This is a genomic window from Methyloceanibacter stevinii (assembly GCF_001723355.1).
GTDB lineage: Bacteria > Pseudomonadota > Alphaproteobacteria > Rhizobiales > Methyloligellaceae > Methyloceanibacter > Methyloceanibacter stevinii.
In genome coordinates this window covers 394,744-506,783 of sequence record NZ_LPWE01000010.1, presented here as the reverse complement: position 1 = coordinate 506,783, position 112,040 = coordinate 394,744, and the positions used below count along the sequence as shown (strand labels likewise).

The following is a 112,040-nucleotide window of genomic DNA, read 5'->3' as shown; positions in this document are numbered from 1 at the left end:
TCGTCAAGATTGGGCAGCTTTCCCGCGGTTTCAGGAAAGAAGCGGGCGAAAAGATTGCTCACCAGGCCCTCGGGAAAGGCCGATCTCTGAAAGGGCAAAACCGTAAGCCGGTCCCCATATTGCTTTCGCCATCGCTCCACTGAAGTGCGATACTTGCCGTTCCAAAAAGCTGGACCAATGAACTTGTATTGCCCCTTGAGCGATTGCTGACAAAGGGAGAGGTAACGTTTCACCGGATCTCGGACGTAGAGTACGATATCTACATCGTCCGCCCACGGCGCTAGGAACGCTTCCAGCGCCTCGGCTGCACCTCGTTTGTAGTAGAGATACTCGCTCGAAAGGAGGAGGGCTTGAGGCCTGTGCCTGGAAATGCCGTCTTCGATTACAGAACGGACCTCTTCAGACCGGGACGTCGAGCTCTTTCCTGTTACCGCGTTAGCCAAATCAATAGGTCGAATGAAGCGTCCATCTTGCGTCGGGACAAGCACGCCACACTTCAAGAGGGCAGCGCGATGGGCGAACGTTGTTTCTTGGATCGTTGTTGATCCTGCCTTGCTCACGCCAATATGAACCACCGCCTTCATCGTCGCTCCCCAACTAATATTTGCGACTTTGGTCAGCACAGAGTGACGTGGTTTATCGAAAATCTGGCCCTTCGCAAAATACGCTTCTCTCTCGGTCTTTCGGCGAATGTTGCGATGCCCGATTATTGCAAATTGCCGATTCGATTGTGAGGCTGGGACTACCAGTTTGCGGCGCCAACTACCGCTGCGAATTCAGGTCAGGTTCACAGATCCGGACCCAAATCGGGCCATCCCTCGCGATACTGCCTTCAAGGCCTAAGGACCGAAACCTCAATCCCCAGGCTCGGCAGCCTCACCTTGGTCCTGCTGTGCCTTGAGAACCTCGATGATGTCGCCGAGATCCGTGGTGCGGCGGCTGGGTTCCGGCGCCGTCATGCCGCGCACCAGATCGCCGATGTCGCGCGGCATCTGATCCTCGGCGTCGCGCTTCCACAGGCGCCCCAAATTCGCCCGGGACGGCACCCGGCCGCCCCAAAGCTCGGCGATCATTTGTCCGAGCGCGTAGATGTCGGCGCTCGTATCGACCTCCGCGCCGGCCACCTGCTCCGGCGCACGTAAGGCGGCACGCCCGGATACCCGCCAATCCCGGGTGCCGCGGCGACGGGCGCCAGACCCAGCTCGATCAGCACCGGAAGCTCGCGGCCCTGGTTGTCGCGCCCGATGACCACGTGGTCCGGGGTCAAGTCGCGGTGCACGATCTCGCGCCGGTGCAACACGCTGAGCGCCCCGGCCGTATCGGCAAGCAGCGACAGCATGCGGGCCGGCTCAGTGCCGGCCGTGTAGAGGTCCCGAAGCGTCGGGCCTTCCGGGCGGAGCTGCAGCGTGTAGAGCGAGCCGCCCGGCGCAAGACGCATATCGCGGATCTTGGCGATCCGCGCATCGTGCAGCGTCGCGACCGTCGCATAAGCGCGCCGCTCCTTGGACAGCACCGCCTCGCGCTGCTTCTCGCCGAGCGCGCTGAGATCCAACGTCCGCAAGGAGACCTCTTCGCCGTCGCCCATATCCAGCGCGAGCACGCTGTCGCCGGCGCTCCCGTGGCCGAGCGGCCGGAGCTTCACGAACCGCAAGTCGCGCTCGCCGTCGAGCCCGACCAGGCTCTTCGAGCCGGCCAGATCGAGGAGCCGGTCCGCGCCGGCGCGCCGTAGAATTTCCGTGCGCAGATCGCCTGCCACTTTGAGCTTGGCCTCAAGCGCCGCCCGCAGGGCGCAGCCGAGAGCACTCAGGGCGCCGGTCACGTCGCCGCGCCTCAGCAGCGCGTTGGCAAGCGCGCGGCACGCAACAACGATGCGCGCCGCCTCATCTTGCTCCGTATACTGTGCAACGAGATGTTTGAGGCTCTCTACGGCGGACTCGCCGGCACGAATCTCCTGCAACTCCGTCACGGCTTCGACGAACTCCGAATGGTCTATCGCGGTGGGGTCCTCGGGCAGAAAATTCTCGGCTACCAGCAGCCCGCCTTCCGCCTCGTCGTGGCGGCCGAGCCCCGCACTCGCACGGGCCGCCTCGAGCTGCGTCAGGAAACGCAGGCGCCTGTCGTCCTCGCTCAAGGTCGCGTTGGAGACCTTGACGTGGGCGGGAACCTCCTCATGCCGCCCCAGCGCGTTCAACGCCTGAACGAGATTGATGCGGGCGCTGTGGACGGCGTAGTCGGGCACCATGAGCGTGTCGTTGCCCGTCAGAAGAAAGTCGAACAGAAGGGCGCTGTTCTCGAAGCGGCGCGCTTCCAGCTCGCTCTGCGCGACATCGGCAACGAGCCGCACGACCTCATCGGGTTTGCCGCCAATTGCGGTGAAGGCCAGCGCCGTGACCAGTTCATCCCGCGCGAGGCGATCGTCGCCAGACGCCGCATGAATGGCGGACATGGCGCGGGCGACATTGCCCAGCTCGCGGTAGTTTGGCGGCGACAGCTTCGCCGCCAGCGTCCGCGCCTCGCTGAGTTCCTTGAGCGCATCGGCATCGCGGCCCATCTGGCTATAGACGACGCCCAGCATGCGATGGGCGCGCGGGCGCTGCTCGGAATCGCGGGGGAAGCCCAAGAGAAGCGTCGCGAGTTCCGAAAGCAACGAGTCGGGCGACGACTGGCGCCGCTCGACAGCCTCTTCCAGGGCGTCCAGAGCCCCGGTCAGATCTTTCGACTTTTCGGTCATACGACAACACCCCCGGCCAATGCCGTGGACGGAGTGTCATCGGCAAGTCGTCGGAAAGCAAGTTTCGGCGAGTTATGTGTCCAACAGTCCGCCCGGTCACTCAAGTCCGTTTTTCAAGTTCATTGATCACGATCCACCTGTTGCGCTAGGGTCGCCGCGAAAAAGCTGGCGTCCGCTCTGTTGCGGTGCAAGACAATCCTGACAAGACAAACCCGAAACGAGTTTTCATTCATGCCCCTATCCTTCGGCGCTTTCGGCAAAGCCGTCGCGATCTTCGTGGTCGCCGCGTTCGTTCTGTGGCTTATCTTCACCTACATGTTTGCCAGCGAGGAAGCCGCCGTGGAAGCGGAGCAGGTTGGCGCGCTCCCGGCGGCTGCGGCGCCACTCTCGTAGCGGCTGCACCCTCCTAGAAGAATTATCCGCGCTCCCGCAGGGCGCGCGACATGACGTGCAGCGCGTCGGTCCGAAGCCCGCTCACGCGCGACAGGACCACAGCACAGGCACTCAGCCAAACCAGCGTCGCGACGGCGACGGCAAGCGCGGCCCCGACGACGCCCAGGGGTGGCACGAGCGCCAGGTTGGTCAACACGAGCACCACCAAGGCGGTAACCGCGAGCAACGCGTTCTGGCGCTGTGCGCCGATCACCGAAAGCAGAGCGACATTCGGCCCGAACAGAGCCCGCACCAGCTGGCAGCCGATCAGGATCAGCAGGGGCACCTTCGCGCCCGTGAAGTCCGGACCGAACAGCGACAGGATGGTCTCGCCCCAGAGCGCGACGACGAGCATCGCGCCGAGGGTGGCGGCAAGCGGAAATCCGATGGCCTTCAGCGCAATGGTGTCGATGTGGCCGTGCTCCTTGCGCGCGTGCGCGTCGGCGAGGTCGGGTACGCTCACCTGGTGCGCCACCTGCACCGCGAAGCCGACCAGCAGCGCCATCTTGAGGCAGATGCCGATAATCGCCGTGTCGGCGCTGGTCAGAAGCGGCGTGACCAAGAGGATGTCGACGTCAGCAAAGAAAGACGTATAGAGCGCAACCAGAACCAAGGGCGGCCCCTCGCGCCGCCAAATCCGCAGGTAACGCGGCGGGACCTCAGTTTCCGGTATCTCGGCCCCGGGTACGGTCCTCGACAATAGGAGGTACTGCACGACTGCGAGGCCGATGATGATGATGGCGAATAGTCCCGCTGTGAGCGGTGCCGTCAGGGTCGCACCCAAGGCGACAAGGATGAGAAGCGCCGCAAGCAGCACGAAAGGCCGGATGCATGTATCCGGCAGATAGGCCAGCGCGAACCTGCGAAACGACGATGCCAGAGATCCGTTTAACTCGATCGCGGCGATCGCGGGTATCGCAAACGCAGCGGCGCCAGTCGCAATCCTCGCGTCGAGCTCCAGCCCCGGCCAGAATACCGCAAATGCAATGACGACGCTCGTAGCGAGGACGGCGCTTCGCGTCACGGTAGTCCTGACGTAGGCGATGAAGGCAGCAAGCAGCCCCGCGCGGCCCTTCTCGCGGTAGCGCGATACGAAGCGCGACGCGATGCTGGGGTAGCCGAGCGCCGCGACCATCCCCATGACGGCGGCGAGGCTGGTGACGGAGTAGAACAAGCCCAGCGCCGAGGCATGGAGGGTGCGCGCCAGCAGCACCTGGGTGGCGAAGCCGGCCGCCGCGCCGGCGATCCGGGCGAGCGACAGAAGCGAAGACGTCGACACGAACGGCTTCAGGTGCCGGTGCAGGAACGCCATCCAATCTCCTTCCCTCGCAGCGCCCCCGGAGACGTTGGGCCGTTGGGTCGAATAGTGCATGCGCGCCGTGCCGCCCTCACGCCGCACGCGGCGCCGCGCCAGGTGGATTGGGCGACGCGACGTCCCAGCCCTTGGACCAGTCCGCCGGGTCGAGTGCGGGATCGACAGACCAGCGACCGACCTGCCCCTCTTCGGAGGTGTACCACGGCAGCAAAGACAGGAAGTCGTCGCGCGGCATAGCCACAAAGCCGGTCTCGGCCAGATGGGGCGTCATCCATTTCGCATCGTAGAGGCGGTAGCCCCAAGCCGCGAGGTGCCGGTGCAGATAGGCGACCGCCACCTTGGACGCATGGGACGAACGGCAGAATTTGGACTCGCCGAAATAGACGTCGCCGATGGCGAGGCCGAAGAGACCGCCGACCAGCCGGCCTTGGGCGTCCCACACCTCGACGGAGTGCGCGTATCCGGCTCTGTAGGCGGCGTAGAAGGCCCGCATGACCTTCGGCGTGATCCAGGTGAGCGGCGTCTTGCCCGGCCGCGGCTGCGCGCAGGCCTCCATCACGCCGGCGAAATCCGTGTCCATCGTGACCGTGAAGTTGTGCCGGCGAATGAGCCGCCGAACGGTACGCCCGACATGGGCAAGCCTCGGATCCTGCACGGCCCGCAGCGACGGACACCACCATTTCATCGGCCCGATATGGCAGACCGGAAACAGGCCCCGCGCGTAGTTGTGCAGCAGCGCCGGAACGCTGAGGTCGTCGCTGATGCCGGCAAGCCCCCAGCGGGTAGCGTAGGTGGGCCGCGCCGGCAGCTGATCCCGCGTGCCTTTAGGGCTCAGATAGTAGGCAAGCGTCATCTGCCACAGCCGCGGCAGGAGCGCGATGCGCCGCGGCTGCAACGCATAAGCCGCACCGACAACGAGCCGCCGCAGATACCGGTCCCATGGTTCCCGGAAGGTCGGCTCACGAAATGACGCTTCGTTCGGGCTGGGCGGCTCGATGGCCGCAGCGCTGCCCAAATCCCTCGGTAGCCTTTTTGGCCCAAGCACACCCATGCGGGCATCCCATCCCTGTCGGCGCCCGGCCGGCGGGTTTCCCGCGCCGGGCTGGTTTAACCTACCTTTCTAGGCCAAGAGTCCTTAACAACTGGATTAGGGCCGCCGCCGCTAACAACTTGTTATCCTTTGCGAAATGTGACGCAACGGACAGCCACGCGACACGAACGACGGAGATTGCATGGAATATCGGGAACTTGGACGCACCGGCGTGAAGGTGAGCGCGCTCACGCTCGGCACGATGACTTTCGGCCAACAGAACACCGAGCCGAGGGCCACGCGCAGATGGACTACGCGCTCGAGCAGGGCATCAACATCTTCGATGCCGCGGAGATCTACCCGATCCCGCCGAAGGCTGCGACGCAGGGCGCCACCGAGGAGATCGTCGGAACCTGGCTCGCCTCGCGCAAGGCCCGCGACAAGGTGATGATCGCCACCAAGGTGGCCGGGCGCAGCAGCGTCATCGACTGGCTGCGCGACAAGCCCATGCTGTCACGCCAGACGCCGGAGCAGATGCGCGAGGCCATCAACAAGAGCCTCAAGCGCCTCCAGACGGACTATGTGGATCTCTACCAGCTCCACTGGCCCGACCGGCCCATCCGCGTCTTCGAGGGGCTCGAATACCGGCGTCTGGGCGACGACGCCCACAACATCCACGAAATTCTCGACGTGCTCGGCGAACTCGTCAGAAACGGCAAGGTGCGCTTCATCGGCCTCTCAAACGAGACGCCGTGGGGCACGATGAGCTTCCTCAAGCTCGCCGAGCAGCACAACCTGCCGCGGGTGGTCTCGATCCAGAACGCCTTCAACCTCGTCAACCGCTCCTACGAAGTCGGCCTTTCGGAGATCAGCTACGAAGAGCACGTCAGCCTGCTCGGCTATTCACCGCTCGGCCAAGGCTATTTGACCGGCAAATACGAGAACGGCGCGCTGCCGGAAGGCGCGCGCAAGACCCTGTTCAATAGGCTCGGCCGCTACGAGCAAGGAAACGGCCCGCGCGCAATCTCCGCCTATGTGGGACTCGCCCAGCGCCACGGCCTCGATCCCTCGCAGATGGCGATCGCTTACGCCCTGTCGCGCCCCTTCATGACGTCCGTCATCATCGGCGCGACCTCGATGGAGCAGCTCAAGACGGATATCGACGCCGCAGACCTGACGCTGCCCGGGGCGGTTCTTGAGGACATCGAGAATATCCACCTTGACTACCCCAACCCTTGCCCCTGAGACTCGTAATCGCAACAACATGTTGATTCGGTTATGCCCAGGCTATTCACCGCAATAGAGATCCCAAGGAGCATCGCCGATCGTCTGTCGATGCTTCGAGCCGGGTTAAACGGGGCCCGCTGGATCGACCCGGAATACTACCACCTGACATTACGCTTCATTGGCGACGTGGACGGCGCGACGGCGCGCGATTTCACCGAGGCTCTCGGCGAATTGGTCGCCGCGCCCTTCACTCTCAAGCTGAACGGTCTCGACTCTTTCGGCGGCAAGAAGCCCCGGACGATCTTCGCGGGCGTCGCGCCCTCGCCCGAGCTTGAGGCGTTGCAGCACGCCCATGACGGAGCGGCGCGGGTTGCCGGTCTCGCGCCGGAGCGGCGCAAGTTTACCCCCCACGTGACCATCGCCCGCCTGCGCGGCACCCGCCCCGATGCTGTGGCGGCCTATCTCCAGAACGCAGGCCTCATCTCTGAGACCTTCACCGTCAAGCGGTTCGTCCTCTACTCGTCGCGCAACTCTGTTGGCGGCGGCCCCTATGTCGTCGAGGCGGCCTACGACCTCGATGACGAGGAGGTTGACTACGGCGACGACTACTACGGCGGCTACGAGTTCGACCACCCGCCGCTCTTCGGGATCGATCCCTAAGCCCGCAACGTCCTCAGACTTTCGGCGCCGCCGCACTCTCGCGCATCAGCTCAGCCAGCAGGCCCTTCGACGCCGCCTCGATGAGGTCGAGCGCGTGGTCGAGCCCGCCTCGCCGCCATAATACGGGTCGGGCACGTCCTCCTCGGGAAGATGCGGGGCGAAATCGAGGAAGCGCCGGATCTTATTGCGCGCCGCGTGGGGCGCGATGTCCTGAAGGTCGGAGATGTTCGATCCATCCATGGCCAGAATCAGATCGAAGTGCTCGAAGTCCTCGAGTTCCACCTTGCGCGCGGACTGGGCGGAGATGTCGACCCCGCGCGTCAGCGCGGCCTTCTGGGCCCGGGGGTCGGGCGCCTGGCCCTTGTGCCAATCGCCCATCCCGGCCGAATCGATTTCGAACAGATGAGCCACGCCTTCCTCTTCGGCCACGCGGCGAAACACGCCTTCGGCCATGGGCGAGCGGCAGATATTGCCAAGGCACGCAAACAGCAGCCGGTGCCGGACGGTCTCGGTGTCTTCGGTCTTGTCTCTAGTCATGTCTCGGGTCTTAGGGCTCCACTTGAGAAGGGGGTCTCGACGTCCCATATGATAAGGGAATTATGCCCGCACACATCAAACGGAGAGGCAGTCGACTATGACCGTATTTGAAGACGCGGCCGATCTCCGTGAGGCCGCGATGGGACGGGAGATAACCGTGGAAACATTCCACAAACGCGAGCAGAAAGTGCGCCGCAATTTTTGGCGCAAGCTGAAGCGCGTCGCAGGACATGTGCCCTTCGTCGAGGACCTTGTCGCCGCGTATTTCTGCGCCATGGATCCGTCCACGCCGATGCGCGTGCGCGGCATGCTGCTCGCGGCGCTCGCCTACTTCATCATGCCGATCGACCTCATTCCGGACATCGTCACGGGCCTCGGCTTCGCAGACGACATGGCGCTCCTGACGGCCGTGGTGGGCCTCGTCTCGGCGAACATCACGCCGGTCCACAGGACGGCCGCCGCGCGGGCACTCGACAAGGAATTGCCGGACGCGAGCGCGGCCGCACACGGCTAGCCCGGACGGCGCAATAACACTCTATTCCTGCGGGCGGACGATCACCTTGCCGCTGGCCTTGCGCTCCTGGATGACCCGCAGGGCCTCCTTGGTTTCGGCAAGCGGGTAGGTTCCGTGGATGTGCGGCGCGAGCCGACCTTCCTGGCACCAATTCAAGACCTGCAGCGTGTTGGCGCGATGCGCCTCCGGCTCGCGGTCCACGAACGCCGTCCAGAAGACGCCCAGCACGTCGCATCCCTTCAGCATGATCACGTTGAGCGGCAGGCGCGGGATATCCCCGGACGCAAAGCCGATGACGAGATAGCGGCCCTTCCACCCGAGCGCACGTAAAGACGGCTCCGCCGCATCGCCGCCGACACAGTCGTACAGCACGTCGAGCCCGTCGGGCGCCGTCCGCTCCTTGAGCGTCGTCTTGAGATCGCAGGTCTCGTAGTCGATGCCCTCGTCGGCGCCGTGCCGCATGGCCAACGCGATCTTCTCCTCCGACGAAGCGACGGCGATCACGTGCGCACCCATTAGCTTGGCAATCTCGACGGACGCGAGACCCGCGCCGCCCGCCGCCCCCAGCACCGCGACGCTCTCGCCGGGCTGCAGCTTGGCCCGGTCCTTGAAGCCGTGCATCGCCGTCCCGTAGGTGACCGAGACGCCCGCCGCCACGTCGTCGCTGACGCTGTCGGGAATCGGGATCGCGCGCGCAGCGTTGACGGCGAGCCGTTCCCGGCAGCCGTTGCCGCCCACATGCGCCATGACCCGCTGGCCTATCGTGAGGTCGGTGACCCCGTCGCCGAGCGCCTCTACGACCCCGGCGATCTCGCCGCCGGGCGACGCGGGCAGGCTCGGCGTGAATTGGTATTTGTTCCGCAGGACCAGCGTGTCGAAGAAGTTGAGGCCGACCGCCGTGACTTTGACCACGACCTCGCCGGGCTTCGGCGTCGGGTCTGCGATCTCAACGAGCTTGAGCGCATCGATCCCCGAGAACTCGCTGAACTGCACTGCACGCATGTAATGGCCCCCGGTCCTGTCGCGTTGCCGTCCACGCCTTTTGCCCCGTGTGCGCCGCCATCACAAGACCGCGCGGCAACGAGCCTGCACAGCCGCCTTTTTCTCGGGCCTCCCGTGTGGCAAACAAGCCCCGTGAGACCGACCACTCAAACCACGCGCGGCTATTTCGGCATCGGCGCCGAGAGCATTTCCAAAGCGGAGAATCTCGGCGGCCTGCTCCGGTCGGCGCACGCCTTCGGAGCGAGCTTTGCGTTTACGGTCGGCGCGGACGCCCGGTCCCTCAAGATGCGCTCGGACACATCCAAGGCTGACAACCACCTGCCGGTTTATCACTGGCAGACGGTGGACGAAATGCAGCTCCCCAAGGGCTGCAGCCTCGTCGGCATCGAAATCCTGGACGACGCCACAGAACTGCCGAGTTTTCCTCATCCCTTGCAGTGTGCGTACGTGCTGGGACCGGAACGGGGTGTACTGAGCGCAGAGCTGCTTGCGCGCTGCGGTCATGTAATTCGCATTCCGACGAATTTCTCATTGAATGTGGCGACAGCAGGGGCAATCGTAATGTATGACCGGCTTCGGGCATTGGGTCGTTTCGCCCCGCGTCCGGTCAGCGAGGGAACCGTAGCACCGCCGCTGGCGCCTCATGTCCAGGGGCGGCCCAAGCGGCGGCGTCAGGGTTGACCTTTGGACCATAACTAGGGAAGACTGCAGCCATTCATGCGTAGAGACTGCTCACGACACGGGGACGGGGAGATGCGCCGAGCCGTTGTAGCGGCTTGTGCGGTGGTGGCGTTCAGCGCAACGCCGGTCGTCGCGCAGGAAGTCAAACTTCTTCAGAAATTCAACGACTGGGCCGCCTACGTTTCGCAAGGCAGCCCCAAGGTCTGCTTCGCCGTCTCGCAGCCTCGCAAATCGTTGCCGCGGAACGTGCGGCGCGGGCCCATCTATTTCTACACATCCGACTACCCCAGCGACAAAATCGCCGGCGAGATCAGCGTGAAGATGGGCTACCCCTTCCCGCCCGGCGGCAAGGTCACCGTGACAATCGGCAGCGACTCGTTCGAACTCTTCACCAAGGATGAGGGCGCCTTTGTCGAGAAGCCGGAAGACGAGGCCAAGCTCGTCGAGGCGTTGAAGGCCGGTAGCGCCATGACCATCAAAGGCCGCTCGGCTCGCGGCACCAATACCACGGACGAGTATTCCCTGAGCGGCACGTCCAGCGCGATCGAGCGCGCCGCCAAAGAGTGCACCCCCGAGGCCGGCTAGGCTCGCCGAACTTCTTTTTTCTCAAAGCCTGGCAGGCCGGGTACCCGTAGCGGACGACGCATAGGACCGCTTCGAGCGCGCCACATCTTGGCATTTCCGGTTCGCCTCATGATATGAGGGGCCGAGAAGCTATTTGTCATGACCAAGACCGCCACAACCGATCCGGCCGCGGAGCCGCAGGCCGCCGATACGCACGCACGGGAAAGCCTTGCCGGGGAAAGCCTTGCCGGACTTGGCCGGGACGCGCTGCGCGACCGGCTGGCCGCAGCCGGCGTGCCCGAGCGGCAGCTGCGCATGCGCATCGCCCAGCTCTGGGGCTGGCTCTATGTGCGCGGCGCGACCTCGTTCGACACCATGACCGATGTCGCGAAGGATCTGCGCGCCACGCTGGCGGCTCGGTATTCGCTCGATCGCCCGGCAATTGTGTCGGAGCAGGTCTCCGTCGACGGGACGCGCAAATGGCTGCTCCGTCTCGCCGACGGCAAAGATGTGGAGACGGTCTACATCCCTGAAGAGGATCGCGGCACGCTCTGCATCTCGAGCCAAGTCGGCTGCACGCTGAACTGCACCTTCTGCCACACGGGCACGCAACGGCTCGTGCGCAACCTCACCGCACAGGAGATCGTCGGGCAGATCCTTCTGGCCCGCGACCGGATCGGCGATTGGCCCGGCGCGGTCCCGGACGATCCCACGGGGCTCCCCTCCGGCGAACGGAAGATCACCAACGTCGTGCTCATGGGCATGGGCGAGCCGCTCTACAACTTCGACAACGTGCGCGAGGCGTGCGCCATCGCCGCCGACGGCGAGGGGCTCTCCATATCGAAGCGCCGCATCACGCTGTCCACCTCGGGCATCGTGCCGGAGATTCCGCGCTGGGGCGACGAAGCGGGAACGATGCTGGCGATTTCGCTGCACGCCGTGCGGGACGAGCTGCGCGACGAGCTGGTGCCGATCAACCGCAAATGGCCAATCGCCGAATTGCTGGACGCCTGCCGCGCCTATCCGGGCCTCTCCAACGCCAAACGCATCACCTTCGAATATGTGATGCTCAAGGACGTGAACGACTCGATCGACGACGCAAAGGCGCTCGTGCGCCTGCTCAAGAAGATCCCCGCCAAGATCAATCTCATTCCGTTCAATCCCTGGCCGGGCGCGCCATACGAATGTTCGGACTGGGAGCAGATCGAGAAGTTCGCCGAGGTCGTGAACCGCGCCGGCTATGCGAGCCCGGTGCGCAGCCCGAGAGGCCGCGACATCATGGCCGCCTGCGGCCAGCTCAAGAGCGCGAGCCTGAAGCAGCGGGCGAGCGCGCGTCTCGACGAGCGCGGGCTTGAGCAGCCTGCAGGACCTGCCGGACGACCTTCCCCGCCCCATCGACGACGGCGCCTGCGATCATCTTGCCGGTATGGAGATGCCGGAGATTGTCCTTCCCTCGACAAAGGGGCGCGACGTCGACCTCGCCCGCCTCGGTCCCGGCCGCACGGTCATCTATTGCTATCCGCGCACCGGCGTGCCCGGCGAGCCGTTGCCCGACGGGTGGGACGCCATCCCTGGTGCGCGCGGGTGCACACCGCAGGCTTGCGCCTTCCGCGACCACGCCGCCGATCTCGCCCGGCTCGGGGCGCAGGTGTTCGGGCTCAGCACCCAGGACACCGCCTATCAGCGCGAGATGGCGGAACGTCTGCATCTTCCCTTTGAGATCCTGAGCGATGTCCGGCTCGCATTCACCGAGGCGCTGCGCCTGCCGACCTTCACTGTAGACGGCATGCGGCTGATCAAGAGGCTCACGCTCATCATACGCGACGGCGCCATCGAGCACGTGATCTATCCGGTCTTCCCGCCGACCTCGAGCGCGTCCGATGTCGTGGCCTGGCTCGAGAACCACGCTTGAAAGCTACCCCTTCGCCCAGCGCAGCGCCGCTTCCAGCCGGTCGTTGCCCCAGAACAACTCGTCGCAGACGTGAAAGACGGCGCACCGAAAATGCCGAGCGCTTTCGCTTCGTCGACCTGGGCGAACAACGCCTCCTTGCCCGCCGGGGCATTCGCGGCCTCGAAGGCGCGGTCCGGATCGACATCGATGCCGACCAGAATGTCCCGCAGCGCTTGGTCGTCGGAGATGTCGCGCTGCTCCGCATAGTTCGCCGTGAAGACGCGCGCGTGAACGCCGCCGTCCAGCCGTCCGTTTCGCCGGCAAGCGCGAGCCGTGCAGCCTTCACGCCGTTCTGCGGAAAGCGCACAGGCGGCAGGCGCAACGGCAAGCCTTCGTCCTCGCACACCCGGGTGAAGTCGCGCCACATATAGCGCCCCTTGGCGGGATAGATATTGAACGGCGAATCGTTCCAGCCGAATTCCTTGAAGATCGGCCCCAACAGAAACGGCCGCCAGCGAACCGCAACGCCCGCGTCGCCCGCGAGCCGCGCGATGCGCATGGCGGTCACGTACGAATACGTGCTGGCGAACTCGTACCAAAAGTCGATTCTAGGCATGATGCCGGTCCCCGGGGCTGCGATGCATCTTCTATAGTCGCGCCATCTATAGTCGCGACCGGCGCGGGCGTCACGGAGTGGAGCATTTGGAAGACCGCATGATTGGGCACTTCGTTTGGCGCGGGATCGTCGTCGTCGTGTCGTTCTGCGTGGCCGTCGGGGTCGCGCTTGCCGTGCTGTTCGCACTGGGATCGGTGTGGATGGGCGACGAGCTGCGGGCGATTGCAGTCGAGGACCCGCAGTTTCGCGCCTTCGTGCTTCAGGACCCGGTCCTGCAGGATCCGCAAGTGCAGCGGAGCGTGGCGATGGCCTTCGGGGCGGTCGTGTTCATCGGGACCGTCGGCCCCGCGCTCACCGCGCTGCCGGCCTTCGCCGCCGCCGTCATCGGCGAGGTCCTGCACGTCCGGTCATGGATGTACTACGTGCTGGCCGGGGGCGCGGCGCTCGCCGCCATTCCGATCCTCGCGGGCGCGGCAGCCGACGCGCCGTCGCTACCTGCGAGCGACTACATGACCATCTTCGCCACGGCGGGCTTTGCCGGCGGCTTTATTTACTGGCTTCTGGCTGGTCGCGGAGCTTGACCGGCGAGCGCGCCTTGTCGTGGGCGAGGGCCACGAGCCAGGGCTCCGGCTTGAAGAGCGTCACCGTCTCGCGCCAGGACCGCTTGGCCTGGCTGCGGCGGCGGCGCCATGCATAACCGAATTCGCGAAGTAGAGCCGAGCGCGACTGGGTCGGCTTCTGGTCGGTATCGATCGTGTCTTTCGTCATCTACGCACTCCTTCGGACCCCCCGAAAGAATCAACACACTCCACTCTCCGCGGTTCCGTCCGATTGCGCAACAATCATAAAATCGTCACGGCGATGCGGGTTTGCGATATCCCATAGCTGTTGTTGGCATTGTGCCTGGGCTGCGCCATAAAGCCTTGATTTTGATCACGCGAACCCCGCCGCCGGCACCCCCGCGGCGGCCGGTTCCTTCACGTTAGGAGATATGCGTGGCGCGCCGCTTGTTGCTCGCGACTCTGGCTTTCGGGCTGATCCTGGGTTTGATCTTCGCGATCTTCCCGGAGATCGACCTGTGGGCGGCGTCTCTGTTCTACGACCAGCAGACCGGCCGGTTCCCGATGGCGCGCGACGAGGCTGGGGAGACGGTACGTAACCTCGCCTATTGGGTACCTTATCTCCTCGTTGCGCCGTCCCTTTTCGTGCTGATCCGCAAGTTCGTGTTCCCCCGCACCAAGATGGTCATCGCGCCATCCGTGGCGCTCTTCCTCGTCGGTTCGTTCATCGCGGGGCCCGGCGTCCTCACCAATCTCGTGCTGAAGGACAATTGGGGGCGGCCGCGCCCTAACCAGGTGGAGCAGTTCGGCGGCAAGTCGGAGTTCGAGCCCTGGTGGCGGCCCGGCGGCGCATGCCACCGCAATTGCTCCTTCGTGTCGGGCGAAGGGAGCCTCGCCTTCTGGACCGTCGCGCCGGCCATGCTGGCGCCCCCGGCCGCCCGCCCCTTCACCGTTGGCGCGGCCGTGGTCTACGGCATCTCCGTCGGTGGGCTGCGCGTCACGTTCGGACGGCACTTTCTGAGTGACGTCCTCTTCGCCGGCGTGTTCACCGTCGGCATGGTCCTGCTGTTCTACTATCTGCTCCTGGCGCCCGGCCGCCGTAACGACGCAAAGCTGGAGGCGCAGCTCGACAAAATGGCCTTCGCCCTGCATCGCGGCATCGCCGCGCTGCTCGCCGGCATCGGCACAGGGCTCGCGCGACTGGGTGCAGGTCTTCGCCATGCTGGCCAAGCCCTGCTGCGACGCGCCGACCGCGACTAGCGGGTATTCGCCTCTGGCCGCTATACGTCTCGCCTCTGGCCCCTCTTGCGCGCGGGCGCGCCGCGCCTATAGTCCCGGCCAACGCCGCAATCGCGCGCCTCTCCAAGACTTCGGCAGGACTTCGGAATGACTGATATCAAGAAGGTCGTGCTCGCCTATTCCGGCGGTCTCGACACCTCCATCATCCTCAAATGGCTCCAGGAAACCTACGGCTGCGAGGTCGTGACGTTTACGGCCGATCTCGGCCAGGGCGAGGAGCTCGAGCCCGCCCGTAAGAAGGCGGAGATGCTGGGCATCAAGGAGATCTACATCGAGGATCTGCGCGAGGAGTTCGTGCGCCACTACGTGTTCCCGATGTTCCGGGCGAACGCGCTCTATGAAGGCGTGTACCTGCTCGGCACCTCGATCGCGCGTCCGCTGATCGCCAAGCGGCAGATCGAGATCGCCAAGGAGACCGGGGCCGATGCGGTTTGTCACGGCGCGACCGGCAAGGGCAACGACCAGGTGCGGTTCGAGCTCGGCTACTACGCCCTCAACCCGGACATCAAGGTCATTGCACCCTGGCGTGACTGGGAGTTCAAGTCGCGGTCCGATCTCATCGAGTTCGCCGAGAAGCACCAGATCCCCGTGGCTAAGGACAAGCGCGGCGAGGCGCCCTTCTCGGTCGATGCCAATCTGCTGCACTCCTCCTCGGAAGGAAAAGTGCTCGAGGATCCGAACGTGGAGCCGCCGGCTTATGTCTTCCAACGCACCGTCGCGCCGGAGGATGCGCCGGACGAGCCCACTATCATCACGATCGGCTTCGAGAAGGGCGACCCCGTCTCGATCGACGGCATGGCCTTGTCGCCCGCGGCAGTCCTCACCAAGCTCAACCAGCTCGGCCACGACAACGGCATCGGGCGCGTCGATCTCGTCGAGAACCGCTTCGTCGGTATGAAGTCGCGCGGCATCTACGAGACGCCGGGCGGCACCATTCTGCTCGCGGCGCACCGGGCAATCGAGTCGCTCACCCTCGACCGCGAGGCCATGCACCTGAAGGACCAGCTCATGCCGCGCTACGCGGAGCTTGTCTATTACGGGTTCTGGTTCGCGCCGGAGCGCGAGATGCTGCAGGCGCTGATCGACAAGAGCCAGGAGCACGTGGAAGGCGAAGTGACGCTCAAGCTCTACAAGGGCAACGTCATCGTCATCGGCCGCCGGAGCGAGAAGTCGCTCTACTCCGACGAGATCGTCACCTTCGAGGACGACCAGGGCGCCTACGACCAGAAGGATGCCGAAGGCTTCATCAAGCTCAACGCGCTTCGGCTGCGCACGCTTCGCAAGCTGCGAGGGTCGTAGCCGCGCGGACGCGCTGGTAGTACAAAGACGCCATGACCTGGCCTGACCGACGGCTTCTCGACCTGTTTGGCATCGACGTCCCGATTCTCGCCGCCCCCATGGCCAACTCGGCGGGGGTCGAGCTGGCGATCGAGGTTGCTCAGGAGGGCGGACTCGGCGCGCTTCCCTGCGCGGTGCTCGACCCGGCGGAGATCGAAGCTGGGGTCGCTGCCTTCCGCGAAGAAACGAACGCGCCGCTGAACGCCAATTTCTTCTGCCATACGCCCGAGCCCGACGATCCCGAGCGCGACTGCGCCTGGCTTGCGCATCTCGCGCCTTATTTCGAGGCGGCCGGAGTTGCGCCGCCGGATTTGCCGCTGCCGGCCGGGCACGCGCCGTTCGGTGACGCCGAGTGCGCCGCGATCGAGTCCGCCAAACCGGAGATCGTCAGCTTCCATTTCGGTCTACCTGCCGCGCCGCTGCTGTCGCGCGTGAAGGACACCGGCTGCAAGGTCATCTCCTCGGCGACCTCGCTCCGCGAAGCACGCTACCTCGCCGAGAACGGTGTCGACGCGATCATTGCCCAAGGTGCCGAGGCCGGCGGCCATCGCGCCATGTTTCTGGAAACCGACGTCTCCCGTCAGGTCGGGACGTTCGCGCTCGTGCGCAGTATCGCGGCGAACCTCGACCTGCCGGTGATCGCCGCAGGCGGCATCGCCGATGGGCAGGCGATCGCCGCTTGCTTTTCGCTGGGTGCCGCTGCGGTACAGGTCGGCACCGCCTACCTTCTGACGGACGAGGCCTGGACGCCGCCGCTTCATCGCGCAGCGCTTGCGGATCCGGCACGCGAAACCGCCATGACGAACGTGCTGACGGGGCGACCGGCCCGTGGCGTCGTCAACCGCTTCATGCGCGAACAGGGTCCGATGAATGCCGCCGCGCCGCATTTCCCGCGCGGACGCCCTGCGATCGCACCGCTGCGTGCGAAGGCGGAGGCCGAAGGCTCGAGCGACTTCTCCCCGCTCTGGTCCGGCCAGGCCGCGACCCTGCCCGGCGCCATGGGCGCCGGTGCGTTGCGCGGTGGCTTGCCGACGGCGCGCGCGCCGAGCTCTCTCAAGGATAGCAGTCGCCTTCGGACCTACACTACGGCCTGCAACCGCACGCCGGTCTAGGACTCCTCCTCGGGCATGATCACCGCATCGCCCGGCATCTCTCCGAACACGGCTTCCTTCACGCTGAAATTCGTCGAGAGGAGAAGGTCGGGCGTTCCCGCCATCCAGGCCGTGATCGAGATCGACTCGTAGGTGCCGTTGTTGAGCACGACGAGCAGCTCGAGATCCTCGTCGCCCGTGTTCTCGATGTAGTGGCCGAAGCCTTGCGGCACGTAGCCCACGTCACCGGCGCCGAACTCATCCGTGCGGGCGCGCCCGGCCGAGCCGAACACGGTCATGCGGCCCGTGCCGGTCAGATAGTACTGCCACTCGACCGCGTTCGGATGCCAATGCAGTTCGCGCATGCCGCCCGGGGCAATCGTCAGCAGCGCACCGGTCATCGTCGTCGAAATCGGGAACTCGATCTCCGAGGCGATCCGCATCTCGCCGCCCGGAAACGGCTCCGGCGCCTGAGCGAGGAGGCGATAGCGGTGGGTCAGCGGGGGCGCATTGAGCGTGCCCGGCGCCGGGAACTCGTCCAGCGGCGGCGGCACGGGACCCTTGGCGATATAGACTTCGTGGTCGGGGAAGTTTGCGAATGCCGATTCCGGCAGGCCGAAATTCTTGGCCAGCACCTCGTGCGGCGTGTGCCCCAGCCAGTCGGTGATCGAGAACGTGCCGAATTCCGAGAAGTAGCCGTTGTCGAATACGAGGATGAAGGTACAGCCGTCGGCGAGCCCCTGAATCGAATGGCCATGGCCGCGCGGGAAGTACCAGACGTCGCCGGGTCCGAAATCGACGACCTCGGCTTGGTTCTCCGGATCGATGGTGGTGACTCGCGCATGGCCCTCGATCATATAGGCCCACTCCGCGGCATTGGCATGCCAGTGCAGCTCACGCACCGCGCCGGGCTCCAAGGTCATGTAGACCCCGGCAAGAGCCTCGGAGACGGGAAACTGGCTGACATTGGCTTCCTTCGCGGTCCCGCCCGCGAACTGCTTTGTGGGCGCCTCGCCCAGCGCGTATCGGAACGACGGCAACTCCTTGCCGGCAATAGCCTGTGGCGTGGGCCCATAGGGCGGCTCCGGGGTCTCGGACATGGATGAACCTTCTGTGCTTGATCATGCCAACCACGCCGGGAACCGGCCCAGCGGGCGCGCGAGTGTGCGGTATCGGCGCCCGCGCGCGCAACGGATATCGCGCCGCTGCGACGCACCTGTGACCGGCACGCCCGCGCGCCATTGCGGTTGACGGCAAAATCCCTATATTGCGCCGCAATAACAGCCCGCTGGCGCGTCCGCCCGCGCCTGGCCGAAAGACCTATCCAAACATGAAGCTACGCAACATCGCCATCATCGCGCATGTCGACCATGGCAAGACCACCCTCGTCGACCGCCTCCTCCAGCAGTCGGGCGCCGTGCGCAACAATCAGCGCGTCGACGAACGCGCCATGGACTCCAACGATCTGGAGAAGGAACGCGGGATCACCATCCTGGCGAAGGCCACCTCCATCGTGTGGGAGGACACCCGCATCAATGTGGTCGACACACCGGGCCACGCCGATTTCGGCGGCGAGGTGGAGCGCATCCTCAACATGGTCGACGGCGCGCTCGTCCTGGTCGATGCCGCCGAGGGCCCCCTGCCTCAGACCAAGTTCGTCGTGTCCAAGGCGCTCAAGATGGGCCTCAAGCCCATCGTCGTGATCAAAGTCGACCGCCCCGACGCGCGCCCCGACGAAGTCCTGAACGAGATCTTCGATCTGTTCGCCGCGCTCGATGCCAACGACGAACAACTGGACTTCCCGGTCCTGTACGGGTCGGCGAAAGAAGGCTGGATGGCCGAGAGCCCCGAGGGGCCGAAGGACCAGGGTATGACGCCCCTGTTCGAGCTGGTTCGGCGCCATGTGCCGGCGCCGTCCGTCGAGGAGGGTCCCTTCCAACTGCTGGGAACGATCCTCGAGTCCAACCCCTATCTCGGCCGCATCGTCACCGGCCGCATCACCGCCGGTACGATCAAGCCCAACGAGATGGTCAAGGTGCTGGATCACGAAGGCAAGCTTGTCGAGCAGGGCCGCGTCTCCAAGGTGCTCGCCTTCCGCGGGCTCGAGCGCGCGGCGCTGGACGAGGCAAGCGCGGGCGACATCGTCTCCATTGCGGGCCTGCCCAACGCCACGGTCGCCCACACGATCTGTTCCCCGGAAATCGATGTGCCGCTCACGGCCCAGCCCATCGACCCGCCGACGCTGTCTATGACCTTCCGCGTCAATGATTCGCCGCTTGCGGGAACCGAGGGGTCGAAGGTTACCGGCCGTATGATTCGCGACCGGCTGCTGCAGGAAGCCGAGGGCAACGTGGCGCTGAAGGTCACCGAATCGGACGAGCGCGATTCGATGATCGTTGCCGGCCGCGGCGAGTTGCAGCTTGGGATCCTGATCGAGACCATGCGCCGCGAAGGCTTCGAGCTTTCCGTATCCCGGCCGCGCGTCTTGTTCAGCCGCGACGACTCTGGACAGCTCTTGGAGCCCATCGAAGAGGTCGTCATCGATCTCGACGAAGAGCACCAAGGCGCGGTCGTTCAGAAGCTGTCCGAACGAAAAGCCGATCTGATCGAGATGAAGCCGTCCGGCGGCGGACGCGTGCGCCTGGTCTTCCATGCGCCGACACGCGGCCTGATCGGATATCAGAGCGAACTCCTGACGGACACGCGCGGCACCGGAATCATGAACCGCCTGTTCCACGGCTACGCACCGCATAAGGGCGCGATCCAGGGACGGCGCAACGGCGTCTTGATCTCCACCGACCAGGGCGAGGCTGTGGCCTATGCGCTGTTCAACCTGGAAGACCGCGGGCCGATGATGATCGAACCTGGTGCGCGGGTCTATCAAGGCATGATCGTCGGCGAGCACACGCGCGGCAACGACCTCGAAGTGAACGTGCTGAAGGGCAAGAAGCTCACGAACATCCGCACCACGTCGAAGGACGAAGCGGTACGGCTGACCCCGCCCATCCGCATGGTTCTCGAAAAGGCGTTGTCGTACATCCAGGACGATGAGTTGGTCGAGGTGACCCCCGATTCGATTCGCTTGCGGAAACAGCACCTCGATCCGAACGACCGCAAGAAGGCCGAGCGGCAGCGGGAAGCGGAAAACGCAGCCTAGACTGCGCCGTCCGCAGCACGGACGCACAACAGCACCGCATCGGGGCTCGGGCCCATGGGAACAAGGGATAACCCAAACGGACCCTTTGCCCGATCGGAGCCGCTGAGCTAGGCTTGGTGGATGTCCGTCGATGTCGCTCAGGTGAGGCCGGCACGGCCAAAAGATGCAACCGCGCTTGCGACCGCTTACGAGGAAGCATGGCGCGGTGCCTATCAGGGCATTATTCCCCATCTCGATCTCGAGCGAATGATTGCCCGCCGGGGCCAAGGCTGGTGGGAGCGGGCGCTGCAGCGGCGCGCGTCCGTGCTCGTCCTCGACTTTGGAGGTCAGGTCGCGGGCTACGTCACCTTCGGGCGTTGCCGCGTCGGTCGCGGCCCCTTCCGCGGCGAGATCTTCGAGCTTTACCTCTGTCCCACCTATCAAGGGTTGGGACTCGGCACCAAACTCTTCGAGGGCGCGAGACAGAAGCTCCAGGAATGGCGCCTCCCGGGCCTCCTTGTATGGGCGCTCGCGGACAACGAGGCCGCGTGCGACTTCTACTTGACGCTCGGCGGAAAGCCGATTGCCGAAGGCACTGAGGACTTCAGCGGAACAAGCTTGCGCAAGATCGCATTTGCTTGGCGCTAATTTTCGCCCGCCAATTCAGCAACCATTAACTGTAACCATTCGGTCTGCCTTAACGACCTCGCTCATAGGGTCTCCTATTCAGCTAGGGACAGTAGGAACGACGATATGGCGGAGATCGACAAGCGCGACCGATGGATCATGCTTGGTCTTGTGGTGCTGGGGCTTTTCACGGTGACGGCCGCCGTTCTTTCGGGCGGATCTGCAATCAATTACGCACTCGAGGTCGAGGCCAGCAACGCGGCGCACGCGTGGGGCACCGAGGCCGACAAGCGCCTTCGCGGGGCCTTGGATGGGGAGGAGGCTCTGCCTGAGGGAGAGGCTCTGCCTGAGGGAGAGGCTCTGCACGTCATCGATCCGGCAGAGCTGCGGCGGCACTTGACGTTCGACCCGAGCGCGGATTCCAACATGCCGACGGTTTCCGTCAATGAAAGCCATCGCAAATTCGCCGACCGTCTTCGCTGGCTCACGGGCGGACTGCTTGCCGCCGATCCCGGACGCTCCGGCGAGGATGCCGTGAGTAAGATGGAAGGCTTTGCCGTGCTCAGCCCGAGAGGCGAGCCCATGGCTGTCGGCGGTCCGCTCGCGCCGGACGCCTTACACGCACGCTCCAGACCGACCAGAACCGAGCCGCCATCGCCGACGCGGTTGCGCTCAAAGAGATCACGGTCGCCTCGTTGCCGGGACAAGATCGAAAGAGCCTCGCTATCGTTCCCGTGATCCACAACGGCAACGTGGCCTATCTCTATGCGTTCCAGGTCGACCAGAGCGCGGCAGCCGCCCTCACCAACCTCGCCCTTGTCGCCGTGACCGTGACGACGAGCCTTCTGATCATCATGGGTTTCTCGGTTCCGGCCGCCATCGCGTCGCGGCGCATTCGCGAACGTTGGCAGGCCGAGGACAAGATCCGCTACCTCGCCATGCACGATTCCCTGACCGGGCTACCAAACCGGCTGCAGTTCAGGTATCACCTGGAACAGGCGGTTGCCCGCGCCAAGCGGCATGATACCAAGATTGCCGTCTTCGGACTGGACCTGGACCGGTTCAAGAACGTCAACGACACCCTTGGCCACGCGACCGGCGACGCCTTGCTCGAAGAGGTTTCCGCCCGGCTGGTCGAGACCCTTCGCGACAGCGACATCGTCGGACGGATGGGCGGCGATGAGTTCGCCGTCGTCGCCGAGAACATCACGGTTCCGGAAGACGCCATGACCTTGGCCCAGCGCGTTTGCGATGCGCTCAGCGCGCCGTACATGGTCAACGGCCACGAGATCACCACCTCCGCCAGCGTCGGCATCGCCCTCGGGCCGATCGCCAATCAGCCCGTGGAGATCTTGATGAAGAATGCGGACTTGGCCCTCTACCGCGCCAAGCAGGACGGACGCAATACGTTCCGCTTCTTCGAACCGGCCATGGACGCCGCGCTCCAGAGACGCCGGCGTCTGGAGCATGACCTGCGCAACGCCATCCGCAAGAACCAGCTCTATCTCGACTATCAGCCGCAGTTTGGTCTCAGCGAAGGCCAGCTCACCGGCTACGAGGCGCTCGTGCGCTGGTGGCACCCGACCGAAGGTGAAATCCCGCCGTCGACATTCGTGCCGATTGCAGAGGAGACGGGTCTCATCGTGCCTCTCGGCGAGTGGATCCTGAAGACCGCCTGCACCTACGCCTTGGGCTGGCCGAGCGACACCAAGCTAGCCGTGAACCTGTCGCCGGCCCAGTTCAAGACACAAGATGTCTTCGAGCTCGTGCGCCGGATGCTCGTGGAAACGGGCCTGGAGCCGGAACGCCTCGAGCTCGAGATCACGGAAAGCACCATCCTGCAAAATACCGACAAGGTCATCGACACGCTCAGCAGGCTGGACCAGCTTGGCGTTTCCATTGCAATGGACGACTTCGGCACCGGCTATTCGAGCCTGTCCTACCTGACCCGTTTCCCGGTCAAGAAGATCAAGATCGACCGATCCTTTATCGATACGCTCGGCACGAACCCGCAGACAAGCGCGATCGTCTCCAGCATTGTCGGCCTCGGCCAATCCTTGCATGTGACGATTACCGCCGAGGGTGTCGAAACCGAAGGGCAGGCGGCCATGCTGAAGCGCTGGGGCTGCGATCAGGTCCAAGGCTACTATTTCGGCCGGCCCGAGGCCGAAGTGCCCGCCAACCCGCTCGAAGACGAGCCGCTCGACCGCAACGTCGCGTAACCTGTTGAAGCGAATCGCTGCAACCGGTCGTCAGTCGACCGGTTGACCGCCGGGGCCGTATGTCCGCGGCCGATCTCGTTCGCATGAGAACCGGCGCGCGTCATTGTCCGCGATTTCGCGGGCCAGCTTGTTCGCGTCCGGGTTCTCTTCCGCGCGCACATAGGCGACATGGCAGGCGTTGGTGTTGCCGAGCTTGGTGACGACCAGGGTCGACCCTCCGCCGAGGCGTCCGAGTCCCAATGGTACCGCAGGATCGTGGCGAACGGCTTCCCGTCCTCGACCCGCCACTCCAGCGTCTCTCCAATCGTGTTGAACATCGGGAGGGTCTGCCCCGCGGCGGTCTGATCCTTCGCGCCGTCGCCATAGGACACGAACATGCGTAGGTCACCCTCCGCGACCCGGACGGCCATGCCGCCATATCCCTTGCACCGAAAGACCACCCCATGTTCGGCGAACGCGGGCGGCGTGATGTTGTCGCATTTGTCGAGAACGAGCGGCGTATAAGCGCTTTCGGCCGCACCGAAGGCCGGCATCGTGGCAAGGAGCAAAGCGCAGCTCCCGAGAACGGTCGCAATGGTCCCGATCGCCCGTCCACCCATGTCCGACAGCCCCCTACTTTGGTCGAGCGATATTCGAACCTTGCCAGACTTGTGACAAGCGCCCGGTCGTCATACAACGGCACCGCACAATTTTTTGCCGGCGGCCGTCCTACCATGGCGGCACCACGAAAGCACCGGGGGCGCCACACACGATGAGTGACATGAGGATCGCGGTTCTCGGTGCTGCCGGGCGCATGGGCCAGGCCCTGACCCGGGCCCTGCACACGACCCCGGGCTGCGAGATCGCCGGCGGCCTCGAGACGGCGGGTTCGCCGGCCATCGGCCGCGATATCGGCGAGATCGCCGGCCTTGATCCCATCGGCGTTCCGGTTACCGACGACCCCCATGCTCTCTTCGCCCACGTGGAAGGCGTTCTCGACTTCACCCTGCCCCATGCGACGACGGAGTTGGTGGCGCTCTCGGCTCAGGCACGAATCGTCCATGTGATCGGCACGACCGGGTTCAGCGACGAGCAACTCGCACGGATCGACGCGGCCGCCCGGCACGCCGCCATCGTGAAGGCCGGCAATATGAGCATGGGCGTCAATCTCATGACCGCGCTGACGAAGCGCGTCGCCGAGATTCTGGGACCCGAGTTCGATATCGAGATCTTGGAGATGCACCATCGCCACAAACGCGATGCGCCCTCCGGTACGGCGCTGATGCTGGGCGAGGCTGCCGCACAAGGGCGGGCGGTAGGGCTTGCGGACAGAGCGGTCCGGACCCGCGACGGCGAGACGGGACCGCGCGCCGAAGGGGACATTGGGTTCGCCACGCTCCGGGGCGGGGACGTCGTTGGTGAGCACAGCGTGATTTTTGCCGGTCCCGGCGAGCGATTCGAGCTGACGCATATTGCATCCGACCGGGGTATTTTTGCCCGCGGGGCGGTTCGTGCGGCCCTCTGGGCCCGGGGACGGCCGCCGGGGCTCTACTCGATGGCGGATGTGCTTGGACTGTAACAACGCAGTGATAGTTCGGTTGGGGACATCCGATGGCAGAGCTAAGGCCTTGTTATCCTTGCAGCCAAAAAGTCACCCCATTGGGCGATAATAATGACCATGGCTCTTAACCATGCGGACCTATAATCGCCGCCAAGAAGAGGCGTTCACGGCGTCAAAGGGCCAGTTGAGCAGACGATGACAGGGCGGTATTCAGGGGACATGCTTCAAAAGACGGGCGATCGACCGCAGGGCTCAAACAATGTTCTTGTTTTGGTCCGGCACGGCCAAAGCGAGTGGAATCGCCTGAACATGTTCACGGGCTGGAAGGATGTCGGCCTCAGCGAGGAAGGCGTCTCCGAAGCCCACCGGGCCGGTCAACGGCTCAAGGACGAGGGCCTGGTCTTCGACAGCGCTTTCGCCTCCACCCTGAAGCGGGCCCACAACACGCTCGACATCATTCTCGGCGAAGTGGGTCAGGGCAAACTCCCCATCATCAAGGCCGCCGCGCTCAACGAGCGCGACTATGGCGACCTGGTCGGGATCAACAAGGAAGAGGCGCGCAAGCGCTTCGGCGCCGAGAAGGTTCAGATCTGGCAGCGTTCCTATGACGTGGCGCCCCCGGGCGGCGAATCCCTGAAGGATACGGCTGCGCGGGTGTGCCCCTTCTTCGACCGTTGGATCGTCCCGGAGCTGCAATCCGGGAAGAACGTGATCGTGGTCGCGCACGGCAACTCCCTGCGCTCGCTGATCATGGAGCTGGACAAGCTCACTCCGGAAGAGGTCCAGCACTATTCCCTGGCCACCGCCACACCGGTGATCTACCGGGTCAAGGCGGACGGAACCCTCGCCGAGAAGCGCAGCCTCGCCGCGTAAAGCTAGAACCGGGGCACTTCGTCAGACAGCAGGCGCGCAACCCTCGCGCAGTGCCGCCTTTAGCGCATCCGCAAAATCTTCCCGCTCCGGATCGGTCAGAAAAGCGCCGAACACGAGCCGTTTGCCGTGGCTTGCGAGAGACAGCTCCGAGGAAAGCCCGACACGCTCATCGACACGGACACGGACCCAATAGGGGTTGAACCGCCAGAACTGCTCCTTCCCATCGGGCGCGACGCGCGTCACCGTCAGCGCCTCGTCGGTGAGCGCCACGGTCTCGTAGACCCGCAAGGCCCGGAAATTGAGTCGGAACGCCACGTAGACGAGGAGCACGTCGAGGCCCATGAAACCGATGATGGGCCAAGCCCCCATGAGGAAGAACATCAGCCCGGTGCCGAAGGAAACCGTACTGATGGCGGCCATGAAGATCACAAAGCCCTTCGGCCCGAGAGATCGGTGCGGGGTCAGGACCGCGCGAAATCGGGGCTCGCTGTCATCGGGGCCTTGCGGCAGGGTCGGCGTGTCTGTCATAGCGTTCACAATAATACAGCCGGGAAGGGTGGCACAACGCAAGTGGCGGTTGGATCGAGAAAGGGTGAAGCGCCGAAACGGCGCCCGACGCGCCGGCGCTCGGGCACCAAGCTGACCCGCGCTCAGATCGCCGAAATGTTCGCCCGCTTCGAGGCTCTCGATCCCGATCCGCGGACGGAACTGAACTATCGCGATCCGTTCTCGCTCCTCGTCGCAGTGGTGCTGTCCGCGCAGGCAACCGACACGTCCGTGAACCGCTGCACCCCGGGACTCTTCGAGATCGCCGACACGCCGGAGAAAATGGCCGCGCTTGCCGAAGAAGACGTCAGTGAACGGATCAAGACGATTGGTCTGTTCCGCAACAAGGCCAAGAACGTGATCGCGCTATCGAAGAAAATCGTCACCGAGCACGGCGGCAAGGTGCCCGAGTGCCGCGAGGATCTGGAGGCGCTGCCAGGGGTGGGACGCAAGACCGCGAATGTCGTTCTGAACGTCGCGTTCGGCCAGCCCACGATCGCGATCGACACGCACATTTTCCGGGTTTCCAACCGCACCGGCCTGGCACCCGGAAAAACACCGTTACAGGTCGAGGAAACCCTCGAGCGCGTCATCCCCGACCAATACAAGCTCCACGCCCATCATTGGCTGATCCTGCATGGGCGCTACGTATGCAAAGCGCGCAAGCCCGAATGCTGGCGCTGCCATATCAGCGATCTGTGCGCCTTCAAGGACAAGGTCGAGGCGCCCGCTTAGACCCTCGTCGTTTGCGCGACGGGCTCTTGCACAGTTCCGCGTTGTCCGGCTCCCGGCAATCCGGACTTCGTCTTGGCCGCGATACGCTTCCACATGCGCACCATGAACCCCGTCGCAAAAAGCGGCGTGATGAGGTTGAGGATCGGCACGGACGCCACGGCGGCGATCACCAGCCCGCACAACAACACGGTGGTGCTGTTGGCCTTGCGGATGCGTTTCGCCTCGCGCCCGCTCACATGCCGCATGGCGGCGAGCTCGAAATACTCCCGGCCGAGCAGATAGCCGTTGCCTACGTAGAACGCGATCAGGTTGACGCCCGGCACCAGCAAGAGCAGCAGCGCGACGAGATTGACCAGGAGCACAATGAAGAAGAAGCGGATCGCGAGCCAGATCGAGCGTGCTATCGGCAGCTCACGGCCGGGCGGGTCGGCGGGGAATCCCTGTTGCTCGACGACGGCGGCGATGTCGTCGAGATAGAGGCCCGCGATCAACGACGTCACCGGCGGGATGAGAAAGATCGAGGCCGCGACCAGTGCAAGACCGCCGAGAACCTGAACCGATGTTTCGATCCAGTCCGGCCACGCGACGAAGTAGGCGAAGGACCACTGGATGGCGATGAACAGCCCCGCGAGCAAAGCAAGCGTAAAGGCCACGCACTTCACCATGACCGAGCGGAATGGCGGCGAGAAGAGTTCCCCAAAGGCTTGACGTGCTGCGCTAAGCATGACTTGTCCTGCGTCTGTCTGCTGGAGGAATATAGTGATGGAAGATCGCAACGCCAGCAGCCGCATCTGAACTGAATGAAGCTGAACCGGGAGACTTGGCGGGACTATGGCTGAAAAGACGATCGACGTGGTTGGCATCGGAAACGCAATCGTGGACATCATCGCGCGTTGCGACGACGCGTTTCTAACTAAGCGGAACCTGGACAAAGGCTTCATGCGGCTGATCGATTCTGCCGAGGCCGCCGAACTCTACGAAGAGATGGGACCGGCCACGGAGCGTTCGGGCGGATCCGTCGCCAATTCGATCGCGGGCCTCGCCGCACTCGGTGCGAAGTGCGGGTTTATCGGCCGCGTCGCCGCCGATCAGTTCGGCGGCATCTTCCGCCACGACATCCGCTCGCTGGGCATTTCGTATGAGACCGAACCGGCCGTCGACGGCGCGCCGACCGCGCGCTGCCTAATCCTGGTGACGCCCGACGGCGAGCGCACCATGAATACGTTTCTCGGTGCGAGCGTGGACATGACGGCCAGCGACATCGATGCCGAACTCATCGCTGCGGCCAAGTTCGTCTATCTGGAAGGCTATCTCTTCGACAAGGACGAGGCCAAGTCCGCCTTCCGTGAGGCGGCCAAGCTCGCCAAGGAAGCCGGCGCCAAGGTCGCCCTGTCGCTGTCCGACCCGTTCTGTGTCGACCGGCACCGGGACGATTTCCGGGAACTCGTCAAACACGGCGCCGACATCGTGTTCGCCAACGAGAAGGAAATCACCTCGCTCTACGAGACCAACACGTTTCTGGAGGCGGCGGATGCTGCCCTGCAGGACTGCGAGATGGCGGTCCTCACCCGGTCCGAGGACGGGTCGCTGATCGTCGGCGGCGGCGAAACCATCGAGATTCGTGCCGAGCCCGTCTCTCAAGTGGTGGATGCCACGGGCGCAGGCGATCTGTACGCGGCGGGTTTCCTGTTCGGCCTCTCGCGCGGCATGCCGATCGCCGATTGCGGCCGTCTCGGCAGCATCGCCGCCGCGGAGGCCATCTCCCATATCGGCGCGCGGCCCGAGGCCAATCTCGTGGAACTCGCCAAGTCTCGCGGGATCCTCTCCTAGCCTTCCGTCCGGTCAGAGCTTCCGCAGCGCCACGCTTTCCACGGCGTGGCCGGCGCCCTTGCGCAAGATGAGGTCGGCACGCTGGCGCGTCGGCAGGATGTTCTCGTGGAGGTTGACGAGATTGATCGTCCGCCACAGGGACAAGGCGACTTCGCGCGCCTCGCCTTCCGACAGCGTGGCGTAGCGGTGGAAATAGGCCGCCGGGTCGCGGAACGCCGTCTGGCGCAAGCGCAGGAAGCGCTCCACATACCAGCGCTCGACGAGAGCCTCCGCCGCGTCGATATAGATCGAGAAATCGAAGAAGTCCGAGACGAACGGGATCGTCTCACCGTCCTCGGGCAGAATGGCGGGCTGCAGCACGTTGAGCCCCTCGACAATGACGATATCGGGATGCTCGACGGCGAGCGCCTGCCCCTGCAACACATCATAGACGACGTGTGAATAGACCGGCGCCTCCACGCGCGCCTTGCCCGATTTCACGTCGCCTAAGAAGTTGAGCAGCGTCGGCAGGTCGTAGCTCTCGGGGAACCCTTTCCGGGTCATCAGCCCACGGCCTTCCAGGACCGCATTTGGAAACAGAAAGCCGTCGGTCGGTACGAGCGCCACGTTCGGATGGCTCGGCCAGCGGGCGAGCAGCGCCTGAAGCACACGGGCCGACGTGCTCTTGCCCGCCGCGACGCTGCCCGCAAGTCCGATGACGAAGGGAATCTTCCCGTTCCCCTTGCGCAAGAACTCTTCGGTGACGCCGTGCAGGCCTTGCGAGGCTTCAACGTAGAGATTGAGCAAACGGCTCAAGGGCAGATAGACATCGATGACTTCGTCGGTGGACACGCGTTCGGTCACGCCGGACAGGTTCTCGAGATCCGCTTCGTTCAGCGTAAGCGGTGTGTCCTCACGCAGGCGTGCCCATTCCTCGCGCGAGTAGAGCGTGTAGGGCGAGAAACCGACGGCGGGCAGGATGTCCATCACGAAATACCCCGTGGCGGGTTAGCCAGCCGGGCCTTTTTGGCGCGCCAGACCCGAGATCCCCATGCGCTGCTCGAGCACCGCGCAGACTTCGTCGAGTGCAATATCGCGCGACTCCAGCAGGACCAGGAAGTGATAGAGCAGGTCGGCGCTCTCTTCGAGAAGTGCGGCCCTATCCTGGGCCACCGCGGCGATCGCCACCTCGACGCCCTCTTCACCCACCTTCTTGGCCGACCTGATCGGGTCGTCCAGAAGCTGCCGGGTGTAGGACTTTTCGGCCGCTTCGGTCCGGCGTTCGCGGATCGTGGCGGCGAGCCTATCCAATGCATCCTTGCTCATGCTGTGGCTCATACACTGTGCCGCCGTCGCTGGGAATAGGCGCAAAGGCGGATCGAAGGTTCAAGGGTCCAAGCGAACAGGCAGTCCCGCATCGGCCATGAAGCGCTTGGCCTCGCCGATCGAATGCTCGCCGAAATGGAAAATGGACGCGGCCAGCACCGCCGAGGCATGACCCTCGCGTACGCCGTCCACGAGGTGCTGCAGATTGCCGACGCCGCCCGAGGCTATGACCGGCACGGAAACCGCATCCGCGATCACCCGCGTCAGCTCGTTGTCGAACCCGGCCCGCGTGCCGTCGCGATCCATCGAAGTCAGCAGGATCTCGCCCGCGCCGAGCGAGACGACTTCTTCCGCATACGCGATCGCATCGATGCCCGTGGGCTCGCGTCCGCCATGGGTGAAGATTTCGAAGCGCGGAGCCTTGCCGTTGGCCCCCACGCGCTTCGCGTCGATCGCCACCACGATGCATTGCGCCCCGAACTTCTCGGCCGCGCGGCGCACTAGTTGACGGTCACGCACCGCCGCCGTGTTGATCGAGACCTTGTCGGCGCCCGCTTCGAGGAGCGCGCGCACATCGTTCGTGGACCGCACGCCGCCGCCAACCGTCAGCGGCATGAAGCAGCGCTCCGCGGTGCGGCTGACGATGTCGAGAATGGTTCCGCGTTTCTCGTGGCTCGCGGTGATGTCGAGGAAACACAGCTCGTCCGCGCCGGCCTCGTCATACGCGGCGGCGGCTTCCACGGGATCGCCAGCGTCGCGCAGATCGACGAAGTTCACGCCTTTGACGACGCGCCCGTCCTTCACGTCGAGGCAGGGAATGACGCGGACTTTGAGCATCGGTCAGTACTGTCCCGTCACGCCGTGATGGCCGTACTTGGCTGCGATAACGGCGAGCGCCTCCGCCGCATCGACACGACCATCATAAAGCGCACGCCCCGCAATCGCCCCATCGAGCTTCGCGCAGCGCGGCTCCACGAGGCGCTTGATGTCGTCGATGGAGGCGAGGCCGCCGCTGGCGATCACCGGCACGGAGACCGCCTCGGCCAGTTCCACCGTGGCGTCGAGATTGAGCCCTTCGAGCAGCCCGTCGCGGGCGATGTCCGTATGAATGATGGTGGTGACGCCCGCATCCTCGAACCGGCGCGCGAGATCGAGCGCCGTCATCTCCGAGGTTTCCGCCCAGCCCTCAATGGCGACCTTGCCGTCGCGCGCATCGATGCCCACGGCGATACAGCCGGGGAAGTCGCGCGCCGCTTCGCGGACGAGATCGGGGTCGCGTACCGCCGCCGTTCCCAGGATCACCCGGTCGATGCCCTTGTCGAGCCACATGGCGATCGTGTCGATGTCGCGGATGCCGCCGCCGAGCTGGATCGGCAAATGGCTCGCCGCGAAAATCGCCTCGACCGCCGGGCCGTTGACCGGCTTGCCTTCGAACGCGCCGTTGAGATCGACCACATGCAGCCATTCGAAACCTTGGTTCTCGAAAGCCTTGGCCTGCGCGGCAGGATCGGTGTTGAACACGGTGGCCTGGTCCATCTCGCCCTGGCGCAGGCGCACGCATTGTCCGTCCTTCAGATCGATGGCGGGGAAAAGAATCATGAAGTCTGTCTCGCTATGGCTTCCATTTGAGGAAATTGGCGATCAGGGCCAATCCCAGCTTCTGGCTTTTCTCGGGGTGGAACTGGCTGCCGGCCACGTTGTCCCGCGCGAGGAACGCCGTGACCGTGCCGCCGTAGTCCGTGGTCGCGACCCGCGTCTCACGCGCCGCCGGCACGAAATGGTAGGAGTGCACGAAATAGGCGTGAAGGCCCGTAGGGCCGGTCGGAATGCCCTCGAAGAGCGCATGGTCGCGATCGAGGTTCAGCGTGTTCCAACCCATATGCGGAATCTTCAAGGTGACGTCGTTAGGTTCGATCGCACGCACCTCGCCGCCAATCCAGTCGAGCCCTGGCGTGACCCCGTGCTCCAGCCCGCGGGTCGCCATCAGCTGCAACCCGACACAAATCCCGAGGAACGGCGTGCCCCGCTCGCCGACGGCCTCGTCTAGCGCCTCGATCATGCCCGGCACGGCGGCGAGGCCCGCCTTGCAATCGGCGAAGGCGCCGACGCCCGGCAGTACGATGCGGTCGGCACTGAGAACCTCCTCCGGTTCCGTTGTGACCTTGATCTCGAGCGGCGAGCCCTGTTCGCCTGCGGCGCGCTCGAAGGCCTTCGCGGCGGAGTGGAGATTGCCGGAGCCGTAATCGATGATGGCGACGTGCATGGTGTCAGTTCCGCGGAAACGAGCCGATCACTTCGTCGCCGGCCGCAGGGCGCGTCGGCACGATCGCGGAGGCCTTCGCCGGTACCAGAAGGACGGCCGGAACGCTTTGCGACGCCGTCTCTTGCTCGGGGAGCCAGCGCGAGAAGAACCGCGTCTCGGCCTCGACCAGATCGCGGCCGAAAGCCGTGCCGGCGAATTTGAAGCCGCGGCGCCGCAGGGCCCAGCTGCGCAGGTCGTTGGCCTCGAACGCGAACAGCACCGTGAGGCCGATCGAAACCCAGCCCGCGATCTCCTGGCCGGCCGGTCCCGATCCGAAGACGACAGGCAACGACAAGAAAATGGCCAGGAAGGCGATGAGCTCCAACCACATCCGCTGATAGATGAGCCACAGGATCGGGACGATCAGCGCAAACCAGGCGATCCCTTCCTTCACGAAGGCGACCTTACCCGCGCGCGCCTCGAGATCGGCGTCGTCGGCAGGCTCAAAGACGGAATAGACAGTCACTGTTCGCTACGCTCAACTTCGATCCGGCCGCCGCCCAGCGTTCCGCGCTCACGGAACGTCAAAGCTGGCCCTTGGTGGAGGGCACGCGCCCGCTCTGCCGCGGATCCACGGCGACAGCCTGGCGCAACGCCCTTGCCAGCGCCTTATAGCAGGTCTCGGCCACGTGGTGATTGTTCTCGCCGTAGAGAGTCTCCACGTGGAGCGTGATGCCCGCGTTCTGCGCAAAGGCCTGGAACCATTCGCGAAACAGCTCCGTGTCCATCTCGCCGATCTTGGAGCGGCTGAAGTCCACCTTCCACACGAGAAACGGCCGCCCGGACACGTCGAGCGCGACGCGTGTCAGCGTCTCGTCCATGGGCAGGTAGCAGGAGCCATAGCGCGTGATGCCGGCCTTGTCGCCGAGCGCTTCGGCGAAGGCCTGTCCCAGCACGATCCCGGAATCCTCGGTCGTGTGGTGCTGATCGATGTGGAGATCGCCCTCGGCCTTCAGCGTGATGTCGAACAGCCCATGGCGCGCCAACTGCTCCAGCATGTGGTCGAGGAAGCCCACACCCGTCGAGACATCGTAAGCGCCCGTCCCGTCGAGATTGACGGTGGCGCTGATGTTCGTTTCCTTGGTGCGGCGGTCGACCGTCGCCGTGCGGGGCGTTACCGCGCTGGCGGCATCCGCTGATTTGCTTCGCTGTTGCATGTCTGCCAGCCTAATCCAAAGGCTCTTAGCAATTCGCTTCCATAACGAAAGCGCTTATACGCCCCGTCATGGAGCCATGCTATGGGCGACTGTCACAAATTGAGGGAATTGCGCCAATGCGCCGCTTGTTTCTGCTGATTCTCATCCTGCTCGCCATCTACCTGGCCTACCCCTACTGGACGCTGTACCGGCTTCAGAATGCGCTGCTGTCGAACAACGCCGAAACTTTGAAGAAAATTGTCGACTTTCCGGCCGTCCGGGCCAACATGCAGAAGCAAGTCCAGGGCGGACTGCTCAAAAAATCCCAGGAATTGGGCAAAAAAGCCCCAGTTCTGGGGGATATCGGCGAGGCGCTGACCCGCGCCTTCGGCCCGTCGGTGGTTGGGGGCTCGATCGACAGCCTGGTGACGCCGGAGGCGGTCCTGAGCAATCCGACCGTCGTGGAACACCGCGAAAACCAGGAAGGCTTCGGCGATTTCCTCAAATGGGCGTTCTTCTCGGCCCCGACCACCTTCACGATCCAGTCGCAGAACCCCGAAAAGGCCGATGCGCCCGTAATCACCTCGACCATGAACCTCGAGGGTTTCCGCTGGCGCATCACCGACATCGACCTGCCGCCGCTGAAGACCCTGGTGCCCGACATGATCGCGCCGGCCCCGGAACCGGAGGCCGGTGCGCCCCCGCGAACTAGGACAACGGGTCGCCCCGAAGGGGCGGCGCTTGACGAACGGGCCGTCAGGCCCGATATCGCAAGACAGTTATGAGTGCTTCTTCCTCTTCCCCGGAGACTTCGCCCCTTTCCTGGCACGGCACGACCATTCTCACCGTCCGCAAGGGCGGCAAGGTGGTGGTGGCGGGCGACGGCCAGGTCTCCTTGGGCCAAACCATCATCAAGGGCACCGCGCGAAAGGTGCGTCGTGTGGGCGCAGGGCAGGTGATCGCCGGGTTCGCGGGCTCGACCGCCGATGCTTTCACCCTGTTCGAGCGCCTCGAAACCAAGCTGGAACGGTTTCCCGATCAGCTGAAGCGCGCCTGCGTCGAACTCGCCAAGGACTGGCGGACGGACCGCTACCTCCGCCGCCTGGAGGCCATGATGATCGTGGCGGACCCGGACGAGAGTCTCGTCCTGACCGGCACCGGCGACGTGCTGGAGCCGGACAATGCGGTCATGGGGATCGGCTCCGGCGGCATGTACGCCCTGGCCGCCGCCAAGGCCCTGCTCGACTCCGGCCTCGATGCGGAGCAGATCGCGCGCAAGGCCATGGCCATTGCCGCCCAGATCTGCGTTTACACCAACGATTCCCTGACCGTCGAAACAATCGACGCGACCGCCTCCTAGACCAGAACCGGCCAGGAACTGTATGACCGCTTTTTCCCCCCGCGAAATCGTCTCCGAACTCGACCGCCATATCGTCGGCCAGAGCGACGCCAAGCGCGCCGTGGCGATCGCCTTGCGCAATCGCTGGCGGCGTCAGCAGCTCGACGAGGACATGCGCGAGGAGGTGCTGCCGAAGAACATCCTGATGATTGGCCCCACCGGCGTCGGCAAGACGGAAATTTCCCGCCGCCTCGCCAAGCTCGCCAATGCCCCCTTCATCAAGATCGAAGCGACCAAGTTCACCGAGGTCGGCTATGTGGGACGCGACGTGGAGCAGATCGTCCGTGATCTGATCGAAACCGGCATCGGCCTCGTGCGCGATACCAAGCGCAAAGAGGTTTCCGCGCGGGCCCACGTCAATGCGGAGGAGCGCGTGATCGACGCTCTTGTGGGCCCCGGCGCCGGTAGCGCCACCCGCGAGTCGTTCCGGAAGAAACTCCGGGCCAATGAGCTGAACGACAAAGAGATCGAGATTCAGGTGGCCGACTCGGGCGGCATGCCGTCCTTCGAAATTCCCGGGATGCCGGGCAGCCAAGTCGGCATGATCAATCTGTCCGATATGCTCGGCAAGGCGCTCGGCCAGCGCACACGGTCGCGCAAAGTCACGGTCGAGGACTCCTTCGAGATTTTGATGGCGGAGGAATCCGACAAGCTCATCGACGACGACATGATGATCCAGGAGGCGATCCGGAACGTCGAGAACAACGGCATCGTGTTCCTCGACGAGATCGACAAGATCTGCGCCCGCTCCGACCGTGCCGGCGCCGACGTCAGCCGCGAAGGCGTGCAGCGCGATCTCCTGCCACTCATCGAAGGCACGACGGTCGGCACGAAATACGGACCCGTGAAGACGGACCACATCCTCTTTATCGCCTCGGGCGCGTTCCACATCGCCAAGCCCTCGGACCTGCTGCCGGAGCTGCAAGGCCGCCTGCCGATCCGCGTGGAGTTGCGCGCGCTCACCCGCGAGGACTTCCGCCGCATCCTGACGGAGCCCAAGGCCTGCCTCATCAATCAATATGTGGCGCTGATGAAAACCGAAGGCGTGACGCTGGAGTTCACCGAGGACGCCATCGACGCCATTGCCGACATCGCCGTGGAAGTGAACACGTCCGTCGAGAATATCGGCGCACGGCGCCTGATGACGGTGATGGAACGCATTCTCGACGACATCTCGTTCGGCGCCTCCGACAGAAACGGCGAGGCCGTCACCATCGATGCGTCTTACGTGCGCGAGCACATCGGGGACCTCGCCAAAAACGCCGACCTCTCGAAGTTTATTCTGTAGGGACGTTCTCCAATGGAGCGTCGTGTCGTGATCTCCGGCTGCTCGGGCGGGGGAAAATCGACCCTGCTCGAAGCACTGCGCGAACGGGGCTTTAGCGTCGTCGACGAACCGGGACGTAGGATCGTTCGTGAAGAATTGGCTTCGAGCGGGTCAGCGCTGCCATGGATCGACCTTGCGGCGTTCGCGAGAGCGGCGATCTCGACGGCGATTTCCGATTGGGAAGCCAACGCGGAATTCGAAGGTTGGGTCTTCTTCGACCGCGGCCTGGTGGATGCCGCTTCGGCCTTGGAACATGCCACCGGCGACCGCGTCCTGGATGAGCTAGGCCGATCGTACTCCTATCATCGGCGCGTGTTCCTCACCCCACCCTGGCCTGAGATCTACGGGCAGGACAAGGAACGGCAACACGGTTTCGAGGCGGCAGCCGAGGAGTACGCGCGGCTCCTCGCGGCCTACCCCGCTCTCGGATACGAGGTCACAATCCTCCCAAAGACTGGCGTCGCCGAGCGCACCGATTTCGTCCTCCGTATGCTGGAGGCCGACGAGTCGTCCGACGTTTAGCAGTCACCGACCGCGGTCCGACCGCCGCAGCCGCACATAGAGCGCGCCTTCGCCGCCGAGTCGGCGGGGGGCGTCGGAGAAGCTGACGATCAACGGCGCCAGGTCCCCATGGGAGAGCCAATGGGGCACGGCCTGGCGCAGCACACCCCGCGTCTCCTCGTCGTAGAAGCTTCCGCCCTCGGCGCGAAGCGAGCCCTTGCCGGTGATGACGAGGACGTGGCGATAGTCCTTGGCCCGGGCCCACTGCAGGAATTTTCGCAAGGCGCTATGGGCCTCGCGCTGGCGCATGCCGTGCAGATCGATCCGCGCTTCGATGGCGAGATGGCCCTTGTCGAGCTTGCGCGCAGTCTGCCGGTCGAGACCGGCCTTCGGCGAGGGCGCCTTCTTGACGCTGACTTTGCCGGCGGTGGTCCCGGGCTTCGACTCAGGCTGCAGCGCGCCAGACGGCATTGCCTCGGCCGCCTTCGGCTGTTTGGGCGTGGAGGGTCTTGCGGGAGCCTTGAGCGGCGTTTCCACATCGACGAAGCGGTTCTTGTTAGCGAGCGGCTGAGCGGTTTCGGCCACGCGCGCCCACAGCGCTGCGTCGTCCTCAAGACGGACGGGCCTGGTATCCTTCTTTGTCGGAGTGTCTTTGCCTGGTTTCTCCTTGGCCATGACCGCACATTAGCGCAAAGCGCCTTAACGCTTCCGCATCAGGACATGAAACCGCGCCGCATGACGCGTCCGGCCGGCGAGCGCGCCGGCGGCCTCGCCGGTCCCAAAGAAGATATCGCCGCGCTGGGGGCCCCGGATCGCCGAGCCCACATCCTGGGCGATCATCAGTCGCCCGAAGGGGCGTCCGTCCTCCCCGGCGAACTCCGGGACCGTTACGAACACCGGCGTACCAAGCGGGATATAGGTGGGATCCACTGCGAGACTGCGGCCGGGCGTGAGCGGCACGCCCTCGGCCCCGTGCGGGCCCCGCGCTGCCTCGTCGCCCGGAAGCACGGAAAAGAAGGTATAGGACTGGTTCATTCGCATGAGCGCACGGCCGCGTTCGAGATCGGTACGCAGCCAGGCTTTCAGCGCATCCATATCTATGCCGCCCGCGTCGAGTTCGCCGAGGTCGACCAGGACCCGCGCCAGCGATGTATACGGATGACCGTTCTTGCCCGCATAGGTGAGACGCACCGAGGTGCCGTCGTCGAGATGCACGAGGCCCGACCCCTGCACATGCATGAAATAAAGATCGACGGGGTCGTCCGTATACAGGACGACCAGTCCTCTCCCATCGAGCGCGCCTGCTTCGATCTCGGCGCGCGTGAAATACGGAACCATACCCTCAGACGTCAGACGAAATCCCGTCAGGGTTTCGTTGTGCGCCGCGCGGTTGGTTTCGTTGATTGTGGTGACGAGGTCTCTCGGGAGTCCGTAGATCGGGATGGGAAATTGCCGCGACCATGTACGTGACCCGCGCAGCTCCGGCTCGTAATAGCCGGTGACGAAGCGCGCGTGTCGGTGCTCGCCGCAAAAGCCTCGAACCCGGATTCGAAGTACCCCCGCGCCTCGGCCTCTTGCAGGCGCTCAACGCCGTCGCGTGTTGTCGAGTTCACGAGCGCGCGCAGCGCCGCTGCGTGATCGTCGTCCGCCCAGCCGTCCAGGTCGGCGAAACTGCAAGGGGTTGCGTAGACGGAGCCGGTCAACGCCGGCTGCTAATTCGCTGCCTCGGTGGCCACGAGCTTCCAGTTCGGATTGCGGGACGCCGTATCGCGGGCGAAGGTCCAGATGTCCGTGACCTCGCGCACCTTCTTCGGATCGCCGTCGACGACCTCTCCGGCCGAGTCGCGGGTGACCGAGATCAGCTCGCTCACGAACTTGACCGTCACGAAGGCCTGCTTGTCCTTAACCTCGGCTTCGATCATGTCCGCCTTGTCGATACCGACCAGCGTCGTGTGGTGCGTCTCGCCGCGCTCGTCGCGCTCGGCGATGGCGCGCGAGAAGCCGTCCAAGACGTCGTCGCCGAGGAGCTGCTTGAGAGTCTTCTCGTCGCCCTCGGCAAACGCGGCCACGATCATCTCGTAAGCCATCTTGGCGCCGTCCAGAAACTGCGCCGGGTCGAAGCCGGGATCCGACTTGATCAACGCGGTGAGCGATTTGCCGAGCGGGCTGTCCGCCTTGGCATACCGTTCCAGACGCTCTTCGATGTCCTCGGCCGAAGGGCCGGTGTCGGTGCCGACGGGAGCCTCAGCGTTCCGGCCGCGCGGCAGCGCCACCACGGTGCCTTCCGGCGCCTGTTTGGTGTCGGGGCGGGAATAGGGATCGAAGGGCTGGCGCTCGTTTCCGGTCCTGCGTCCGAGCACGCTGCGCAGCCTGATGAAAATCACCACCGCGAGAACCAGGAACAGCAATGTATAGATGTCGAAAGCTTCACTCATAGTCTTGCTGCCATCCAGTTCCGGATCCAGTCCGGTTCATGCAAAACGCCTCGCGGTCAGTGGACCAATGCCATAGGCTAAATATTGTTGCATGCCACGGGGTTTTCTAGCGGTCGCAACCCGCCGCAGCGCATTTTTCATATCGAACAGGCTGCGTGATAGGGCCAACTTACGTCATTCCCCTCACAGACGCCAACCCCAAAGGGGTAGCCGGGCGCACCCGTGCACTTTGTCGAATTGCGTGGCGCTCGCCTCCCGTGCTAGCCAGCGGTCGGAGTTTGCGCCGAGGGAGGATCAGATGGCCAAGAACGACAAACAGAACAGCCCGAAAGGCGCCAACGGCGATGGGCCGGCAGACGCGAAAGCCGGCTCTCAGGCTCAACTCAACGTGCTTGCACAGTATGTGAAGGATTTCTCCTTCGAGAGCCCCGGCGCGCCGCAGACGCTGCAGGGCCCCGGCGAAAACCCCCAACTGCAGGTCGGCGTCAACGTCAATGCCGGACCGCGGGGCGAGGACATCTACGAGGCCGTGGTGCATCTCGAGGCCCACGCCAAGAGTGACACCGGGGTCATCTACAATGTCGAACTGGACTTCGGCGGCCTGTTCCGGATCAAGAACGTCCCGGAAGACATGCTGCAGCCGGTGCTGTTCGTGGACTGCCCCACCCTGCTGTTCCCGTTCGTGCGTCGGGTAATCGCCGATGTCGTCCGCGATGGCGGATTCCCGCCGCTGATGCTCGATCCGATCGACTTCGGCCGCCTCTATGCGCAGAACCTGTCGAAGGGCGGCGACGTCGATATGAGTCAGCCGAACTAGGTCGTCTGACAGCCGTCAGTTTTCGCTCACTCGTAGCGGCGCCAAATCGCGTCTTCGCCCAACGTGGCGACGAAGACGCGATGGGCTTCGCGTTCCTCTGCCGTCAGCCGTGAGGGCAGCGGCGCCGCGCGCGGCGTCACCGTGACGGCGTTCCCCGACGTATCCGCCTGCTGAGCCCCCGTTTCCGGCCAACTCCAGCCGCGCCTGCTTACCGCCGACCAGCTCCACATAGCGCCGGCCAGCAGACGGCAGTCCAGGAGCGCACCGTGGAGATCGCGGCCGCTGAGATCGATGCCATAACGGCGGCAGAGGGCATCGAGACTTGCCGGCGATCCAGGATGGCGCCGCCGCGCCAGCGCCAGCGTGTCCACAATTCTATCCCAGGTCAGGAGCGGCTTCGACGCCCACTCAAGCTCAGCATTCAAGAATCCGAAGTCGAACTTCGCATTGTGAATGACGAGCATGGCGCTTTCGACGAATTCGAGGAACTCGTCCGCCTTGTCCGCAAAGAGAGGCTTGTCCCCGAGGAATTCGGTGGACAGCCCGTGCACGGCGAAGGCCTGCTCGGGCATGTCCCGCTCGGGGTTCAGATAGCAGTGCCAGGTCCGGCCGGTGGGGATGGAGTTGACCAGCTCCACGCAGCCGATCTCGACGATCCGATGTCCCTCCTTGGGATCTAGACCCGTCGTTTCCGTATCGAGAATGATCTCGCGCACAGGTTTGAAGAACTCCGCTTTGGCTAGGGGCGATGAGCGCGCAGACGCTCCATGACGCTTCCGTCCTTTAGCTTAAGCGATTCGATCAGCACATCGAGCTGCGCCTGCAGGTTTTCCAAGCTGGACCCGCTGTCGAGCACGTGGTCGGCCCGCGCGCGGCGGTCCGCATCGTCAAGCTGCCGCGCCCGAAGCGCGTCGAACTTCTCCGCCGTCATGCCAGGCCGCTCCATGACACGCTGCCGCTGCACGTCTTCCGGCGCGCTGACGGCAACAGTGACGTCGACTCGGGACTCGGCGCCCGTCTCGAACAGAAGCGGAATTTCCAGAACCGCCACCGGCACGCCACCGTCCTCCTGGTCGCAGAGAAAATCGATCTCCGCCTGGACCACCAGCGGATGGACGATCGCCTCGAGCTCCTTGAGCCGGTCCGGCCGGCCGGCCACTTCCTTGGCCAGAAGCGCGCGGTCCACTCGGCCTTCGCGGGTGGTGCCCGGAAAAGCACTCTCGATCAGGGGGACCGCCTCGCCCTCATAGAGCTTGTGCACATAGGCGTCGGCGTCGAAGACGGGCACCCCGTGGCGCTTGAAATGGGCGGCGGCAGAACTCTTTCCCATGCCGATCCCGCCTGTGAGGCCGATGACCAGCATCAGCCCGCCTCCAACGTGGCCACTACGTGTGCGCGCAGGTCCGGGGTCACCTCCGGGCGGACGCCGAACCAGCGCTCGAACCCCGGCACGGCCTGGTGCAGCAGCATTCCCAGCCCGTCCACGGTGGTCAGTCCGCGCGCGCGGGCCTCGGCCAGCAAGGGCGTCTCAAGGGGCACATAGACAATGTCCGTCACCACGGCGTTGGCCGGAAGGGCGGTCACCATGATGTCGAGCGGTGGCTGCCCGGCCATGCCGAGGCTCGTCGTGTTGACCAGGAGGCGGCAGGCGGACAGCGCCGAATCCTTGTCCTCCCAGGGAACGACTTCAACGGGATCGCCAAAGTCTCGGGCCAAGGTCTCCGCCTTCGCGACCGTGCGGTTCGTCAGGAGGATCCGGGGAATGCCCGCCTCGATGAGCCCATGAAGGATCGCCCGCGCGGCGCCCCCGGCGCCCAGCACCATGGCCACATCGCAGCCCTCGCGCCAATCGGGCGCGGATGAATCAAGATTGGTCATGAAGCCGTAAGCGTCCGTGTTGCTGCCCCGCAGCGCCCCGCGCTCATCGAGCCACACCGTATTGACCGCGCCGATCGCCCGGGCCGCAGTGTCGGCCTCCTGGACCGCGCGCAACGCCGCTTCCTTATGGGGCAGCGTGACATTCGCGCCTACGTAGCCGTGCTTCGAAAGTGAACTCAGGAAGGCAGGGAAGTCCTCCGGCGCCACCGCCTCCTTCACATACGCACCGTCGATGCCGTAGTGCGCGAGCCAATAACCGTGGATCGCCGGCGAGCGGGAGTGCTCGACCGGCCAGCCGATCACGCATGCGCGTGGCGCCGTGCTCATCGTCCCGTCATCCCTCGATCGCCCTCTCGCGCCGCAGCGCATCGAGCAGCGCGAGCAGGGGCAGGCCTAGAATCGAGAAGAAGTCCCCTTCGATCTTCTCGAAGAGCTGGATTCCGAGCGATTCGATCTGATAGGCGCCGACCGACCCCAGGACGCCCTCGCCGGCGGCGGCGAGATACCGCCCTACGAACTCAGGCGACAGACGCCGCATGGTCAGTGTCGCGACGTCCGTGTGGGCCCAGACGGTAACGCCACCTGTGGCGACGACAACGGCTGTGTGCAACTGGTGGCTCTTGCCGCTGAGCTCGAGAAGCCGGGCCCTGGCATCCTCCATGGACTGCGGCTTCCCGTAGATCTTGCCGCCGGCGGCCATCACTTGGTCTCCGCCGATCACGAACGCATCGCCAGACTGGGCACTCACGTCCTCTGCCTTGCCGCGCGCCAGAACCTCAGCCACGTCGCTGGGCTCCACCGTGCCTTCGAGGCCCATTGCCGTGCGCATGGCCGCCTCGTCGAGATCCGAGCTCTTCGTGCTGAAGGTGAGGCCGGAGCCCTCGAGAAGCTTGCGCCGCGTGGCGCTGGCGGAGGCGAGAATCAGGGGCGCGCGGCCCTCTTGGAGAAAATTCGTCATGTATCGAGGGCCGGTGCGTCGCGATCGTCGTAGAGCCGGATGATCGCGGCCGCGGTCTCTTCGATCGACCGGCGCGTCACATCGATAATGGGCCAGCCGTGGCGCGCGCAGAGCTGGCGCGTCTGCGCGATCTCCGCCGCGATGGCATCCCGGTCCACATAGTCGTCCAAATGCCCGTGGGCCTGTTCGATCACCCGGTTGTGGCGCACTTGCGAGATCCGCTCCGGGCTCGCAACCAGGGCGACCACAAAGGCCTTCGTCTCCTGCTCGAGCTGGGGCGGGACGGGCACACCCGGCACGAGCGGCACATTGGCGGTCTTCAGTCCCCGATTGGCGAGATAGATGCTGGTCGGCGTTTTCGACGTACGGCTGATGCCGAGCAGGATGATGTCGGCATCGTCCAGATTGTCCGGCAAATGCCCATCGTCGTGCATCATGGTGAAGTTCAGCGCCTCGATGCGACGGAAATAATCCGCGTTGAGCTGGTGCTGCCCACCCACCATCGGCGTCGACGCATCCCCAAATAGGATTCGAACACCTGGAGCACGTTCAGGAGCGGCGCGACGTAGGGAACGTTCAAGCCTTTGCAGGCCTGCTCGAGCTTCTCCGCCAGGTCGCGGTTGAACAACGTGTAGAGGACGATGCCCGGCGCCGCCTCGACTTCGCGCAGCACGCGTTCGAGTTCGCGTTCGCTGCGGACGAGCGGATGCAAATGTTCGATCGCCCGCGCCGCCGCGTACTGCACCCCCACGGCCCGCGCGATCGTCACGAGCGTCTCGCCCGTGGCGTCGGAGATCATATGCAGATGGAAGGTACGTTGTTGGATATCCATTGTATGGCCATTGGATAACTGGGGCGGGCGATAGGAGCAACACTAGGGGGTGCCGCATCTCTCCCCGCTGACCTGCAAATCATACGCTGTCTTTTTCACAGATTCGTCTGTGTCTAGATCGTGACGGAGTTTGTTAGCAGGGAGACAATAGCCTTTTTCATCCCCAGCTCCGAGGGGGTGAAACGCACAGGTCATCCGACCGTTCTCAAGCCGTACCGTGGTGCGAAAATACGGGAAACTTCAGGCTGTTACACCTTGTATCAAGCGCCCCCAGGCACAGCCCGCTACAATCATCGCCATACCGTCAAATGCGGGCATGCGGTCCCTGTTGAAACAGTGGTGATGAAGATGAATGTCCGCTATTCACGGCATAACAAAAACAACAGAAACCCTTTTAAAGACTCTTCTTATTAGTTTTAGAGAAGCGCATGTCTGTTCCCGACTCTCCGTTTCTGTCCGTTCTGAGCGGCCAGACCTGTTCGCCTCCACCCATGTGGCTGATGCGTCAGGCCGGCCGCTATCTGCTCGAGTACCGGGAAGTCCGGAAGACCGTTCCCTCGTTCCTGGATCTGTGCCTGACACCGAAATTGGCGGCCGAAGTCACGCTTCAGCCCCTGCGCCGTTTTCCATTCGATGCCTCGATCGTCTTCTCCGACATTCTGATTGTGCCCTATGCGCTCGGTCAGTCGGTTGCGTTCGTGGAAGGAGAGGGTCCGAAGCTCAAACCCATTCGCGACGCAGCGGCTCTGGGACGGCTCGATCCTACAGCGGCCCCTGAACGGCTCTCACCGGTCTATGAGACGGTGGAACGGGTAGTCGCCGGGCTTCCGGAGGGTGTTCCGTTGATCGGCTTCTGTGGGGCGCCCTGGACCGTTGCCACCTACATGGTCGAAGGCGCCGGCAGCAAGGACCAGGCCCGGGCGCGGGCGCTCTCTTACGAGGACCCGCCGCTGTTCCGAGCTCTCATCGATACGATCGTGGAGACGTCGGTGACCTATCTGCTGGGGCAGGTCCGCGCGGGCTGCCGAGCACTCCAGATCTTCGATAGCTGGTCGGGGAGCCTTCCCGAGGATGCGTTCGCCAGGTGGTGCATCGCACCGACCCGAGACATCGTGGAGCGGGTGAAGGCTGAGGCGCCGGACATTCCAATCATCGGCTTTCCGAGGGGTGCGGGACCCTCGGCGGTGCGTTACGCGCAAGAAACGGGGATCGATGCGGTCGGGTGCGATACCAGCCTGCCGGTCGGCTGGATCCGCGACACGCTCCAGCCAATTGTGCCCGTACAGGGTAATCTGGATCCGGTGCTGCTGGTCACCGGCGGGCCCCAACTGGATGCGCGCGTCCATGAGATCCTGGAGGCGCTCGGTGACCGGCCGTTCATCTTCAATCTCGGCCATGGCATTCTGCCGGAGACGCCAATCGAGAACGTGGAACGCTCGTGCGCCTGGTAAAAGGCGAACACGCCGTCTAAAGGTCTGAAAAGATTATGTTTCTTCTCTACGTCAAGGCGTTTCACATCATCTCTGTGATCGCCTGGATGGCGGGTGTCCTCTACCTGCCGCGGCTGTTCGTCTATCACACCGAGGCGGAGGCGGGATCGAAACAGTCCGAAACCTTCAAGGTCATGGAGCGCCGGCTCCTCAAGGCGATCATCACACCGGCTATGATCGCGAGCTGGGTGTTCGGGTTGATCCTGGCCTATTACGTGGTGGATTGGGCCCATGCGGGCTGGTTCCACCTCAAGCTGCTCCTGGTTGTGGCGATGTCGGGTTTCACGGGTTTCCTCGCCCGCTGGACACGGGAGTTCGCCGGAGATCGCAACACCCATAGCCAGCGCTTCTACCGGATCGCCAATGAAGTCCCCACGCTCCTGATGATCGCTATTGTCATCCTGGCGGCGGTAAAGCCTTTTTAGGGGCTTATTGCGGTTTTTTGCGGCCGATTACGGCTCAATCAGAACCCAAGCAAATTCTGTGCGGCTTTTGAGCCTAATCTATTCCGCGCGGGCGCGGGCTCTGCTATAAGACGACTCGAATCTAGTCTAAGCCCCAAGGTTCCAGTCCGGTATCTGACGTGGACTGGCCGGGGCGGTCCCGCCGCCCTCCCGCCATAGACCATCCCTTTCCCTTTTTCTTCGTTCGCGTGCCGCAAGGCGTGCGGCAATCCAACCAACAACCTTTTTCCCATTGGAGTTAGCAGCGTGCAGGAAATGAAGCTGCAAGATTTGAAGGCCAAATCGCCGACGGAGCTTTTGAGCTTTGCCGAGGAGGTCGAAGTCGAAAACGCGAACGCCATGCGCAAGCAAGAGCTGATGTTTGCGATCCTGAAGCAACTCGCCGCCCGGGAGGTCGACATCACCGGCCAGGGCGTGGTCGAGGTACTGCAGGATGGGTTCGGCTTTCTACGGTCGCCGGATTCGAACTATCTGGCCGGCCCCGACGACATCTACGTTTCGCCCTCGCAGATCCGGCGCTTCGGTCTTCGGACTGGCGACACGGTCGAGGGGCAGATCAGAAGCCCCAAGGAAGGCGAACGCTATTTCGCGCTTCTCAAGGTCAACACAATCAATTTCGAGGACCCCGACAAGCAGCGCCACAAGATTCATTTCGACAATCTGACGCCGCTCTATCCGGACGAGCGTCTCGAGATGGAGACCGAGGATCCGACCAGGAAGGACCATACTGGACGGGTCATCGATATCGTGGCGCCGATCGGCAAGGGCCAGCGTGGCCTGATCGTGGCCCAGCCGCGCACCGGTAAGACGGTGATCCTCCAGAATATCGCCCACGCGATCACCGCCAATCATCCGGAGTGCTATCTGATCGTGCTCCTGATCGACGAGCGCCCGGAAGAAGTGACCGACATGCAGCGCTCGGTGAAGGGCGAGGTCGTGTCCTCGACCTTCGACGAGCCGGCCGCGCGCCACGTGCAGGTGGCCGAGATGGTTATCGAGAAGGCCAAGCGCCTTGTGGAGCACGGCCGTGACGTGGTCATCCTTCTGGATTCGATCACGCGTCTGGGCCGCGCCTACAACACGGTGGTCCCTTCCTCCGGCAAGGTGCTGACCGGCGGTGTGGACGCGAACGCGCTCCAGCGCCCGAAGCGCTTCTTTGGCGCCGCGCGTAATATCGAAGAAGGCGGTTCACTGACGATCATCGCCACGGCCCTGATCGATACGGGCAGCCGCATGGACGAAGTCATCTTCGAAGAGTTCAAGGGCACCGGTAACTCCGAAGTCGTGCTCGACCGCAAGGTCGCCGACAAGCGCGTGTTCCCGGCCATCGATATTGCCCGCTCCGGTACCCGGAAAGAGGAGCTGCTGGTCGACAAGGATCAGCTCAAGAAGATGTACGTGCTCCGCCGCATCCTGAACCCCATGGGCACCATGGATGCGATCGAGTTCCTGGTCGACAAACTGAAGCAGACCAAGAACAACGACGAGTTCTTCGATTCGATGAATACGTAGGAGTGTCGGCCTTCGGGCCGGCGCTTTTAGGCGACGGTCCCCCGCCGCGACGTCTTGATCGTCTCCACGAGCTTTTCGGGTTCCGTGACCGGCAGAGAGCATTGCGGGCCGATACAGACGTAAGCGGTGGTTTTGCGTCGATGACGGTCTTGCCGGCTGCGGTGACGTGGACGGCAGGGTCTCGTCGGCCCAGACCTCGTCCACCACCGCATTGGGGAGCGACACGTCCCGGAGTGCCGCGCGCATGGCCGTGGGGTCGCCGCCTTCCGGCACCATCAGGACAACGAGCGCCGGCGCCAGCCGGTCGAGCGCCGCGCCCAGCATGCCCGAATGCCCGACAGGGTTCGCCGTGATCGCGGGGCCGAACGCCTCGACGATCCTCTCGGCACGATCCGTATACGTATTATTGCCGGTCCATGAGGCGAGCGCGACGAGGTTCGAAATCATCATCGCGTTGGCATTGGGCGTCGCGTCGTCATGGGCGTTGAGCGGGCGCACGAGAATGTCTTCCGTGTCGTCGGCCGCCAGGTGATAGCCGCCGAGATCCTCGGACCAATAATGTTTGTCGAGCACATGGGTCCAGGCGCAGGCCTGCTCCACGTATTCCGGATTGTTGGTGGCGTTGGCGAGCGCGAGCGCGGCGCGGATCATGTTGGCATAGTCGCTTGAGGTCGCCGGCGCGTTTCCCGGACCTTCGCGATAGGAATGGATGAGCCGCACGCCCATACTCATCCGCATAAGGACGAAATCGAAGGCGGCTTCCGCGGCCTCTAACCACTCGGGCCTGTCGAAGGCCGTAGCCGCATTGGCGAGCGCCGCGATCATCAGTCCGTTCCAGTCGGCCAAGACCTTGTCGTCGAAGCCAGGACGTATACGGAGCGAATGGCTTTCGAATAACGCTCGCAGCATACGTTGCAGCCGTGCCTCGGTTTCCTCGTCCCGCAATTCGACCGTATGCAGACGGTTAGGGATGTTCTTGCCTTCGAAATTGCCCGGCGGTGTGACATCGTACATGTCGGCGAAGAAGTTGATGTTGTCCGCGCCAAGCAGGGCCTTCACCTCGTCGAAGTCCCAGACATAGAACTTGCCTTCCTCGCCTTCGGAGTCCGCATCGAGGGAAGCGGCGAAGGCGCCGCCTTCAGTGACCATTTCCCGCAACAGCCAGCCGACCGTCTCCTCGATCCGCTTGGCATAGAGGGGCGATTTGGTCTCGCGCCAGACCTCGGTCATGAGGTCGATCAGGAGGGCGTTGTCGTAGAGCATCTTCTCGAAGTGAGGCACGAGCCATTGCTCGTCGACGCTGTAGCGGGCGAAGCCCCCGCCCACATGGTCGTAGATGCCGCCCTGGCAGATATGGGTCAGGGTGAGGTCGACAGCCTCGCGCAAGGCTTCGACGTCGTAGCGGAGGCCGCCCCGCCAGAGCAGCGCGAAGAAATTGGTCTGCGGAAATTTGGGGGCGCCGCGCATGCCCCCCGTCACGGGGTCCACGGCCTGGAGGAAGCGCTGGGTCCAGTTCTGGAGCGTGGCGTCCGTGAGCGGCACCGCCTCGCCCTTTGGCTGGGTGGGGTGAAGCCGAGTGCGCAGGGCGTCGGCGTTGGTGCGGACCTTTTGCGGCTCCGCGTGAAACGTGTGGGCGACCGTGCGCAGAACGGCCACGAAGGCCGGCCGGCCATAGCGCTGGTGCTTCGGGAAGTAGGTGCCGCCCCAGAAGGGTTCGGCGTCCGGCGTGAGGAACATGGTCAGGGGCCAGCCGCCCTGCTCGCCGATCATCTGCAGCGCGTTCATGTAGATCGAGTCGACGTCGGGCCGTTCCTCGCGATCGACCTTGATGTTCACGAACAGGTCGTTCATGACCGCGGCTGTTTCAGGATCCTCGAAGCTCTCATGGGCCATCACGTGGCACCAATGACAGGCGGCATAGCCGACAGACAGCAGAATGGGCTTGCCGGTGCGTTTGGCTTCGGCCAGTGCGTCCGGGCCCCATGGGCGCCAATGGACGGGATTGTCCTTGTGCTGTCGCAAATAGGGGCTGGTCTCGTCGCCGAGTTGGTTTCCGCCGTTTTCGCTCATCCTGCCTTCCGGTCCGCGTGTGGCCGCGAATTCGATATTCTTCGGGTACGATAGACTATGAAGCATAGCCCCACGCATCACGAGTCCAGGCGGGCGGAAGCGTCGCAGTCCGGCGAGACGATCGTGGCGCTCGCCTCGGGCGCAGGGGTCGCCGCCGTCGCGGTCGTTCGGATTTCCGGGCCGCAGACACGTGCGGTACTTGAGCACCTCATAGAATCACTGCCTGTTCCACGTGAAGCAGCCTTGCGCCGCATCGGGGGGATCGATCGCGGGCTGGTGCTGTGGTTTCCGGGTCCGGCCAGCTTCACGGGCGAGGACATGGCCGAGCTGCAGGTGCATGGCGGCCGTGCCGTCGTCAAGGCCGTAGTGGAGGCCGCGCTGGTCACGGCGGGCACGCGCCTTGCCGAGCGCGGCGAATTCGCCCGGAGGCTTTTCGAGAACGGCAAGCTGGATCTGACCGAAGTGGAGGGCCTGGCCGATCTGGTCAGCGCCGAGACGGAGGCCCAGCGGCGTCAGGCCCTGGCCCAGTCCGAAGGCGGGCTTCGGCATCTCTATGAGGGTTGGCGGGCCGAGCTCCTCAAGGCGCAGAGCCTCATGGAGGCTGGGCTCGATTTTTCCGACGAGGCGGACGTTGCGGACGACGCCGCGCGGCTCGCCGTCGATGTGGTCCAGGCCCTGCTGCCGCGCCTTGAGGCGCATCTCGCCGATCATAGCGGCGAGCGCCTGCGGGACGGGTTTCGCGTGGTCATCGCGGGACCGCCGAACGCCGGCAAGTCGTCGGTCCTGAATGCGCTCGCAAAGCGTGATGTGGCGATCGTCTCGGAGGAGGCCGGCACCACGCGCGACGTGATCGAGGTCCATCTGGATATCGGCGGTATGCCGATCATCGTGGCGGACACGGCCGGGCTTCGCGAGGGCGGCGGCGCCGTCGAGAGCGAGGGCATCCGGCGCGCGGTCTCGCGGGCGGAGGCGGCGGACCTGGTGCTTTGGATCGTGGATGCCGACGCGTCGAAGCCGGAAGCTTCGCCGGGCTTTGGCGAGGTGCCGGTTGTGACCGTGACGAACAAATCGGATTTGGGCTCTGGACCGGAGCTGGGTGACGTATCCGGGTTGACGATCTCGGCCAAGACGGGAGAGGGCCTGGACGGTCTCATCGCGGAGTTGGGCGCGCGTGCGGGTGAGGGCGTCGATTCCGCAGGCGCGACACCGATCACGAGGACGCGCCATCGGGCCGAGCTTGTGTCAGTTCGGGACGCGCTGAAACGATTTGTTAACCATGATCTCGATGCGGAGCTCCGGGCAGAGGAGCTGCGGATCGCCGCGCATCATTTGGGGCGCCTCACGGGCCGGATCGACGTGGAGGAGGTGCTTGGCGCCATCTTCTCCGAGTTCTGCATCGGCAAATAGGGGGCATGGGCGAAGCGCGTGGCCAAAATGATTCACGTGAAACGTTGCCGAGCGCCCCTCTCCGAATGATTCACGTGAAACATCCGTCCCGCGCGGCTGCCATGGCGGCTCTGCTTTGACGCGGGGCGTTTCGCGACTACTTAGCGCCCATGAGCGACAACATGAGCGATGCGCCTACACACAAGCCCTACGACGTGATTGTTATTGGCGGCGGCCACGCCGGTTGCGAAGCCGCGGCTTCGGCCGCACGGCTCGGTGCGCGCACGGCTTTGGTCACCCACAGCGCATCGTCCATCGGCGAGATGTCGTGCAATCCGGCTATCGGCGGCTTGGGCAAGGGGCATCTCGTGCGCGAGATCGATGCGCTCGATGGACTGATGGGCCGTGTCGCCGATGCCGCTGGCATTCAGTTCCGCATGCTGAACCGGAGCAAGGGTCCGGCGGTGCAGGGGCCGCGGGCCCAGGCCGACCGCAAGCTCTACCGGCAGGCCATGCAGGCCGCCATCGCGGCCACGGACAATCTCCATGTGATCGAGGCGGCGGCCGAAGATCTGATCGTCGATCGCGGCCGCGTGGCGGGCATCGTCACGGGCGACGGCCGCCGGCTCGCGGCAGGCGCGGTCGTCTTGACGACCGGCACGTTCTTGCGCGGGCTCATCCATATCGGCGACACGCGTATTCCGGCGGGCCGCATGGGCGAGGCGCCTGCCCTGGGTCTGTCGGAGCGCCTCTACGGCCTCGGGCTGCGCATGGGCCGGCTGAAGACGGGAACGCCCCCGCGCCTCGACGGCAAGACCATCGATTGGGATCGCTTGCAGGAACAACCCGGCGATACGCCTCCGGTGCCGTTCTCCTTCCTGACGGAGGCGATCACCACGCCGCAGGTGCCCTGCCACATCACCTATACGTCTGAAGAGACTCATAGAATCATCGAGGCGAACCTTTCGCGCGCGCCGATGTATTCGGGCGCCATCGAGAGCGTCGGCCCGCGCTACTGCCCCTCCATCGAGGACAAGGTGGTGCGCTTCCAGGACCGGGCGAGCCACCAGATCTTTCTGGAGCCGGAGGGCCTCGACGACGACACGGTCTACCCCAACGGCATTTCGACCTCCCTGCCCGAGGACGTTCAGCACGCGTTCCTGAAGACCATCGCGGGTCTGGAGAACGTTCACGTGAAACGCCCGGGCTATGCGATCGAGTACGATTACGTGGATCCGCGCGAGTTGCATCCGAGCCTCGAGACCAAGGCCGTGCCGGGTCTGTTCCTGGCCGGACAGATCAACGGGACGACGGGCTACGAGGAGGCCGGCGCGCAAGGCCTCATTGCCGGCCTCAACGCGGCGAAGGTCGCGGGCGGCGGTCGGGACCGTTTCGCGGTGACGCGGGCGGACGGCTATCTCGGCGTGATGATCGACGATCTGGTGACGCGTGGCGTCACCGAGCCCTACCGCATGTTCACCTCTCGGGCGGAATACCGGCTCATGCTCCGTGCCGACAACGCGGACCAGCGGCTCACGCCCCTCGGCATCGCCGTGGGCTGTGTGGGTGCGGAGCGGCGCCGGTCTTACGAGGCGAAGGCGGAACGTCTGGCGGCCGGGGCCGAACTTCTACGCAGTCTGACGCTGACGCCGAACGAAGCCGGTAGGGCCGGGCTCACCATCAATCGGGATGGGCGCAAGCGCAGCGCCTTCGACCTTCTTAGTTATCCGGAGATCGATCTGGCGCGTCTCGCTCAGATCTGGCCGGAGATCGGCGCGCTCGATCCATCCATCGCCAACCAAATGGCCATCGATGCGCGCTACGCGGTCTATATCGCGCGGCAGGAAATGGACGTCGCGGCGTTCCGCAAGGACGAGGCGATCGCGATCCCCGCCGACTTCTCCTACGAGGCGCTTCCGGGTCTTTCCAACGAGCTTCGGCACAAGCTGTCCCGGCATCGGCCGGCGAGCCTTGGTCAGGCGGCGCGCCTCGACGGCATGACGCCGGCGGCGCTGATGCTGCTGCTTGCTCACGTGAAAAAAGGCGCAGCGGCGAAAAGTGCATGAGTGCGGACACTAAGCACGGCGCCCTCGCCTCGAGTGCGGAATCGTTCGCCGAAACCTTTAAAGTTTCACATGAAACAATCCACAGGCTAGAGCGCTTTGTGGAGCTCCTGGAGCACTGGCAGAAAACGACGAATCTCGTCGCCCCCTCCACGCTTCCCGACGTCTGGAGCCGCCACCTGGCCGACTCAGCACAGCTTTCAGGGCTTGCACCGAAAGCGCGACTCTGGCTCGATCTAGGATCGGGCGGCGGCTTTCCAGGAATGGTCGTCGCCATCCTTCGAAGCGGCGATCCGGACTTCCGCATGCACCTCGTTGAATCGAACCACAAGAAGTGCGCCTTTCTCGGCCAAGTGGCTCGGGCCGTCGAGGCCCCTGTGGACATTCATGCGATGCGTATTGAACAGTTTGCCGAAAACGCCCAAAGCCTAAGGCCGGACGTGGTCAGCGCCCGCGCGCTCGCGCCGCTGCCCCGTCTCTTGGAGCTTGCAGAACCGTTTCTGCGAGGTGAAACCCGGGGGCTGTTCCTGAAAGGCCGCGAAACAGAAGCCGAGATCGCCTCCGCCCAAGACCGGTGGAGCTTCGATCATGCGTGCCACCCCAGCCTGACGGCGGACGACGCGCGGATAGTCGAAATCACGAACCTGCGCCGGAGGCCCGCATGAGCCGGAATGCCATGCGCGTCCTGGCGCTCGCCAATCAGAAGGGCGGCGTCGGCAAGACCACCACCGCGATCAATCTCGGCACCGCCCTCGCCGCCGTCGGCGAACGCGTGCTGATCGTCGATCTCGATCCGCAAGGCAACGCCTCGACGGGCCTCGGCATCGAACAGCGCGAACACTCGACCTTCGACGTTCTCACCGGCGATGCCTCGATCCTCGACGCGAAGGTCGCGACCCATGTACCGCGCCTGTCGATCATCCCGGCGACCATCGATCTGATGTCGTTCGAGCGGGAGGTGGGCGAGAGCAGCGGCAAACACTACCGTTTGCGCGATTGTTTCGCCGAGCTTGCGGCCAGTGAGAGTGACGATGAGCGCACGACCTATGTGCTGATCGACTGCCCGCCCTCGCTCAACCTTCTGACCCTCAACGCCCTGGCGGCGGCCGACGCCGTGCTGGTGCCGCTGCAATGCGAGTTCTTTGCCTTGGAGGGCTTGGCGCAGCTCTTGAGCACAGTCGAGGAGATCCGCGGCCGGCTCAACCCGAAGCTGCGCATCCACGGCGTGGTGCTGACCATGTACGACCAGCGCACCAGCCTGTCGGACCAGGTGGTGCAGGACGTCCGGGATGTCCTCGGCGACAAGGTCTACACGACCGTGATCCCGAGGAACGTGCGCGTGGCCGAGTCGCCGTCGCACGGCAAGCCCGTCCTTCTCTACGATTACAAGTGCAGTGGAAGCCAAGCCTATATCCAGCTCGCCTCGGAGGTCATCGAGCGCGAGCGGCGGATCAAGGCGGCATGATGCGGGGGCGGCCCAATGCCGCCCGGAACTGGAGACCAAGAAGATGGCAGTGAGCGCACAGAAGAAGCGATTGGGCCGGAGCCTCGCCTCCCTCATCGGAGACGAGCCGACGGGAACCCCGCTCGCTTCCGAGGATCAGCGGACCGTGGCTCTATCGGCGCTCAAGGCGAGTTCCTACAACCCGCGGCGCGACTTTCCCGATGCCCAGCTCGACGAGCTCGCCGCCTCCATTCGCGAGCGCGGCCTCGTGCAGCCACTCGTCGTCCGCCCCAAGGGAACCGACAAATACGAGATCGTCGCCGGCGAGCGCCGATGGCGCGCGGCCCAGCGGGCAAACCTCCATGAGGTTCCCGTTATCATCCGTACACTGACGGATAAGGAAGCGATCGAGATCGCGATCATCGAGAACGTTCAGCGCGAGGACCTCAACGCCATCGAAGAGGGCGAGGGCTATCAGGCGCTCATGGACGGTCACGACTACACCCAGGAAGACCTGTCCAAGGTCATCGGCAAGAGCCGCAGCCACCTCGCCAATACGCTCCGCCTACTGAAGTTACCCAAGGCTGTCCGCGACCTCGTCCGCAACGGCGACCTGAGCGCCGGTCACGCCCGCGCCCTGATCGGGCGGGACGATGCCGCGAAGCTTGCCGAGCGTATCGTCAAGGAGGGGCTGACGGTGCGCCAGGTGGAGGCGCTGGCCCAGGAACAAAAGGCGAAGGGCAAGACGAAGGCCAAGGCCGGCAAGGACGCCAACACGCGCGCCGCCGAAACGGAGCTGCACGAAGCGCTGGGCCTGCGCGCGAGATCAAGAGCGGCCGCGGCGAACGCGGCGAGCTGCGCATTCGCTACACGAATTTCGATCAGCTCGAAGACTTGCGCGAACGGCTCATGCGCACACCCGGCCGCTAGCCGCAATCGTCGTCCCTAAATACGACGCATACGGACGCTAGGCCGCGTCGACGCCGAGAAACTCCTCGGCCTTGAATAGAGACTTGAAGGGAACGCCCGCGTCGGCATAGAGCGCCGCCGCGCCTTCGCCCCGGTCGAGGATCGAGATGACCAGGGACACCTTGGCGCCGGCGTCCTCGACGACCTTGACCGCATCCATGGCGGAGCCCCCCGTCGTCGTCACGTCTTCGAGAATGACGACCGTCTTCCCCGCGATATCGTTTCCGTCGACGCGTTTCTTGGTGCCGTGGTCCTTGACCGCTTTGCGCACGAAGAAGCCGGGCAGGTAGCGCCCATAAGCAGGAGACTTCATGGCGACGGGCGCGATCAAGGGAACGGCGCCCATCTCGAGACCGCCGACGGCGTCCGCCTCGATGCCCTCGAGCTCCTGGAGAATAAGCTCGGCCATCAGCGCCGCGCCGTCCGGGTCGAGCATGGCCGGCTTCATGTCGAAGTAGTAGGTGCTCTCCTTACCCGAGGCGAGGACCACCTTTCCGCGCCGGAAGGCCTTCGCCTGCAACAGCATGAAGAGCTTGTTGCGGCGCTCGAACGTCGCGGGGTCCTGTCCGGCAGCCTGGTGCTCCATTGCGCATCCCTCTGAAAGTGAAGTCGCCTACTGAATAAGAACGCGCGGTCGCGGCGTCAAACCCGGGGTGTCAAACTTTCGACGCGAGCGCCAGGAGAAGGCGTTCGCCGAAGGCCGGTCCGAGGTCCGGGGACCGCCGGGTCCGGCGCACGGCCTCTTGGATTAGGGGCAGGGTGCTCGCCAGCCGCCGGGTGCCCCATTTGCGGCAATGGCTGAGAAACACGTCGCGCCGCTTGTAGTGCAGTGGCGGGCGCAGCTTCTTGGCGCCGTCCTCAATCGTGCCCTTGTGGGTGGCGACGAGGTAGAGCTTGGTGAAATGGCGCGACAGCGCGCCAAGGGCCACGGTGCGGTCCGTCCCCGACGCCGCCAGCCGATTGAGTTCGCGCAAGGCCTTTGCGGCATCGCCGGCGCTCACCGCGTAGACGAAATTGTCGAGGGCGATCTCCGACGCGTCGCCGACGATTGCGGCGACATCGTCGTGGGTGACCTGCTCCGCGCCTTGGGCGTAGAGGGCAAGCTTGGCGACCTCGCCCCGGGAGAGCGCCTGGTCGGCCCCGAGCCGTCCCATCAGATAGGCCTTGGTCTCGCGATCGATGGACAGGTGGCTCTTGGCGAGCTCCGTCTCGATCAGATCCGACAGGCCCCGCTCGTCCGCATAGCAGGGCAGCGCAGCGGCTTCCGCATGCTTCTCGAACAGCTTCCGCAACGCCGAGTCGGGCCGGAGATTTCCCGCCTCGATGACGAGGGGATTGTCCGAGGGCTCAGAGAACAGGGCTTTGAGCGCTGCGACGTCGAGTTTGGGGCCGGCCTTCGCCCGTACGACCTTGCCGGAGGCGAACATCGATCGCGTCCGGCACTCAACCTCGAGCCGGGCTGGATCCTCCGCGAAGTCCCGGTCGTCCAGGCGGACCACCCTCGCATCCTTGCCGAGACTGTCGGCCAGCGTTTTGGCGAGGGCGGCCGCCCGCTCCGACACGAGCCCGGCATCGGGGCCATAGACCAGCATGGCCCGGCACGCGGGATCCGGGGACCGGAGAAATCGGGAAACGGTGGCGGCTTTATAGGCGACCATGGGACCAAGAAATCATGGGCTCAAACTCGGGCTCAAGCCAGCACGGGGCGTGACCGCCCGCAAATCATGAGAACATCTCCGAGCCGGTGAGGCCGGCTATGTGGTCGCAAGATAGGCCGCGAGCTGGCTCTTGATGCTCTGCGAGACCGTCTCGGCGGCGCGGTCCTCGGCGTTGTACCGGGCCCGCACATTCGCGAACACTTCCTGGAAGCGCGTATACGGCGCCCGCGAAACGGCCTTGCCTTCGTGGATGACCTTGCCGGTGGCGATGTCCGTAAGCCTATACGTGGCCTGGAGCTGGTAAACCTGCCCTTGCGCGTTACCGGTCACCTGCACGAGCTGCTGAATATCGCGTTCTTTCAAGGCAATCTTGAGCTGGTAGCGGGGGGTCGGTGCAGCGCCGCCGCCGGTGTTCGAGAAGATCAGCTCGTTGCGGACCTTCTGCCCGACACGGCCGGGGATTGGCTGCACGTCGACCGCCGACATCGCCTCCGAAAGCCGCGCCCCGGAGGCGGTCGTTGTATTGCTGCCGTAGAGCGGCTGGAATCCGCAGCCCGCCAGGCCCAGCCCGGCGATGGCGGCTACCGCGACAACAGCGAATGCGCGACTACGCGACCACATTGACGATCCTCTGTGGTACGACCACGATCTTCCGAATTTCCCGTCCCTCAATGGCGCGCGCGACCGGAGCCAGCGCAAGCGCCGCAGCCTCAATATCTTCTTTCGAGGCGTCGCGCGCAATCGTCAATTCGCCTCGCCTCTTGCCATTCACCTGGACGGCGATTGTGACCGAATCTTCGGTCAACAATGAGGAATCGGCCTCGGGCCAGGCCTGTTCCGCCACAAGGCCTTGATTTCCTAAGATTTTCCAGCATTCCTCGGCCAAATGCGGCACCATGGGCGCTGCCAGCCGCACCAGAGCCTCGGCCGCCTCGCGAATCGCGAATCTGACGCCCTCGCTTGGTGCTTCGGCCTGCAGCGCCGAGGAAAGGGTGCCGGCTAGCTCGTAGATCTGGGCCACGGCCGAGTTGAATCGCAGCCGCTCGACCGCGCTCGTGACCGCCGCGATGGTCTTGTGGGTCGCCCGTCGCAGGGCAAGCGCGTCGCCGTCCAAGTCCGCCGGACAGGCGGTTCCGGCAGCAGTGCCCTTCTGCGCCGCCTCGCCGGCGAGACGCCAGATGCGCTGCAGGAAGCGGTGGGCGCCGTCGACGCCACCCGTGGTCCACTCGATATCGCGCTCGGGCGGGGTATCGGAGAGCATGAACCACCGCGCCGTATCGGCGCCGTAGGTCCCGATGATGCTGTCCGGATCGACGACGTTCTTCTTCGACTTCGACATCGATTCGACTGCGCCGACCGTGACGGGCGCGCCGGTTGAGACGTGTACGGACTTTCCGTCGCGGGTGGCGACGTCTTCCGGGAACAGCCACTTGCCGTCCTCGTCCTTGTAGGTCTCGTGGGTGACCATGCCTTGGGTGAACAGGCCCTGGAAGGGCTCGTCCAGCGCCACGTGTCCGGTCCTGTGCATGGCGCGCGTGAAGAAGCGTGCGTAGAGCAGATGCAGAATCGCGTGCTCGACCCCGCCTATATACTGGTCCACTGGCAGCCAATAGCCGACCGCGTTCGTGTCCGTCGGCACACTGGCCCGCGGCGAACAGAAACGCGCGAAGTACCAGGACGAATCGACGAATGTGTCCATGGTATCGGTCTCGCGCGTCGCGGCGCCCCCGCATTTGGGACAGGACACCTTCTTCCACGTGGGATGCCGGTCGAGCGGATTGCCCGGCACGTCGAAGGTTACGTCCTCAGGCAGCTTAACGGGCAGATCCTCGTCCGGCACCGGCACGAGCCCGCACGTCTCGCAATGGATCATGGGGATGGGGCAGCCCCAATAGCGCTGGCGGGAGATGCCCCAGTCGCGCAGGCGGAACTGCGTCTTGCGCGCGCCCTGCGGCGCCCCGCCGACCTCGCGTGCCTCCAGGCGATCGGCCATGGCGTTCTTGGCATCGACCACGGCCAGTCCGTCGAGAAAATCGGAATTGAACAGTGTTCCGTCGCCCGTGTAGGCCTCCTCGCCGACCTCGAACGCTTTGGGGTCCGAGCCGGGCGGCAGCACCACGGGAAGGACGGGCAGCCCATAGGCCCGCGCGAATTCCAGGTCGCGCTGATCGTGCGCCGGACAGCCGAAGACGGCGCCTGTGCCGTATTCCATGAGAATGAAGTTGGCGATGTAGACCGGCAGTTCGGCCCCTTCGATCATTGGATGCGCGACGCGCACGCCCGTATCGTAGCCCTTCTTCTCGAGCGTCTCGATTTCCGCCGCGCTCGTGCCGTGCCGCTGGCACTCCTCGACGAAGGCGCGAGCCTCGGCATCGGAGGAGGCGACTGCCTGCGCGAGCGCATGGTCGGGCGCGATCGCCACGAAGGACGCGCCGAAAAGCGTATCGGGTCGCGTGGTGAAGACCTCGACGGTGTCGAAGCCTTCCGGGCTGCTGCCAGCCATGGTCTCGAACTTCAGGAGAAGTCCCTCGGACCGGCCGATCCAGTTCGCCTGCATCAGGCGCACCTTGTCCGGCCAGCGCTCGAGCGTCTCGAGCGCGTCCAACAGATCCTGGGCGTAGTCCGTGATCTTGAACACCCATTCGGGCTGCTCGCGCTGCTCCACCAGTGCGCCCGAGCGCCAGCCGCGCCCGTCGATGACCTGCTCGTTGGCGAGCACGGTGTTGTCGACCGGGTCCCAGTTCACCTTGCGCGTCTTGCGGTCGACGAGGCCCGCCGCGAGCATGTCGAGAAAGAGCTTCTGCTGCTGGTGGTAGTATTCCAGATCGCAGGTGGCGATCTCCCGCGACCAGTCCAGCGACAGGCCCATGCTCTTCAGCTGGCCGCGCATGGTCGCGATATTGTCGTAGGTCCACTTGCCCGGATGGACGCCGCGCTCGATGGCGGCGTTCTCGGCCGGCAGGCCGAAGGCGTCCCAGCCCATGGGATGCAGCACGTTGTAGCCGCGCGCGCGCATGAAACGCGCCACCACGTCGCCCATCGTGTAGTTGCGCACGTGGCCCATGTGGATCCGCCCCGAAGGATACGGAAACATCTCGAGCACATAGTATTTCGGGCGCCCGCCATCCTCCTGCGCCTCGAACAGGCCCTTGTCGTCCCAGGCCTTCTGCCAGTGCTTTTCACGTGCCGGCGCGTCGTAGCGGTCCGCGGCCATAGTCACCCCATTCTTTTCTCGATTGCGCGGCAATCGAAACCAAATCGGCAACCGGGTCAAGCGCGCGGTGACGCCGCGCGGCGGCATGACCTGCGCAGGTGCTGGACATGCCCGATGCTGCCGCTAATGATGGGCGCCGGGAATCCCGCATGAACACAGAAAGCCACTCCGCCGCTGAAATTCCAGCCCGCCTGGACCAGGTTCGGGAGGATATCCGTCTTGCCTGCGAGGGCGCGGATCGCCCCGCCGGCGCCGTCGAGCTGGTGGCCGTCAGCAAGACCATGCCCGCCGCCGCGATCGAAGACGCCATCGAGGCGGGCCAGCGCGTCTTCGGCGAGAACCGCGTGCAGGAAGCATTGGGCAAGTGGCCGGCTCTGAAGGAGCTTCACCCCGGCATCGAGCTCCATCTCATCGGGCCGCTCCAGACGAACAAGGTCAAGGACGCCGTGGCGCTCTTCGACGTCATCCAAACCGTGGACCGGCCGAAGCTCGCCCGGGCCCTCGCCGAGGAAATGGAGCGCACGGGCAAGCGCCCGCGCTGCCTGGTCCAGGTGAACACAGGCGAGGAGCCGCAAAAGGCCGGGGTGGCGCCGGACGACGTCGCCGCGTTCGTCGAGCTCTGCCGCGAGACCTTCAATCTGCCCATCGAGGGACTGATGTGCATTCCCCCGGTCGACGAGGAGCCCGCCATGCACTTCGCCTTGCTGGCCAAGCTGGCGGACGAGCTCGGCCTTCCCGAGCTCAGCATGGGGATGAGCGGCGACTTCGAAACGGCGATCGTTTTCGGGGCGACCCATGTGCGGGTCGGCACGGCGATCTTCGGCGCGCGCGTCCTGCTCGACTAGGCGGCGCCGTCTAGGGCAGCACCAGAAAACGGCCGCCCGGACGTAGTTGGGCGAGCACGGCCCGAAGATCCGGCAGCGAGAAGGCGATGCAGCCCTCCGTCGGCGTATAGCCGGGCCGGGCGAGGTGACTGAAGATCGCGCTGCCGTGTCCCCGGATCCGCGGCCGGTCGTTGTGTCCCAGAACCAGTACGATGTCGTAGAGCGCGTCTTCGCGCGCCATGGACTCGGTGCTCCGGCCGTAGGGAATGCGGACGGGGCGGTTGTAGTTCCTGTCCGAAGGGTCGTCGCACCAGCCATCGCGCGGGCCGATCGCCTTGAGCGGAAAAGGCGTGCGCGGCCGCAAGAGCCGGTCCGCCCGGTAGAACACGCGGCGCACGGGCAGCGGCCCGGTCGGCGTGCCGCCGTCCCCTTCGCGTTTGAGCGGCTTGATGCCGCCCCGGCCGAGTGCCGCCCGGCGGACTCCATGGGCGAGCTGTACCCGCGCCTCCGTCGGCCGTCCGGGCGCGCGGCGGACAATGATGGGCTTGGGCCGTTTCACGCCCGCGGGGCCTCCATTCGCCAATACGCCAGAGAATCGATATACTTGTAGCTTCGCTGCGCCCCCCTTATGAACGTGTACCGAGAAACTGTCTTGCTGGCGACCAGCAACAAAGCCTTGGCAGAAATCAGTCGGGAAGGACCGCCCCATGAGCAATGCGCGCAAGATCCTCATCATCGACGATGACGATGAACTGCGCGAGTCCTTGAGCGAGCAGCTGTCGCTTCATGAGGAGTTCGATACCGAACTCGCGTCGACAGCGCAGGACGGACTCAAGCTTGCCCGCAACGGCCATGTGGATCTGGTCTTGCTGGACGTGGGGCTGCCGGATCTCGACGGCCGCGAAGCCTGCAAGCTCCTGCGGCGCGGCGGCTTCAAGGGCCCGATCATCATGCTGACGGGCCAGAGCTCCGATGCCGACACCATCCTGGGTCTCGAATCGGGCGCCAACGACTACGTCACCAAGCCGTTCCGGCTCGGCGTCCTATTGGCGCGCATCCGCGCGCAGCTCCGCCAGCACGAGCAGAGCGAGGACGCGGTCTTCACCATCGGCCCGTACACGTTCAAGCCTGCGTCGAAGCTGCTGCTGGAGGCCAATGGCGGGAAGAAGATCCGGCTCACCGAGAAAGAGACGTCGATCCTCAAATATCTCTACCGCGCTGGAGAGCGAGTGGTGACGCGCGACGTCCTGCTCCACGAAGTCTGGGGCTACAACGCGGGGGTCACGACCCACACGCTCGAAACCCACATCTACCGTCTGCGCCAGAAGATCGAGAAGGACCCGTCCCAGGCCGAGCTCCTGATCACCGAGACGGGCGGCTACAAGCTCGTTCCCTGATAGGTTTTCGCTGACAAGCGGCTGAGGGCCGCGTCACGCGATCTCGAAATCCGAAATCACCGGCACATGGTCCGACGGGCGCTCCCAGTCGCGCGTCTCCTGCAGGACCCGCATGGCGACAGCCGCGCCCTCCAACGCCGGCGTCGTCCAGATATGGTCGAGGCGGCGCCCCCGGTTGGAGACGCGCCAGTCGCGGTTGCGGTAGCTCCACCAGGTGAACAACGATTCCTCCGGCGGCACATGGCGGCGCATCACGTCGATCCAATCGTGCGACGCGAGCGCCTTTGCCATCCGTTCGGTTTCGGGCGGCGTGTGGCTGACGACTTTCAGAAGCTGTTTGTGAGACCACACATCCGCCGGCAGCGGCGCCACGTTCAGATCCCCGACCAGGATCATGCGGTTCTTGGCCTTGGTCTTGTGGGCCGCCGACCAGGCCGTCAGGGCATCGAGGAAGTCGAGCTTGTGCTGGAACTTGTCGTTGGCCACCGGATCGGGAATGTCGCCCCCGGCGGGTATGTAAAAGTTGTGCAAAGTCAGCGGTTTATGACCGATCAGGCCGTCGTCCAGAACGACGGAGACGTGGCGGGCGTGCCCGTCGCCGCACAGATCCATGCGGTCCATTTTCACGAGGGGAATTTTCGAGACCGTGGCCACGCCGTGATAGCCCTTCTGGCCGGTCACGGCGATATGCGGAAAGCCCATGGCCTCGAAGGCGGCACGCGGAAACTGATCCTCCTGGCACTTGATCTCTTGCAGACAAAGCACATCCGGGTTTTCGGCGCGCACGAAGCGTTGAACGAGATCGAGCCGAAGGCGAACGGAGTTGATATTCCACGTGGCCAGTCTGAAACGCATGATCAGGCTTGCTAATCCGTCGCCGGGGCCCGCGCAATGGTAACGGGCGGCTAAGGCGCTGTTTTCTGGGGATGGCGGCCCGGCCTGACATGGGACAAAGAACAAGACACCGGGCAAAGAAAAAGGCGTCCAACCGCTGCGCGGGGTTGGACGCCTAAAGCGCGTTCTTCGCGCGAGCCGGGAGGGAAGCCGGCTCGAGCAGACCACATCTTCGGCTAGACGGGGGGCACTGCCGATGAAAAGCGATGTGGTCCGCTTCTGATCCAGAGATATGCAGTCCCACCGCCGACTTCAAGCTTTGCCACAAGAAAAACTTAATAAGTAGTAAAGAAGATGAAGCTAATGCCGTAAGTCTCTGATTCAGCCCCCCATTCTAAAGGGGTTGGTCTCTTCCTTGATCTTGAAGAAACTGGGCGATTTCTTGCGCCCCCGGACGAGACTGTCGACCGTCACGCGCGTGGTCAGGCCTTGCGCATCCGTGATGGTCCACTCCTCCAGTTCGAGGGTACCGCCGGACTTGAACAAGAGCCGGATATGCCCGGCTGTTCCCTTCTGGTCCTCCAGCGTGATCGCCAGGCTGCCGTTGTCGCGCTCGACGCCGACAATCTTGGCGTCCCGTCCGAGATCGACCGTCTTCGCCAGCAGCAGCCGGAACGGGGTCGACTTGATGGGGTATTTCTCGACTGTCTTCAGGCTCGTGTCCTGAATACCGAGCGAGTGACCGTCGGCCACGATGCGCAACGGGCTCGGGGGCGCATAGTCGAAGCGGATCTTTCCGGGACGCAGCACGTAGAAGCGGCCATGCGTGCGGTTGTTGCTCGCGTCCGTCTGACTGAAATTGCCCTCGAGGCTGGTCATGCCGTTGAAGTAGGCGTTGATCTTGTCGACCGCCGCACTCTGCTGCTGGCCGACCAGCGGGGTCGGGCCCTTGGCCTGCTCCACGGCAACCTGCCAGCCGGCGCCCTCGTCGACCTTCGGAGGCACGACCTCTTCGACGGGCGCCGCGCTCTCCACGGGCAGAACGCTCTGGTCGATGCTGGGACGCATAGCCTCGGGAGATGCGGGCTGTGGCGCGGGCGTCTTGGTGACGGTTGTCGAGGACCCCTGAGCATAGGCCAGACCCATGGTCAGGCAGAACGCAATCGGCAGACCTGCGGCAGCTCGTGCAGCGCAGCCTTTCGTCATAAATCCCCCATCATCGGAGCCCGCTTGGCGAGAACGTGTGTTCAACGCCTCGGAATAGACGATTCCGCAAAATATGGTCAACTTCTTGGCGGCGACCCGTTTTGTCGCGGGGGTCTAGTAGGGGGAGGCGCCGTCGTCGTTGCCGACGAGGATTTCACGCTTGCCGGCATGGTTGGCGGGGCCGATCAAGCCTTCCTTCTCCATCCGCTCGATCAGGGTCGCGGCGCGGTTGTAGCCGATCCCCAAGCGCCGCTGAATGTAGCTGGTCGAGACCTTCTTGTCGCGAAGCACCACGGCCACGGCCTGATCGTAGAGGTCGTTGCTGCCGTCGCCATACTCGGCCGCGCCACCATCCTCGTCGTCGCCGGACTCATCGTCCTCGGTGATCGCATCGAGATAGGCAGGCACGCCCTGTTTCTTCAGATGGCGGACGACTTTCTCCACCTCGTCATCCGACACGAACGGGCCATGGACGCGAATGATACGTCCGCCACCGGCCATGTAGAGCATATCGCCCTGTCCCAGGAGTTGCTCTGCACCCTGCTCGCCCAGGATCGTGCGGCTGTCGATCTTGGAGGTCACCATGAAGCTGATCCGTGTCGGGAAGTTCGCCTTGATGGTTCCGGTGATGACATCGACGCTCGGCCGCTGCGTCGCAGTGATGAGGTGAATGCCGGCCGCGCGGGCCATCTGCGCCAGGCGCTGGACCGCCGCCTCGATGTCCTTGCCGGCGACCATCATGAGGTCCGCCATCTCGTCGACAATGACGACGATGTACGGCATCGCCTCGTAGTCCATCTCTTCCTGTTCGTAGATGGCCTGGCCGGTTTCGCGATCGAAGCCGGTCTGGACCGTACGGGTCAGGGTCTCGCCCTTGGCCTCGGCTTGCGCGATGCGGGCGTTGTAGCCCTTGATGTCCCGCACGCCGAGCTTGGACATGCGCTTGTAGCGCTCCTCCATCTCGCGAACCGTCCATTTCAAGGCGACGACGGCCTTTTTCGGATCGGTGACGACGGGCGCAAGCAGATGCGGAATGCCGTCATAGACCGACAATTCCAGCATTTTCGGGTCGATCATGATGAACTTGCACTGCTCCGGCGACAGTCGATAGAGCAGCGACAGGATCATCGTGTTGATGCCGACGGACTTGCCCGAACCGGTGGTGCCGGCGATGAGCAGATGGGGCATCCGCGACAGGTCGGCGACCATGGGCTCGCCGCCGATGGTCTTGCCGAGCGACAAGGCGAGCCGCGCATCGGTTTGCTGGAAGTCGGGCGATTCGAACAGTTCACGGAGCATCACCATCTCGCGCCGCTCGTTCGGAAGCTCGATGCCGATGGCATTGCGTCCGGGTACGACGGCGACGCGGGCGGCGATGGCGCTCATGGACCGGGCGATATCGTCGGCGAGACCGATCACGCGCGACGACTTGGTGCCGGGTGCAGGCTCGAGCTCGTAGAGCGTGACCACGGGCCCCGGGCGCACATTGGTGATTTCGCCTTTCACGCCGAAGTCCTGAAGCACGCCCTCGAGTTCGCGGGCATTCTCCTGCAACGTCTCGTCGCTGATCCCGGCGCCGCGTGAGACGCGCGGCTTGGCCTGCAGCAGCCTCACGGACGGCGGGTCGAAGGGTGCGCCGCTCGGGCGCGCCGCGACGCGCGTCTGCTTGCGGACCGGTTTGCGCTGCGGCTCCTCGGTGCGCGTTATGCGGTACCCGGGGTCTGCGGGACCGTCCTCATCGTCGTAAGAGTCCTCGCCATAGCGATTGTCGACGAGCGGCGCCGGTCCGAAGGAAGGCTCGATGCGGCCGTCGTCATAGGCGAGCAGCCTCTGCTCCTCCTCCGCGTCTTCCCAGGGCTGGACATCTGGCTCCAGGTCCTCGTCGGCCTCGAAATCGTCGTCATCCACGGCCGCGGCGCTCGGCTTGCGGCGGAACAGCCGGCGGACACGCGCGAAACAGTCGATGGACACGTGCATCGCAGCGCCGAGCCAGGCGTTGGCCCATTCTTCGGCGGCGCTCGGACGCGGCGCCCACAGGCTAACCAGCTTCGAGACGCTGGTGCCGCTCGCGAAGAACAAAAGCCCGAAGCCAGCGATCATGAACACAAGGCCGGCGACGAAGGACACAGCCGCTTCGGGCAGGAACGGGCCGATGACATGGGCCCCGGCCATGATGAAGTCCCCGAGGATGCCGCCGAGCCCGTTCGGCAGCGGCCAGCTCTTGGGCTGGGGCAGTCCGGCGAAGGCGGCGGCCAGCAGAAGGCCGGCGAAGGGCCACGCCAAGAGGCGATACTTGATCTTGCCGGGAACCGTATTGGTCACGAGATGCCAGCCCCAGGCTGCCAAAGGCAGGAACATGAAGATCGCGGCAAGTCCCAGGGATTGAATGCCGAGATCCGCGATTACGGCGCCCCAATCTCCCAGAAGATTGCGCGGAACGACGGGGGTCGCGTTATTGAGGCTGGGATCGTGGACGGACCAGGTCGCCAGCGCGAGCCACACGGCGCAGGCCCCCGCGATCAGGACAAACCCATAGGTGCCGAACATCAGGCGCCGCAGGCCATGCGCGACAGCGCTTGGAAGGAGGCGTCGCTTCGGTTCTGATCTGCCTGTTGCTGCCATACCGCTTGCCCGCTGTCCCTCTAGCCCAATGTGGCGACGATCCGCGCAAGGCCGTCGCGCGTTGTCTCCGCGTCGTGCACGAGCGCAAGGCGGACGTAGTCCCGGCCGGGATCGGCCTGGCCGTCTTGCGACTTCGTGAGATAGGTCCCTGGGAGAACTTTGACGCCACATCCTTTCCAAAGGGTTTTCGCGGCCCTTTCGCCACCCCCGAAATCGGCCATATTCAGCCAAAGAAAAAAAGCCGCCTTCCGGCCTCGCATAGCCGTACTGGCCTTGAAGAATGGCCTCGGCGGCCTCGAAATTGGACCGGTAGAAGGCGCGCGCCTGCTCCACATGGGTCTCGTCCGCCCACGCCGCGGCGGAAACGTACTGGATCGGCAGGGGAACCTGCGGGCAGGCAACGTTCCGAAAGCGCCCGAAAGCCGCCAGAAACGCCGGATCGCCCGCGATAAAGCCCGATCGCAGCCCGGGAAGTCCGGAGCGCTTCGACAGGGACTGGAAGGAGACCACGTTGGCGAGGCTGCCCGTGGTCTCAAGCGCCACCTCCAAGGCTCCCGGGGGCGACGTATCGGTATAGATCTCCGAATAGCACTCGTCGGCGCAGAGCAGAAAATCGTGGGTCCAGGCGAGGCGAATCGCCTTCTCGAGATAGTCCCGGGATGCGACGGCGCCCTCTGGGTTCGAGGGCGAGCACAGATACAGCGCCGCCGTCCGCTGAAGAGTCGCGGATCCAGGCTGTCGAGATCGGGCAGAAAACCCGTTTCGGCGCCGGATCTCAGAAAGACGGGTTCGGCGCCCGCAACCGCCGAGGCCGCCGCGTAGACTTGGTAGAACGGGTTCGGAATGAGGACTGCCGGGTCGGCGATGTCTGGCTTGCGCGCAAGCGCCGGGAAGATCGCGGAGAAGAGCCCCTCCCGCGAGCCGTTGAGCGGCAGCACATGCCGTTCGGGGTCCACCACACCGTCGAGCGCCGGGTAGCGCCGCGCAAGCCAGCCGCAGATGGCCTGCCGCAATTCCGGTATGCCGCGAATGGGCGGGTATTTTCCGAACGACGCAACATGTTCGTCCAGCACGGGCTGCACGAAGGGGGGCAGCGCCGTGTGCGGCTCGCCCAGCGAAAACAGAATGGGGTCGGCCCCTGGAGGCGTGTCCTCCAGCAGCGCGTTCAGCCGGGCAAACGGCGATTGGATCAGCGTATCGAGGGCGGTTTCGGCGGCGGCTTCGGAGTTGGACATCGTCCGCCTGCGTGTAGGCCAAGTCGCGGCTCGCAGCAACGGCGCGCTTTTGCAGCCATGCCGCGCTTGGACGTTGCGCGGCTCGACATAAAGAGACCCCGGCATCGAAGTGATGCCGGGGTCCGAGGTGGAGCTAGCTGTCAAGGGAGGAGGAGACCTAGCTCAAATTCTCCAATCTTCTTGTCCCTCTTTGTTTTGCGCGAAGGCTTATTGGACGGTCTCACCATGAAGGTTGATGTCCAGGCCCTCGATCTCGACCGGCTCGCTGACCCGGAGACCCACCAGAATGTTGGTGATGATCAGGAGAACGAAGGTCGCGATACCGCACCACACGATGGTGGCGACGATGCCCCAAAGCTGGGTCAGCACCTGGCCGGGGTTGCCCTCGAGCAGGCCGGCCGTACCGCCGATCGCCTCAACGGCGAAGACGCCGGTGAGGATGGCGCCGACGATACCGCCAACGCCGTGGATGCCCCAGACGTCGAGCGAGTCGTCATAGCCAAGCGCCTTCTTCACGGCAGTCGACATGAAGAAGCAGATCACACCGGCGGCAATACCGATCCAGAGTGCGCCCCAACCGTCGACGAAGCCGCAAGCCGGGGTAATGGCCACGAGGCCCGCAACGGCACCGGAGATGATGCCGAGGACGGACGGCTTCTTGTGGACGAGCCATTCGACGAACATCCAGGCAAGAGCCGCAGCTGCCGTGGCGACCTGCGTCGCGAGCATGGCCATGCCGGCGCCGCCATTGGCACCGAGAGCCGAGCCGGCGTTGAAGCCGAACCAGCCAACCCACAGCAGAGAAGCGCCGATCACGCTGAGCACCAGGTTATGCGGTGCCATATTCTCGTTCGGGTAGCCCACACGCTTGCCGAGGAAGATACACGCCACGAGGGCGGCAACACCGGCATTGATGTGAACGACCGTGCCGCCGGCAAAGTCGAGAACGCCCATCTTCCGAAAGGAGCCGCCGCCCCAGACCCAATGCCAAACCGGCACATAGACGACGATCAGCCACATGCACATGAAGATGCACACGGCGGAGAACTTCATGCGGTCCGCGAAAGCACCCACGATCAGGGCCGGGGTAATGGCCGCGAAGGTGAGCTGGAACATGAAGAACACCGATTCGGGGATCGTGCCGCTCAACGTGTCCGAACCGATGCCGGCAAGGAACATTTTGTCGAAGCCGCCGATATACGCGTTCAGTGAACCGCCGTCGGTCGCAGCCAGCGAGTAGCCGACGAAGTACCACAGCAGCGTCATCAAGCAGACGATTGCAAACACCTGCATGAGGACAGCCAGAACGCCCTTCTTACGGACGAGGCCGCCATAGAACAGGGCAAGGCCGGGAATGGACATCATCAGCACGATAGCCGTGGCGACGATCATCCAGGCCGTGTCGCCTGTGTCGAGTGTGGCTTCAGGTTCGGCCTCTTCGCCTGCTTCGGCGAGAGGTTCTTCGGCCGGCGGCTCTTCAGCCTGGGCTACCTGAAACTCGGTCATCTGGGCACTTTGAGCAGTGGCCGCCTGAGAGGCGCCCTCAGCAAATGCCGAGTCGGCATGGAACAGCGCTACCAAAAAGAGCGCCGCGACCACGCCGAACATGTATTTGGCAAAGGTCGTCATCTTCAACTTTCCCCCAATCACAGTGCAGATTCGTTGGTTTCGCCGGTGCGAATGCGCACCGTTTGCTCGACGGGAACGACGAAGATCTTGCCATCGCCCGATCTGACCGGTCTTTGCGGCGCGACGATCGCGTCCACGGCGTTGTCGACCATCTTGGCCGGCACCACGACTTCGATCTTGATCTTCGGTAGGAAGTTCACCGCGTACTCGGCGCCACGGTAGATTTCCGTGTGGCCTTTCTGCCGTCCGTATCCCTTGACCTCGGTAACGGTCATGCCTTGCAGTCCAAGCTCTGTGAGGGCTTGGCGCACCTCGTCGAGCTTGAATGGCTTGATGATTGCCATCACCAGCTTCATCTGTTTGAGCCCTCCTAATGTTGACGGCTGTCTGGGCGGATGTTGCCGCAGTTCAGCCGCTGGAACCCGTTGACAGAGTCAAGCTGCGTGCCAAGTCGGCAAATGTGTCCTCAACCCGTTGGTTTTACGGAAATTTTACGATGATCGCCTCGCCCTGCGCATTGGTTGAGCAGCAGCAAGATGCACAGCTACGCAGCAAAACTGACAAGATGCACAGAAAATAGGCTATTTGGACGGCACACGTTCGCGCACAAGCCCTTCTTGGGCTGTGGAGGCGACGAGGCGCCCATCGCGCGTGAAGAACGTGCCCCGGCAGAACGCCCGTGCCGCACCCGATATCGGGCTGTCTTGAGCGTAGAGCAGCCATTCATCTGCCCGGAAGGGCCGGTGGAACCACAGGGCGTGGTCCAGGCTCGCCAGCATCAGGTTTGGATCAAAAACGAACCGGCCATGGGCGACGAGGGCCGTATCCAGGAGGGTGAAGTCCGAGGCGTAGGCGAGGACGCATTGATGCAGTGCCGGGTCGTCGGCCAAGGAGCCGTTCGCCCGGATCCAGATGTACTGGCTCGGGTCCCGCTTCTGCGGCGACAAATAGCGCGATAGATCAACGGGCCGCATCTCGATGGGCCGCTCCGCCTGCCAATAGGCCTTGGCGGGCGGCGGCATTCGATCCATGAGGGTCTCGGCCAGCGCGGCTTCGCTTGGGACCTCCTCGGGCGGCGGTACGTCGGGCATGGGCGTCTGATGCTCGAGCCCCTTTTCGGCCCGCTGGAACGAACGCGACATGGAAAAGATCGGATGTCCGTGCTGGATCGCCACGACGCGCCGGGTCGAGAAGCTCTTGCCGTCTCGGAGCCGGTCCACTTCGTAGATGATCGGGACGGCGGGATCGCCGGCGCGCAAAAAATAGGCATGGAGCGAATGGGCACCCCGGTCCTCCACCGTCCGCTGGGCGGCGACAAGGGCCTGACCGATGACCTGGCCGCCGAACACCCGCTGCCAGCCGATCTGGGGACTCAAACCCCGGTACAGATTGTGCTCCAGGGGTTCAAGGTCGAGGATCGACAGAAGTTGATCAACGGCAGCGCTCATGGGACGGACCTCGTTCGATGGCGTGGGTGGGGGCGATGCGCCCAAGGCCAAGCCCATAGCAGCTTGATCGCGGGTACGAAAAGGCGCTTGGGCCCCCCCATCGGGCGCCGTGCCACTCGGGCCCGGCACGCAAGATGTGGCGCGGGCGAGCCGGCTCGCCTATAGAAGGCCCGTGTCGCAGAGTGCCAAAGGACAGAGCGGTTTCCGCATCGTCGTTGCCGGCGGAGGCTTCGCCGGGGGCGTCCTCGCCATGGCGTTGGCGCGTCTCGCGCCGAAGACTTGCCACGTGACGCTTGTCGATGCGGCCGCGCCGGACGCGACAAGGGATCCTGACGGGCGCGGCCTCGCGCTGTCGCCTGCCTCGAAGAACCTCCTCAATGCCGTCGGGCTGTGGTCCCGTTTGGAACCAGGCGCGCAGTCGATGGATGCGATCGAGATCACCGACAGTCCGCTCAATGCGGCCTTGCGGCCTCACCTTCTGGGTTTTGCGGACGAGCTGAAGGATGAGGGGACGAAAGCATGGCTCGTCGAAGCCGGGGCGCTCCTCGGGGCGATCGCGGACGAGGTCCGGACCGAACCGGCTATCGACCTCATCGCGCCGGACACGGTTCAGACCTTCGAGACCGATGGCTTCGGCGCCACCATTCATCTTGCGAGCGGGCGCGCCTTGCGGGCGGCGCTGCTGGTTGCCGCTGACGGGAAGAAGTCGAAACTGCGCGACCTTGCCGGCATCAAATGTATCGGCTGGTCCTACGCGCAAATGGGGATCGTGGCGACCGTTGCCCATGAACGTCCTCACCAGGGCCGCGCAATCCAGCATTTCCTCCCCTCGGGTCCCTTTGCCATCTTGCCGCTTAAGGGCAACCGCTCCTCGATCGTCTGGACCGAGGACGCCGACCTCGCGAAGAAACTGGTCGAGGGCGACCCGGACATCTTCCTGGCCGAACTCGGCCGCCGCTTCGGTCACCGCCTGGGGACGATCTCGCTCGAAGGACCCCCGCGGGCTTTTCCGCTCTCGTTCCAGATGGCCCGGGCCTTTGTCGGCGACCGCCTGGCGTTGGTGGGCGACGCGGCCCATGTGGTGCATCCGCTGGCCGGCCAAGGGCTCAATATCGGGTTGCGCGATGTGGCCGCCCTCGTAGAAGCCATCACCGACAGCGCGCGGTTGGGGCTCGACATCGGGTCGGCGACGGCGCTCGGGCGTTATCAGCGCCGGCGCCGCTTCGACAGCGCGTTTTCGGGTGCGGCGATGGACGGCATGAACCGGCTGTTCTCGAACGACAGCGCACCGCTGCGCACGATCCGCGACCTCGGCATGGGGCTGGTCGACCGCGCGCCCGGCCTCAAACGTTTTCTCGTCCGCGAAGCTGCAGGCGCGACCGGCGATGTACCGCGTCTCCTCCGCGGCGAGGAATTGTAGTGGCATGGCGGTCCAAGAGGCGGCGTCCACGGGTTTCGTGACGCGATTTGCACCCTCGCCGACAGGGCTCCTGCATCTGGGGCACGCCTATTCGGCCCTGACGGCTTGGGAGGCCGCCCAAGCGGCCAATGGGGTGTGTCTCCTTCGCATCGAGGATACGGACACCGGACGTGTTCGCCGCGAATACGAGGCCGCGATCTATGAAGACCTGTCCTGGCTCGGGCTCGGTTGGCCGGAACCGGTCATGCGCCAGTCGGAGCGGCAAGCCGCCTATGTGGACGCGCTCGCCCGCCTGGGCGCGCTCGGGCTGACCTACCGTGCCGCTGCACCCGCGCCGATATCCGCGCTGCATTCGCAGCGCCGCAGGAAGGCGCCGCGCCGGAAACGCAGGGCCCCTCGGTCTATCCGGGCACGTGCCGGGAACGACCCTTGTCCAACGCAGGACCTGAGGATGCGATCCGCCTCGATCTCGGCCGCGCGCTCAACCTTGTCCAGGGAGAAACACTGACTTGGCTCGAAACGGGGCCTGCGCACGCAGGCCGGCAGGCACTCGACCCCGATACCATGAGACGCGAAATCGGCGACGTGGTGCTGGCGCGCAAGGATATCGGCACGGCCTATCACCTCGCCGTTGTTGTCGACGACGCGGCCCAAGGGGTGACGCATATCATCAGGGGAGAGGACCTGCTGGACGCGACACCAATCCATCGTCTCCTGCAGGCTCTCCTCGATCTGCCCGAGCCGGTTTGGCACCACCACGCGCTGGTGCGCGACGAGAACGGCAAACGGCTCGCCAAGCGCGACGATGCGCGTGCGATCCGTGCCTATCGAGACTCGGGAATGACGCCGGCGGACGTTCGGGACTTGTGCCGCGCTCAGACCTAGCGCGTCCAGCCTAGCCGTTCGTATGCTTAGCTCTCGTCGAGCTCGCGGGCCTCTTCGGGCAGCATGACGGGAATGCCGTCACGAATGGGGAAGGCGAGCCCCGCCGCGCGGCTAATCAATTCCTGCCGCTGCGCATCGTAGTCCAATGACGTTTTCGTCAGGGGACAGACTAAAATTTCCAGGAGCCGCGGATCGACGGTCCCGCTTTCCGCGCTCTGTGTCTTTCTGGGGTCGGTCATTGCAGCGAAGTCCCTGAGCTGTCGTCGCGCGAGGCCAATTCCATTTCCGCCAAGGCGACCAAAGCCTCGGCGCGCTCTTTGAGGCTGGCCGCCTCGAGCAGCGCCTGCTTCTCTTCCGCCCCGTAAGGCGACAGGATCGAGAGCGTGTTGACGAGCTGCTCGTTCGCCGCCTCGTTGATCCGCGCCCAATCCGCGTTCAGACCGTTGGCCTCTAGGTAACGCCTGAGCGTCGCGAGCAGGCGCACGCGATCCACATCCTCCTCGCCGAGGTCACTGATAAAGTCATCCGCATACGGTTTAAAGTTTGTGGCAAACAGCCTGAACGGCGTATCGGAGGTCGCTTCATCGCCAACCAAGAAGCGCGAAATGCCCGTCAGCGAAATGACCAGCGGTCCATCGTCGGTCTCGTTGAAGCTCGTAATACGCCCCACACAGCCGACGGAACGGATCGGAAAGGACTTTCCTTGCGGCGACTCCGCGGAGCCCGTGCTGCCGGCGGGCTGCACCACCCCGATGAGACGCTCATTGGCCAAGGCATAATCCACAAGCGCAAGGTAGCGCGGTTCGAACACGTTGAGCGTGAGCGAGGCGCGGGGAAGCAGGATCGAGCCGCGCAGGGGAAACACCGGCAAGACCGCGGGTAGATCTCCGGGATTGTCATAGGAGTTGTTCATGGAACGCGCCCCATCGGCCTCGTCAGGCAAAAAGCAGCGACGACAATCTCTGCCGGCCCGAGGTCGTCGCCGGGTCTGCCGGACCCCAAACCTCGAAGAACTGCACGAGTTGCTTCCGGGCTGCATCGTCATTCCAGCTCCGGTTCTTGGCAACGATCGACAGAAGCGCATCGAGCGCCCCTTCTCGGTCTCCGCTCGCCGTCAGAGCCAGGGCCAAGTCGAACTGGGCTTGCGGGTCGTCGGGCGATTGCGCCGCCTTTGCCCGCAGTGTGTCCACGTCGCCGGCATCGCTGGATTTTCTCGCAAGATCGAGCGCCGACTGGGCGGCGGCGATCGGCGCGCTGTCGGCTTGGTTCGGGGGTGCCAGCGCCAGCGTCTGTTCCGCGCGGTCAAGGTCGCCCGTCTTCACGTAGCATCTCGCAAGGCCGGCGAGCGCCTCCATGTTCTCGGGCTCGTCCTGCATGATCTGACCGAAGATTTGCGCCGCAGCGTTGACATCGCCTGCCTCGAGCGCGGCCGTGGCCGTCTCCACGTCGGCGGCGGTTCCAACTGTCTCGCCCACGAGCCGTGCGATGAAGGCGTTGATCTGGGATTCCGGCAGCGCTCCCATGAAGCCGTCAACCGGACGCCCCTCCTTGAAAGCGAATACGGCGGGGATGGACTGGACGCCCATCTGGCCGGGGACCTCCGGATGATCGTCGATGTTCATCTTGACCAGCGCGACGGCGCCTTTGGTGGCGCGCACTGCCTTTTCGAGAACGGGGGTCAGCTGTTTGCAGGGTTCGCACCAGGGCGCCCAGAAGTCGACCAGCACCGGCCGCTCGTTCGAGGCCTCGATGACATCGCGCATGAAGTCCTGGGTCGTGGTGTTCTTGACAGTCTCGGCGCCGGGCATGCCCTCGCCATCGGCGCCCAGGATTGGGGTATCCATGCTCATTCTAAATTCCGTTGGCCGCTGCGAACGCGCGGCGTCTTGCGGTTGTCTCGCTCGCCTCGAAAGATGGGCCGTCGCGCCGCGTTTGGCAACCTTGGCGCCGCGCACGGCGCCCATTCCGTGCCGCGCCTCGTCCGCACCATGTCACTGAAGCGGCAGTACCCGAGGCTTGTGTCCGCAGGCCCGCATGAAGCGCAGGAGATCGGGCATTGCGAGACGGGTTGTGGCGCGGTTGTCGAGGGGATGGCAGTTCACTTCCGCGAACTCCATCAGGGCTTGGTCAACGACCACGGCGGCAAGGTCCCTTGAGCCCTCGTGTATCAGGGCCAGCGCCGTTACCGACCCAGGCTCGACCCCGAGCACGGCTTTCATCTGCTCGGGTTTTCCGAAGCTGAAGCGGCCGAGCCCCAGCGTCTTGGCCAACGTCTTGAGATCCACTTTCGTGTCTTCCTTGGCCACGACCAGGACGAGCCGGTTGTCCTTGTCGCGCAAAAAGAGGTTCTTCGTATGGGCACCCGGAATGGTCCCGCGCAGGGCCTGAGACTGCTCGACCGTGAACATGGCGTCGTGTTCGACGGTCGTGGACGCAATTCCAAGCGTGTCCAGATACGCAAAGAGCTTCGCGCGTGCTAATTCCATTGCGTTTGCTGCCCGGTTCCTTTAATGGGAGCCCCTCACCGGGGCCGCGTAGGGCCCGGCCGCGGCGCGATGGCCTCGCTAGACAGGCCGGACGCGATGCAATACAAGGCCACGACACTGCCACGTCAGTGGTGCAAGTCAGTGGCAAATGACCACCAGGCGACTTGAAATTCAAGGACGGTCGGTGGTTTGGAGTGCGGGTGTAGCTCAGGGGTAGAGCACAACCTTGCCAAGGTTGGGGTCGTGGGTTCGAATCCCATCGCCCGCTCCATTTTCTCACAAGGCAGATTGCATTCGGCGCCCGACGGGCGCAGGCACGCGCTGGCGCGCGGCCAGCCTGTGCCGACGCGGTTAGACCCGACGCGGTGGCCTTCGACCTAGAACTGGAAGAAACCGCGGCGCGGCGCGCGGCGCGAGGAATAGCGCGAGCGAGACCGTTCCCGCGTATAGCTGGGACGCTGTGTGGTTCGGCGCTTGCGCACCTGCCGGCTGGGCGATGTGCTCGCACGCTGGACGGCGGCGCCCTTGCTCGTATCCCAGACCAGGAAGTCCGCCCCTTTGGGCAGCGCCGCCGAGTTGATGGCCGTGTCGGCCACGATCAGCGATGAGCCGGGTGTCAGGCGCTCGGAGATGCGCTGGCGCACATCGGCCGGAATGTTGATGCGGTCGAGGACCGATTCCGCCGTCTCCTCGTCGTTGAGGCTGATGGCGGTCCACTCGGCCTGCTTTGCGCCGGGCTCGAAATGCATGATCGTGAAGAGATGCGTGCCGAGCGGCTTGTCCGGATTCGAGAAGCTGACCGGCGTCGAGAACACGCCCGCAAATTTTTGCCGAACGAAAAGCTGCCCCTCCGCGGGTTCTTCCTTGCCGGCCACTTCGTAGATCTTCTTGATGACGTCGTCGGTGAACGCGCCTGAGACGGGCATCTCGTTGTCTTTTTGGAACGCCTTGAGAGCCCGGATCGTTGCCGACCCGCGCGTGCCGTCGAAGTTCTGGGGCGCCAGATAGCCCATGTCGGACAGCATGTACTGAACGTCGACCGTACGGTCGCGCGTCGTCCGGCGTGTCACGAGAATACGCAGGGGCTCCTGAGAGATCGGATCGGCGGCTTCGACCGCAGCGGAGCGGGCGCCGGCCTTCAAACGCGACATCATCGCGGACGGCCGCTCCAGCGGAAGCGGCGGATGATCATTGAGGCCAAGGACGGAAAGAGCCACCGTCACGGGCTGCTGTGCTGTGGCCTCCAACGTGTCGGCGGTCACGGTCGGCGACGAGTCTTTCGCGGGCATGCTCTGCGATGCCGTTTCGCTCACGAGTTCCGCGATCGGGTCGCTGTCTTCCGCCTGGGGCTGCACGTCCTTTGCACCGGCGGCCGGTTCGTCGGAAGCTGCCGTCTTGTCCACGGGTGCCAGGCGGTCCTGGCCCTTCGGCCCCTCGCGGTCCAGCAGACGATCCTGATGCTTCATGAAGTCGTCGGAGGTCTCGACGGCGGCAATTTTTTCACCGGACAGATCGTCATAAGCCGTTTCGTCACCAACGTTGGCCGGGCTCTTGGCGGCAACCGCATGGGCGCCGCTGCCCACGAACGGAGCAGCGCTCGGGTCGATCGCATGACGAGTCGTGTCGTCCAGGCTGTGCGGCGTCTTGGGGCTCTCTGTCTCTGTCTGCGGGATCGAGCCCGTGGTTTCCGGAGCCAACGCCAGCTTCGCGGAGGCCTTGCCGGCCGTGGGCTTCGGCGTGACGGCGGTGGCCTTGGCGAAGATAACCGGCAAACGGAACGGCCGCTCGGGCGCCGTCTCGTTGCTCGACTTGCGCATGGGCTTGGCGGCCGGTGCGGTCTGCGTCAGGAGCTCCGGCGGCATTGGCGGCGGGAGCGGCTGGAACAGCGCCGGATGCGAGATCGGCTTCGGCTCGACCGCGCTGTGCGCAACGACGACCTGCGCGCCGACTTGCGTCATGGAGAACAGCTTGGGCGCGAAGGAATAGGGCAGCCGGATGCAGCCGTGAGAGGCCGGGTAGCCGGGCACGACACCCGCGTGCAGGGCAGTGCCGGACCAGGTCAGGCGCTGCATCCAAGGCATGGGCGCGCCGTTGTAGAGGTTCGAGTAGTGACGGCGACGCTTCTCGAGGATGCTGTAGACGCCGGCCTTGGTCGAATGGCCGCGCTTGCCGGTCGACACGGCCGTGGTCGTGACCACCGACGTGCCGCGGAAGATCGTCGCTCTCTGGTTCGGCAGCGACACGACGATGGTCATCGGATCGTCGGCGTTGCCGGTTGCGGTTTCCTCGGCTGCGGCCGGCGCAGCCCAAAGGGCCGCCGCAAACAGCGCAGCGCTGGAAACGCTCGATAATCTCATAAGGGTCCGCATCTTGGCGCCTGCCCGTCTGTTCCAGGTCTTACGCCTACGCAACACCGCTACTGCACCCATTAAGAGCCCCCAAAACGACTACCGAATCAGCCTAAAAGAGGCCTTGCAGTTTGACTAGCAAAGCCTTCGGATTGGCTAACGCCCACCAAAGCGTGTCGAACGGAAGTTCCTCGCCCACCCTTGTGGAAAAAACGTTGACCTGACGCACAGTTAGTTTGTGTGTGCGCTGCAAAAAGGGAAGAGACACCTGCGCCCTTACGGGCCCCGCAACAACAGAAAGTTGCCCGCTGTCTCATTCGCGCAACACCAAAACCGGGCGCGACGCCTTGTGATCTGCGAATCGGCGCCGCGAAACTGCTTGTCAGCCTCCGGGGCTGCCACTACACGAGTCTGCAGAGGGATCGCTCGAAAGGACATCGTCATGCAGGCCTTGGCGCGGATTTGGAACGGGCCCGTCGGCCGGATCGGACTCCTGTCGCTGGTGGCGGCGATGCTGGCCGGTTGCGGCATCAACACCATCCCGACGCTGGATGAGCGTGCACAAGCCGCGTGGAGCGAAGTGCTCAACCAGTATCAGCGACGCGCCGATCTCATTCCGAACCTGGTCGAGACCGTGAAAGGCTTCGCCGAGCAGGAAAGCAAGGTCCTGACGGAGGTGATCGAAGCGCGGGCCAAGCCAACGCAGGTCCAGATCCCGAAAGACATCCTCACGAACAAGGAAGCCTTCGACAAGTTCCAGGAGGCCCAGAACAACTTGTCCGGCGCGCTGGGCCGCCTGCTCGTCACCGTCGAGCGTTACCCCGACCTCAAGTCGAACCAGAACTTCCTGGCGCTGCAGTCGCAGCTCGAAGGAACGGAGAACAGGATCGCCATCGCGCGGCGCGACTACATCGCGGCGGTTCGGGACTACAACACCGAACTGCGGACCTTCCCCGGACGGCTATGGCACATGTTCCTGTATTCGGATCTGAAGCCGATGCAGAACTTCTCCGTGTCCCAGGATGCGATGGAGACGCCGAAGGTCGAGTTCTAGCGGGCCGATCCGTCAACGCGAGGGCTTCATGGCTGGAATTTCGCACAGCCGGGCGATCCTTCACGGTCTCCTGGGCGCGCTGACACTAGTCTTTTGTCTGGCCGTTTTGCTTCCGAGCGCCCAGGCGGAGCCCGAGTTCCCCGCGCTCACGGGACGCGTCGTCGACGACGCCGATCTCCTGAGCCCTGCCGACGAGCAGGCGCTGACGGAGAAACTCAAGCAGCTCGAAGAAAAAAGTTCGGATCAGTTGGTCGTGGTCACGCTGCCCTCGTTGCAGGGCTACACGATCGAAGATTTCGGCTATCAGCTCGGCCGCCATTGGGGCATCGGCACGAAGGAGCTCGACAACGGCGTCCTCCTGATCGTCGCGCCGAACGAGCGCAAAGTGCGTATCGAAGTCGGCTACGGGCTCGAGCCCATCCTCACGGACGCCCTGTCCCGGGTGATCATCGACAATGCGATCCTACCCCGCTTCCGCAGCGGCGACTTTCCGGGCGGCATCAAGACCGGCGTCGAGGATATCGGCCTCGCGCTCACAGGCGACACCGCCGAGCTGGAACGGCGAGCTAATGTTCGCCGCGACGCGGATGAGGTGCCCATCGACTGGTTCACCATCCTGTTCTACATCGCGATCTTCGTGCTGATCATGTACCTGTCGAGCAAAGGCGTAATCGTCGCGCCGGGCGGCAGCCGTGGCGGACGTTCCGGTGGCGGGTATTCGGGCGGCGGTTGGAGCAGCGGCGGTGGCGGCTTCTCTGGCGGGGGAGGCGGCTTTGGCGGCGGCGGTTCCTCGGGCAGCTGGTAGCGCGGCAGGCTTTCTTCACCGGCGACATTGCCGGTTCCAAACCCGGCGATTATCGCCATAGTGTGCCGGGGTGCGATCGAGGCGCTCCGCGCGAAAGACCACAGGCGATGAAGCCCTTCACCCCAGCTGAACACGAGGCGGTTTCCGCGATCGCGCGTGCCGAACTCAAGACCAGCGGCGAGATCGTGATCGTCGTGGCGGAGTCCTCGTCGGGCTATTACTTCTTCGCGCTGTTGTGCGCTGCGCTTCTGGCGCTCGCCGTGCCGTTGCCCTTCATCCACCTGACGAAGTGGCCCATCGAGTATGTGTATCTGACCCAGCTCGCGGTCTTCGCCGCCGGGGTGCTGTTGGTCCAGTGGCCGCCGGTCCGGGTGGCGCTCGCGCCGGGGCGACTGAAGCGGCGCCGGGCGCACTTACGGGCGCTTCAGCAATTTCTGGCCCAGAACCTTCACACCACCAAGGGACGCACCGGCGTCCTCGTCTACGTCTCCGACGCGGAACGCTACGCGGAGGTGATCGCCGACAACGGGATCTACGAGAAGGTGCCGCAGAATGTCTGGGACGATCTGATCGCGGACCTCACGGCGAAGATTGGCCGGGGGGACCGCGTCCAAGGCCTGATCGCGGCGGCGGAGCGGTGTGGCGATATCCTGGCCGAACATTTTCCGCCCGGGCCGCTGGGCGAAGACGAACTGCCGAACCATCTGATCGTGCTCGATGCCGAGCGCTATGTCTGACGCCGCGCAGCCTGTCGGCAAACGCGGCGTGGTGGGATGGGCCCTGTTCGACTGGGCCACCCAGCCCTATTACACCCTCGTCGTCACCTTTCTGTTCGCGCCCTATTTCGTGAATGGCTTCATGAGCGATCCGGCTCATGCCCAATCGCTCTGGGCGTTCGCGACGAGCGCCGCACAGCTGCTGACCGCCGTGCTTGCGCCGGTTCTCGGCGCGATCGTCGATGCGGGGTTGCGCCGCAAGCCGTGGATCGGGGTGTTCTCGGCCATGTTGATCATTGGTCTCGGCGGTCTGTGGTTCGCCGTGCCGGGATCGACCGCGGCCGTGCCCTTGGTGCTCGTCTCTTTCGGAATTGCCACGCTCGGCGTGGAACTGGCCACGCAGTTCAACAACGCCATGATGCCGGGGCTTGTCTCGGCACGGCGCTTGGGTCGGCTCTCGGGCCTTGCCTGGGCGGTGGGCTATGCCGGCGGCCTGGTGAGCCTAGCCCTTGTCGCCGGCCTCCTGGTGACGAGCCCGCACACGGGCAAGACGCTGTTCGGCTTGGACCCTATCCTCGCTCTCGATACCGCCACGCGCGAAGGCGACCGGCTTGTCGGGCCCTTCTCGGCGCTCTGGTATCTCGTGTTCGTCCTGCCGATGTTCCTGTTCACGCCGGATCGGCGCAGCACGCCGGCGGCCGTCAATCCCGTGCGGGAAGGTCTCGGCCGGCTGCTCCAGTCCTTGCGGGAGCTGTTGCGGGCGCACCGGAACGTCGCGCTCTTCCTGCTTGCGCGCATGCTCTACGCGGACGGGTGTGCCGCCGTGTTTTCCTTCGGCGCCATCTACGCGGCCAGTGTGTTCGGCTGGGGCGTCACCGAGCTTGGCCTGTTCGGGATCATCCTGACGGTCGCGGCCTTCTTCGGCGCGGGCCTCGGCGGTCTCGTGGACGACAATGTCGGCTCGAAGCGCGTCATCGTCGCCGGCCTCCTGATCTTCATCGTGGGCTCGCTCGGTGTCCTGTCCGTCGATCCGGACGAGATCTTCTTCTTCGTGCCCGTGACGGAAAAGGTGGACGGCGGCGGGCTGTTTGCCTCCACCGGCGAACGGGTTCTGCTCTCCTTCGCGCTTCTCATCGGCATTGCCCTGGGGCCGATTCAGGCTTCGAGCCGCACCCTGCTGGCCCGCATCTGCCCGCCCGCCCAGACCACCGAGTTCTTCGGCTTCTTCTCCTTCTCGGGAAAAGTCACGGCCTTCGCCGCGCCGCTCGCCATCGGCATCGTGACAACGCTGACGGACAGCCAGCGCCTTGGAATCTCGATCAGTCTCGTGTTCCTGATCGTTGGGCTCCTGCTTCTTCTGCCGGTCCGTTCATCGCGCTGAGCGGGCCTGCGGTGCGCCGGATCGCGATAGGCCGGACCGATCCAAGCGTCACACCCAGCACACGTCAGTCCCTCATCGTCACCGGCGTTTGAGAGCCATCCACGCAAACCGTAGAAATACGTGGCTTTTCGCGCTACGCTTCGCTGAGTACCTAAGGATGGAAATTCGCGCGCAATCGATGGATCGGGGGGCGATCATGAAATACGTGGGTTTGGGTGGTGCTTTGCTGGCGGCGATATTGCTCGCTGCTTGCGAAAAACCGAAGGACGAGACGACCGAGAAGGACGTGGCGCCAGCCGCCACCGAGGAGGCGGCACCGGAAGCTGCTGCAGAGGACGAGGCGGCTCCGGCCGAGGAGGAGATGGCTCCGGCCGAGGAGGAGATGGCTCCCGCCGAGGAGGAGCCGGCCGCAACCGAGGAAGAGGCCGCACCTGCCGAGGAAGAGCCGGCTGCCGCCGAGGACACGACGAGCGGGGAAACCATGGTCGTGCCGCCAACCGTGTCGGAAGATGCGCCGAAGCTGCCGCACAAGGGCGAGCCGCCGTCGCCGAACCAGCCGCAGCCTGTCGTTCCGGACCAGTCCGAAGCCGCGCCTGACGAGGCTCCGCGAGGCGGACGAACCGGCTTCCGTCGTCGAAGAAGAGGTCATGGAGGGCGTGATCGTCGTGCCGCCCACCGTATCCGAGGATGCGCCGAACCTGCCGCACACGGGCGAACCGCCGTCACCGAACCAGCCGCAGCCGGTCTATCCGGAAGACGCTGCCGACGACATGTCGGAGAGCGCGGACGAGGCGCCTGCCGTCGTTGTCGAGGAAGCCGAAGAGGTGATGACGACACCGGAAGGCAACACCGTCGTTGTCGACGAAGAGGCCGCGACGATCGTCGTGCCGCCGACCGTGTCGGAAGATGCGCCCAAGCTACCGCACAAGGGCGAGCCGCCGTCGCCGAACCAGCCCCAGCCCGGTCTATCCGGACGGGCTCTAGGCGAACGGCCAACAAGAGCTGACGAAGAGGCCTCCCTTCGGGGAGGCCTTTTTGCGTTTTGGGCGCTAGTGCCGAAAGTGGCGCATGCCGGTGAAGATCATGGCGAGGCCCGCCTCATCGGCCGCGGCAATGACTTCCTCGTCGCGCATGGAGCCGCCGGGCTGGATCACCGCCGTCGCGCCGGCTTCCGCCACCACCTGAAGGCCATCCGCGAAGGGGAAGAAGGCGTCCGACGCGGCCACGGATCCGATCGTGAGCGGTTGCGGCAGCCCCAGCGCCTCGGCTGCGTCCTGGGCCTTGCGCGCGGCGATGCGCGCCGAATCCACGCGGCTCATCTGGCCCGCGCCGATCCCGACGGTCGCGCCGTCCTTGGCGTAGACGATCGTGTTCGACTTCACATGCTTGGCGACGGTGAAGGCGAAAACCAGATCGGCGAGCTCCTGCTCGGAAGGCTTACGCTTGGTCACGACCTTCAGCGCGTGCTGATCAACCAATTGGTTGTCCCGGGACTGAACCAGGAGGCCGCCGGCCAGCGAGCGCACGGTGATGCCGTCGGCGCGTGGATCGGGCAGACCGCCGGTCAGCAGGAGCCGCAAATTCTTCTTGGCGGCGATGAGTTCCTTGGCGGCGTCGGTCGCATCGGGCGCGATGATCACTTCGGTGAAGATCTTGACGATCTCTTCGGCCGCCTCGGCGTCGAGCGTGCCGTTGAGGGCTACGATGCCGCCGAATGCGCTGACGCTGTCGCAGGCGAACGCCTTCGCATAGGCATCCGCAAGGGTCGCCCCGAGCGCGACGCCGCACGGATTTGCATGTTTGATGATCGCGACGGCGGCGGAGCTGTTCGGATCGAACTCCGCCACGAGTTCGAAGGCGGCGTCCGTGTCGTTGAGATTGTTGTAGGAGAGTTCCTTGCCCTGCACCTGTTCGGCGGTGGCGATGCCAGGGCGCTGCTCGGCGGTCTTGTAGAACGCCGCCCATTGGTGCGGGTTGTCTCCGTAGCGCAGCTTGGCTTCGCGCGTGCCCGCGAAAACGCGCTTGTGCGGTGCTGTCACGCCCAACTCGCCGGCGAACCAGGTCGCGATTGCCCCATCATAGGCGCCGGTGTGCGCAAAGGCCTTGGCCGCGAGATGCCGCCGCGTGGCGCCCGTTGTGCAGCCTTCGTGAGTCGCGATCTCTTCCAACACTTGATCGTAGTCGTCCGGATCGACGACGACCGCGACGCCGTCATGGTTCTTGGCCGCCGCCCGGATCATCGCCGGACCGCCGATGTCGATGTTCTCGATGGCGGTGCCGAAGTCCGCGCCGCCCGCCACCGTCGCCTCGAACGGATAGAGATTGACCACCAGGAGATCGATCGGCGGAATGCCGTGCGTGTCCATGGCGCCCACGTGCTCGGCGTTGTCGCGCATGGCCAAGAGCCCGCCGTGGATCTTCGGATGCAGCGTTTTCACGCGTCCGTCCATCATCTCGGGGCTGCCCGTGACCTCGGCGACGTCGGCCACGTCCAGCCCGGCCTCGCGCAGGGCTCGCGCCGTGCCCCCCGTGGACACCAGCGCCACGTCGTATTTGGCGAGCGCCTGGGCGAACTCGACGAGTCCGGTCTTGTCGCTGACCGAAAGCACCGCTCTTCTGATCTTACGTGTCGGCATGGTCTAGCTGTCGTTCGAACGATTGTCGGGCGGGTCGTTGGGATCCACGAGCGCGTGCGGAGCAGCCTCGTCACCCGTCTTTTCGAGGTTCCAGACGATGCGCACTTCGCGCGCGTCGCCCATCATGCCGCTGAGCACGATCTGCGAGGTCACTTGCGGCCCGCGGGGATCGGCGAGAAGCACGCTTTCCTCGATGCTCATCTCCTCGGCGTTGGCGGTGAGCCGCCACGTCTCGCCGTTGCGCAAGACCAGCACCGCCGACATGCCGTCGCCCATGGTCTGGGCCTTGACGGAGGGGTGCAGGTGAAACCGCACGGCGTACGCCCCGGCTATGAGCACATCCGGGCTCTTCAGGCCGCGCGTCGAAAGCTTGTCTTCGCTCGAGATCAGATTGCCGTCCGGGGCGATCAGAATCTGCCGGGCATGGCTGACTCCGTAGCGCTCCACATAGCCGTCGTGAGAACCCTTGATGCGCAAATTCCCGCCCTCACCCTGGTCGGAAAAGGCGCCTTGCGGATTGAGCGGCCCGATCAAGGCGGCATCGGTCTCCGGTTCGGCGTCTTCGCTCGCCAGTTCGAACTCCGCCAGGGAGTCGTCCTCGAGGCTGAGCGTCGAATGGGCCGGCGTTGTCCGCGAATAGAGGCGCCATTCGTCGAACTCGGGTGTCGGCGCGCCGCAATTGATGATCATGGGCGCGTCTCCCGAGCTCATCTCGAAGGACAGGAAGCCCGCATGGGCTTGGCGCGTGAGAGACGTCGCGGGCGGCGGCCCGAGATCGCACAGAATGAGGGTCGACCCGGCCTCGACGCGGACATAGCCGGAATTCGCCGCGGAGCGCACCGGCGCCCCGTCGATATCGTCATAGGCGCGCACGGTGGCCAGCGCGTCGGTGGGTGTGGGACCCGCGCCGTTGAACCGGGCCATCGATCCGTCGCCCAGCCGGAAGAAGCGCAGCATCGGCATGATGCGGTCAACCGCGTCGGTGAGTTCCTTCGGAGGGGTGCGGTCGCGGGCCACGAAGCATTGTCGCAAAGGCAGGAGGTCCAGCAGCAGCTCGATGAGCGCCTCCGGATTGCGGGAGATATGGCCGCCATCGGGTAAGATTTGCCGGTCTAGCTCACGGCAGAACGGCTTGGTGTAGCGGTCGACCACCGGCTTCTGGTCGGCGATGCATAGCCCGCCGTAGAGGAGCGCCGTCAGCGACAGGAGCCGCGGCACACCGTCGGGCGCGTCGCGATAGCCCGCCGAGAGATAGCGCAGCTGAGCGGTAAGCTCCTTCAGAAACGATTCGTAGGCCTCCGGCTCGTCAGCGGCCAGCACCAGGACCGAGTTCGAGAGCCAGGAGATCACCCGCCGGGCGACGATCTCCGGCTGCCACGCAAGCGACGGCACCTGACGGCGCAGGCGGATGAAATCGTGAACCAGCGTCTTGGCTTGTTCGCGGGACAGTTCGGAATCCGCCGCTCGCAAATGCCGGAGCCAGCCGAAACCGTAGAGCTCCCGCGCCCAGCTCGCCGACGGCGGATTGATTTCGAAAGGCGATTGCGCGCCGATATCGGCCAGCTTTCCGGCCAGTCCGAAATGGCCGTTGTAGATCTCCGTCGCGAAGCTCGGATCGGCGGTCCGCAGTTCCTGGGGGGCGAGAAGCAGTTGCTCGGCCTGCGAACCGGGGTAGCTGACGGCCGCGAGCCCGGACAGCATCATGCGTCGCAACGCACTTGGCCCGCCAAGCTTCACCTCTTGAGCGCCGGACTCGCGCTCGAAGGCCTGATCGCCCACCATTAGGATCGTTCTCCATCCGAGCTGCAGCACGCAAAACAGGCGCCACGCTCTCCCCCGCCGCTTGTAGACCAAGCTCGGCGCATTGTCGTGCAGCAGCACCCCAAGGGCAAGTGGCTCAACACTTTCTTCCCTAGCCGGCGGCGACTACCCGGGCCGCGAAGAACCCGTCCATGCCGCTCCATTCGGGACTGTCGAGTTGGAGTTGGAAGGGGAACGTCCGCAGCACGCCGGAGGACTGCGCCCACTCCGTATTGCCAAGCGGTTCGTCGGCCCGCATTGGCTCGATACGGAGCGAATCGTTCCGGGCGAGGAGCGCTGCGACCTGGCTTCGCCCTCTTCCGGCTCGAGCGAGCAGGTCGAGTAGACGAGGGTGCCGCCCGGCTTCAACAGGCGCACCGCATTGTCGAGCAGCCGGGTCTGGAGCGCCGCCAGTTCCGCAATGTCTTTGTCGGACTTGAGATAGGGCACGTCGGGATGACGGCGGATCGTGCCGGTCGACGAGCAGGGCGCATCGAGCAAGACTGCGTCGAACGGGGCATCCGGCTGCCATTGGGTGGCGTCGGCGGTGACCGTCTCGGCAGTAAGGCCAAGGCGGGTGAGGTTCTCCTCGAGGCGCGCCAGTCGGTTCTTGGAGAGGTCGACGGCGGTCACGAGCGCGCCCTTGGCGACGAGTTGGGCGGTCTTGCCGCCGGGAGCCGCGCACAGGTCGGCGACGCGCTTCCCCGCAACGTCACCCAGCAACTGCGCCGGAATGGAAGCTGCGGCGTCCTGCACCCACCAGGCGCCTTCGTCGAAGCCAGGGAGCTCCTCGATGCGCCCGCGCGGGATCAGACGCACGCTGCCGGTGGGCAGCACGCGGCCGCCGAGCTTGTCGGCCCACAGATCTGGATCGCTTTTCACGGTGAGGTCGAGCGGCGGCTCGATCAGCTGCGTCTCGGCGATGGCGCTTGTCCGGTCCTCGCCCCAGGCGCGGACCCAGCGCTCCCACAGCCAGTCCGGCGTGTTCACCCTCGCCGGGTCGAGAGTGTCCGCGATGCCGGCGCCTTTCTCGGACACGCGGCGCAGCACGGCGTTGACCAGCTTGTCGTAGCGCTTGGCGCGCGGGTCCCATTTTGCCAGGCGCACGGCGAGATCGATGGCCGCATGGGGCGGCACGTTCATGAAGAGGATCTGCGCCGCGCCGGAGAGCAGGATCGGATAGAGCGTGCCTGCCTTGGCGGGCAGGCCTTTTTCCAGAAACGTCTCCAGCACGCGATCTATCTGGCCCTTGCGGCGCAACGACGTGCCGACGATCGCCCGGGCGAGCGCCCGGTCCCGCGTGGGCAGATCGAACAGGGCGCCATTGCGAACCCGTCCGAGCACATCGTCCAGGGCCTGGTGTTTTTGCAGCACGGCGTCGAGCAGGTCCGCGGCCGCACGGCGGGCAGGCAGCCCAACCTGGTGGTCGCGCGTAGGCGAAAGGGTCTTGTTCCGAGGGGTGGTCTTCATCGCGTTGTCTCCAAGGTGCTTCGGTTTCTAAGAGTCTAGGGGAGATCGGCGGCCCGCGGGCGGGCTCTTGGTCTTGCGGCGCTCGGCGCCGAAGTCAAATCTGCTCCATGCCGAGCCCGTTCCTATCCCCATGGACGCGCGCGCGCGCGGGCTTTGGGGCACGCTTCCTGACCAGGGCCCGGAGTCGGCGGCGGCGGTCCCGCCTCCGGACCCCAGGGTTTGCGACATGGCTTTCAGCCTCGCCACACGCTCCTCCATGGGCGGGTGCGTCGCGAACATCCTGTCGAGACGGAGACCGTGCAGCGGATTGACGATGAACAGGTGTGCGGAGGCGGGGTTCTCTTCCGCCTCTTCGTTCGGGATCCGAGCCGCACCCCCGGCGATCTTCTGCAGCGCGGACGCGAGCCACAGCGGATGGCCGCAGATTTCGGCGCCGCCCTTGTCGGCTTCGTATTCGCGCGTCCGGCTGATCGCCATTTGCACAAGACCCGCCGCCATGGGTCCGAGGATCATCAGGGCAAGCGTTCCAATGAAGCCCATGTGGTTGTTGTCGCGATTGCCGCCGAAGAACATGGCGAAGTTCGCGAGCATGGAGATCGCACCCGCGATGGTCGCCGTGATCGTCATCAGCAGCGTGTCGTGATGGCGAATATGGGCGAGCTCGTGGGCAATGACCCCGGCCAGCTCCTCGCGGGTCACGGTTTGCATCAGGCCGGTCGTCACCGCCACCGCCGCGTTCTCCGGATTGCGGCCCGTGGCGAACGCGTTCGGCTGGGGATTGTCCATCACGTAGACTTTAGGCATGGGCAGGTTCGCATTACGGGCGAGCCCGGCCACCATGTCGTACAGGTCGCGAGCATCGCGGCCGCTATTCGGGTCCACCAAATGCGCGCCATACATGCGCAGCACGGCTTTGTCCGAGTTCCAATAGGCGAACAGGTTCATGCCGCCCGCCATGACGAGCGCGATGATCATGCCGGTCTGCCCGCCGAGCAGGTATCCGATTCCCATGAAGAGGGCGGTGAGCGCTGCGAGCAGAATCGCGGTGCGCATGTAACTCATGGACGGTGTGGCCTCCGTAGACTGTCCGAAAAACCGCGGAAATCAGCGGCTTCTTATATGTTGGGAGCGGATTGGCCCGGCGCAAGGGCTTGAGCGGGCGTTGAAAATCGAGGTCGGCTGCGCCTGCGCGGCGTCGCCGACTTAAGATCGCGCTTACCTTAACGCTTCATCAATCCGGTTTGCGCATTCTGTCGAAAATTCAGTTCAAGGAGTAACCCGACATGCCAGCCGCACTGCACGTTTCGGATGCTGCGCCCAAGAAATCCACGCGCCGCGCGAGAAGCACCGCGTCCAAGGATCTAAACCTGACGACGGAACAAAAGCGTTTGATTCTCAACAGCTTTTTCCGCCTCGAGCCGGCTCTGGACCTTGTCGCTCAGCTCTTCTTCCTGAAGCTGTTCCGCCTCGATCCCGGCCTTCGCAAGAAATTCGACGGTCCCGTCGAGATGCAGGCCCGGAAATTCTCGGCCGGCGCCAAGCTCGCAATGATTTCGCTCGGCCACGAAGACGGCCTTGCACCCACGCTCAAATTGCTCGGTACCCGCCATCGGCAGATGGGCATTCGCGCGCGTCACTATCGCACCATGTCCCGCGCATTGGTGTGGACGCTGGAGCGGTCCCTCGACAAGTCCTTCGACCGCGATACGCGCGATGCCTGGAACACCATGCTGGCCCAGTTCGCGAAGGTGATGTCCGGCTAGAGCCGGCGCCTTCTGAAATTCGAAGATGCGTTGCGATTGGGGCCTCCCGGCGGGGCCCCAATGTCGTGTGCGGGGCCCTAGCTTTCCGGCTCGAGCTTCACCTTGATATTGCCGTTCTTGGACACGGTGACGGTGACGTTCTCTTCCGGCTCCAGAACCTGGGCCTTGCCGTCCACCGAAAGCTGATCGGCGGTGACCATGATCTCGTGGCCCTCCACGATGATCTTCACGCCGTCCGCAATCGATTCCTGGCTGAGCGTTTCGTAATGGCCGTCGACCGTGACGGTCCGGCTGCCAACCGTCAGCGCCGTGACCTCCCTGCCGCTGTCCCCCGATCCCACATTGCCGATCAGGAGCACGATCACGATCACGAGCCCCAGGGCCAAGGCAACAGCCACCAGCACCCGCATGATCCAGACCATTCGCTATCCTCGTGAAACCGCCCCGCGCCGCACGAGGCTCCTACGAAGTTCATAGCGCGGTTCGGCCGGGCATGGGAGCCCGGCCGATAGATAGCTGCGATTGAGACCTTCGGGCCTTTAGCTGACGCGCCGGTTCTGCCGGTTCTCGATCAGATGAGAAACGACGGTCGGATCCGCCAGCGTGGAGGTGTCGCCCAGATTGCCGTACTCGTCCTCGGCAATCTTCCGCAAGATGCGCCGCATGATCTTTCCGGAGCGCGTCTTGGGCAGTCCCGGTGCAAACTGGATGTGGTCCGGGGCGGCGATGGGGCCGATCTCATTGCGGACCCAGTCGCGCAGCTCCTTCTTGAGCGTATCGATCTCGTGCTCGCCGGCCATCAGGGTCACGTAGCAATAGATGCCCTGCCCCTTGATGTCGTGAGGGAAGCCCACGGCCGCCGCCTCGGAGACTTTCGGATGAGCCACGAGGGCCGATTCTACCTCGGCCGTTCCCATGCGGTGGCCCGAGACGTTGATCACGTCGTCCACGCGCCCGGTGATCCAGTAATAGTCGTCCTCGTCGCGCCGGCAGCCGTCGCCGGTGAAGTACATCCCCTTGTAGGCGGAGAAATACGTGTCGACGAAGCGCTTATGGTCGCCGTAGACCGTGCGCATCATGCTGGGCCACGAGTCGAGGATGACGAGATTGCCCTGTCCCGGCCCCTCGATCATGCTGCCTTCCGAATCGACCAGGGCGGGCTGCACACCAAAGAACGGACGCGTCGCCGAGCCGGGCTTCAGCTTCGTTGCGCCCGGCAGCGGTGTGATCAGCACGCCGCCGGTTTCGGTCTGCCACCACGTGTCCACGATGGGACAGCGCATTTCTCCGATCACGTGATAGTACCACTCCCAGGCTTCCGGGTTGATCGGTTCGCCCACCGAGCCCAGCAAGCGCAGCGACTTGCGGCTCGTCGACTTCACATAGTCGTCGCCCGCGCCCATCAGCGCCCGAATTGCCGTCGGTGCGGTGTAGAAGATGCTGACGTTGTGTTTGTCCACGACCTGCCAGAACCGCGAGGCGTCCGGGTAGTTGGGCACGCCCTCAAACATCAAGGTGGTCGCGCCGTTCGCTAGCGGTCCGTAGACGATATAGCTGTGGCCGGTGACCCATCCCACATCCGCCGTGCACCAATAGACATCGCCGTCGTGATAGTCGAAGACGTATTGGTGGGTCATCGACGTATAGACGAGATAGCCGCCCGAGCAGTGGACGACGCCCTTTGGCGCGCCGGTCGAACCGGACGTATACAGAATAAATAGCGGGTCCTCGGCGTTCATCTCTTCCGGCGGACAATCCGGGCTCGCTTCGGCCATCGCCTCGTCCAGCCAAATATCCCGCCCCTCCGTCCACGGAATATCGCCGCCCGTGTGGCGCACCACCAGGATCTTCTCGACATGACCGCTCTTATCCGCGGCGGCGTCGGCATTGGCCTTGAGCGGAACGCTGCGCCCGCCGCGACGTCCTTCGTCGGAGGTGATGATCACGGCCGACTTGCAGTCCTCGACGCGGCCTGCGAGAGAATCCGGCGAGAAGCCGCCGAACACGATGGAGTGGATGGCGCCGATGCGCGCACAGGCCAGCATGGCGTAGGCCGCGGCGGGAATCATCGGAAGATAGATCGTGACGCGATCGCCGCGCTTGACGCCCTGCGCCTTCAGCACGTTGGCGAGACGGCAAACATTGTCGTGCAGCTCGCGGTAGGTGATGTGCTGGGCAGGGGTCTCCGGATCGTCCGGCTCCCAAATAATGGCCGTCTGGTCTGCACGTTTCGCAAGGTGCCGGTCGGTGCAGTTCGCCGAGACGTTAAGTGTTCCGTCCTCGAACCATTTGATGGAAGCGTCCGGGTACGCGAACGTCGAATTCTTGACGCGCGTGTAGGGCTTGATCCAATCGAGGCGCTGTCCTTCGCGTCCCCAAAAGGTGTCCGGGTCCTCGACGCTCTCTTTGTAGAGCGCGAGGTATTTATCGTTGTCGATGTAGGCGTGTTCTTTCCACGCGTCGGACACTTCGACGGGGTCGAGTTTGTAGACCTTATGCTCGGACATCGGTCCGTTTCCTCCCTGGTACGCGAGTAGCCTTCAACGGCGTTTTGTGTGGGACATTATGCCGCCATGCGGGGCGGTGGAGAAGGGGCTGTTGGTCATCCTTTCGTCTGACCGACTTTCGTCTAAATCCCCGAGGGTTAGCCTAGACCCCGAAGGCGCCGATGATCGCGCCCATGACCAAGAGCACGGCGAGCCAATGGCCGCCGTCTATGGCGGTGAGTTTGGTGCTGGCGCCGCTGAAGGCGTGGTTGACGCCCATGGTCGTGATGACGAAGCCGATCCAAATGAAGAAGCCGCTGATGAGCCCGCCCCGGATCGTAACGTTGCCGAGGTGTCCCATCAGTCCGGACAGCATGATCGCCATCACCAAGTTGGCGACAAGCGCGATCACGAAGGGCACGGCTTTGGCGCCGCCTTCGGCTTTCAGTTCGTCCTTGGTCTTGCCGAGCGCATCGAGCCAAGCCTTACCGAAAACCGTGTACCAGATCGCGCCGACACCGAATCCCGCCAGCGCGGCGACCACGACGGCCAAATAGTTCGCCCCTGCGAATGCCATGTTTACCTCCCCGCAGCCATCGCGGCTGTCTTGTTCGGGAAGACCTTAACGCAGAAAAAGCGGCGAGAGCACTAGGCCGTCGGCGGATTCTCTAGCCCCGCCAGTGTGCACACGGCTTTCCACTCGGCTGCAGTCACCGGTTGCACGGACAAGCGCGAGTTGTTGACGAGGACCATGTCGGCGAGTGTCGGCGTGGCCTTGATCTCGTCCAGCGTCACGGGCCTCGGGAGATCCTCGACGGCGGCGACGTCTACGCATTCCCATTTCCCCGTGGTGTCCGTCGAGTCCGGGTGCGCCTCGACAACGACCTTGACAATCCCCACGCACGCCTTCTCGCCGATCGAGTGGTAGAAGAAGGCGAGATCGCCTTTCTTCATCGCGCGCATGTTGTTGCGGGCCTGGTAGTTGCGCACGCCGTCCCACTCGGCGCCCTTCGCGCCTTCTTTCTTTTGATCCTCCCACGACCACGTGCCGGGTTCGGACTTCATCAGCCAATACGCCATCGAACCTCCGCGCCTATTCTTCCGGCTTTCCGAGAGACCACTTCCAAGGGCGGATGTCGACCGAGGCGAACAGGCCGGCCTTGGCGAAAGGATCCTTGTCGGCGATCGCTTGGGCGTCAGCGAGCGAGGGCGCTTCGATCACGACGAGGCTTCCGGTCATGGTCTCGCCGTCCTCGGCCGTGAAGGGACCGGCAAATTTCAGGGCGTCCCCCAATCCCTGGAGGTAAGCCAGGTGTTCGGGGCGGTGCGCCTTGCGGATGGGCAATCCGTCCGGCTTGTCGGTGCAGATGAACGCGAAATACATTCAGGCCTCCCTCAAGTATGTATCCGGCGCCGTTGTCGCGGCGCGCTGTTCCGTCATTCGGTCTCGGAGCGTAAGGGGCGCGAGAGCAGGGCGTCGATTGCAGCATCGACACCCATCTCGCCGCTTACAATGGCATGGACCGCCTCGGCGATGGGCAGCTCTATGCCCCGCGCCCGGGCGATCTCCACCATGGCTTGCGCCGTCGCCACCCCCTCGGTCACGGACAAGCGCTCCGACAGGACTTCCGCCGTCGTGGCGCCCCGGCCCAAGGCGATGCCGAGGGACATGTTGCGCGACTGCTCGCTGCCGCAGGTGAGTACGAGGTCGCCCAGGCCCGACAAGCCGATCAGCGTTTCGAGCGCGGCGCCCATCGCCACGCCGAAGCGCGCCATCTCCGCGAAGCTGCGGGTGATGAGCCCGGCTTGGGCGCTGCTGCCGAGTTCCTTACCGACGACGATGCCGGCGGCGATGGCGTAGACATTCTTGACGGCGCCGCCGATCTCCGCACCGACCACGTCGCCGCTCCAATAACAGCGGAAGGCCGGCGCGTGGAGCGCATGGGAGAGGTCGCGCCCGAGATCTTCCGCGCCTGTCGCAAGGGTCACGGCGACGGGCAATTCGCGGGCGGCCTCCGCGGCAAAACTCGGGCCGGACAGAACGGCGATCGTCGCGCCCTGCATCACGTCGGCGGCCACTTGCGACATCAGCAGGCCGGTCGACTGCTCGATGCCCTTGCAACACAGGACGAGCGGTTGCCCGGTCCGCGTATAGGGCTGCAAGGCGCCGAGGATATCGCGCAGGTGCTGCGCAGGGCTCACGATCAGAAGCGCATCGCAGGTCGCCACCTCGCTCAGTTGCGACGTCGCTTCGATGGCCGGGTCGAGATCGACGCCCGGCAGATAGGTGGGATTGGCGTGGGTTTGATTGATCGCGGCGACGGTTTCGGGCTCGTGGGCCCACAAGAGCACGTCGCGGCCCGCACGCCGTGCCACGGTCGCGAGGGCCGTTCCCCACGCGCCGCCGCCCACAATGCCGATCGTCTGAAGCTGCCTGCCAGTCACGGCGACCGGTTTTAGCGCAGATTCGCTCTCCGCGTGGACGAAAAAGCGCCGAATGCGGCGTTAGGCCTTCACGCCAGCGCCGAGCGCCGGCGCCGCGTCCGGGTCGAGTGGCCAGCGAGCGCGCGCTGGCGTGCCCATATCGTCCGTGAGGCCGCGCGCCAGCCGCTGAGCGCCGGCCCAGGCGATCATGGCGGCGTTGTCCGTGCACAGATGCGGGGGCGGTACCACCAGCCGGTAGCCGCGCGCCGCCGCCACCTCACCGAGCGCGGCCCGGAGCGCCCCGTTGGCCGCGACACCGCCCGCGGCGACGAGCGTCAGCGCCGTGTCTGGGGGGACGAGGTCCTCGAACAGGTCCATGCCCCGGGTGACGCGGTCCCGGACCACATCGCCGACAGCTTCCTGGAAACTGGCGCAAAGATCGGCGACATCCTGCTCGCTGAGAGGTTCTCGGGCCATGGCCTCCTGGCGCAGCGCCGTCTTGAGGCCGGCGAGCGAAAAATGCGGCTCCGGCCGCCCCATCATGGGGCGCGGCAGCGGAATGGTGGGAGCCCCGCGCGCGGCCCAGCGCTCGACGTCCGGCCCGCCCGGATAGCCGAGCCCAAGCAGCTTGGCGGCCTTGTCGAAGGCTTCGCCGAGGGCGTCATCGAGCGTGGTGCCGAGCCGGGTGTACGAGCCTACATCGTTCACGACGACCAGCTGCGTGTGCCCGCCCGAGACGAGCAGGAGCAGATACGGCGGATGGACATTGTCCGTCAGGCCGGGGCTGAGCGCATGGGCTTCCAGATGGTTGACCGCGACGAACGGCTTTCCGCAGCCGAGCGCGATGGCCTTCGCGGTGGTCAGGCCGACAATGACGCCACCGATCAAGCCGGGACCGGCGGCGGCGGCCACGCCGTCGAGGTCGCCAAAGTCGAGCGCGGCCTCCGCCATGGCCTGTTTGATCGCGGGCTCCAGCAAGTCCACATGGGCGCGCGCGGCGATCTCCGGCACGACGCCGCCATAGGCGGCATGAAGGTCGAGCTGGGCGCGGACGACGTTGGCGACAATCTCGCCGCAGCCATCGGTGCGAAGACGCACGACCGCGGCGGCGGTCTCGTCGCAGCTGGTTTCGATACCAAGGAGCGTGAGCGGTGTCCGGTTCATTTCTCCGGAAATAGCACACCGATCGGCATAAGCAGTACCGTCACGACCGGGATCAGGATCGATCCGAGCAGGAAGCCGAAGATGGCATGCACCGTGGCGGTGACAATCCAGGTGAGCGCACCGCCCGCGTCATCGCCGATCAGCGACGTCACGATCCAGCCCGTGGCGTCGTGCGGCCATGAGACGTGCAGTGTGTGAAGGCTGTGCTCGACGATGCTGCCGCCGACCCAGAGCATGGCGATCGTGCCGACAACCGAGATGACATTGAGGACTGTGGGCATTGCCACGACGAGACCGCGCCCAAAGGAACGAAGAAACTTCAGCGACGCCTCCTGGCTCATATGCAAGCCGATATCGTCGACCTTCACGAGCAGCGCGACGGCACCATAGACCATGATGGTGAACACGACCGCGACGACCGCCAAGACCGCGGCGCGGGTCCAGAGGTTGTCGACCTCGATGGTCGACAAGGCGATGGTCATGATTTCGGCCGACAGGATGAAGTCGGTCTTGATCGCGCCCTTGACCCGCTGCTCCTCGAGATGAGCGGCGCTGACGGGCTTTTCCGTGTCGCGCTCGGTCTCGTGATGGCCGAGCATCCAATGCCAGATCTTCTCGGCGCCTTCGAAACAGAGGTAGCAGCCGCCGAGGAGCAGCAGCGGTGCGATGACCCACGGCGCGAACGCTTGAAGCAAGAGCAGCGCCGGCAACAGGATCACGAGCTTGCTCACGATCGACCCGGCGGCGATCTTGCCGACCATGGGCAGTTCGCGGGCTGCGGCGATACCCGTGACGTATTTCGGCGTCACGGCGGCATCGTCCACCACCACGCCCGCCGACTTGCCCGTGGCTTTCGCCGCATGCGCGGCGATGTCGTCGACCTGCGCCGCGGCCATCTTGGCGATGGCGGCGACGTCGTCGAGCAATGCGAGAAGGCCGCTCATGGCTTCAGTTCCGCCTCAACGTTGTTCTGCCCAGAGCCGGGCGGCATTGTTATACGCAACAGGCAGGCGGTGCGACAGTCGTGGCCGTGAGGCATTCGAGGCTTAGCCGTTGCGCCGGGAACATTGAAGGGGCTGGCGAAACGGTCCAATAATGGGGTACTCCCCTCCGTGAGTCGCCCGCGCAGCCCATTGTTAATGCGAGGATTTTTCGCAGCTTGCCCGCATCACTTCCCATCGGTACACGAGGCAGCCCCCTAGCCCTCTGGCAGGCCGAGCACGTGCGCGACAGGCTCGCGGCCCATCACGGCCTGGAGCTCGGCGCGGCGTCGCTGAGCGTCATCACCACCAGCGGCGACCGAATCCAAGACAAGCCGCTGGCCGATTTCGGCGGCAAGGGGCTGTTCACGAAGGAAATCGACGAAGCCCTTCTTCGTGGCGATATCGCGCTCGCCGTGCATTCCATGAAGGACCTGCCGACGCAGCTTCCCGAAGGTTTGTGTCTTGCTGCCGTCCTGCCGCGCGCGCGTGCGCGACGCTTTCTCAGTCCATCCGCGGACTCCTTGGCGGCGCTCCCTGCCGGCGCCGTGGTCGGTACCTCTTCCTTGCGCCGGGGCGCCCAGGTCAAGCGGGCGCGCCCGGACGTGCGCGTCGTCGACTTTCGCGGCAATGTTCAGACGCGCCTGCGAAAACTCGCCGAGGGCGTCGCGGATGCTACGCTCTTGGCCAAAGCGGGCCTCGACCGGCTCGGCCTCACCGATGCGGCCACGTCGGTGCTTTCAGTGGGCGACATGCTGCCGGCTGTCGCACAAGGTGCGATTGGCGTCGTTGCACGCTGTGATGATGCTGAGCGCGCGCGCCTGTTGCAGCCGCTGAACGATGCGGCGACGCAGACCGCCGTCACCTGCGAACGGGCGTTTCTTGCCGAGCTGGACGGCTCGTGCCGGACCCCTATCGCGGGGCTCGCGGTGGTAGAGGGCGACACAATCCGGTTTCGCGGGTTGATTCTCTCTCCGGACGGCGCAGAGTGGCACGAGGTTGAAACGACCGGACCCGGCGCCGAGGCAGAAGCAATCGGCCGCCAGGCCGGCGAGGACTTGCGCGGCCGTGCCGGCTCCGCGTTCCTCGACAAGCTGACGTGATGTGACCGAATGCGCTTGCTCGTAACGAGGCCAGAACCGGATGCGACAAGGGAAGCGGAGACGCTGACCGCGTTGGGGCATGAGCCTGTCCGGGCCCCGCTGCTCGAGATCGAGTTTCTCCAGGACGTCCCGCTGAATTTGAACGGCGCGCAAGCGATCGTCATTACGAGCCGGAATGCGCTGCGCGCCCTCGGAACCCATCCCGAACGCGACAAGGCGGTCGAGCTGCCGCTATTCGCTGTCGGCGAAGCGACGGCCTGGGCGGCCCGGCAGTTGGGCTTCACCGAGGTGACCATCGGCCCCGGAACGGGCGCGGGGCTGCCGCCGATCATCTGCACGGAAGTTCATCCCGACCACGGTCCGCTGCTCCATATCGGTGCGGAGAAGGTGGCTTACGACCTGAAGGGCACGCTCGAGGAAGACGGCTTCGAGTTGCGCCGGGTCGTCCTGTACCGCTCGCACCCCGTCGAGGAGCTGAGCGAGCAGATCGTCGAGGAACTCAAGCGGGGCGATGTGGACGGCGTGCTCTTGTTGTCGCCGCGGACCGCGCGCGCATTCGCCAGACTCATCCAGCGCTACGGCCTCGTCACACAAGTTAAGGGACTCGTTTGCTATTGCTTGTCCAAGGCGATAGCAGAGGCCGTCGTGCCCTTGGGCGTCGAAGCACGCGTTCCCCCATATGCGCGTGAGGAGGATCTCATCGCGCTGGTGGAGTCCGCTGCGTGAGTGTTCTTTCGATGCGTATCACGGGCCGGTTCGATTTTCGGCCGCATGAGTTCGGCCACATTGGCGACAGCGCAGAGGTCATGATGCGATGAGCGGTACCTTCGACGAGAGGGGCACAGGATCCGATTCCGCGGACAAGCGTCCGCGTCCGACCATCGAGGGCACGGCGACGGAAGTGTCCGTCGAACCGAGTGCCGGGGAGCCGCAGGCCGAAGAGACGACGGCGGGAGCGCTCGAGGCCGGTTCCGCCAGCGCGGACGAAGCGCCGGCACCCGAGGCGGACGACGAGGAGTCCGGCGACCACAGCGCCGATGGCGATGAGCCGGGCGACGCGGATGGAGAGTCCGACGCGCAAGCCGACGAGGCACAGCCGGCGCCTGCGGCCGTATCCAGCGACCGCTCGTTCGGCAGCAGATTTCTCACCTGGATCGGCGCGCTCTTCACCCATGCCTTGGCGGGGCTCGCCGGCGGGCTCGCGGTCTTGGCGGCTTTGGTCTGGGGCTACTTGCCGGTAGGCGCGCCTCAACAAGACCCAGGCATCGAGACCATCGAGACGAGGATCGCCGCTCTTGAGTCTGCGCCGAAGACCCCAGACAACGCCGACGCTCTCGCGGCATTGCAGTCCCGGCTGGCGACGCTTGAGTCCACGTCCGGAGAGGCGGCAACGCCGGCCGTCGACCCGGCCGAGGTCAAGACACTCGCGGCACAGGTGGCCGAGATGCAGCAGAGCCTCAAATCGATGGCCGAGGCGGCGAAGGACGGCGGTTCCGTCGCTGACGCCGCGGCGATCAGCCGGCAGGTCGCGGAGGCCGAACAGCGTCTCGACAGTCAAATACAGAGCAAGGTCCAGACAGAGGTTCAGTCGGCCTTGGCCGGCGCCACGGCGTCCGGCGCGGACGGCAAAACCGTAGAGGATCTGAAGTCGGAAGTTTCCGCTCTCGACGCCAAGCTCAAGGCATTGACGACGGCCACGATGTCCGCGGATGACGGGCCAAAGTTGAAGCCCGAGATCTCCGCCTTGCAACGGCGCTTGAACGAGATAGAGACGACGCTTCCGTCTTTGGAGCGCGCGGTCGATGAGGAGAACGCCCAAACCAGGAAAGCCAATCTCACCATTGCCTATTCGGGCCTGCGCGATGCGGTCAATTCCGGACGCCCGTTCGCGCCGGAACTCGCCGCCATGACCGCGCTGTCGGCCGACACGAACGACCTCGAAGACCTTGCCGAGTACGAGCACACCGGCATTCCGACCGTACCGATGCTGGCCGCCTCGTTTGCCGCGCTGCGTGAGCAAGCGCTGGCCGCGCAGCCTGAAGCCGAGCAGGATCTTTTCGGCCGGCTCCTCGGCGGCGCCCAGTCGCTCGTCAAGGTGCGCCGGATCGGGGAACAGACGGACGGCACGGGGCCGGATGCGATCCTGGCCCGCGCAGACGCGAAGCTCCAAGCCGGGAATCTCCAGGAAACCCTGATGGAAGTTGAAAAGCTCAAGGGGCCGGAGGCCAAGACCTTCGGACCGTGGATCGACGATGCGCTCGCGCGCCTCGATGCGGACACGGCCTTGCAGCGCATGCAGGAGGCGCTACTTGTATCCTTGGCAGAAGGTGACGGCGCCCCTCAGATTGTGGTCCCCCCGGCGGCAGACGAGACAGAATAGCCGATGACACGCATCCTCTTTTTCACGCTCTTCGTCATCGCGGCGGCGCTGGGACTTGCCTGGCTTGCCGACCGGCCCGGCACGATCTCGGTGGAGTGGCTGGGCTATCAGATCGAGACGAGCGCCTTCGTCGGCGTTGTGTCCCTGTCGGTGTTCGTCGTGGCCGTGATCCTGGTCTTGGCCATCCTGCGCTATATCTGGACCCGGCCGTCGGCTGTTGCCGCGCATATGCGCCAGCGCAAGCAGAAGCAAGGCTTCGACGCGCTGTCGCGTGGACTCGTTGCCATCGGGGTTGGCGACCGCGCCCAGGCGCAGCGCTATGCGGGCGTCGCCCAGCGCAACCTGCCGCAGGAACCGTTGACGGCACTCCTGAAGGCGCAGACCGCACAGCTCAAGGGAGATGATGCGGCCGCGCGGCGGACCTTCGAGGGCATGCTCGACAACCACGATACGGAACTGCTCGGCGTGCGCGGTCTCTTTCTCGAAGCCAAGCGTGCGGGCGACGAGGGGGCCGCGCTCGTCCTCGCGCAGCAAGCGGTCGACCGCAATCCGAAGCTGGCCTGGGGCGTCAATGCGCTGTTCGATCTCCAGGCCCGGTCCGGAGATTGGGATCGCGCGCTGAATACGCTCGCGATCGCCCGCCAGAACGGACATGTGGATTCGAAAAGCGCGAACCGCCGCCGCGCAGTGCTGCTGACCGCCGAGGCGCGGGAGACCGAGGCCTTCGACCCCAGCAAGGCCCTGATCCTGGCGAACGAGGCCTTGCGGCTGGCGCCGTCGCTGGTGCCGGCGGCCGAGATCGCAGGGCGCCTGCTTGCTTCCAAGGGCGAGGTGCGCGCCGCCTCCCGGCAGATCTTGCGGACCTGGACGCTGTCGCCGCATCCCAGTCTCGCGGTGGCCTACGCCTTCGCCAAGCCCGGCCTATCGCCCAAGGATCGCCTGAAGCGCGTCGAGTATTTGGCTAAGCAGACCCCGGACGACGTGGAAGGCTCCGTCGCCATTGCCCAGGCCGCCGTGGAGGCCCAGGAGTGGGATCGGGCGCGCGAGGCGCTGGAGCCGTACCTCGAGGAGGCGCCGTCGGCCCGAATCTGCACCCTGATGGCGCGGATCGAAGGCGGCAGCGGCGACAAGGGCCGCGAGCGCGAATGGCTTGCCCGGGCGCTGCGCGCCCCGCGCGACCGCGCCTGGATCGCCGACGGCTACGTGTCCGACCGCTGGCTGCCGGTGTCCCCGGTCACCGGGGTCGTGGACGCGTTCGAATGGAAGGCACCGGCGGACGCCATCGGGCGACCCGACGAGACGCTTCAGATCGACGAATGGACCGGGCCGCCGCGCGATGCGAGCGCCATGCGCCGCGACAGCCATCCGGCGCCTGCGCCTGACCTGCAGGACGAGGCCCCGCCCGCACTGGGCGAGCCGGTGCCCGAAAGCCCATCCATGATCGAGGGCACCGCGGAAGAAGTTGCGGTGTCCGAGGCTCAGTCCACCCCGCCGCCGTCCGGCGAAACCGGCACGGCAGGGCCCGAGGACAGCCCGTCCGCGCAAGCCGCGCCGGCGCCTGTGACGTCGGAGACCCCTCCGGAGAAAGCCGAAGCCCAAGCCAGATCCGCTTCCTCTGCCAAGACGGGTGACGGTGCCGCCGGCGAGAAGCCGAGCGCGTCGATCCTCGTCCCGCCGCGGGCGCCCGACGATCCTGGTGTGGCGCCGGACACCGAAGACGAGAGCGAAGTCTCCCTGGAGCGGTTGCGCTCCGCCCACATCCGCTAGAGGCGCGGACCCGGACTTCGGGCTGCGGAACCGTTCATTCTGCATCGCGGCGCGCTTGCGCCGCGCGCCAATGGCATTAAGCACGAGGCCACACTGAAAAGGGCCGCAATAGCTCAGTCGGTAGAGCGGCGCATTCGTAATGCGTAGGTCGGGGGTTCGAATCCCTCTTGCGGCACCATTCTCCTCACCCCTCCACGTGCAATTTCGGTTGATCCGGAAAATCCGGATTCACCCTCCTCATAGGCGCTTCTGTTTTTCCGCCCGCCTGCGCTAGGATGCTTGCCGAAAGATCGGCGCACCGGCCGACGCATTGTAGGAGGGAACTGCATGTCCAACCCGACACTTCGCGATCTCACCGGCATGAGCCCGGACCCTGCGCCGATTTCGACGAGCGCGCTTGTCTTGATCGATTGCCAGCAGACCTATCGCGAGGGCGTCATGCAGCTCGAGGGCGTCGAGCCGGCTCTCAAGGAAGCGGCCGAACTTCTCCGGCGGTTCCGCGAGGCGGGGCGCCCCGTCATCCACATCATGCACGATGCGGGCGAAGGAACGCCCTATGACGTTGGCGCGCCGATCGGCCAGATCGCCGATGTGGTGGCGCCGGTCGACGGCGAGACGGTCATTATCAAGAGATTCCCATCCGCCTTCGAGCAAACGGAGCTCGATTGGGAGCTCAAGAAGCACGGCGTCGACAATGTCGTCTACGGGGGGTTCATGACCCATATGTGCGTGAGTTCGACCGCGCGGTCGGCCTTCAACAAGGGCTATGCCAATACGGTCGTTGCGGGCGCCACGGCGACGCGAGATCTCGCAAACCCGGCGACGGGCGAGACCATGCCTGCCGAGCAGCTTCAGGGAGCCAGCTTGTCGGCACTCGCGGACATGTTCGCCGTGGTCGTCCCGAAAACCAAGAACCTGCCGGATTGAGCCGGCCCTAGCTGCCGTAGTCGAAGAAGCCCTTGCCGGATTTGCGGCCGAGATAGCCGGCGGCGCACATCTGCTTCAGAAGCGGGCTCGGGCGGTATTTCGGGTCGTCGAAGCCGTTGTACAGCGTCTCCATGATGTTGAGACACACATCGAGGCCGATCAGGTCGGCCAGCGCCCAGGGGCCCATGGGGTGGTTGGCACCGAGCTTCATCATGTCGTCGACGTCCTCCGGCGCGGCGACGCCCTCGGCGACGCAGTTCACCGCCTCGTTGATCATGGGGATGAGCACACGGTTGACCACGAAGCCGTAGCTGTCCTTGGAGACCTTCGCCTCCTTGCCGACCTTGGCGACCATGTCCGTCACCGCGTCGCAGACGTCGTCGGACGTCTGGAGCGCGCGGATGATCTCCACAAGCATCATCAGCGGGACAGGATTGAAGAAATGCATCCCGATCACCCGCGAGGGGTCCTTGGACACCGCCGCGATGCGTGTCACAGAGATGGACGAGGTGTTGGTCGCGAGGATCGCGTCCGCCCGGCAGACCTCGTCCAGCTCCTTGATAAGGCCGGCCTTGAGATCGAAAACTTCGAGAATGGCTTCGACCACCAGATCGCAGTCGGCCAAGTCGGACAGCTCGGTCGTCCCGGTGAGCCGTTCCAGCGTCGCATCCCGGTCGGCGCCGCTGATCTTCTCTTTGGAAACAAGGCGGTCGAGGCTCTTTGCGACGGTCGCCATCCCCCGGTCGACATACTCGGGTTTCAGGTCGCGCATCACCACCGGGTAACCGGCCGCGGCGAAGGTCTGCGCGATCCCGTTCCCCATCGTGCCCGCACCGATCACGCCGATCTTGCGAATCTCGATTGCCATTGACGCCCCCATGTTTTCAGACGCTACGCTGGGGCCGGGCTGCGGGCCAAGATCGGGTCTCTTGATCAAGTTCCCTTGCGTCACCCGGACAAGCGGAACGCTCTTCCCCGCTGGCTTAACCATTTTGCGTTGTCAGTAGGGTGACACTTCCCGGCGGCTGACGCACAGTGACTCTGTGTCGCCGGGCTTTCGGTTGCAGGTGCGACAGAAAGGCCTAGAATGTTAGGCAAATAAGACGAAGGCCTTATTGGTCAGGGTGGACACGCTTCAAAGGGCTGTCATTCAATACGCGTAGGTTTTTCTCTACGACAGACGCTACAACGCTCCGACAGCTCTGCTTGAACAGACGCAGACCTGCAGATCAAAGGTCCACAGTCACATGACCGATACGGTTGCCGAAACCGGCCCGACTTCCGACGACGTTATTGAATCCATGTTCGACTCCGTCGCGAAGGCGGTCTCGGAATCGCCTGCCGTGATGCTCAATCGGCGGGTCGAGGCTGCGACACAAGTCTCCGAGGGCCTCCAGACGACGCAGACCTTTCTGATGCACAGCGCGATGAGCCACGCCGAGCGCATCTCCCACGAGCATCAAGAACGTCTCAAGGCCTCCTTGGCCACGCTGTCGGATGTCGCCAAGGGCTTCTCCGAAAATCCCGACTTTGATGGTCTCGCGGCGGCCTGGCAGGCTTACGTGAACGACAGCATGCAGCGCGGGGCTATGTTCCTCGACACGATGCGCGAGCGCGGAGACATCTTCTTGGAGCACGAGGCGGCGGGGTGTCCCCCTGTCCTGACCTACGACTATGAGGTCGTGCTCGATGGCGCAGATCTGCGTCATCCCTGCAACTACATGCTGCTGAAGATCTTGCCGCCCGAAGGCATCGAGATCGACGCCACCGCGCGGCCCTACGTGATCATCGATCCGCGTGCGGGTCACGGTGCCGGCATCGGCGGCTTCAAGTCCGACAGCCAGGTCGGCGTTGCCTTGGCGAAGGGCCACCCGGTCTATTTCGTCGCGTTCCGGCGTGAGCCGATCCCCGGCCAGACCCTTGCCGATGTGACGCGCGCGGAAGCCGAGTTCGTTCGCGAGGTGGGACGCCGCCATCCCCAATCCCCAAAGCCCGTCGTCACCGGCAATTGCCAGGGCGGTTGGGCAACGCTTCTCCTTGCCGCGACCAATCATGACCTTACCGGACCGATCGTTCTAAACGGGTCGCCCGTTGCGACCTGGGGCGGAGAGGTCGGCAAATACCCGATGCGCTACAACGGCGGCATTCTGGGCGGCACGTGGCAGCCGATGTTCTGGTCGGACATGGGCGACGGTGTGTTCGACGGCGCCCATCTGGTGCAGAACTTCGAGATGCTCAATCCGAGCCGCAACTATTTCGGCAAGTATTACGACCTCTATCGCGACATCGACCATGGCCGCGAGCGCTTCTTGGAATTCGAGAATGGTGGGGCGGGTTCTTCCTTCTCAACGAGGCCGAGATTCACTGGATCGTCGAACAGCTCTTCGTCGGCAATCGTCTCGCGAAGAACGAAGCGCAGCTCGAGCCCGGGCGCCACATCGATGTGAAAAACATCCGTTCACCGATCATCGTGTTCGCCAGCCAAGGCGACAACATCACGCCGCCGCAGCAGGCGTTGAATTGGATCGCGGACAGCTACGCGGACACCTCTGAAATTAGGATCCGTGGCCAGCGCATCATCTACATGGTGCATGACCAGGTCGGCCATTTGGGTATTTTCGTCTCCTCGAAGATCGCCAAACGCGAGCACACGGAGATGACCGGCACGATGGAAGCGATCGAGTCGCTCCCGCCTGGCCTCTACGAAATGAAGATCGATGACTATCAGGGTCACGGCGAGGGCCGTGAGTTCACGGTGAGCTTCCACGAACGCAAGCTGGATCAACTCCGCGCTCTGGACGCCAAGCGCGACGACGAGCAGCCATTCGCGGCCGTCGCCCGCATGTCGGAGATTCAGGCGCAACTCTACGATCTTTGCTTGCGGCCTTTCGTGAAGGCGGCAGTCAATCCGGGTATCGCCGAACTCGCGCGGATGCTACATCCCTTGCGGCTGCAGCGCGGGCTGGTGTCCGGCCACAATCCTGTGATGGCCGGCGTTACGAGTCTCGCCGAGAAGGCCAAGGAAGAGCGGCAGCCGGCAGCCGCCGACAACCCGTTCATTCAGACGGAGAGAGTGTTTGCGGCGCTCTTCGAACAGTCCATCGACTTCATGCGCGATGTCCGCGACGCGATGTACGAGAACATGTTCTTCTCGATGTGGTCGACCCCTTGGGCGGCGACGTTCGGTGCGCCCAACCTCCTGGGACGGACGCTCAAGAACGAGGCCGAGCTCCGGGCGCTCCCCGAAGTTCAGTCGGCTCTGCGTCACATGTCGGAAGGCGGATTCGCCGAGGCTGTGATCCGTATGCTGATCCTGCTTGCGGATTCGCGTGGCGAAGTGCGCCGCGATCGGCTCGAACGGTCCGGCACGGTGCTCACGCAGGACGAACCCTTCCGGTCGCTCAGCACCGACCAGCGGCGGCAAATCATCGACGAGCAGACCCTGGTGGTTCAGTTCGAGCGCGAGTTGGCCATCCAGACATTGCCGGATCTCCTCAAGACCGCCGAAGACCGGAAGCTGGCTGCCGAGGTCGCCCAATTTGTGCCGGGGTCGATCGAGGAGATGTCGCCGAATACGCTGGAGATGCTTCAGCGCTTCCGCCACGTCCTGGGCCTGTCGCCGATTTCCGGCGACATCACGAAGGATCCGCTTGCGGGCCGCGGTTTCAGTACGCTGCGTGGAGGTTCGAGGATGCCGTCGGCCGCCGAGTAGCGGAGACGCCTGGGCTAACGAGACGCCAGGCCTAACGGTCCCAGTAGAAGCGATAGGCGAGACCCACGGTCCCTGACACCTGATCGGGGGTCTGTACGACGGGGCTGTCCGCGGCCTCGTCCAGAAGCCGGCTATAATTCACGCCGCCCTTCAAGACCCAGCGGTCACTGATGTCATAGGTGCCGCCGACGGAAACGAACACGTCTTTGATGCCGCCATCGGTCTATAGACCGGCAGGCCTGCCCTGGAGCGTTTGGCCTCTGCCTGCGTCACGCCGAAATAGGTCTGCATGTATTCGGCGCTGGCAAAGGTTGTGCCGACGCGGACGCCAGCCTTCAGGCGATCCGTCAGTTGCTTCTCCGTCTCGATGCCGAACCGGTATTGCGGACCGGCGGAATCGCCCGTGACCTTATCGATATACGCGGCATCGAACGTAAAGGCCCCGAGCGTGTAGGCCGTGTACGCGCCAAGCACGAGACCGCCCTCGACATCGCCGAGGCCTTTCAGAAGATCGCCGTCGTCTTGATCGCGCGTTGTGATGTAACCGGTCACCGCGCCGATCTGAAAATGGTCGCCGCCAAAGGCGCGAATCCGGATTTCATCGAGCCCGCGGAAGGTGACGCGCTGGCGCACTTCCTTGAAGATGCCGTCCGGCGTGTCCTCGGTCTCGACAAACGAGGGAATGATCATTGGGATGGGAATGACTTCGTGCTCGTTCGAGCCTTCGTATTTGGGCTGGATGATCGCAGCCGCGCCAAGGGCGACGCTCTTCCGCACAACGGTCTCGCCGCCCGCGGGGCCATCGACCAGCGCTGCTTGAGCATGTGCGTCGGATACGGCAAATCCGCCCGCGAGGACGGCACAGATGGCGCCAACCTTCAGAGCACCGTGGGCGCAACCCTGGTGCCGCGTAAACCCTAACCCAAGCCGCATTCGTGAAACCCCGTTGAATCGTCCGGCATTTTTAGCATGGATAGGGTTAACCAGATAGTCGAGAGCGCCACAAATGGCCCGAGATCGTCATAGGAATTTGCGATGGAATTTCGGGGGCTTGGCCGCAGGCACGGCAGACGATCAGGCCGCCGCGGCCGACGCGATGGCCTCTTGCGCCTTCTCGGCTGCGTGGGAGGCGATCATCAACTCTTCATTGGTGCGGATGATGAAGACGCGGACACGGGACCGCTGGGACGAGATGATCGTCTCGCCGGCGCGGTTCTGCGATTCGTCTAGTTCGAGGCCCAGCCAGCCGAAGTCCTGGCAGACGCGTTCGCGAATGCGCCAGGCGTTCTCGCCGATGCCGCCGCAGAAGACGAGCGCGTCGAGACCTGACAGGATCGCCACCATGGCCCCGAGCTCGCGGCGAATGCGATAGACGAAATAGTCGATCGCGCGCCGGGCCTCGATCGTCCCGGCCTCTTCCAGCACACGCATATCGTTCGAGATTCCCGACAGACCCTTGAGCCCGGACTGCTTGTAGAGCAGGTTCTCGATCTCCGCCGCCGAGAGTCCTTTCTCGGCCATCAGATAGAGAACGACCCCGGGATCGAGCTGCCCGCAGCGCGTCCCCATGGGCAGGCCGTCGAGCGCGGTGAAGCCCATCGTGGAGCCGACACTCTGTCCGTCTTGGATGGCGCACATCGAAGCGCCGTTGCCGAGATGCGAGACGACCACGCGCCCGGCGGCATGCATGGGCGCCAGTTGCCGCAGCGCGCGCGTCACATACTCATAGGAGAGGCCGTGAAATCCGTAGCGCCGGACGCCTTCCTCATAGAACTCCAACGGCAACGCATAGGTGTCGTTCACCCACGGGTGCTGCCGGTGAAACGCCGTGTCGAAACACGCAACCTGCGTCGCCTCCGGGAACGCCGCCTGCGCGGCCCGCACCCCGGATAGATTGTGCGGCTGGTGCAACGGCGCCAGCGGGATCAGTTTCTCGAGAGCGGCGAAGCGGTCTTCGTCGATGATCACCGGCGAGCCGTAGTCGGGGCCCCATGGACGATGCGATGCCCGACAGCCTTCACCTGGGCGCCGGAGAACCGGTCGTCCATGAGCGCGAGGATCGCGACCAGTGCCGAGGCATGATCGCTGACCTCGGCGGCGTCGAGATCCTGCTCAGTCATTTCTGCATCGGCGATCCGCGCGCTCAGATGCGGTTTCGTCCCGATACCTTCGATCTGTCCCCTCACGCGCTCGTCGAGACTGTCCGCCTCGAACAGCGCGAACTTGATGGACGACGATCCAGCGTTGAGCGTGAGGATATGGGTCATTACTCGGCTGCCTCCGCAAGGCGTGACCCGACGGGGACGCCGTTCTCCTGCCAGAACCGGTACAGCACCGCGATGGCGCAAGAGGCGAGCCGGCCCTTCTCGCCGTCGGCGCGGCTGGTCAGGATGATGGGTACGGAGGCACCGAGCGCAATGCCTGCGGCCTCGGCGCCGGACACGAAGGCGAGCTGTTTCGCCAGCATGTTGCCCGCCTCGAGATTGGGAACGATGAGGACCTCGGCATGGCCGGCGACTAGGCCCGTGACGCCCTTGGTCGTGGCCGCTTCGGCGTCCATGGCATTGTCCATCGCGAGCGGGCCGTCGACGACACCGCCTTTGATCTGGCCGCGATCCGACATCTTCGACAGCGCCGCCGCATCCAGCGTCGAGGGGATCTGAGGGTTCACCGTCTCGACCGCGGACAACACGCCGACCTTGGGTTTCTGGATGCCGAGAGCCAGGGCCACGTCGATGGCGCTCTGGGTAATGTCCACCTTGGTCGCGAGGTCCGGCGTAATGTTGATGGCCGCATCCGAGATGATCAGCGGATGATCGAGCCCCGGCACATCCATCACGAAGGCGTGGCTCATGCGGCGGCTGGTACGCAAGCCGCCCTTGCTCTTCAGAACCTCATGCAACAGATCGCTCGTGTGCAAATGGCCCTTCATGATGGCCCCGGCGTAACCCTCATGCACCAGTTCGACAGCCCTGCCTGCCGCGGCGACATGGTCGGGAATGTCGATGATCTCGTACATGCCGATGTCTTCGCCCGCGTCGTGGGCGGCTTGGCGGATGAGCGGCTCGGATCCGATAAGGATCGGCCGGATGAGTGAATGCCGCGCTGCCAGAAGTGCACCGCCGAGAGATTCCTTTTCCTCCGGTGCGACGACGGCGGTCACGAGCGGCTCAAGCCCCTCGCAAGAGTGAATGTAGTGATCGAAGTGCTGGTGACGCTGCAGGACGATCTCCGGCAGCTCTTCCATGTCTACGCGGACTTTGCGCTCGGGCGCGAGCACTTCCGCGATCCCCTCGGCGACCGTCTCGCCGCCCCGGCCTGTGACCACCGTCTCCATCACAACGACCGGAGTTCGGGAGCTTGTCTTCAGCGGTGACCTTAAGCTCGTCGCCACGTGGGCCCGGTCGAGAAATCGTAGGCTTTGCGACCGGTACAGTGTTCCCGGTCCCGGCAACACATTGCCGAGCACCGACGAGATCAGTGCGCCGACCCACATGGATGGGGCGACGGCCTCGTGATCGTCGTGGTCGTCGTCGTCTGGAATATGAAGCGGATTGAGATTCCCGGACGCATGCGCAAAGACGTAAAGATCGTTCGCCGTGCAGACGCGTTTGACCGACTCCGTGTCGCCAATCGAAAGCTCGTCGTAGAGCTTGTTCTCGCGGATCATGTATGCCTCCTGCGGTCTACTGCTTTCCGCTGCTGTAACGCTCAAGTCGTCAGGCGAAATCCCGGTGCCTCAAGCGCCAATACGCATGCCGGGAGCCACGCCGTTGCTCCTGCCTGGGGCGGGTTCCTTCCACCCCCGGGCCATCGTGTACAATGTTGATTGCAGTTGCTTGAACATGGCGATCGTTCGTCCGTCCATCTCTTCGATGGGACCGACGATGTCGAACACGAGATTGACTGCACGGACGCGGTCGACGTCGTCGCGCAGCAGCACCGGGAGAGACGAGACCGCCCCGTCGCCGGCGAACTCGACGATCATGTTCTGCTCATTGATGAGGCGGGCCCGCCGGTCCGGGGTCATCGTATCGAACGGCGCGCGCGAATGGAGTAGGCGGTTGGTACGCTCCAGGCGGTCGCGCCGGACGGAGCCGCGCGCACGTGCCAGTAGGATCAACATGCGTACGATCGCTTCCTTGTAGCCGCCTGCTTCTGCGCTTCGGATTGCGTCACGAACTTGAGGCAGCCTGCGAATGTTATGCTCTTGCGGGCGCGCCCGGTATGTGGCTCCAAGCCGCATCATCCAAGGGTTCGCGTAGAGTCCGAGAAAAGCGATTTCCATCAAGGCATCGCGCATGTCGCGGGCAAGGTTGAAGCTCTCCTCGATCGCCGTCGCCGACAGGCGTTCTGCCCGCAAGAATGGATTGTCCTCGTCGGCCTGCTCGCGTGCCTCCCGTGTCGTTTCCGCCAGCGAATAGACGTCGCCGAACAACGGATTGTCGCTTGAGAAGAATGTGTACTGCGCGCGCATCGGATGCGCCTGGCGCAGCGTCTCGGCGACTCCGGCGTGACGAGCGCACGCAGCAGGGGCTGCACGGTCAGCTCGTAGGTCTTGACCGCCCACTCCGAAAGCCGTGCAACGGCGGCGAAAGCTGCTTCTTCTTTGCGGTCTCCCCCAAGCGCCAGGATGTCGTCGATGGTGCGGGTCTCGAACGATACCGTCGGCACGTCATCGCCCTCGTGAATGAGCATCTCGTAGAGCCCCGGCGCCAGCGACTCGATCGTCTGGACGACGCAGGCGATCTCCTTGTGCTGCTTGCTCGCGACTTTGGCGGACACGAAAATGCCGAGATGACCGATGCTGTCGTGGAGCGTGTAGACAATGACGTGGCCGCGCGCGCGCAGTTCCTGGACGGACTCGTAAAGATCGGCGATCCAGAAGAGCGCCTGCTGCGGCGGGGTAATGTTGTCGCCGTGGGAAGCGAACACGACAACAGGCGAGTCGATCCGCGTGAGGTCGACCGGCGTTCCGTCG

At 64.6% G+C, this 112,040-nt stretch carries 102 protein-coding genes, 2 tRNA genes and 13 pseudogenes (2 of these 117 only partly in view); 53 read left to right on the top strand and 64 right to left on the bottom strand.

Annotated elements, in window-relative coordinates; translation table 11 throughout:
• From AUC70_RS06350 to AUC70_RS06340, 3 genes are all read right to left on the bottom strand, one after another.
• Window positions 1–584 carry the 5' portion of a hypothetical protein gene (locus AUC70_RS06350; RefSeq protein ID WP_141701983.1) on the bottom strand. Its footprint begins 445 nt before the window's first position, so 584 of the gene's 1,029 nt are visible here — the first part of the coding sequence; its start codon is at window positions 582–584; its stop codon lies beyond the left edge, outside the window.
• Between the two features lie 270 nt (window positions 585–854).
• Window positions 855–1,124 (bottom strand): hypothetical protein, encoded by a 270-nt coding sequence (locus AUC70_RS06345; RefSeq protein WP_069444054.1) that lies wholly within the window; start codon window positions 1,122–1,124, stop codon window positions 855–857.
• Entirely contained in the window at window positions 1,070–2,731 is a 1,662-nt protein-coding gene (locus AUC70_RS06340; protein WP_069444053.1) for a hypothetical protein, read from the bottom strand. Before AUC70_RS06340 ends, AUC70_RS06345 begins: the two co-directional genes overlap by 55 nt.
• Before the next feature lie 231 nt (window positions 2,732–2,962).
• Between AUC70_RS06340 and AUC70_RS17085 the strand changes: the two genes are divergently transcribed.
• Entirely contained in the window at window positions 2,963–3,124 is a 162-nt protein-coding gene (locus AUC70_RS17085) for a hypothetical protein (RefSeq protein ID WP_158007375.1), read from the top strand.
• A 22-nt stretch (window positions 3,125–3,146) separates the two neighbouring features.
• On the opposite strand, the gene AUC70_RS06335 is transcribed toward AUC70_RS17085, so the two are convergent.
• Entirely contained in the window at window positions 3,147–4,475 is a 1,329-nt protein-coding gene (locus AUC70_RS06335) for a lipopolysaccharide biosynthesis protein (RefSeq protein WP_158007374.1), read from the bottom strand.
• A 76-nt stretch (window positions 4,476–4,551) separates the two neighbouring features.
• Window positions 4,552–5,493: a leucyl/phenylalanyl-tRNA--protein transferase gene (locus AUC70_RS06330; protein WP_069444051.1), complete on the bottom strand. Its 942-nt coding sequence runs from the start codon at window positions 5,491–5,493 to the stop codon at window positions 4,552–4,554.
• 217 nt (window positions 5,494–5,710) lie between these two features.
• Between AUC70_RS06330 and AUC70_RS06325 the strand changes: the two are divergent.
• Window positions 5,711–6,753, top strand: a pseudogene (locus tag AUC70_RS06325) (NADP(H)-dependent aldo-keto reductase).
• A gap of 33 nt (window positions 6,754–6,786) precedes the next feature.
• Complete coding sequence (gene thpR, locus AUC70_RS06320) at window positions 6,787–7,395, top strand: RNA 2',3'-cyclic phosphodiesterase (protein WP_069444050.1); 609 nt, start codon at window positions 6,787–6,789, stop codon at window positions 7,393–7,395.
• 45 nt (window positions 7,396–7,440) lie between these two features.
• Here thpR and AUC70_RS06315 read toward each other — a convergent pair whose 3' ends face one another.
• Window positions 7,441–7,932, bottom strand: coding sequence for a low molecular weight protein-tyrosine-phosphatase (locus AUC70_RS06315; protein ID WP_244505514.1), 492 nt, complete (start codon window positions 7,930–7,932; stop codon window positions 7,441–7,443).
• A gap of 139 nt (window positions 7,933–8,071) precedes the next feature.
• Between AUC70_RS06315 and AUC70_RS06310 the strand changes: the two genes are divergently transcribed.
• Complete coding sequence (locus AUC70_RS06310) at window positions 8,072–8,446, top strand: YkvA family protein (protein ID WP_069444171.1); 375 nt, start codon at window positions 8,072–8,074, stop codon at window positions 8,444–8,446.
• A 21-nt stretch (window positions 8,447–8,467) separates the two neighbouring features.
• Here the strand turns inward: AUC70_RS06310 and AUC70_RS06305 are convergent, their stop codons facing one another.
• Window positions 8,468–9,448 carry an NADPH:quinone oxidoreductase family protein gene (locus tag AUC70_RS06305; protein WP_069444049.1) on the bottom strand — a complete coding sequence of 327 codons (981 nt, stop codon included), beginning with the start codon at window positions 9,446–9,448 and terminating at the stop codon, window positions 8,468–8,470.
• Window positions 9,449–9,580: 132 nt separating this feature from the next.
• On the opposite strand from AUC70_RS06305, the gene AUC70_RS06300 reads away from it, so the two are divergent.
• The 4 genes and pseudogenes from AUC70_RS06300 (at window position 9,581) to AUC70_RS06285 (ending at window position 12,605) form a co-directional block, all read left to right on the top strand.
• Window positions 9,581–10,129, top strand: a complete 549-nt coding sequence (locus AUC70_RS06300; RefSeq protein ID WP_069444048.1) for an RNA methyltransferase — start codon at window positions 9,581–9,583, stop codon at window positions 10,127–10,129.
• A gap of 72 nt (window positions 10,130–10,201) precedes the next feature.
• A complete protein-coding gene (locus tag AUC70_RS06295) occupies window positions 10,202–10,714 on the top strand; it encodes an invasion associated locus B family protein (protein WP_069444047.1) in 513 nt (170 codons plus the stop codon).
• A gap of 138 nt (window positions 10,715–10,852) precedes the next feature.
• A pseudogene (rlmN, locus tag AUC70_RS06290) lies at window positions 10,853–12,031 on the top strand (dual-specificity RNA methyltransferase RlmN); the annotation flags it as partial.
• Window positions 12,032–12,044: 13 nt separating this feature from the next.
• Window positions 12,045–12,605 (top strand): peroxiredoxin, encoded by a 561-nt coding sequence (locus tag AUC70_RS06285; RefSeq protein WP_069444170.1) that lies wholly within the window; start codon window positions 12,045–12,047, stop codon window positions 12,603–12,605.
• Here the strand turns inward: AUC70_RS06285 and AUC70_RS16170 are convergent.
• Window positions 12,539–13,143, bottom strand: a pseudogene (locus AUC70_RS16170) (DsbA family protein). The gene AUC70_RS06285 and the pseudogene AUC70_RS16170 overlap by 67 nt on opposite strands.
• A gap of 155 nt (window positions 13,144–13,298) precedes the next feature.
• Between AUC70_RS16170 and AUC70_RS06270 the strand changes: the two are divergent.
• A complete protein-coding gene (locus tag AUC70_RS06270) occupies window positions 13,299–13,781 on the top strand; it encodes a hypothetical protein (RefSeq protein WP_069444044.1) in 483 nt (160 codons plus the stop codon).
• Here AUC70_RS06270 and AUC70_RS06265 read toward each other — a convergent pair.
• The gene (locus AUC70_RS06265) at window positions 13,747–13,968 is read right to left on the bottom strand and encodes a hypothetical protein (RefSeq protein ID WP_069444043.1); all 222 of its coding nucleotides are present in this window, start codon (window positions 13,966–13,968) and stop codon (window positions 13,747–13,749) included. The two genes, AUC70_RS06270 and AUC70_RS06265, sit on opposite strands and share 35 nt — an antisense overlap.
• 227 nt (window positions 13,969–14,195) lie before the next feature.
• On the opposite strand from AUC70_RS06265, the gene AUC70_RS06260 reads away from it, so the two are divergent.
• The 3 genes from AUC70_RS06260 (at window position 14,196) to AUC70_RS06250 (ending at window position 17,509) form a co-directional block, all read left to right on the top strand.
• Window positions 14,196–15,020, top strand: a complete 825-nt coding sequence (locus tag AUC70_RS06260; protein ID WP_069444042.1) for a phosphatase PAP2 family protein — start codon at window positions 14,196–14,198, stop codon at window positions 15,018–15,020.
• Window positions 15,021–15,146: 126 nt separating this feature from the next.
• Window positions 15,147–16,358, top strand: coding sequence for an argininosuccinate synthase (locus AUC70_RS06255; protein ID WP_069444041.1), 1,212 nt, complete (start codon window positions 15,147–15,149; stop codon window positions 16,356–16,358).
• Window positions 16,359–16,390: 32 nt separating this feature from the next.
• Window positions 16,391–17,509, top strand: a complete 1,119-nt coding sequence (locus AUC70_RS06250; protein ID WP_069444040.1) for an NAD(P)H-dependent flavin oxidoreductase — start codon at window positions 16,391–16,393, stop codon at window positions 17,507–17,509.
• Here AUC70_RS06250 and AUC70_RS06245 read toward each other — a convergent pair.
• Window positions 17,506–18,588: a cupin domain-containing protein gene (locus AUC70_RS06245; protein WP_069444039.1), complete on the bottom strand. Its 1,083-nt coding sequence runs from the start codon at window positions 18,586–18,588 to the stop codon at window positions 17,506–17,508. The genes AUC70_RS06250 and AUC70_RS06245 overlap by 4 nt on opposite strands.
• A 230-nt stretch (window positions 18,589–18,818) precedes the next feature.
• Here AUC70_RS06245 and typA point away from each other — a divergent pair, with 230 nt between their 5' ends.
• From typA to AUC70_RS06225, 4 genes are all read left to right on the top strand, one after another.
• The gene (gene typA / locus AUC70_RS06240; protein WP_069444038.1) at window positions 18,819–20,645 is read left to right on the top strand and encodes a translational GTPase TypA; all 1,827 of its coding nucleotides are present in this window, start codon (window positions 18,819–18,821) and stop codon (window positions 20,643–20,645) included.
• Window positions 20,646–20,765: 120 nt separating this feature from the next.
• A complete protein-coding gene (locus AUC70_RS06235) occupies window positions 20,766–21,272 on the top strand; it encodes a GNAT family N-acetyltransferase (protein WP_069444037.1) in 507 nt (168 codons plus the stop codon).
• 105 nt (window positions 21,273–21,377) lie between these two features.
• Window positions 21,378–21,989, top strand: a complete 612-nt coding sequence (locus AUC70_RS06230; protein WP_069444036.1) for a hypothetical protein — start codon at window positions 21,378–21,380, stop codon at window positions 21,987–21,989.
• Window positions 21,947–23,473, top strand: a complete 1,527-nt coding sequence (locus AUC70_RS06225) for a putative bifunctional diguanylate cyclase/phosphodiesterase (protein WP_158007372.1) — start codon at window positions 21,947–21,949, stop codon at window positions 23,471–23,473. Before AUC70_RS06230 ends, AUC70_RS06225 begins: the two co-directional genes overlap by 43 nt.
• A gap of 30 nt (window positions 23,474–23,503) precedes the next feature.
• Here the strand turns inward: AUC70_RS06225 and AUC70_RS16715 are convergent, their stop codons facing one another.
• The gene (locus tag AUC70_RS16715; protein ID WP_069444034.1) at window positions 23,504–23,713 is read right to left on the bottom strand and encodes a hypothetical protein; all 210 of its coding nucleotides are present in this window, start codon (window positions 23,711–23,713) and stop codon (window positions 23,504–23,506) included.
• 520 nt (window positions 23,714–24,233) lie between these two features.
• Here AUC70_RS16715 and dapB point away from each other — a divergent pair.
• Together dapB and AUC70_RS06210 are read left to right on the top strand one after the other, a co-directional pair.
• The gene (gene dapB, locus AUC70_RS06215; protein WP_069444169.1) at window positions 24,234–25,031 is read left to right on the top strand and encodes a 4-hydroxy-tetrahydrodipicolinate reductase; all 798 of its coding nucleotides are present in this window, start codon (window positions 24,234–24,236) and stop codon (window positions 25,029–25,031) included.
• 201 nt (window positions 25,032–25,232) lie between these two features.
• Window positions 25,233–25,886 carry a 2,3-bisphosphoglycerate-dependent phosphoglycerate mutase gene (locus tag AUC70_RS06210; protein WP_069444033.1) on the top strand — a complete coding sequence of 218 codons (654 nt, stop codon included), beginning with the start codon at window positions 25,233–25,235 and terminating at the stop codon, window positions 25,884–25,886.
• A 21-nt stretch (window positions 25,887–25,907) separates the two neighbouring features.
• On the opposite strand, the gene AUC70_RS06205 is transcribed toward AUC70_RS06210, so the two are convergent.
• Complete coding sequence (locus AUC70_RS06205) at window positions 25,908–26,414, bottom strand: DUF2244 domain-containing protein (RefSeq protein WP_069444032.1); 507 nt, start codon at window positions 26,412–26,414, stop codon at window positions 25,908–25,910.
• Window positions 26,415–26,456: 42 nt separating this feature from the next.
• Between AUC70_RS06205 and nth the strand changes: the two genes are divergently transcribed.
• Entirely contained in the window at window positions 26,457–27,167 is a 711-nt protein-coding gene (gene nth, locus AUC70_RS06200) for an endonuclease III (RefSeq protein ID WP_069444031.1), read from the top strand.
• On the opposite strand, the gene AUC70_RS06195 is transcribed toward nth, so the two are convergent.
• Entirely contained in the window at window positions 27,164–27,892 is a 729-nt protein-coding gene (locus AUC70_RS06195) for a sulfate transporter family protein (RefSeq protein WP_069444030.1), read from the bottom strand. The two genes, nth and AUC70_RS06195, sit on opposite strands and share 4 nt — an antisense overlap.
• 106 nt (window positions 27,893–27,998) lie before the next feature.
• Between AUC70_RS06195 and AUC70_RS06190 the strand changes: the two genes are divergently transcribed.
• A complete protein-coding gene (locus tag AUC70_RS06190; protein WP_069444029.1) occupies window positions 27,999–28,997 on the top strand; it encodes an adenosine kinase in 999 nt (332 codons plus the stop codon).
• Between the two features lie 12 nt (window positions 28,998–29,009).
• Here AUC70_RS06190 and coaA read toward each other — a convergent pair whose 3' ends face one another.
• The 7 genes from coaA to hisB are packed head-to-tail and all read right to left on the bottom strand — an operon-like array spanning window position 29,010 to window position 33,761.
• Window positions 29,010–29,963 carry a type I pantothenate kinase gene (gene coaA / locus AUC70_RS06185; protein WP_069444028.1) on the bottom strand — a complete coding sequence of 318 codons (954 nt, stop codon included), beginning with the start codon at window positions 29,961–29,963 and terminating at the stop codon, window positions 29,010–29,012.
• Window positions 29,964–29,984: 21 nt separating this feature from the next.
• Window positions 29,985–30,302, bottom strand: a complete 318-nt coding sequence (hisE, locus tag AUC70_RS06180; RefSeq protein WP_069444027.1) for a phosphoribosyl-ATP diphosphatase — start codon at window positions 30,300–30,302, stop codon at window positions 29,985–29,987.
• 60 nt (window positions 30,303–30,362) lie between these two features.
• Window positions 30,363–31,139, bottom strand: coding sequence for an imidazole glycerol phosphate synthase subunit HisF (gene hisF, locus AUC70_RS06175; RefSeq protein ID WP_069444026.1), 777 nt, complete (start codon window positions 31,137–31,139; stop codon window positions 30,363–30,365).
• Window positions 31,140–31,142: 3 nt separating this feature from the next.
• A complete protein-coding gene (hisA, locus tag AUC70_RS06170; RefSeq protein WP_069444025.1) occupies window positions 31,143–31,901 on the bottom strand; it encodes a 1-(5-phosphoribosyl)-5-[(5-phosphoribosylamino)methylideneamino]imidazole-4-carboxamide isomerase in 759 nt (252 codons plus the stop codon).
• A 13-nt stretch (window positions 31,902–31,914) separates the two neighbouring features.
• Window positions 31,915–32,565: an imidazole glycerol phosphate synthase subunit HisH gene (hisH, locus tag AUC70_RS06165; RefSeq protein WP_069444024.1), complete on the bottom strand. Its 651-nt coding sequence runs from the start codon at window positions 32,563–32,565 to the stop codon at window positions 31,915–31,917.
• A 4-nt stretch (window positions 32,566–32,569) separates the two neighbouring features.
• Window positions 32,570–33,070, bottom strand: coding sequence for a DUF2628 domain-containing protein (locus AUC70_RS06160; protein ID WP_069444023.1), 501 nt, complete (start codon window positions 33,068–33,070; stop codon window positions 32,570–32,572).
• A gap of 58 nt (window positions 33,071–33,128) precedes the next feature.
• Window positions 33,129–33,761 (bottom strand): imidazoleglycerol-phosphate dehydratase HisB, encoded by a 633-nt coding sequence (gene hisB / locus AUC70_RS06155; RefSeq protein ID WP_069444022.1) that lies wholly within the window; start codon window positions 33,759–33,761, stop codon window positions 33,129–33,131.
• Window positions 33,762–33,877: 116 nt separating this feature from the next.
• Here hisB and AUC70_RS06150 point away from each other — a divergent pair, with 116 nt between their 5' ends.
• Genes AUC70_RS06150 through AUC70_RS06135 form a run of 4 tightly spaced genes read left to right on the top strand, consistent with a single transcriptional unit; the run spans window position 33,878 to window position 36,988 of the window.
• Window positions 33,878–34,525, top strand: coding sequence for a DUF2939 domain-containing protein (locus AUC70_RS06150; protein WP_069444021.1), 648 nt, complete (start codon window positions 33,878–33,880; stop codon window positions 34,523–34,525).
• Entirely contained in the window at window positions 34,522–35,100 is a 579-nt protein-coding gene (hslV, locus tag AUC70_RS06145) for an ATP-dependent protease subunit HslV (RefSeq protein ID WP_069444020.1), read from the top strand. The genes AUC70_RS06150 and hslV overlap by 4 nt, the downstream gene beginning before the upstream one ends.
• Window positions 35,101–35,122: 22 nt before the next feature.
• The gene (gene hslU / locus AUC70_RS06140; RefSeq protein ID WP_069444019.1) at window positions 35,123–36,427 is read left to right on the top strand and encodes an ATP-dependent protease ATPase subunit HslU; all 1,305 of its coding nucleotides are present in this window, start codon (window positions 35,123–35,125) and stop codon (window positions 36,425–36,427) included.
• Window positions 36,428–36,439: 12 nt separating this feature from the next.
• Complete coding sequence (locus AUC70_RS06135) at window positions 36,440–36,988, top strand: AAA family ATPase (RefSeq protein WP_069444018.1); 549 nt, start codon at window positions 36,440–36,442, stop codon at window positions 36,986–36,988.
• Window positions 36,989–36,991: 3 nt separating this feature from the next.
• Here AUC70_RS06135 and AUC70_RS06130 read toward each other — a convergent pair whose 3' ends face one another.
• The 3 genes from AUC70_RS06130 to AUC70_RS06120 form a co-directional block, all read right to left on the bottom strand.
• A complete protein-coding gene (locus tag AUC70_RS06130; protein ID WP_069444017.1) occupies window positions 36,992–37,642 on the bottom strand; it encodes a Smr/MutS family protein in 651 nt (216 codons plus the stop codon).
• 24 nt (window positions 37,643–37,666) lie between these two features.
• Window positions 37,667–38,446, bottom strand: a complete 780-nt coding sequence (gene mltA / locus AUC70_RS06125; RefSeq protein WP_244505529.1) for a murein transglycosylase A — start codon at window positions 38,444–38,446, stop codon at window positions 37,667–37,669.
• 233 nt (window positions 38,447–38,679) lie between these two features.
• Window positions 38,680–39,402 (bottom strand): Tim44/TimA family putative adaptor protein, encoded by a 723-nt coding sequence (locus AUC70_RS06120; protein ID WP_069444015.1) that lies wholly within the window; start codon window positions 39,400–39,402, stop codon window positions 38,680–38,682.
• 298 nt (window positions 39,403–39,700) lie between these two features.
• On the opposite strand from AUC70_RS06120, the gene secB reads away from it, so the two are divergent.
• The gene (secB, locus tag AUC70_RS06115; protein ID WP_069444014.1) at window positions 39,701–40,219 is read left to right on the top strand and encodes a protein-export chaperone SecB; all 519 of its coding nucleotides are present in this window, start codon (window positions 39,701–39,703) and stop codon (window positions 40,217–40,219) included.
• A gap of 26 nt (window positions 40,220–40,245) precedes the next feature.
• On the opposite strand, the gene dnaQ is transcribed toward secB, so the two are convergent.
• From dnaQ to AUC70_RS06090, 5 genes and pseudogenes are all read right to left on the bottom strand, one after another.
• The gene (dnaQ, locus tag AUC70_RS06110; RefSeq protein ID WP_069444013.1) at window positions 40,246–40,935 is read right to left on the bottom strand and encodes a DNA polymerase III subunit epsilon; all 690 of its coding nucleotides are present in this window, start codon (window positions 40,933–40,935) and stop codon (window positions 40,246–40,248) included.
• A gap of 23 nt (window positions 40,936–40,958) precedes the next feature.
• Entirely contained in the window at window positions 40,959–41,582 is a 624-nt protein-coding gene (gene coaE / locus AUC70_RS06105; protein WP_069444012.1) for a dephospho-CoA kinase, read from the bottom strand.
• Window positions 41,582–42,424 carry a shikimate dehydrogenase gene (locus AUC70_RS06100; protein WP_069444011.1) on the bottom strand — a complete coding sequence of 281 codons (843 nt, stop codon included), beginning with the start codon at window positions 42,422–42,424 and terminating at the stop codon, window positions 41,582–41,584. Before AUC70_RS06100 ends, coaE begins: the two co-directional genes overlap by 1 nt.
• A gap of 7 nt (window positions 42,425–42,431) precedes the next feature.
• Entirely contained in the window at window positions 42,432–43,055 is a 624-nt protein-coding gene (locus tag AUC70_RS06095) for a Maf family nucleotide pyrophosphatase (RefSeq protein ID WP_069444010.1), read from the bottom strand.
• Window positions 43,052–43,887 (bottom strand): annotated as a pseudogene (locus AUC70_RS06090) (pyruvate, water dikinase regulatory protein). Before AUC70_RS06090 ends, AUC70_RS06095 begins: the two are co-directional and overlap by 4 nt.
• Before the next feature lie 428 nt (window positions 43,888–44,315).
• On the opposite strand from AUC70_RS06090, the gene hemE reads away from it, so the two are divergent.
• The 3 genes from hemE to rho all read left to right on the top strand — a co-directional run bounded on the left by hemE (window position 44,316) and on the right by rho (window position 47,353).
• Complete coding sequence (hemE, locus tag AUC70_RS06085; RefSeq protein ID WP_069444009.1) at window positions 44,316–45,338, top strand: uroporphyrinogen decarboxylase; 1,023 nt, start codon at window positions 44,316–44,318, stop codon at window positions 45,336–45,338.
• 35 nt (window positions 45,339–45,373) lie between these two features.
• Complete coding sequence (gene hemJ / locus AUC70_RS06080) at window positions 45,374–45,802, top strand: protoporphyrinogen oxidase HemJ (RefSeq protein ID WP_069444008.1); 429 nt, start codon at window positions 45,374–45,376, stop codon at window positions 45,800–45,802.
• Window positions 45,803–46,087: 285 nt separating this feature from the next.
• Window positions 46,088–47,353 carry a transcription termination factor Rho gene (gene rho / locus AUC70_RS06075; RefSeq protein ID WP_083241309.1) on the top strand — a complete coding sequence of 422 codons (1,266 nt, stop codon included), beginning with the start codon at window positions 46,088–46,090 and terminating at the stop codon, window positions 47,351–47,353.
• A 423-nt stretch (window positions 47,354–47,776) separates the two neighbouring features.
• Here the strand turns inward: rho and AUC70_RS06070 are convergent.
• Window positions 47,777–49,423 (bottom strand): annotated as a pseudogene (locus AUC70_RS06070) (thioredoxin domain-containing protein); the annotation flags it as partial.
• A gap of 57 nt (window positions 49,424–49,480) precedes the next feature.
• Between AUC70_RS06070 and mnmE the strand changes: the two are divergent.
• From mnmE to AUC70_RS18775, 6 genes and pseudogenes are all read left to right on the top strand, one after another.
• Entirely contained in the window at window positions 49,481–50,830 is a 1,350-nt protein-coding gene (gene mnmE, locus AUC70_RS06065) for a tRNA uridine-5-carboxymethylaminomethyl(34) synthesis GTPase MnmE (protein ID WP_069444006.1), read from the top strand.
• 149 nt (window positions 50,831–50,979) lie between these two features.
• The gene (gene mnmG, locus AUC70_RS06060) at window positions 50,980–52,875 is read left to right on the top strand and encodes a tRNA uridine-5-carboxymethylaminomethyl(34) synthesis enzyme MnmG (RefSeq protein WP_206599317.1); all 1,896 of its coding nucleotides are present in this window, start codon (window positions 50,980–50,982) and stop codon (window positions 52,873–52,875) included.
• A gap of 98 nt (window positions 52,876–52,973) precedes the next feature.
• Complete coding sequence (gene rsmG, locus AUC70_RS06055) at window positions 52,974–53,537, top strand: 16S rRNA (guanine(527)-N(7))-methyltransferase RsmG (protein ID WP_244505513.1); 564 nt, start codon at window positions 52,974–52,976, stop codon at window positions 53,535–53,537.
• Window positions 53,534–54,337, top strand: coding sequence for a ParA family protein (locus AUC70_RS06050; RefSeq protein ID WP_069444004.1), 804 nt, complete (start codon window positions 53,534–53,536; stop codon window positions 54,335–54,337). Before rsmG ends, AUC70_RS06050 begins: the two co-directional genes overlap by 4 nt.
• Before the next feature lie 43 nt (window positions 54,338–54,380).
• Window positions 54,381–54,989 (top strand): annotated as a pseudogene (locus AUC70_RS06045) (ParB/RepB/Spo0J family partition protein); the annotation flags it as partial.
• Window positions 54,990–55,141: 152 nt separating this feature from the next.
• A complete protein-coding gene (locus tag AUC70_RS18775; RefSeq protein WP_425283584.1) occupies window positions 55,142–55,246 on the top strand; it encodes a hypothetical protein in 105 nt (34 codons plus the stop codon).
• Window positions 55,247–55,283: 37 nt separating this feature from the next.
• Here the strand turns inward: AUC70_RS18775 and pyrE are convergent, their stop codons facing one another.
• The 4 genes from pyrE to leuS all read right to left on the bottom strand — a co-directional run bounded on the left by pyrE (window position 55,284) and on the right by leuS (window position 60,157).
• Complete coding sequence (gene pyrE / locus AUC70_RS06040) at window positions 55,284–55,871, bottom strand: orotate phosphoribosyltransferase (protein WP_069444003.1); 588 nt, start codon at window positions 55,869–55,871, stop codon at window positions 55,284–55,286.
• Window positions 55,872–55,941: 70 nt separating this feature from the next.
• Complete coding sequence (gene holA / locus AUC70_RS06035; protein ID WP_069444002.1) at window positions 55,942–56,943, bottom strand: DNA polymerase III subunit delta; 1,002 nt, start codon at window positions 56,941–56,943, stop codon at window positions 55,942–55,944.
• Between the two features lie 96 nt (window positions 56,944–57,039).
• Window positions 57,040–57,564: an LPS assembly lipoprotein LptE gene (locus AUC70_RS06030; RefSeq protein WP_069444001.1), complete on the bottom strand. Its 525-nt coding sequence runs from the start codon at window positions 57,562–57,564 to the stop codon at window positions 57,040–57,042.
• Entirely contained in the window at window positions 57,551–60,157 is a 2,607-nt protein-coding gene (gene leuS / locus AUC70_RS06025) for a leucine--tRNA ligase (protein WP_069444000.1), read from the bottom strand. The genes AUC70_RS06030 and leuS overlap by 14 nt, the downstream gene beginning before the upstream one ends.
• Window positions 60,158–60,306: 149 nt before the next feature.
• On the opposite strand from leuS, the gene AUC70_RS06020 reads away from it, so the two are divergent.
• Complete coding sequence (locus AUC70_RS06020) at window positions 60,307–61,002, top strand: YggS family pyridoxal phosphate-dependent enzyme (protein WP_069443999.1); 696 nt, start codon at window positions 60,307–60,309, stop codon at window positions 61,000–61,002.
• Between the two features lie 10 nt (window positions 61,003–61,012).
• On the opposite strand, the gene AUC70_RS06015 is transcribed toward AUC70_RS06020, so the two are convergent.
• Window positions 61,013–61,540 (bottom strand): L,D-transpeptidase family protein, encoded by a 528-nt coding sequence (locus tag AUC70_RS06015; protein ID WP_244505512.1) that lies wholly within the window; start codon window positions 61,538–61,540, stop codon window positions 61,013–61,015.
• Between the two features lie 148 nt (window positions 61,541–61,688).
• On the opposite strand from AUC70_RS06015, the gene AUC70_RS06010 reads away from it, so the two are divergent.
• Window positions 61,689–62,378, top strand: coding sequence for a response regulator transcription factor (locus AUC70_RS06010; RefSeq protein ID WP_069443998.1), 690 nt, complete (start codon window positions 61,689–61,691; stop codon window positions 62,376–62,378).
• 33 nt (window positions 62,379–62,411) lie between these two features.
• On the opposite strand, the gene AUC70_RS06005 is transcribed toward AUC70_RS06010, so the two are convergent.
• The 7 genes and pseudogenes from AUC70_RS06005 to AUC70_RS05980 all read right to left on the bottom strand — a co-directional run bounded on the left by AUC70_RS06005 (window position 62,412) and on the right by AUC70_RS05980 (window position 70,260).
• The gene (locus tag AUC70_RS06005; RefSeq protein WP_069443997.1) at window positions 62,412–63,233 is read right to left on the bottom strand and encodes an exodeoxyribonuclease III; all 822 of its coding nucleotides are present in this window, start codon (window positions 63,231–63,233) and stop codon (window positions 62,412–62,414) included.
• 360 nt (window positions 63,234–63,593) lie between these two features.
• A complete protein-coding gene (locus tag AUC70_RS06000) occupies window positions 63,594–64,418 on the bottom strand; it encodes a LolA family protein (RefSeq protein WP_083241308.1) in 825 nt (274 codons plus the stop codon).
• A gap of 114 nt (window positions 64,419–64,532) precedes the next feature.
• Entirely contained in the window at window positions 64,533–66,965 is a 2,433-nt protein-coding gene (locus AUC70_RS05995) for an FtsK/SpoIIIE family DNA translocase (protein ID WP_342021992.1), read from the bottom strand.
• Between the two features lie 357 nt (window positions 66,966–67,322).
• A pseudogene (locus tag AUC70_RS18325) lies at window positions 67,323–67,736 on the bottom strand (aminotransferase class I/II-fold pyridoxal phosphate-dependent enzyme); the annotation flags it as partial.
• Between the two features lie 35 nt (window positions 67,737–67,771).
• A pseudogene (locus AUC70_RS18320) lies at window positions 67,772–68,275 on the bottom strand (aminotransferase class I/II-fold pyridoxal phosphate-dependent enzyme); the annotation flags it as partial.
• 207 nt (window positions 68,276–68,482) lie between these two features.
• Window positions 68,483–69,667: an ammonium transporter gene (locus AUC70_RS05985; RefSeq protein WP_342021991.1), complete on the bottom strand. Its 1,185-nt coding sequence runs from the start codon at window positions 69,665–69,667 to the stop codon at window positions 68,483–68,485.
• Between the two features lie 254 nt (window positions 69,668–69,921).
• Window positions 69,922–70,260: a P-II family nitrogen regulator gene (locus tag AUC70_RS05980; protein ID WP_069443995.1), complete on the bottom strand. Its 339-nt coding sequence runs from the start codon at window positions 70,258–70,260 to the stop codon at window positions 69,922–69,924.
• Window positions 70,261–70,277: 17 nt separating this feature from the next.
• Here AUC70_RS05980 and AUC70_RS05975 point away from each other — a divergent pair, with 17 nt between their 5' ends.
• A complete protein-coding gene (locus tag AUC70_RS05975; RefSeq protein ID WP_069443994.1) occupies window positions 70,278–70,484 on the top strand; it encodes a hypothetical protein in 207 nt (68 codons plus the stop codon).
• Between the two features lies 1 nt (window position 70,485).
• On the opposite strand, the gene tesB is transcribed toward AUC70_RS05975, so the two are convergent.
• Complete coding sequence (gene tesB, locus AUC70_RS05970; protein ID WP_069443993.1) at window positions 70,486–71,352, bottom strand: acyl-CoA thioesterase II; 867 nt, start codon at window positions 71,350–71,352, stop codon at window positions 70,486–70,488.
• Between the two features lie 109 nt (window positions 71,353–71,461).
• Here tesB and AUC70_RS05965 point away from each other — a divergent pair, with 109 nt between their 5' ends.
• The 3 genes from AUC70_RS05965 to AUC70_RS17895 are packed head-to-tail and all read left to right on the top strand — an operon-like array spanning window position 71,462 to window position 73,657.
• The gene (locus AUC70_RS05965; RefSeq protein WP_342021978.1) at window positions 71,462–72,772 is read left to right on the top strand and encodes an FAD-dependent monooxygenase; all 1,311 of its coding nucleotides are present in this window, start codon (window positions 71,462–71,464) and stop codon (window positions 72,770–72,772) included.
• Between the two features lie 4 nt (window positions 72,773–72,776).
• A complete protein-coding gene (locus tag AUC70_RS17900) occupies window positions 72,777–73,280 on the top strand; it encodes a glutamate--tRNA ligase family protein (RefSeq protein WP_244505511.1) in 504 nt (167 codons plus the stop codon).
• A complete protein-coding gene (locus tag AUC70_RS17895; RefSeq protein WP_244505510.1) occupies window positions 73,202–73,657 on the top strand; it encodes a glutamate--tRNA ligase family protein in 456 nt (151 codons plus the stop codon). Before AUC70_RS17900 ends, AUC70_RS17895 begins: the two co-directional genes overlap by 79 nt.
• Window positions 73,658–73,683: 26 nt before the next feature.
• Here the strand turns inward: AUC70_RS17895 and AUC70_RS05955 are convergent, their stop codons facing one another.
• The 4 genes from AUC70_RS05955 to AUC70_RS05940 all read right to left on the bottom strand — a co-directional run bounded on the left by AUC70_RS05955 (window position 73,684) and on the right by AUC70_RS05940 (window position 76,143).
• The gene (locus AUC70_RS05955; RefSeq protein WP_069443992.1) at window positions 73,684–73,896 is read right to left on the bottom strand and encodes a Trm112 family protein; all 213 of its coding nucleotides are present in this window, start codon (window positions 73,894–73,896) and stop codon (window positions 73,684–73,686) included.
• Complete coding sequence (locus tag AUC70_RS05950) at window positions 73,893–74,570, bottom strand: LON peptidase substrate-binding domain-containing protein (protein ID WP_069443991.1); 678 nt, start codon at window positions 74,568–74,570, stop codon at window positions 73,893–73,895. The genes AUC70_RS05955 and AUC70_RS05950 overlap by 4 nt, the downstream gene beginning before the upstream one ends.
• A 22-nt stretch (window positions 74,571–74,592) precedes the next feature.
• Window positions 74,593–75,501 (bottom strand): thioredoxin, encoded by a 909-nt coding sequence (gene trxA / locus AUC70_RS05945; RefSeq protein ID WP_069444163.1) that lies wholly within the window; start codon window positions 75,499–75,501, stop codon window positions 74,593–74,595.
• Window positions 75,502–75,648: 147 nt separating this feature from the next.
• The gene (locus AUC70_RS05940) at window positions 75,649–76,143 is read right to left on the bottom strand and encodes a prolyl-tRNA synthetase associated domain-containing protein (protein WP_069443990.1); all 495 of its coding nucleotides are present in this window, start codon (window positions 76,141–76,143) and stop codon (window positions 75,649–75,651) included.
• Between the two features lie 196 nt (window positions 76,144–76,339).
• Here AUC70_RS05940 and AUC70_RS05935 point away from each other — a divergent pair.
• Window positions 76,340–76,414 (top strand) — tRNA-Gly (locus AUC70_RS05935).
• A gap of 106 nt (window positions 76,415–76,520) precedes the next feature.
• Here the strand turns inward: AUC70_RS05935 and AUC70_RS05930 are convergent.
• Complete coding sequence (locus tag AUC70_RS05930; RefSeq protein ID WP_069443989.1) at window positions 76,521–78,500, bottom strand: L,D-transpeptidase family protein; 1,980 nt, start codon at window positions 78,498–78,500, stop codon at window positions 76,521–76,523.
• A 433-nt stretch (window positions 78,501–78,933) separates the two neighbouring features.
• Between AUC70_RS05930 and AUC70_RS05925 the strand changes: the two genes are divergently transcribed.
• The 4 genes from AUC70_RS05925 (at window position 78,934) to AUC70_RS05910 (ending at window position 82,447) form a co-directional block, all read left to right on the top strand.
• Window positions 78,934–79,545, top strand: a complete 612-nt coding sequence (locus AUC70_RS05925; RefSeq protein WP_069443988.1) for a LemA family protein — start codon at window positions 78,934–78,936, stop codon at window positions 79,543–79,545.
• A gap of 28 nt (window positions 79,546–79,573) precedes the next feature.
• Window positions 79,574–80,350 (top strand): TPM domain-containing protein, encoded by a 777-nt coding sequence (locus AUC70_RS05920; protein WP_069443987.1) that lies wholly within the window; start codon window positions 79,574–79,576, stop codon window positions 80,348–80,350.
• 107 nt (window positions 80,351–80,457) lie between these two features.
• Window positions 80,458–81,087 (top strand): TPM domain-containing protein, encoded by a 630-nt coding sequence (locus AUC70_RS05915; protein ID WP_069443986.1) that lies wholly within the window; start codon window positions 80,458–80,460, stop codon window positions 81,085–81,087.
• Window positions 81,080–82,447 carry an MFS transporter gene (locus AUC70_RS05910; RefSeq protein WP_083241304.1) on the top strand — a complete coding sequence of 456 codons (1,368 nt, stop codon included), beginning with the start codon at window positions 81,080–81,082 and terminating at the stop codon, window positions 82,445–82,447. Before AUC70_RS05915 ends, AUC70_RS05910 begins: the two co-directional genes overlap by 8 nt.
• A 1,049-nt stretch (window positions 82,448–83,496) precedes the next feature.
• Here the strand turns inward: AUC70_RS05910 and purH are convergent.
• From purH to htpX, 4 genes and pseudogenes are all read right to left on the bottom strand, one after another.
• Window positions 83,497–85,083: a bifunctional phosphoribosylaminoimidazolecarboxamide formyltransferase/IMP cyclohydrolase gene (purH, locus tag AUC70_RS05900; protein WP_069443983.1), complete on the bottom strand. Its 1,587-nt coding sequence runs from the start codon at window positions 85,081–85,083 to the stop codon at window positions 83,497–83,499.
• 3 nt (window positions 85,084–85,086) lie between these two features.
• Entirely contained in the window at window positions 85,087–86,865 is a 1,779-nt protein-coding gene (locus AUC70_RS05895) for a heparinase II/III family protein (RefSeq protein ID WP_141701979.1), read from the bottom strand.
• 130 nt (window positions 86,866–86,995) lie between these two features.
• Window positions 86,996–88,353 (bottom strand): annotated as a pseudogene (gene rsmB / locus AUC70_RS05890) (16S rRNA (cytosine(967)-C(5))-methyltransferase RsmB).
• A gap of 27 nt (window positions 88,354–88,380) precedes the next feature.
• Entirely contained in the window at window positions 88,381–89,415 is a 1,035-nt protein-coding gene (gene htpX, locus AUC70_RS05885) for a zinc metalloprotease HtpX (RefSeq protein ID WP_083241302.1), read from the bottom strand.
• 221 nt (window positions 89,416–89,636) lie between these two features.
• Here htpX and AUC70_RS05880 point away from each other — a divergent pair, with 221 nt between their 5' ends.
• Entirely contained in the window at window positions 89,637–90,116 is a 480-nt protein-coding gene (locus AUC70_RS05880; RefSeq protein ID WP_069443982.1) for a globin domain-containing protein, read from the top strand.
• Window positions 90,117–90,193: 77 nt separating this feature from the next.
• On the opposite strand, the gene AUC70_RS05875 is transcribed toward AUC70_RS05880, so the two are convergent.
• From AUC70_RS05875 to AUC70_RS05840, 8 genes are all read right to left on the bottom strand, one after another.
• Window positions 90,194–90,538, bottom strand: a complete 345-nt coding sequence (locus AUC70_RS05875) for a hypothetical protein (RefSeq protein ID WP_069443981.1) — start codon at window positions 90,536–90,538, stop codon at window positions 90,194–90,196.
• A gap of 117 nt (window positions 90,539–90,655) precedes the next feature.
• Entirely contained in the window at window positions 90,656–92,623 is a 1,968-nt protein-coding gene (gene acs / locus AUC70_RS05870; RefSeq protein WP_069443980.1) for an acetate--CoA ligase, read from the bottom strand.
• A gap of 142 nt (window positions 92,624–92,765) precedes the next feature.
• Window positions 92,766–93,179, bottom strand: coding sequence for a DUF1761 domain-containing protein (locus AUC70_RS05865; protein WP_069443979.1), 414 nt, complete (start codon window positions 93,177–93,179; stop codon window positions 92,766–92,768).
• A 71-nt stretch (window positions 93,180–93,250) separates the two neighbouring features.
• Window positions 93,251–93,682 carry an EVE domain-containing protein gene (locus AUC70_RS05860; protein ID WP_069443978.1) on the bottom strand — a complete coding sequence of 144 codons (432 nt, stop codon included), beginning with the start codon at window positions 93,680–93,682 and terminating at the stop codon, window positions 93,251–93,253.
• Window positions 93,683–93,695: 13 nt separating this feature from the next.
• The gene (locus AUC70_RS05855; RefSeq protein ID WP_069443977.1) at window positions 93,696–93,986 is read right to left on the bottom strand and encodes a YciI family protein; all 291 of its coding nucleotides are present in this window, start codon (window positions 93,984–93,986) and stop codon (window positions 93,696–93,698) included.
• A gap of 53 nt (window positions 93,987–94,039) precedes the next feature.
• Entirely contained in the window at window positions 94,040–95,047 is a 1,008-nt protein-coding gene (locus tag AUC70_RS05850) for an NAD(P)H-dependent glycerol-3-phosphate dehydrogenase (protein ID WP_069443976.1), read from the bottom strand.
• Window positions 95,048–95,107: 60 nt separating this feature from the next.
• A complete protein-coding gene (gene tsaD, locus AUC70_RS05845) occupies window positions 95,108–96,190 on the bottom strand; it encodes a tRNA (adenosine(37)-N6)-threonylcarbamoyltransferase complex transferase subunit TsaD (protein WP_069443975.1) in 1,083 nt (360 codons plus the stop codon).
• The gene (locus AUC70_RS05840; RefSeq protein ID WP_069443974.1) at window positions 96,187–97,134 is read right to left on the bottom strand and encodes a DUF808 domain-containing protein; all 948 of its coding nucleotides are present in this window, start codon (window positions 97,132–97,134) and stop codon (window positions 96,187–96,189) included. The genes tsaD and AUC70_RS05840 overlap by 4 nt, the downstream gene beginning before the upstream one ends.
• A 215-nt stretch (window positions 97,135–97,349) precedes the next feature.
• On the opposite strand from AUC70_RS05840, the gene hemC reads away from it, so the two are divergent.
• The 6 genes from hemC to AUC70_RS05810 all read left to right on the top strand — a co-directional run bounded on the left by hemC (window position 97,350) and on the right by AUC70_RS05810 (window position 103,347).
• Window positions 97,350–98,273: a hydroxymethylbilane synthase gene (hemC, locus tag AUC70_RS05835; RefSeq protein ID WP_083241301.1), complete on the top strand. Its 924-nt coding sequence runs from the start codon at window positions 97,350–97,352 to the stop codon at window positions 98,271–98,273.
• A 9-nt stretch (window positions 98,274–98,282) separates the two neighbouring features.
• Window positions 98,283–98,999 (top strand): uroporphyrinogen-III synthase, encoded by a 717-nt coding sequence (locus AUC70_RS05830; RefSeq protein ID WP_069443972.1) that lies wholly within the window; start codon window positions 98,283–98,285, stop codon window positions 98,997–98,999.
• An 88-nt stretch (window positions 99,000–99,087) separates the two neighbouring features.
• Complete coding sequence (locus AUC70_RS05825) at window positions 99,088–100,653, top strand: mitofilin family membrane protein (RefSeq protein WP_069443971.1); 1,566 nt, start codon at window positions 99,088–99,090, stop codon at window positions 100,651–100,653.
• A gap of 3 nt (window positions 100,654–100,656) precedes the next feature.
• Complete coding sequence (locus tag AUC70_RS05820; RefSeq protein ID WP_069443970.1) at window positions 100,657–102,420, top strand: heme biosynthesis protein HemY; 1,764 nt, start codon at window positions 100,657–100,659, stop codon at window positions 102,418–102,420.
• Window positions 102,421–102,522: 102 nt separating this feature from the next.
• Window positions 102,523–102,598: transfer RNA gene (locus tag AUC70_RS05815), tRNA-Thr, on the top strand.
• Between the two features lie 149 nt (window positions 102,599–102,747).
• Complete coding sequence (locus AUC70_RS05810; protein WP_069443969.1) at window positions 102,748–103,347, top strand: cysteine hydrolase family protein; 600 nt, start codon at window positions 102,748–102,750, stop codon at window positions 103,345–103,347.
• A gap of 7 nt (window positions 103,348–103,354) precedes the next feature.
• Here the strand turns inward: AUC70_RS05810 and AUC70_RS05805 are convergent, their stop codons facing one another.
• Window positions 103,355–104,215 (bottom strand): 3-hydroxybutyryl-CoA dehydrogenase, encoded by an 861-nt coding sequence (locus tag AUC70_RS05805; protein ID WP_069443968.1) that lies wholly within the window; start codon window positions 104,213–104,215, stop codon window positions 103,355–103,357.
• Between the two features lie 379 nt (window positions 104,216–104,594).
• On the opposite strand from AUC70_RS05805, the pseudogene AUC70_RS18770 reads away from it, so the two are divergent.
• Window positions 104,595–107,059: pseudogene (locus AUC70_RS18770) on the top strand (DUF3141 domain-containing protein).
• Window positions 107,060–107,090: 31 nt separating this feature from the next.
• On the opposite strand, the pseudogene AUC70_RS05795 reads toward AUC70_RS18770, so the two are convergent.
• The 4 genes and pseudogenes from AUC70_RS05795 to AUC70_RS05775 all read right to left on the bottom strand — a co-directional run.
• Window positions 107,091–107,992, bottom strand: a pseudogene (locus AUC70_RS05795) (MipA/OmpV family protein).
• A gap of 141 nt (window positions 107,993–108,133) precedes the next feature.
• Window positions 108,134–109,326: pseudogene (locus AUC70_RS05790) on the bottom strand (acetate/propionate family kinase).
• Complete coding sequence (locus AUC70_RS05785) at window positions 109,326–110,729, bottom strand: bifunctional enoyl-CoA hydratase/phosphate acetyltransferase (RefSeq protein WP_069443966.1); 1,404 nt, start codon at window positions 110,727–110,729, stop codon at window positions 109,326–109,328. The pseudogene AUC70_RS05790 and the gene AUC70_RS05785 overlap by 1 nt, the downstream one beginning before the upstream one ends.
• A gap of 69 nt (window positions 110,730–110,798) precedes the next feature.
• Window positions 110,799–112,040 (bottom strand): annotated as a pseudogene (locus AUC70_RS05775) (DUF3141 domain-containing protein) (it continues 1,187 nt past the right edge of the window).

Excerpts from the sequence above, each read along its gene's own strand:
- AUC70_RS06340 (WP_069444053.1), bottom strand. The coding sequence starts at position 2,731 with ATGACCGAAAAGTCGAAAGATCTGACCGGGGCTCTGGACGCCCTGGAA.
- AUC70_RS17085 (WP_158007375.1), top strand. The coding sequence starts at position 2,963 with ATGCCCCTATCCTTCGGCGCTTTCGGCAAAGCCGTCGCGATCTTCGTG.
- AUC70_RS06335 (WP_158007374.1), bottom strand. The coding sequence starts at position 4,475 with ATGGCGTTCCTGCACCGGCACCTGAAGCCGTTCGTGTCGACGTCTTCG.
- thpR (WP_069444050.1), top strand. The coding sequence starts at position 6,787 with ATGCCCAGGCTATTCACCGCAATAGAGATCCCAAGGAGCATCGCCGAT.
- AUC70_RS06315 (WP_244505514.1), bottom strand. The coding sequence starts at position 7,932 with ATGACTAGAGACAAGACCGAAGACACCGAGACCGTCCGGCACCGGCTG.
- AUC70_RS06310 (WP_069444171.1), top strand. The coding sequence starts at position 8,072 with ATGGGACGGGAGATAACCGTGGAAACATTCCACAAACGCGAGCAGAAA.
- AUC70_RS06305 (WP_069444049.1), bottom strand. The coding sequence starts at position 9,448 with ATGCGTGCAGTGCAGTTCAGCGAGTTCTCGGGGATCGATGCGCTCAAG.
- AUC70_RS06295 (WP_069444047.1), top strand. The coding sequence starts at position 10,202 with ATGCGCCGAGCCGTTGTAGCGGCTTGTGCGGTGGTGGCGTTCAGCGCA.
- AUC70_RS06270 (WP_069444044.1), top strand. The coding sequence starts at position 13,299 with ATGATTGGGCACTTCGTTTGGCGCGGGATCGTCGTCGTCGTGTCGTTC.
- AUC70_RS06265 (WP_069444043.1), bottom strand. The coding sequence starts at position 13,968 with ATGACGAAAGACACGATCGATACCGACCAGAAGCCGACCCAGTCGCGC.
- AUC70_RS06255 (WP_069444041.1), top strand. The coding sequence starts at position 15,147 with ATGACTGATATCAAGAAGGTCGTGCTCGCCTATTCCGGCGGTCTCGAC.
- AUC70_RS06250 (WP_069444040.1), top strand. The coding sequence starts at position 16,391 with ATGACCTGGCCTGACCGACGGCTTCTCGACCTGTTTGGCATCGACGTC.
- AUC70_RS06245 (WP_069444039.1), bottom strand. The coding sequence starts at position 18,588 with ATGTCCGAGACCCCGGAGCCGCCCTATGGGCCCACGCCACAGGCTATT.
- typA (WP_069444038.1), top strand. The coding sequence starts at position 18,819 with ATGAAGCTACGCAACATCGCCATCATCGCGCATGTCGACCATGGCAAG.
- AUC70_RS06235 (WP_069444037.1), top strand. The coding sequence starts at position 20,766 with ATGTCCGTCGATGTCGCTCAGGTGAGGCCGGCACGGCCAAAAGATGCA.
- AUC70_RS06230 (WP_069444036.1), top strand. The coding sequence starts at position 21,378 with ATGGCGGAGATCGACAAGCGCGACCGATGGATCATGCTTGGTCTTGTG.
- dapB (WP_069444169.1), top strand. The coding sequence starts at position 24,234 with ATGAGGATCGCGGTTCTCGGTGCTGCCGGGCGCATGGGCCAGGCCCTG.
- AUC70_RS06210 (WP_069444033.1), top strand. The coding sequence starts at position 25,233 with ATGCTTCAAAAGACGGGCGATCGACCGCAGGGCTCAAACAATGTTCTT.
- AUC70_RS06205 (WP_069444032.1), bottom strand. The coding sequence starts at position 26,414 with ATGACAGACACGCCGACCCTGCCGCAAGGCCCCGATGACAGCGAGCCC.
- AUC70_RS06195 (WP_069444030.1), bottom strand. The coding sequence starts at position 27,892 with ATGCTTAGCGCAGCACGTCAAGCCTTTGGGGAACTCTTCTCGCCGCCA.
- AUC70_RS06190 (WP_069444029.1), top strand. The coding sequence starts at position 27,999 with ATGGCTGAAAAGACGATCGACGTGGTTGGCATCGGAAACGCAATCGTG.
- coaA (WP_069444028.1), bottom strand. The coding sequence starts at position 29,963 with ATGGACATCCTGCCCGCCGTCGGTTTCTCGCCCTACACGCTCTACTCG.
- hisE (WP_069444027.1), bottom strand. The coding sequence starts at position 30,302 with ATGAGCAAGGATGCATTGGATAGGCTCGCCGCCACGATCCGCGAACGC.
- hisF (WP_069444026.1), bottom strand. The coding sequence starts at position 31,139 with ATGCTCAAAGTCCGCGTCATTCCCTGCCTCGACGTGAAGGACGGGCGC.
- hisA (WP_069444025.1), bottom strand. The coding sequence starts at position 31,901 with ATGATTCTTTTCCCCGCCATCGATCTGAAGGACGGACAATGCGTGCGC.
- hisH (WP_069444024.1), bottom strand. The coding sequence starts at position 32,565 with ATGCACGTCGCCATCATCGATTACGGCTCCGGCAATCTCCACTCCGCC.
- hisB (WP_069444022.1), bottom strand. The coding sequence starts at position 33,761 with ATGCAACAGCGAAGCAAATCAGCGGATGCCGCCAGCGCGGTAACGCCC.
- AUC70_RS06150 (WP_069444021.1), top strand. The coding sequence starts at position 33,878 with ATGCGCCGCTTGTTTCTGCTGATTCTCATCCTGCTCGCCATCTACCTG.
- hslV (WP_069444020.1), top strand. The coding sequence starts at position 34,522 with ATGAGTGCTTCTTCCTCTTCCCCGGAGACTTCGCCCCTTTCCTGGCAC.
- hslU (WP_069444019.1), top strand. The coding sequence starts at position 35,123 with ATGACCGCTTTTTCCCCCCGCGAAATCGTCTCCGAACTCGACCGCCAT.
- AUC70_RS06135 (WP_069444018.1), top strand. The coding sequence starts at position 36,440 with ATGGAGCGTCGTGTCGTGATCTCCGGCTGCTCGGGCGGGGGAAAATCG.
- AUC70_RS06130 (WP_069444017.1), bottom strand. The coding sequence starts at position 37,642 with ATGGCCAAGGAGAAACCAGGCAAAGACACTCCGACAAAGAAGGATACC.
- AUC70_RS06120 (WP_069444015.1), bottom strand. The coding sequence starts at position 39,402 with ATGAGTGAAGCTTTCGACATCTATACATTGCTGTTCCTGGTTCTCGCG.
- secB (WP_069444014.1), top strand. The coding sequence starts at position 39,701 with ATGGCCAAGAACGACAAACAGAACAGCCCGAAAGGCGCCAACGGCGAT.
- coaE (WP_069444012.1), bottom strand. The coding sequence starts at position 41,582 with ATGCTGGTCATCGGCCTCACAGGCGGGATCGGCATGGGAAAGAGTTCT.
- AUC70_RS06100 (WP_069444011.1), bottom strand. The coding sequence starts at position 42,424 with ATGAGCACGGCGCCACGCGCATGCGTGATCGGCTGGCCGGTCGAGCAC.
- AUC70_RS06095 (WP_069444010.1), bottom strand. The coding sequence starts at position 43,055 with ATGACGAATTTTCTCCAAGAGGGCCGCGCGCCCCTGATTCTCGCCTCC.
- hemE (WP_069444009.1), top strand. The coding sequence starts at position 44,316 with ATGTCTGTTCCCGACTCTCCGTTTCTGTCCGTTCTGAGCGGCCAGACC.
- hemJ (WP_069444008.1), top strand. The coding sequence starts at position 45,374 with ATGTTTCTTCTCTACGTCAAGGCGTTTCACATCATCTCTGTGATCGCC.
- mnmE (WP_069444006.1), top strand. The coding sequence starts at position 49,481 with ATGAAGCATAGCCCCACGCATCACGAGTCCAGGCGGGCGGAAGCGTCG.
- mnmG (WP_206599317.1), top strand. The coding sequence starts at position 50,980 with ATGAGCGACAACATGAGCGATGCGCCTACACACAAGCCCTACGACGTG.
- AUC70_RS06050 (WP_069444004.1), top strand. The coding sequence starts at position 53,534 with ATGAGCCGGAATGCCATGCGCGTCCTGGCGCTCGCCAATCAGAAGGGC.
- pyrE (WP_069444003.1), bottom strand. The coding sequence starts at position 55,871 with ATGGAGCACCAGGCTGCCGGACAGGACCCCGCGACGTTCGAGCGCCGC.
- holA (WP_069444002.1), bottom strand. The coding sequence starts at position 56,943 with ATGGTCGCCTATAAAGCCGCCACCGTTTCCCGATTTCTCCGGTCCCCG.
- AUC70_RS06030 (WP_069444001.1), bottom strand. The coding sequence starts at position 57,564 with ATGTGGTCGCGTAGTCGCGCATTCGCTGTTGTCGCGGTAGCCGCCATC.
- leuS (WP_069444000.1), bottom strand. The coding sequence starts at position 60,157 with ATGGCCGCGGACCGCTACGACGCGCCGGCACGTGAAAAGCACTGGCAG.
- AUC70_RS06020 (WP_069443999.1), top strand. The coding sequence starts at position 60,307 with ATGAACACAGAAAGCCACTCCGCCGCTGAAATTCCAGCCCGCCTGGAC.
- AUC70_RS06010 (WP_069443998.1), top strand. The coding sequence starts at position 61,689 with ATGAGCAATGCGCGCAAGATCCTCATCATCGACGATGACGATGAACTG.
- AUC70_RS06005 (WP_069443997.1), bottom strand. The coding sequence starts at position 63,233 with ATGCGTTTCAGACTGGCCACGTGGAATATCAACTCCGTTCGCCTTCGG.
- AUC70_RS06000 (WP_083241308.1), bottom strand. The coding sequence starts at position 64,418 with ATGACGAAAGGCTGCGCTGCACGAGCTGCCGCAGGTCTGCCGATTGCG.
- AUC70_RS05995 (WP_342021992.1), bottom strand. The coding sequence starts at position 66,965 with ATGTTCGGCACCTATGGGTTTGTCCTGATCGCGGGGGCCTGCGCCGTG.
- AUC70_RS05985 (WP_342021991.1), bottom strand. The coding sequence starts at position 69,667 with ATGATCGTCGCCACGGCTATCGTGCTGATGATGTCCATTCCCGGCCTT.
- AUC70_RS05980 (WP_069443995.1), bottom strand. The coding sequence starts at position 70,260 with ATGAAGCTGGTGATGGCAATCATCAAGCCATTCAAGCTCGACGAGGTG.
- AUC70_RS05975 (WP_069443994.1), top strand. The coding sequence starts at position 70,278 with ATGTTGACGGCTGTCTGGGCGGATGTTGCCGCAGTTCAGCCGCTGGAA.
- tesB (WP_069443993.1), bottom strand. The coding sequence starts at position 71,352 with ATGAGCGCTGCCGTTGATCAACTTCTGTCGATCCTCGACCTTGAACCC.
- AUC70_RS17900 (WP_244505511.1), top strand. The coding sequence starts at position 72,777 with ATGGCGGTCCAAGAGGCGGCGTCCACGGGTTTCGTGACGCGATTTGCA.
- AUC70_RS05955 (WP_069443992.1), bottom strand. The coding sequence starts at position 73,896 with ATGACCGACCCCAGAAAGACACAGAGCGCGGAAAGCGGGACCGTCGAT.
- AUC70_RS05950 (WP_069443991.1), bottom strand. The coding sequence starts at position 74,570 with ATGAACAACTCCTATGACAATCCCGGAGATCTACCCGCGGTCTTGCCG.
- trxA (WP_069444163.1), bottom strand. The coding sequence starts at position 75,501 with ATGGATACCCCAATCCTGGGCGCCGATGGCGAGGGCATGCCCGGCGCC.
- AUC70_RS05940 (WP_069443990.1), bottom strand. The coding sequence starts at position 76,143 with ATGGAATTAGCACGCGCGAAGCTCTTTGCGTATCTGGACACGCTTGGA.
- AUC70_RS05930 (WP_069443989.1), bottom strand. The coding sequence starts at position 78,500 with ATGAGATTATCGAGCGTTTCCAGCGCTGCGCTGTTTGCGGCGGCCCTT.
- AUC70_RS05925 (WP_069443988.1), top strand. The coding sequence starts at position 78,934 with ATGCAGGCCTTGGCGCGGATTTGGAACGGGCCCGTCGGCCGGATCGGA.
- AUC70_RS05920 (WP_069443987.1), top strand. The coding sequence starts at position 79,574 with ATGGCTGGAATTTCGCACAGCCGGGCGATCCTTCACGGTCTCCTGGGC.
- AUC70_RS05915 (WP_069443986.1), top strand. The coding sequence starts at position 80,458 with ATGAAGCCCTTCACCCCAGCTGAACACGAGGCGGTTTCCGCGATCGCG.
- AUC70_RS05910 (WP_083241304.1), top strand. The coding sequence starts at position 81,080 with ATGTCTGACGCCGCGCAGCCTGTCGGCAAACGCGGCGTGGTGGGATGG.
- purH (WP_069443983.1), bottom strand. The coding sequence starts at position 85,083 with ATGCCGACACGTAAGATCAGAAGAGCGGTGCTTTCGGTCAGCGACAAG.
- AUC70_RS05895 (WP_141701979.1), bottom strand. The coding sequence starts at position 86,865 with ATGGTGGGCGATCAGGCCTTCGAGCGCGAGTCCGGCGCTCAAGAGGTG.
- htpX (WP_083241302.1), bottom strand. The coding sequence starts at position 89,415 with ATGAGTTACATGCGCACCGCGATTCTGCTCGCAGCGCTCACCGCCCTC.
- AUC70_RS05880 (WP_069443982.1), top strand. The coding sequence starts at position 89,637 with ATGCCAGCCGCACTGCACGTTTCGGATGCTGCGCCCAAGAAATCCACG.
- AUC70_RS05875 (WP_069443981.1), bottom strand. The coding sequence starts at position 90,538 with ATGGTCTGGATCATGCGGGTGCTGGTGGCTGTTGCCTTGGCCCTGGGG.
- acs (WP_069443980.1), bottom strand. The coding sequence starts at position 92,623 with ATGTCCGAGCATAAGGTCTACAAACTCGACCCCGTCGAAGTGTCCGAC.
- AUC70_RS05865 (WP_069443979.1), bottom strand. The coding sequence starts at position 93,179 with ATGGCATTCGCAGGGGCGAACTATTTGGCCGTCGTGGTCGCCGCGCTG.
- AUC70_RS05860 (WP_069443978.1), bottom strand. The coding sequence starts at position 93,682 with ATGGCGTATTGGCTGATGAAGTCCGAACCCGGCACGTGGTCGTGGGAG.
- AUC70_RS05855 (WP_069443977.1), bottom strand. The coding sequence starts at position 93,986 with ATGTATTTCGCGTTCATCTGCACCGACAAGCCGGACGGATTGCCCATC.
- tsaD (WP_069443975.1), bottom strand. The coding sequence starts at position 96,190 with ATGAACCGGACACCGCTCACGCTCCTTGGTATCGAAACCAGCTGCGAC.
- AUC70_RS05840 (WP_069443974.1), bottom strand. The coding sequence starts at position 97,134 with ATGAGCGGCCTTCTCGCATTGCTCGACGACGTCGCCGCCATCGCCAAG.
- AUC70_RS05830 (WP_069443972.1), top strand. The coding sequence starts at position 98,283 with ATGCGCTTGCTCGTAACGAGGCCAGAACCGGATGCGACAAGGGAAGCG.
- AUC70_RS05825 (WP_069443971.1), top strand. The coding sequence starts at position 99,088 with ATGAGCGGTACCTTCGACGAGAGGGGCACAGGATCCGATTCCGCGGAC.
- AUC70_RS05820 (WP_069443970.1), top strand. The coding sequence starts at position 100,657 with ATGACACGCATCCTCTTTTTCACGCTCTTCGTCATCGCGGCGGCGCTG.
- AUC70_RS05810 (WP_069443969.1), top strand. The coding sequence starts at position 102,748 with ATGTCCAACCCGACACTTCGCGATCTCACCGGCATGAGCCCGGACCCT.
- AUC70_RS05805 (WP_069443968.1), bottom strand. The coding sequence starts at position 104,215 with ATGGCAATCGAGATTCGCAAGATCGGCGTGATCGGTGCGGGCACGATG.
- AUC70_RS05785 (WP_069443966.1), bottom strand. The coding sequence starts at position 110,729 with ATGATCCGCGAGAACAAGCTCTACGACGAGCTTTCGATTGGCGACACG.